Annotated in this window: 105 protein-coding genes, 2 tRNA genes and 2 rRNA genes (2 of these 109 cut by a window edge); 24 read left to right on the forward strand and 85 right to left on the reverse strand. The window is 45.3% G+C overall.

What is annotated here, in order from left to right:
• The 3 genes from Ami103574_RS09290 to Ami103574_RS09300 form a co-directional block, all read right to left on the reverse strand.
• Nucleotides 1-911: the 5' portion of a flotillin family protein gene (locus Ami103574_RS09290; RefSeq protein WP_163066757.1), read on the reverse strand. Its footprint begins 757 nt before the window's first position; only the first 911 of its 1,668 coding nucleotides appear in the window; the start codon lies at nucleotides 909-911; its stop codon lies off the left edge, out of view.
• Complete coding sequence (locus Ami103574_RS09295) at nucleotides 911-1,501, reverse strand: hypothetical protein (RefSeq protein ID WP_163066758.1); 591 nt, start codon at nucleotides 1,499-1,501, stop codon at nucleotides 911-913. The genes Ami103574_RS09290 and Ami103574_RS09295 overlap by 1 nt, the downstream gene beginning before the upstream one ends.
• A gap of 201 nt (nucleotides 1,502-1,702) precedes the next feature.
• Nucleotides 1,703-3,406, reverse strand: coding sequence for a bifunctional lysylphosphatidylglycerol flippase/synthetase MprF (locus Ami103574_RS09300; RefSeq protein WP_163066759.1), 1,704 nt, complete (start codon nucleotides 3,404-3,406; stop codon nucleotides 1,703-1,705).
• Nucleotides 3,407-3,545: 139 nt separating this feature from the next.
• Between Ami103574_RS09300 and Ami103574_RS09305 the strand changes: the two genes are divergently transcribed.
• Nucleotides 3,546-3,956, forward strand: coding sequence for a hypothetical protein (locus tag Ami103574_RS09305; RefSeq protein WP_163066760.1), 411 nt, complete (start codon nucleotides 3,546-3,548; stop codon nucleotides 3,954-3,956).
• Between the two features lie 92 nt (nucleotides 3,957-4,048).
• On the opposite strand, the gene Ami103574_RS09310 is transcribed toward Ami103574_RS09305, so the two are convergent.
• The 4 genes from Ami103574_RS09310 to Ami103574_RS09325 form a co-directional block, all read right to left on the reverse strand.
• Nucleotides 4,049-4,633, reverse strand: a complete 585-nt coding sequence (locus Ami103574_RS09310) for a hypothetical protein (protein ID WP_163066761.1) — start codon at nucleotides 4,631-4,633, stop codon at nucleotides 4,049-4,051.
• A 131-nt stretch (nucleotides 4,634-4,764) separates the two neighbouring features.
• A complete protein-coding gene (locus tag Ami103574_RS09315; protein ID WP_163066762.1) occupies nucleotides 4,765-5,301 on the reverse strand; it encodes a flavin reductase family protein in 537 nt (178 codons plus the stop codon).
• A gap of 137 nt (nucleotides 5,302-5,438) precedes the next feature.
• Nucleotides 5,439-5,903: a DUF1648 domain-containing protein gene (locus Ami103574_RS09320; protein WP_163066763.1), complete on the reverse strand. Its 465-nt coding sequence runs from the start codon at nucleotides 5,901-5,903 to the stop codon at nucleotides 5,439-5,441.
• Between the two features lie 52 nt (nucleotides 5,904-5,955).
• Nucleotides 5,956-7,173 carry a MalY/PatB family protein gene (locus tag Ami103574_RS09325; RefSeq protein WP_163066764.1) on the reverse strand — a complete coding sequence of 406 codons (1,218 nt, stop codon included), beginning with the start codon at nucleotides 7,171-7,173 and terminating at the stop codon, nucleotides 5,956-5,958.
• Between the two features lie 222 nt (nucleotides 7,174-7,395).
• Here Ami103574_RS09325 and Ami103574_RS09330 point away from each other — a divergent pair, with 222 nt between their 5' ends.
• Together Ami103574_RS09330 and Ami103574_RS09335 are read left to right on the forward strand one after the other, a co-directional pair.
• On the forward strand, nucleotides 7,396-8,058 hold the full coding sequence (locus Ami103574_RS09330; protein WP_163066765.1) for a helix-turn-helix transcriptional regulator: 663 nt from the start codon (nucleotides 7,396-7,398) through the stop codon (nucleotides 8,056-8,058).
• Between the two features lie 154 nt (nucleotides 8,059-8,212).
• Entirely contained in the window at nucleotides 8,213-9,040 is an 828-nt protein-coding gene (locus Ami103574_RS09335; protein WP_163066766.1) for an undecaprenyl-diphosphate phosphatase, read from the forward strand.
• A gap of 99 nt (nucleotides 9,041-9,139) precedes the next feature.
• Here the strand turns inward: Ami103574_RS09335 and Ami103574_RS09340 are convergent, their stop codons facing one another.
• The 4 genes from Ami103574_RS09340 to Ami103574_RS09355 form a co-directional block, all read right to left on the reverse strand.
• Complete coding sequence (locus Ami103574_RS09340; RefSeq protein WP_163066767.1) at nucleotides 9,140-9,928, reverse strand: ZIP family metal transporter; 789 nt, start codon at nucleotides 9,926-9,928, stop codon at nucleotides 9,140-9,142.
• Between the two features lie 137 nt (nucleotides 9,929-10,065).
• Nucleotides 10,066-10,611, reverse strand: a complete 546-nt coding sequence (locus Ami103574_RS09345) for a lytic transglycosylase domain-containing protein (protein ID WP_163066768.1) — start codon at nucleotides 10,609-10,611, stop codon at nucleotides 10,066-10,068.
• Between the two features lie 12 nt (nucleotides 10,612-10,623).
• Nucleotides 10,624-11,700, reverse strand: coding sequence for a M24 family metallopeptidase (locus tag Ami103574_RS09350; protein WP_163066769.1), 1,077 nt, complete (start codon nucleotides 11,698-11,700; stop codon nucleotides 10,624-10,626).
• A gap of 63 nt (nucleotides 11,701-11,763) precedes the next feature.
• Complete coding sequence (locus Ami103574_RS09355; protein WP_163066770.1) at nucleotides 11,764-11,985, reverse strand: hypothetical protein; 222 nt, start codon at nucleotides 11,983-11,985, stop codon at nucleotides 11,764-11,766.
• A gap of 165 nt (nucleotides 11,986-12,150) precedes the next feature.
• Between Ami103574_RS09355 and Ami103574_RS09360 the strand changes: the two genes are divergently transcribed.
• The 3 genes from Ami103574_RS09360 to Ami103574_RS09370 all read left to right on the forward strand — a co-directional run bounded on the left by Ami103574_RS09360 (nucleotide 12,151) and on the right by Ami103574_RS09370 (nucleotide 16,449).
• On the forward strand, nucleotides 12,151-12,762 hold the full coding sequence (locus Ami103574_RS09360; RefSeq protein WP_163066771.1) for an amidase domain-containing protein: 612 nt from the start codon (nucleotides 12,151-12,153) through the stop codon (nucleotides 12,760-12,762).
• A gap of 261 nt (nucleotides 12,763-13,023) precedes the next feature.
• Nucleotides 13,024-14,613, forward strand: a complete 1,590-nt coding sequence (locus tag Ami103574_RS09365; RefSeq protein ID WP_163066772.1) for a peptide chain release factor 3 — start codon at nucleotides 13,024-13,026, stop codon at nucleotides 14,611-14,613.
• A gap of 780 nt (nucleotides 14,614-15,393) precedes the next feature.
• Entirely contained in the window at nucleotides 15,394-16,449 is a 1,056-nt protein-coding gene (locus tag Ami103574_RS09370; RefSeq protein WP_163066773.1) for an HD-GYP domain-containing protein, read from the forward strand.
• Between the two features lie 134 nt (nucleotides 16,450-16,583).
• On the opposite strand, the gene Ami103574_RS09375 is transcribed toward Ami103574_RS09370, so the two are convergent.
• The 9 genes from Ami103574_RS09375 to Ami103574_RS09415 all read right to left on the reverse strand — a co-directional run bounded on the left by Ami103574_RS09375 (nucleotide 16,584) and on the right by Ami103574_RS09415 (nucleotide 28,826).
• The gene (locus Ami103574_RS09375; RefSeq protein ID WP_246213119.1) at nucleotides 16,584-18,044 is read right to left on the reverse strand and encodes a S8 family peptidase; all 1,461 of its coding nucleotides are present in this window, start codon (nucleotides 18,042-18,044) and stop codon (nucleotides 16,584-16,586) included.
• 129 nt (nucleotides 18,045-18,173) lie between these two features.
• Entirely contained in the window at nucleotides 18,174-20,945 is a 2,772-nt protein-coding gene (locus Ami103574_RS09380) for an AAA family ATPase (RefSeq protein ID WP_163066774.1), read from the reverse strand.
• Entirely contained in the window at nucleotides 20,942-22,078 is a 1,137-nt protein-coding gene (locus Ami103574_RS09385; protein WP_163066775.1) for an exonuclease SbcCD subunit D, read from the reverse strand. The genes Ami103574_RS09380 and Ami103574_RS09385 overlap by 4 nt, the downstream gene beginning before the upstream one ends.
• Before the next feature lie 97 nt (nucleotides 22,079-22,175).
• Nucleotides 22,176-23,855, reverse strand: a complete 1,680-nt coding sequence (locus Ami103574_RS09390) for a family 10 glycosylhydrolase (protein ID WP_163066776.1) — start codon at nucleotides 23,853-23,855, stop codon at nucleotides 22,176-22,178.
• 89 nt (nucleotides 23,856-23,944) lie between these two features.
• The gene (gene bcp / locus Ami103574_RS09395) at nucleotides 23,945-24,400 is read right to left on the reverse strand and encodes a thioredoxin-dependent thiol peroxidase (protein ID WP_163066777.1); all 456 of its coding nucleotides are present in this window, start codon (nucleotides 24,398-24,400) and stop codon (nucleotides 23,945-23,947) included.
• Between the two features lie 98 nt (nucleotides 24,401-24,498).
• Nucleotides 24,499-24,981 carry a GNAT family N-acetyltransferase gene (locus Ami103574_RS09400; RefSeq protein WP_163066778.1) on the reverse strand — a complete coding sequence of 161 codons (483 nt, stop codon included), beginning with the start codon at nucleotides 24,979-24,981 and terminating at the stop codon, nucleotides 24,499-24,501.
• A gap of 93 nt (nucleotides 24,982-25,074) precedes the next feature.
• The gene (locus Ami103574_RS09405; RefSeq protein ID WP_163066779.1) at nucleotides 25,075-25,620 is read right to left on the reverse strand and encodes a nitroreductase family protein; all 546 of its coding nucleotides are present in this window, start codon (nucleotides 25,618-25,620) and stop codon (nucleotides 25,075-25,077) included.
• 90 nt (nucleotides 25,621-25,710) lie between these two features.
• Nucleotides 25,711-26,121: a hemerythrin domain-containing protein gene (locus tag Ami103574_RS09410; protein ID WP_163066780.1), complete on the reverse strand. Its 411-nt coding sequence runs from the start codon at nucleotides 26,119-26,121 to the stop codon at nucleotides 25,711-25,713.
• 122 nt (nucleotides 26,122-26,243) lie between these two features.
• Nucleotides 26,244-28,826: an HD domain-containing phosphohydrolase gene (locus Ami103574_RS09415; protein WP_163066781.1), complete on the reverse strand. Its 2,583-nt coding sequence runs from the start codon at nucleotides 28,824-28,826 to the stop codon at nucleotides 26,244-26,246.
• 316 nt (nucleotides 28,827-29,142) lie between these two features.
• Between Ami103574_RS09415 and Ami103574_RS09420 the strand changes: the two genes are divergently transcribed.
• Nucleotides 29,143-29,460: a DUF1540 domain-containing protein gene (locus Ami103574_RS09420; protein ID WP_163066782.1), complete on the forward strand. Its 318-nt coding sequence runs from the start codon at nucleotides 29,143-29,145 to the stop codon at nucleotides 29,458-29,460.
• Between the two features lie 90 nt (nucleotides 29,461-29,550).
• On the opposite strand, the gene Ami103574_RS09425 is transcribed toward Ami103574_RS09420, so the two are convergent.
• The 3 genes from Ami103574_RS09425 to Ami103574_RS09435 all read right to left on the reverse strand — a co-directional run bounded on the left by Ami103574_RS09425 (nucleotide 29,551) and on the right by Ami103574_RS09435 (nucleotide 31,122).
• Nucleotides 29,551-29,967: a CGGC domain-containing protein gene (locus Ami103574_RS09425; RefSeq protein WP_163066783.1), complete on the reverse strand. Its 417-nt coding sequence runs from the start codon at nucleotides 29,965-29,967 to the stop codon at nucleotides 29,551-29,553.
• Between the two features lie 59 nt (nucleotides 29,968-30,026).
• Entirely contained in the window at nucleotides 30,027-30,572 is a 546-nt protein-coding gene (locus Ami103574_RS09430) for a TIGR01440 family protein (RefSeq protein WP_163066784.1), read from the reverse strand.
• A gap of 85 nt (nucleotides 30,573-30,657) precedes the next feature.
• The gene (locus Ami103574_RS09435) at nucleotides 30,658-31,122 is read right to left on the reverse strand and encodes a PaaI family thioesterase (protein WP_163066785.1); all 465 of its coding nucleotides are present in this window, start codon (nucleotides 31,120-31,122) and stop codon (nucleotides 30,658-30,660) included.
• 241 nt (nucleotides 31,123-31,363) lie between these two features.
• Between Ami103574_RS09435 and trhA the strand changes: the two genes are divergently transcribed.
• The 3 genes from trhA to Ami103574_RS09450 all read left to right on the forward strand — a co-directional run bounded on the left by trhA (nucleotide 31,364) and on the right by Ami103574_RS09450 (nucleotide 32,968).
• Nucleotides 31,364-32,023, forward strand: a complete 660-nt coding sequence (trhA, locus tag Ami103574_RS09440) for a PAQR family membrane homeostasis protein TrhA (RefSeq protein ID WP_163066786.1) — start codon at nucleotides 31,364-31,366, stop codon at nucleotides 32,021-32,023.
• A gap of 248 nt (nucleotides 32,024-32,271) precedes the next feature.
• Nucleotides 32,272-32,466: a helix-turn-helix transcriptional regulator gene (locus Ami103574_RS09445; RefSeq protein WP_163066787.1), complete on the forward strand. Its 195-nt coding sequence runs from the start codon at nucleotides 32,272-32,274 to the stop codon at nucleotides 32,464-32,466.
• 82 nt (nucleotides 32,467-32,548) lie between these two features.
• The gene (locus Ami103574_RS09450; protein WP_163066788.1) at nucleotides 32,549-32,968 is read left to right on the forward strand and encodes a GNAT family N-acetyltransferase; all 420 of its coding nucleotides are present in this window, start codon (nucleotides 32,549-32,551) and stop codon (nucleotides 32,966-32,968) included.
• 146 nt (nucleotides 32,969-33,114) lie between these two features.
• Here the strand turns inward: Ami103574_RS09450 and Ami103574_RS09455 are convergent, their stop codons facing one another.
• The 3 genes from Ami103574_RS09455 to Ami103574_RS09465 are packed head-to-tail and all read right to left on the reverse strand — an operon-like array spanning nucleotide 33,115 to nucleotide 36,768.
• Nucleotides 33,115-34,335, reverse strand: coding sequence for an NAD(P)/FAD-dependent oxidoreductase (locus Ami103574_RS09455; RefSeq protein ID WP_163066789.1), 1,221 nt, complete (start codon nucleotides 34,333-34,335; stop codon nucleotides 33,115-33,117).
• Entirely contained in the window at nucleotides 34,332-34,784 is a 453-nt protein-coding gene (locus Ami103574_RS09460) for a 4Fe-4S dicluster domain-containing protein (protein ID WP_163066790.1), read from the reverse strand. Before Ami103574_RS09460 ends, Ami103574_RS09455 begins: the two co-directional genes overlap by 4 nt.
• A gap of 13 nt (nucleotides 34,785-34,797) precedes the next feature.
• Nucleotides 34,798-36,768, reverse strand: a complete 1,971-nt coding sequence (locus tag Ami103574_RS09465) for a carbon monoxide dehydrogenase (protein WP_163066791.1) — start codon at nucleotides 36,766-36,768, stop codon at nucleotides 34,798-34,800.
• Nucleotides 36,769-37,031: 263 nt separating this feature from the next.
• Here Ami103574_RS09465 and speD point away from each other — a divergent pair, with 263 nt between their 5' ends.
• The 4 genes from speD (at nucleotide 37,032) to Ami103574_RS09485 (ending at nucleotide 40,471) form a co-directional block, all read left to right on the forward strand.
• Nucleotides 37,032-37,814: an adenosylmethionine decarboxylase gene (gene speD, locus Ami103574_RS09470; RefSeq protein ID WP_330586994.1), complete on the forward strand. Its 783-nt coding sequence runs from the start codon at nucleotides 37,032-37,034 to the stop codon at nucleotides 37,812-37,814.
• A gap of 48 nt (nucleotides 37,815-37,862) precedes the next feature.
• On the forward strand, nucleotides 37,863-38,735 hold the full coding sequence (gene speE / locus Ami103574_RS09475) for a polyamine aminopropyltransferase (protein WP_330586996.1): 873 nt from the start codon (nucleotides 37,863-37,865) through the stop codon (nucleotides 38,733-38,735).
• A 310-nt stretch (nucleotides 38,736-39,045) separates the two neighbouring features.
• A complete protein-coding gene (locus Ami103574_RS09480) occupies nucleotides 39,046-39,774 on the forward strand; it encodes a radical SAM protein (protein WP_163066793.1) in 729 nt (242 codons plus the stop codon).
• Nucleotides 39,767-40,471, forward strand: coding sequence for a queuosine precursor transporter (locus Ami103574_RS09485; RefSeq protein ID WP_163066794.1), 705 nt, complete (start codon nucleotides 39,767-39,769; stop codon nucleotides 40,469-40,471). The genes Ami103574_RS09480 and Ami103574_RS09485 overlap by 8 nt, the downstream gene beginning before the upstream one ends.
• Before the next feature lie 75 nt (nucleotides 40,472-40,546).
• Here Ami103574_RS09485 and Ami103574_RS09490 read toward each other — a convergent pair whose 3' ends face one another.
• Nucleotides 40,547-42,277: an AMP-dependent synthetase/ligase gene (locus tag Ami103574_RS09490; RefSeq protein WP_163066795.1), complete on the reverse strand. Its 1,731-nt coding sequence runs from the start codon at nucleotides 42,275-42,277 to the stop codon at nucleotides 40,547-40,549.
• A 195-nt stretch (nucleotides 42,278-42,472) separates the two neighbouring features.
• On the opposite strand from Ami103574_RS09490, the gene deoD reads away from it, so the two are divergent.
• The gene (gene deoD, locus Ami103574_RS09495; RefSeq protein ID WP_163066796.1) at nucleotides 42,473-43,177 is read left to right on the forward strand and encodes a purine-nucleoside phosphorylase; all 705 of its coding nucleotides are present in this window, start codon (nucleotides 42,473-42,475) and stop codon (nucleotides 43,175-43,177) included.
• Nucleotides 43,178-43,293: 116 nt separating this feature from the next.
• Here deoD and Ami103574_RS09500 read toward each other — a convergent pair whose 3' ends face one another.
• The 6 genes from Ami103574_RS09500 to Ami103574_RS09525 all read right to left on the reverse strand — a co-directional run bounded on the left by Ami103574_RS09500 (nucleotide 43,294) and on the right by Ami103574_RS09525 (nucleotide 50,323).
• Entirely contained in the window at nucleotides 43,294-45,426 is a 2,133-nt protein-coding gene (locus Ami103574_RS09500) for a methyl-accepting chemotaxis protein (RefSeq protein WP_163066797.1), read from the reverse strand.
• Nucleotides 45,427-45,889: 463 nt separating this feature from the next.
• Nucleotides 45,890-46,174: an ethanolamine utilization microcompartment protein EutM gene (gene eutM, locus Ami103574_RS09505; protein WP_163065714.1), complete on the reverse strand. Its 285-nt coding sequence runs from the start codon at nucleotides 46,172-46,174 to the stop codon at nucleotides 45,890-45,892.
• A gap of 47 nt (nucleotides 46,175-46,221) precedes the next feature.
• On the reverse strand, nucleotides 46,222-46,869 hold the full coding sequence (locus Ami103574_RS09510) for a phosphate propanoyltransferase (RefSeq protein ID WP_163066798.1): 648 nt from the start codon (nucleotides 46,867-46,869) through the stop codon (nucleotides 46,222-46,224).
• A 1-nt stretch (nucleotide 46,870) separates the two neighbouring features.
• Nucleotides 46,871-48,400: an acetaldehyde dehydrogenase (acetylating) gene (locus tag Ami103574_RS09515; RefSeq protein WP_163066799.1), complete on the reverse strand. Its 1,530-nt coding sequence runs from the start codon at nucleotides 48,398-48,400 to the stop codon at nucleotides 46,871-46,873.
• 44 nt (nucleotides 48,401-48,444) lie between these two features.
• The gene (locus tag Ami103574_RS09520; RefSeq protein WP_163065709.1) at nucleotides 48,445-48,993 is read right to left on the reverse strand and encodes a BMC domain-containing protein; all 549 of its coding nucleotides are present in this window, start codon (nucleotides 48,991-48,993) and stop codon (nucleotides 48,445-48,447) included.
• Nucleotide 48,994: 1 nt separating this feature from the next.
• Nucleotides 48,995-50,323, reverse strand: a complete 1,329-nt coding sequence (locus Ami103574_RS09525) for a 4Fe-4S dicluster domain-containing protein (protein WP_163066800.1) — start codon at nucleotides 50,321-50,323, stop codon at nucleotides 48,995-48,997.
• An 867-nt stretch (nucleotides 50,324-51,190) separates the two neighbouring features.
• On the opposite strand from Ami103574_RS09525, the gene Ami103574_RS09530 reads away from it, so the two are divergent.
• The gene (locus Ami103574_RS09530) at nucleotides 51,191-52,078 is read left to right on the forward strand and encodes a 3-hydroxyacyl-CoA dehydrogenase family protein (RefSeq protein ID WP_163066801.1); all 888 of its coding nucleotides are present in this window, start codon (nucleotides 51,191-51,193) and stop codon (nucleotides 52,076-52,078) included.
• A 155-nt stretch (nucleotides 52,079-52,233) separates the two neighbouring features.
• Here Ami103574_RS09530 and Ami103574_RS09535 read toward each other — a convergent pair whose 3' ends face one another.
• The 26 genes from Ami103574_RS09535 to gpr form a co-directional block, all read right to left on the reverse strand.
• The gene (locus tag Ami103574_RS09535; RefSeq protein WP_163066802.1) at nucleotides 52,234-54,003 is read right to left on the reverse strand and encodes an oleate hydratase; all 1,770 of its coding nucleotides are present in this window, start codon (nucleotides 54,001-54,003) and stop codon (nucleotides 52,234-52,236) included.
• 228 nt (nucleotides 54,004-54,231) lie between these two features.
• On the reverse strand, nucleotides 54,232-55,365 hold the full coding sequence (dnaJ, locus tag Ami103574_RS09540) for a molecular chaperone DnaJ (protein ID WP_163066803.1): 1,134 nt from the start codon (nucleotides 55,363-55,365) through the stop codon (nucleotides 54,232-54,234).
• Between the two features lie 122 nt (nucleotides 55,366-55,487).
• Nucleotides 55,488-57,362 carry a molecular chaperone DnaK gene (gene dnaK, locus Ami103574_RS09545; protein WP_163066804.1) on the reverse strand — a complete coding sequence of 625 codons (1,875 nt, stop codon included), beginning with the start codon at nucleotides 57,360-57,362 and terminating at the stop codon, nucleotides 55,488-55,490.
• A gap of 14 nt (nucleotides 57,363-57,376) precedes the next feature.
• Nucleotides 57,377-57,952, reverse strand: a complete 576-nt coding sequence (gene grpE, locus Ami103574_RS09550) for a nucleotide exchange factor GrpE (protein WP_163066805.1) — start codon at nucleotides 57,950-57,952, stop codon at nucleotides 57,377-57,379.
• Nucleotides 57,945-58,991: a heat-inducible transcriptional repressor HrcA gene (hrcA, locus tag Ami103574_RS09555; protein WP_163066806.1), complete on the reverse strand. Its 1,047-nt coding sequence runs from the start codon at nucleotides 58,989-58,991 to the stop codon at nucleotides 57,945-57,947. Before hrcA ends, grpE begins: the two co-directional genes overlap by 8 nt.
• A gap of 217 nt (nucleotides 58,992-59,208) precedes the next feature.
• Nucleotides 59,209-59,916, reverse strand: coding sequence for an ABC transporter ATP-binding protein (locus Ami103574_RS09560; protein ID WP_163066807.1), 708 nt, complete (start codon nucleotides 59,914-59,916; stop codon nucleotides 59,209-59,211).
• Entirely contained in the window at nucleotides 59,894-60,784 is an 891-nt protein-coding gene (locus Ami103574_RS09565) for an ABC transporter ATP-binding protein (RefSeq protein WP_163066808.1), read from the reverse strand. The genes Ami103574_RS09560 and Ami103574_RS09565 overlap by 23 nt, the downstream gene beginning before the upstream one ends.
• Entirely contained in the window at nucleotides 60,781-61,689 is a 909-nt protein-coding gene (locus Ami103574_RS09570) for a branched-chain amino acid ABC transporter permease (RefSeq protein WP_163066809.1), read from the reverse strand. The genes Ami103574_RS09565 and Ami103574_RS09570 overlap by 4 nt, the downstream gene beginning before the upstream one ends.
• A gap of 14 nt (nucleotides 61,690-61,703) precedes the next feature.
• Nucleotides 61,704-62,582: a branched-chain amino acid ABC transporter permease gene (locus Ami103574_RS09575; RefSeq protein ID WP_163066810.1), complete on the reverse strand. Its 879-nt coding sequence runs from the start codon at nucleotides 62,580-62,582 to the stop codon at nucleotides 61,704-61,706.
• 82 nt (nucleotides 62,583-62,664) lie between these two features.
• Nucleotides 62,665-63,855 carry an ABC transporter substrate-binding protein gene (locus Ami103574_RS09580; protein ID WP_163066811.1) on the reverse strand — a complete coding sequence of 397 codons (1,191 nt, stop codon included), beginning with the start codon at nucleotides 63,853-63,855 and terminating at the stop codon, nucleotides 62,665-62,667.
• A 327-nt stretch (nucleotides 63,856-64,182) separates the two neighbouring features.
• Nucleotides 64,183-65,229 carry an acyltransferase family protein gene (locus tag Ami103574_RS09585; RefSeq protein ID WP_163066812.1) on the reverse strand — a complete coding sequence of 349 codons (1,047 nt, stop codon included), beginning with the start codon at nucleotides 65,227-65,229 and terminating at the stop codon, nucleotides 64,183-64,185.
• A gap of 59 nt (nucleotides 65,230-65,288) precedes the next feature.
• Nucleotides 65,289-65,951 carry a pentapeptide repeat-containing protein gene (locus tag Ami103574_RS09590; protein WP_163066813.1) on the reverse strand — a complete coding sequence of 221 codons (663 nt, stop codon included), beginning with the start codon at nucleotides 65,949-65,951 and terminating at the stop codon, nucleotides 65,289-65,291.
• A gap of 33 nt (nucleotides 65,952-65,984) precedes the next feature.
• On the reverse strand, nucleotides 65,985-67,481 hold the full coding sequence (glpK, locus tag Ami103574_RS09595; protein ID WP_163066814.1) for a glycerol kinase GlpK: 1,497 nt from the start codon (nucleotides 67,479-67,481) through the stop codon (nucleotides 65,985-65,987).
• A gap of 2 nt (nucleotides 67,482-67,483) precedes the next feature.
• Nucleotides 67,484-68,551 carry a hypothetical protein gene (locus Ami103574_RS09600; protein WP_163066815.1) on the reverse strand — a complete coding sequence of 356 codons (1,068 nt, stop codon included), beginning with the start codon at nucleotides 68,549-68,551 and terminating at the stop codon, nucleotides 67,484-67,486.
• Nucleotides 68,544-68,771 carry a helix-turn-helix domain-containing protein gene (locus Ami103574_RS09605; RefSeq protein ID WP_163066816.1) on the reverse strand — a complete coding sequence of 76 codons (228 nt, stop codon included), beginning with the start codon at nucleotides 68,769-68,771 and terminating at the stop codon, nucleotides 68,544-68,546. The genes Ami103574_RS09600 and Ami103574_RS09605 overlap by 8 nt, the downstream gene beginning before the upstream one ends.
• A gap of 39 nt (nucleotides 68,772-68,810) precedes the next feature.
• Nucleotides 68,811-69,779, reverse strand: a complete 969-nt coding sequence (locus Ami103574_RS09610; protein WP_163066817.1) for a hypothetical protein — start codon at nucleotides 69,777-69,779, stop codon at nucleotides 68,811-68,813.
• A 172-nt stretch (nucleotides 69,780-69,951) separates the two neighbouring features.
• Nucleotides 69,952-70,800 carry a copper amine oxidase N-terminal domain-containing protein gene (locus Ami103574_RS09615; RefSeq protein WP_163066818.1) on the reverse strand — a complete coding sequence of 283 codons (849 nt, stop codon included), beginning with the start codon at nucleotides 70,798-70,800 and terminating at the stop codon, nucleotides 69,952-69,954.
• A gap of 44 nt (nucleotides 70,801-70,844) precedes the next feature.
• On the reverse strand, nucleotides 70,845-71,414 hold the full coding sequence (locus Ami103574_RS09620) for a methylated-DNA--[protein]-cysteine S-methyltransferase (RefSeq protein ID WP_246213120.1): 570 nt from the start codon (nucleotides 71,412-71,414) through the stop codon (nucleotides 70,845-70,847).
• A gap of 47 nt (nucleotides 71,415-71,461) precedes the next feature.
• Nucleotides 71,462-72,364: a hypothetical protein gene (locus Ami103574_RS09625; protein WP_163066819.1), complete on the reverse strand. Its 903-nt coding sequence runs from the start codon at nucleotides 72,362-72,364 to the stop codon at nucleotides 71,462-71,464.
• A gap of 88 nt (nucleotides 72,365-72,452) precedes the next feature.
• Nucleotides 72,453-73,616, reverse strand: a complete 1,164-nt coding sequence (gene hemW / locus Ami103574_RS09630; protein ID WP_163066820.1) for a radical SAM family heme chaperone HemW — start codon at nucleotides 73,614-73,616, stop codon at nucleotides 72,453-72,455.
• Between the two features lie 19 nt (nucleotides 73,617-73,635).
• On the reverse strand, nucleotides 73,636-74,061 hold the full coding sequence (locus tag Ami103574_RS09635; protein WP_163066821.1) for a bacteriohemerythrin: 426 nt from the start codon (nucleotides 74,059-74,061) through the stop codon (nucleotides 73,636-73,638).
• A 22-nt stretch (nucleotides 74,062-74,083) separates the two neighbouring features.
• Nucleotides 74,084-74,413, reverse strand: coding sequence for a TfoX/Sxy family protein (locus Ami103574_RS09640; RefSeq protein ID WP_163066822.1), 330 nt, complete (start codon nucleotides 74,411-74,413; stop codon nucleotides 74,084-74,086).
• A 45-nt stretch (nucleotides 74,414-74,458) separates the two neighbouring features.
• Entirely contained in the window at nucleotides 74,459-76,270 is a 1,812-nt protein-coding gene (lepA, locus tag Ami103574_RS09645; RefSeq protein ID WP_163066823.1) for a translation elongation factor 4, read from the reverse strand.
• A 102-nt stretch (nucleotides 76,271-76,372) separates the two neighbouring features.
• Nucleotides 76,373-76,600 carry a hypothetical protein gene (locus Ami103574_RS09650; RefSeq protein ID WP_163066824.1) on the reverse strand — a complete coding sequence of 76 codons (228 nt, stop codon included), beginning with the start codon at nucleotides 76,598-76,600 and terminating at the stop codon, nucleotides 76,373-76,375.
• A gap of 54 nt (nucleotides 76,601-76,654) precedes the next feature.
• Nucleotides 76,655-77,611, reverse strand: a complete 957-nt coding sequence (gene spoIIP, locus Ami103574_RS09655; protein ID WP_163066825.1) for a stage II sporulation protein P — start codon at nucleotides 77,609-77,611, stop codon at nucleotides 76,655-76,657.
• A gap of 59 nt (nucleotides 77,612-77,670) precedes the next feature.
• The gene (gene gpr, locus Ami103574_RS09660) at nucleotides 77,671-78,558 is read right to left on the reverse strand and encodes a GPR endopeptidase (RefSeq protein WP_163066826.1); all 888 of its coding nucleotides are present in this window, start codon (nucleotides 78,556-78,558) and stop codon (nucleotides 77,671-77,673) included.
• Nucleotides 78,559-78,725: 167 nt separating this feature from the next.
• On the opposite strand from gpr, the gene rpsT reads away from it, so the two are divergent.
• On the forward strand, nucleotides 78,726-78,989 hold the full coding sequence (rpsT, locus tag Ami103574_RS09665) for a 30S ribosomal protein S20 (RefSeq protein ID WP_163066827.1): 264 nt from the start codon (nucleotides 78,726-78,728) through the stop codon (nucleotides 78,987-78,989).
• A 123-nt stretch (nucleotides 78,990-79,112) separates the two neighbouring features.
• On the opposite strand, the gene Ami103574_RS09670 is transcribed toward rpsT, so the two are convergent.
• From Ami103574_RS09670 to arcA, 4 genes are all read right to left on the reverse strand, one after another.
• Complete coding sequence (locus Ami103574_RS09670; RefSeq protein WP_163066828.1) at nucleotides 79,113-80,357, reverse strand: helix-turn-helix transcriptional regulator; 1,245 nt, start codon at nucleotides 80,355-80,357, stop codon at nucleotides 79,113-79,115.
• Nucleotides 80,358-80,455: 98 nt separating this feature from the next.
• Nucleotides 80,456-81,409: a carbamate kinase gene (gene arcC / locus Ami103574_RS09675; RefSeq protein WP_163066829.1), complete on the reverse strand. Its 954-nt coding sequence runs from the start codon at nucleotides 81,407-81,409 to the stop codon at nucleotides 80,456-80,458.
• 18 nt (nucleotides 81,410-81,427) lie between these two features.
• Nucleotides 81,428-82,432, reverse strand: a complete 1,005-nt coding sequence (gene argF / locus Ami103574_RS09680) for an ornithine carbamoyltransferase (RefSeq protein WP_163066830.1) — start codon at nucleotides 82,430-82,432, stop codon at nucleotides 81,428-81,430.
• Nucleotides 82,433-82,576: 144 nt separating this feature from the next.
• Nucleotides 82,577-83,800, reverse strand: coding sequence for an arginine deiminase (gene arcA / locus Ami103574_RS09685; RefSeq protein WP_163066831.1), 1,224 nt, complete (start codon nucleotides 83,798-83,800; stop codon nucleotides 82,577-82,579).
• Between the two features lie 578 nt (nucleotides 83,801-84,378).
• Between arcA and Ami103574_RS09690 the strand changes: the two genes are divergently transcribed.
• Nucleotides 84,379-85,539: a PucR family transcriptional regulator gene (locus tag Ami103574_RS09690; RefSeq protein ID WP_163066832.1), complete on the forward strand. Its 1,161-nt coding sequence runs from the start codon at nucleotides 84,379-84,381 to the stop codon at nucleotides 85,537-85,539.
• Between the two features lie 104 nt (nucleotides 85,540-85,643).
• Here the strand turns inward: Ami103574_RS09690 and arcD are convergent, their stop codons facing one another.
• From arcD to Ami103574_RS09720, 6 genes are all read right to left on the reverse strand, one after another.
• Nucleotides 85,644-87,053, reverse strand: a complete 1,410-nt coding sequence (arcD, locus tag Ami103574_RS09695) for an arginine-ornithine antiporter (protein ID WP_163066833.1) — start codon at nucleotides 87,051-87,053, stop codon at nucleotides 85,644-85,646.
• A 217-nt stretch (nucleotides 87,054-87,270) separates the two neighbouring features.
• Nucleotides 87,271-88,305, reverse strand: coding sequence for a homoserine dehydrogenase (locus Ami103574_RS09700; RefSeq protein ID WP_163066834.1), 1,035 nt, complete (start codon nucleotides 88,303-88,305; stop codon nucleotides 87,271-87,273).
• On the reverse strand, nucleotides 88,302-89,423 hold the full coding sequence (locus tag Ami103574_RS09705; RefSeq protein ID WP_163066835.1) for a YkvI family membrane protein: 1,122 nt from the start codon (nucleotides 89,421-89,423) through the stop codon (nucleotides 88,302-88,304). The genes Ami103574_RS09700 and Ami103574_RS09705 overlap by 4 nt, the downstream gene beginning before the upstream one ends.
• Entirely contained in the window at nucleotides 89,407-90,312 is a 906-nt protein-coding gene (rarD, locus tag Ami103574_RS09710; RefSeq protein WP_163066836.1) for an EamA family transporter RarD, read from the reverse strand. The genes Ami103574_RS09705 and rarD overlap by 17 nt, the downstream gene beginning before the upstream one ends.
• Before the next feature lie 201 nt (nucleotides 90,313-90,513).
• On the reverse strand, nucleotides 90,514-90,720 hold the full coding sequence (locus Ami103574_RS09715) for a hypothetical protein (protein ID WP_163066837.1): 207 nt from the start codon (nucleotides 90,718-90,720) through the stop codon (nucleotides 90,514-90,516).
• Between the two features lie 63 nt (nucleotides 90,721-90,783).
• Entirely contained in the window at nucleotides 90,784-91,419 is a 636-nt protein-coding gene (locus Ami103574_RS09720) for a hypothetical protein (RefSeq protein ID WP_163066838.1), read from the reverse strand.
• Between the two features lie 281 nt (nucleotides 91,420-91,700).
• Between Ami103574_RS09720 and pepF the strand changes: the two genes are divergently transcribed.
• Genes pepF through Ami103574_RS09735 form a run of 3 tightly spaced genes read left to right on the forward strand, consistent with a single transcriptional unit; the run spans nucleotide 91,701 to nucleotide 95,261 of the window.
• Nucleotides 91,701-93,500 carry an oligoendopeptidase F gene (pepF, locus tag Ami103574_RS09725; RefSeq protein ID WP_163066839.1) on the forward strand — a complete coding sequence of 600 codons (1,800 nt, stop codon included), beginning with the start codon at nucleotides 91,701-91,703 and terminating at the stop codon, nucleotides 93,498-93,500.
• 2 nt (nucleotides 93,501-93,502) lie between these two features.
• On the forward strand, nucleotides 93,503-94,309 hold the full coding sequence (locus Ami103574_RS09730; protein WP_163066840.1) for an NAD(+)/NADH kinase: 807 nt from the start codon (nucleotides 93,503-93,505) through the stop codon (nucleotides 94,307-94,309).
• Between the two features lie 40 nt (nucleotides 94,310-94,349).
• Nucleotides 94,350-95,261, forward strand: coding sequence for an RluA family pseudouridine synthase (locus tag Ami103574_RS09735; RefSeq protein WP_163066841.1), 912 nt, complete (start codon nucleotides 94,350-94,352; stop codon nucleotides 95,259-95,261).
• A 180-nt stretch (nucleotides 95,262-95,441) separates the two neighbouring features.
• Here the strand turns inward: Ami103574_RS09735 and Ami103574_RS09740 are convergent, their stop codons facing one another.
• The 3 genes from Ami103574_RS09740 to Ami103574_RS09750 all read right to left on the reverse strand — a co-directional run bounded on the left by Ami103574_RS09740 (nucleotide 95,442) and on the right by Ami103574_RS09750 (nucleotide 97,613).
• Nucleotides 95,442-96,281: a GGDEF domain-containing protein gene (locus tag Ami103574_RS09740; protein ID WP_163066842.1), complete on the reverse strand. Its 840-nt coding sequence runs from the start codon at nucleotides 96,279-96,281 to the stop codon at nucleotides 95,442-95,444.
• Between the two features lie 115 nt (nucleotides 96,282-96,396).
• The gene (locus Ami103574_RS09745) at nucleotides 96,397-96,765 is read right to left on the reverse strand and encodes a VOC family protein (RefSeq protein ID WP_163066843.1); all 369 of its coding nucleotides are present in this window, start codon (nucleotides 96,763-96,765) and stop codon (nucleotides 96,397-96,399) included.
• Between the two features lie 233 nt (nucleotides 96,766-96,998).
• On the reverse strand, nucleotides 96,999-97,613 hold the full coding sequence (locus Ami103574_RS09750) for a C1q-like domain-containing protein (protein ID WP_163066844.1): 615 nt from the start codon (nucleotides 97,611-97,613) through the stop codon (nucleotides 96,999-97,001).
• A 117-nt stretch (nucleotides 97,614-97,730) separates the two neighbouring features.
• Between Ami103574_RS09750 and Ami103574_RS09755 the strand changes: the two genes are divergently transcribed.
• A complete protein-coding gene (locus Ami103574_RS09755) occupies nucleotides 97,731-98,387 on the forward strand; it encodes a hypothetical protein (protein WP_163066845.1) in 657 nt (218 codons plus the stop codon).
• A 20-nt stretch (nucleotides 98,388-98,407) separates the two neighbouring features.
• Here the strand turns inward: Ami103574_RS09755 and Ami103574_RS09760 are convergent, their stop codons facing one another.
• From Ami103574_RS09760 to Ami103574_RS15975, 8 genes are all read right to left on the reverse strand, one after another.
• Nucleotides 98,408-100,024 (reverse strand): recombinase family protein, encoded by a 1,617-nt coding sequence (locus tag Ami103574_RS09760; protein WP_163066846.1) that lies wholly within the window; start codon nucleotides 100,022-100,024, stop codon nucleotides 98,408-98,410.
• Nucleotides 100,025-100,028: 4 nt separating this feature from the next.
• Nucleotides 100,029-101,690: a recombinase family protein gene (locus tag Ami103574_RS09765; RefSeq protein WP_163066847.1), complete on the reverse strand. Its 1,662-nt coding sequence runs from the start codon at nucleotides 101,688-101,690 to the stop codon at nucleotides 100,029-100,031.
• A 6-nt stretch (nucleotides 101,691-101,696) separates the two neighbouring features.
• On the reverse strand, nucleotides 101,697-103,358 hold the full coding sequence (locus Ami103574_RS09770) for a recombinase family protein (RefSeq protein WP_163066848.1): 1,662 nt from the start codon (nucleotides 103,356-103,358) through the stop codon (nucleotides 101,697-101,699).
• Nucleotides 103,359-103,399: 41 nt separating this feature from the next.
• Nucleotides 103,400-103,663 (reverse strand): DUF6870 family protein, encoded by a 264-nt coding sequence (locus tag Ami103574_RS09775; RefSeq protein WP_163066849.1) that lies wholly within the window; start codon nucleotides 103,661-103,663, stop codon nucleotides 103,400-103,402.
• 244 nt (nucleotides 103,664-103,907) lie between these two features.
• Complete coding sequence (locus tag Ami103574_RS09780) at nucleotides 103,908-105,005, reverse strand: tetratricopeptide repeat-containing glycosyltransferase (RefSeq protein WP_163066850.1); 1,098 nt, start codon at nucleotides 105,003-105,005, stop codon at nucleotides 103,908-103,910.
• A gap of 2 nt (nucleotides 105,006-105,007) precedes the next feature.
• Nucleotides 105,008-106,114 (reverse strand): tetratricopeptide repeat-containing glycosyltransferase, encoded by a 1,107-nt coding sequence (locus tag Ami103574_RS09785; protein ID WP_163066851.1) that lies wholly within the window; start codon nucleotides 106,112-106,114, stop codon nucleotides 105,008-105,010.
• A 100-nt stretch (nucleotides 106,115-106,214) separates the two neighbouring features.
• On the reverse strand, nucleotides 106,215-107,945 hold the full coding sequence (locus Ami103574_RS16175; RefSeq protein ID WP_170295611.1) for a collagen-like domain-containing protein: 1,731 nt from the start codon (nucleotides 107,943-107,945) through the stop codon (nucleotides 106,215-106,217).
• A gap of 87 nt (nucleotides 107,946-108,032) precedes the next feature.
• Nucleotides 108,033-109,829 carry a collagen-like domain-containing protein gene (locus Ami103574_RS15975; RefSeq protein ID WP_207710490.1) on the reverse strand — a complete coding sequence of 599 codons (1,797 nt, stop codon included), beginning with the start codon at nucleotides 109,827-109,829 and terminating at the stop codon, nucleotides 108,033-108,035.
• A 516-nt stretch (nucleotides 109,830-110,345) separates the two neighbouring features.
• Here Ami103574_RS15975 and Ami103574_RS15740 point away from each other — a divergent pair.
• Nucleotides 110,346-110,996 carry a hypothetical protein gene (locus Ami103574_RS15740; protein WP_216859245.1) on the forward strand — a complete coding sequence of 217 codons (651 nt, stop codon included), beginning with the start codon at nucleotides 110,346-110,348 and terminating at the stop codon, nucleotides 110,994-110,996.
• 131 nt (nucleotides 110,997-111,127) lie between these two features.
• Entirely contained in the window at nucleotides 111,128-111,658 is a 531-nt protein-coding gene (locus Ami103574_RS15745) for a hypothetical protein (protein WP_216859246.1), read from the forward strand.
• Between the two features lie 404 nt (nucleotides 111,659-112,062).
• On the opposite strand, the gene Ami103574_RS09815 is transcribed toward Ami103574_RS15745, so the two are convergent.
• From Ami103574_RS09815 to Ami103574_RS09835, 5 genes are all read right to left on the reverse strand, one after another.
• The gene (locus Ami103574_RS09815; protein WP_163066853.1) at nucleotides 112,063-112,896 is read right to left on the reverse strand and encodes a collagen-like protein; all 834 of its coding nucleotides are present in this window, start codon (nucleotides 112,894-112,896) and stop codon (nucleotides 112,063-112,065) included.
• A gap of 324 nt (nucleotides 112,897-113,220) precedes the next feature.
• A tRNA-Leu gene (locus tag Ami103574_RS09820) sits at nucleotides 113,221-113,303 on the reverse strand.
• Nucleotides 113,304-113,357: 54 nt separating this feature from the next.
• Nucleotides 113,358-113,432, reverse strand: a tRNA-Glu gene (locus Ami103574_RS09825).
• 6 nt (nucleotides 113,433-113,438) lie between these two features.
• Nucleotides 113,439-113,555 (reverse strand): 5S ribosomal RNA (gene rrf, locus Ami103574_RS09830).
• A gap of 197 nt (nucleotides 113,556-113,752) precedes the next feature.
• Nucleotides 113,753-115,343: ribosomal RNA gene (locus Ami103574_RS09835) — 23S ribosomal RNA — on the reverse strand (it continues 1,304 nt past the right edge of the window).

The raw sequence follows: 115,343 nt of genomic DNA on the forward strand, positions 1-115,343 counted from the left end.
GCCGCAATCTCTACTTGAATTTCGGCTTCTTTTACAGATTTCTGTCTTTCTTCTTTTAGAACAGCCGCGTCCATTTCAGTATTAATAACTTCCATATTGGTGATATTTTGTTGGATTTCATAGGAAGCATCGGTTTTAGCCTTAGCTAGCTGTCTCTGCTGTTCGTACTCTAAAACCTTAACGTCTGCCTCTTTCTGTGCTTCTGCAATCTTAGCGTCTGCTTCCAATTGGGCAGCTGCACCAAGTCTCTTAGCCTCGGAGGTTTTAATCTGTGTTTCTCTTAAAGCGTCTGCCTCTGCAATCTGCGCGTCCCTCTTAATTCCGGCAATCTGAGGCTTACCTAGTGCTTCTAGATATCCATTCTTATCTGAGATATCTTTAATGGAAAAAGATTTTAGTTCCAAACCTAATACATTTAACTGTTCCGCTGCTACTTCCAGAACCTTTGATGCAAATTTATCTCTTTCACTATATATTTCTTCCACCGTAAGAGTCGCAATGATTTCTCTTAGCTTTCCTTCGGAAACATCCTTTGCCGTATCAATAATCTTTTCTTTCGTCACCGCAGGTGTCACATCATTAAACTGTTCCATTGCCATTAATATAGCTTCTTCGGTATTTTGTACTTTAATTACGACGATGCCCTCCGTATTAATTGGAACTCCGTGCCTTGTCATTGCATCTTGCATGGCAATTGGGAATCGCACGTTTTGCAATGAAATGTAGTCAATTCTTTGGAGTACAGGAATGACAATAACGCCGCCTGCAGTAACCACTTTTTTCTTTCCAAGACCGGTCACAACAGCTGCTTTATCCGCTGGAACCTTTTTCCATGCGGTTAAAATAACTAAAATAATAAGAATAATACCTAAGACGACCGCTCCCACGGTCACGATCAATGAGTTAAACATCAAATTTCCCCCTTTTTTTCTTTCCGGACAATGGCAACGCCATTCTCCTTCAATTCTAATACTTTAACAGTCTCTCCATAGCCAATCGCTTCGTTATCGCTTGATGCTGCCGTATAATTTAGAGTTACCCTATTTATGATAATCACAATTTCTCCAAATCCAGATTCAATGATAGAACTGGTGACCCTAGCCGTATGTCCTATTATTTCTCCAGACTTCGGAGGTGTCATGCGGTTTTTTTTTAGCGGGATAATAACGAATTTATTCATTACTATTGCAAATGAATATCCAAGGATAACGGCAAACACTAGGCTAATCTTTTCATTCACAAAATATAAAGAGACAAGCCCTCCTCCACCAAATAAAACAAGAAATGATAAAATAGCTAAGGGACTAAGCGGTAACCATGTACTAGCAAAATTCATATCAGAATCCATACTGATATCGACATCGGCACCTACATGAAGACCGATGGATAGAACACCCATTAACAAATCTAATAGTGGTACAATGATTCCAATAATCAGGGATACCGTATAAATTTTTTCTAGTAAGCTAAGCGTTTCATAGCCTGCTAAAAACTCTGTCATTTTTCATCCTCCTCGTATTACAAAGTAGTAGTGTTTATAGTCCCTCTCCAAGGACTGAATGCTATACTTCTTTTCCAACTCCTCCAAATACGCTCTTGCAATAGTTCGTTTTTTTATTTTGTTTTTTCCATAATATCACATTTTTTATTATAATGTAACAATTTTTTGTACCATTTCCCCTTCTTCCTCCGTCGAATGCCCTTACTTCCTATCCAATTTAAGCAGATTTGGCAATATCGTCTTAAACAGATTCTTTGGCATCTGCACCTTTAGTATGGCATAGCCAAAATTAAGAGAAAAAAGATTCGGACTAAACGCTAGGTATCTGGGTTGCCAGTCCGTAGGTCCAAACTTTAGCTTGGCATGGTGTAATGCCTGAAAATCATAAGTGTTATTCATATTCTCATATATAAAGGTGAAGACTTTTTCTGTAAAGCGGCAATTCTCCTCCTTTGAAATATTGTACAAAGGAGAAAGCCCCATATTGCCCCAAATTACACCTTCTTCTTTCATCTTCATAAATGCATCATAAATAATCTTCTCCAACACACCTTGAGGTGCAGTACTTCTTCGTCTAGTAACATCTGCAAGGTAGGCCTTCCCTTCCAGATATGGTAAAAAGACTACAAAGCCAAGCATCTCGCCCTCCTTACTCAAGGCATAAAAATATCTTCTGTCCATGGGATCCTTTAATCCCATTCCACCGAGCATGAAACCCATTTCTACTCCGCCTTTTTTTATCAGCCATTCCTCTGTGATGGAATGCATCTGTTTTTCCAGGAAATGGTCTTTCTTTTCCAGCGGTTTGTATTCTAAAACAGTTATCCCCTCTTTGTTCGCATGGTTGATAGCTGTTCTTATCTTCGCGACCTTTCCGCCAGCCAGATTATAATCTTTCAGAAGAAAACAGGCGTCTTCCCCATATTTAATGATTCCAAATCCTGCCATATTTAGCATGGAGGTAAACTTGTCTGTAATATTAATAAACAGGATATTATATCCATTCTTTGTACAAAAATCTGTAATTTCCCATAGGAACATAAATCCATCCTTTTCATCACAAATCATGTCCCCGCATACGGTAAAGACATTTCCTGCCAGGCGGTAGGCACAAAACCCTTCAATTCTACTGCTAAAAAAATACTTCTTATCATTCTCCAAAGCAAGATAAGCCATTGGATTGTCTCCATATTTTAAAGTTAACTGACGAGCTCTGTGCCTTCCATGCTTTGCAACAATGGGATTATATACAAGCGGCTTTAGTAAAAGAAATGCAGATGTCATAATACATATCCAGTTAATGGTTATAAGCGTATTGCTGTAGAATTTCCCCGCCGCCCCCTTCATGCCCAGACTACTTGTATCCATTAAAACTAGAAGTTTCACCGAACTGTAGATAGCGTCATAAATGGTGTGAATGCTACGTATATCCCCTTTCAGCAGGAATAAGCCAATCGCTGCATTAGTTAATACAAGGAAAAAAGAACAGAATATAAAGCCGATAGATTTCTTTACCGTTATGCGATCGCTGCTTCGGGAAAAATCTTTATAAGAGGTTAAAAGTATAAGCAGGACAAAGACATCCAACAAAACAGAATGAATCGGCACAATCTGATGCCTTGCCAGATGATAAGTAATGCTAACAACCAGGGCAATAACCTCAATCAGCCAGGCCAGTCGCACTCTTTTATAGAGTCTGTAAGCCAGCAGCAACATCAGGATCCCCGACAAAACTGGAAGGATACCGTGATGTTGAATAGGAATGGGTGAATGTATTCCATGTATCAGATTATGCAGTCTGACATACCCCTTAATTGGCAATGCGATATAAATATTTTTAATTGCAACCAGAATCAATACTATCATTGCCAGATTCTGCAATTCTCTTTTAATTAAAGGTTTCATAACTACATACCTACCTTTACTCTTTTTAACATAAACTTCTGCCATTGTACTACCTTAGCCCGCATTTTTCAAGAATATTCACCAACAGCCTTTTCCTTTACGGACATATTGAACACTTTTCAATTCAATTGAGTTTATTTTGGCAAAAAAAAATAGCTTTGCCTTCCTACAGATAACAAGCTGTCCGTTGATATTTCAATATTGTTACAATCTTATAATAATTGCTTTTACCTGTGAAAAGAAGATCGTCGTTCCAGTTCAGCTCTGCGTTCTTTCAACAGGTTTTGCTCAGATTAGCCCACAGGTTAACGCTGTGTGTTCCACTTTCCCTTCACTTTTCCCTAACCAGATTAAGGAAAGTGATACCCTGGAAAATTGCGGAGAAGTTAGCCCGGAAGAGGATGACTGCAACTGCTGCAACCCTTGCGGCAACAACTTACGCAACAATTCCAACAATAATTGCGACGACGGCTTTGATGATTACAATGACTTCAACAACAATCAGTGCAGACCTACCAACCGGTCCAACCGCAGTCAATGCCACAGATAAAAATTATCCTATAAAAAATAAAATCAGCAAAAATAAAAGGCACCTTTCGGTGCCTTTCGTACGTTTATGAATCAGCAGCTCTTCTTTCTAATCTAAACAGTTATACGGCTAGAATACATCAAATATTCTAAAAGCCCCTGGGCATAGTAATCACCTATAATGGTGGATAAATTTAACTTCTTGCCAAAAACCTCAGCATTTTCCCCAAATTCCCCTTGCAATATAGCTTCAGACTGACTCACTAATTTTTGATTGAACTGATGTAAGTGCTCTCGCCAAACGTCTTCATCCCAATAAGGATTCATACTGGCCAGAAAAGAGGCGGTACGTTCCGAATTCTCATAAAGCTTACCCAGATACGCCTCTACACTGCTTAAATCCCCTGCAATCTGAGCGTCTATCAGTAAACCCGCATAGTTCAAAAAATGGAGAGAATATGTGCTAAACTCCTCCACCGATTGTGAGCCAAAAATACTATCAAAAATATTGGCATTTTTTATGAGCAGTTCGTTGGCTTTGGAGTGGATAAAAGGCTGGTCCTCTCCCTCCGCATGTTTACTGTCTATGTAAAATTTTAACCAAACAGTCAAGTCTCTCCAGGAAGTCCTGGAGAGAAAGATTAGATTCATTATGTTCTCTGTAACGCAAACCCCCTGCTGGGTATGAATAGCTTTCATGGGTTCCCTCCTTCTGTCTTTCATATAATCAACATATTATGGAAGGTCCCCCTTTGTTCCTTTTCCCACTCAGAGTTTAAAAAATCATCTGAAATAAATCATTTTTTCTTGGAGAGATCCTCTCATCTGACTTATTCTATGATGTATGCGCCAACAATTTCCCCGTAATAAGCTGTATGATAATCTCGGTTCGCTCCATGGAAAGAACTGTCTACATCCTGAGGATAAAATGCTTCCCGGTTAGCTGGAGTTACTTCCCGCTCCTCCTGCTTTTGTTTGTAGACCACCTTGCATTCTAAGGTCAACGGCAGTTCCTTAATTCCAGGAACAGAAACCTGTTCTGACTCTTCCAGATTCAGATTCAGTTCCTTAATCTTGTCGACAGCTTTACCAGAAGTTGTTCCGCAAAAGCCTAGAATGGCCTTCTTGAATTCACCATAAGGAACATTGATAGTAAACTCCGGATTTTTGTCCAATTGAGCTTTTGTAAAGCGATTTTCCCGTACAAAAACAGTAAAGATGGGCTTTCCCCATTCAATTCCTAAAGTCCCCCAGGAAATAGTCATAGTATTCACTTTATCCTCTGCTTTTGTGGTCAACAGCACTCCTGTGCTTAATTCTTTCATAATCTGCGTTGCATAATCAAGTACATCGATTTGCTTTTTCATTTCTCATCCTCCTACATATTTTATTGCCTTTATAATATCTTAGGCTGAACAGAATCACAAGAAGGCACTTATTTGTAAGATACTACCCAAAAGGAAAGTACTACCAGCTATTTTTTTATTTGATTCACCCCTTTTCCTTACTGGACTCGGAAAAGTTTAAGCACAAAGAAAAGCATTGAACCGAGCAGCGCACTTAAAAACACTGGCAGAAAAAGCGCTGGCAGATTTTCTCCGCTGCTGGCCTGTACAGTCAGATAGGCAAAAACAAAGGCAAGAAGAAGTTTGATGGTGGTCAGTAAATCCTTCAACACCCGGTAAATCCTTTCCTTATTTTCTTCGGTAACCTGTACGCCAGTGTTCCATATCTGTGGGAAATTTTCTACAACAGACATCAGCACAAATAAGCTCCAACCGATGACTACAAAAATAATTAGGTGAGTCTTGCTGGACATGCCATCAATTTCTCCTGCTGCGTTGTAATGAGACGGTATTTGATTGGGAAATTGATTCCAATATAGAGCTAAAAAGATGGTCGCCCCAAGCAGCGCGAGCATGCTCAACAGATGACCGACTCTGTCGTATAGGCTTTTTTCAAGACGCATTATCCCATACCTCCTCCATATAGCATTTTTAGGACTCCGCCGTCAGCCACCGTTACTTAACAACCTTATGTTTGTCAATAGCTGCTGCGATTCGCTGTAAGCCTTCCGTTAAAATCGATCGCGGCATGGCCAAATTTAAGCGGATAAAACCTTTTGCATGTTTCACGAACAGCTGGTCACCGCCTTCCAGCAGTACACCTGCCTCCTGAGCGAAAAAGAGCGACAAATTGTCCACATCAGGCAGAACCCGATTTAAATCTACCCAAGCCAGATAAGTGGCATCAGGCACCTGACAGCCTACTTGCGGCACGTTTTCTTTCAAAAAATTCACCGTATAGTCAAAATTCTGATCCAGATAGGCTTTCAACTGCTCCAACCACTCACCACCCTTTTCATAGGCAGCTTGATTCGCCGCCAAAGAAAGGGGATTGATTCCTCCTACGGTTTTATCGTTATGTCGAAACAGCTTCCGCAATCCCTTATCTCGAATAATAATGTTGGAAAACATCATGCCTGCCATATTAAAAGTCTTGCTGGCGGCCATACAGGTCACCAGCTTCTTATATTCCGGCATGATTTTCCCTAGAGGGATATGTTTCTTTCCTTGACGAATGAGATCACAGTGAATCTCATCGGAAATAACCCAAAGGTCATATCTTTCTACGATACCAGCTACCTTTTTAAGTTCCTCTTCCGTCCACACTCTGCCTGTAGGATTGTGTGGATTGCACCAAATAAGCAGGCGTACTTTTGAGTCAGAAGCCTTCTTTTCCAAATCTTCAAAGTCGATGGTAAAGTTGTCGCCTTCTCGCTTCAAACCGGAGCAAACCAACTCCCGCCCATTGAACTCTGCTGCATGCTTGAAGAAACCATAAGCCGGCGTGGTAATCAGAACCTTTTCTTCTGGCGCCACCGTATCTGCCACCAATTCATACAAAGCCGGGATAATACCTTGAGAAAAAGTCAGCTCTTCTTGAGGAAAGCTCCAGTCATACAGCCGCTTACACCAAGAATCCAACGCTTTGTAGTATTCAGAATCATAAATTTTGGTATAACCGAAAATGCGCTGATCCACCCGCTCTTTGATAGCCTGACAGATTTCAGGGGCTACAGCAAACTCCATATCCGCTACCCACATGCGGATAAATTCATCATCTGCGAAAGGAAAGTCCACTTCTGGATAGTCACGAAAGAGATAGGAGCGAAAGCCCTCTACATTTTGCGATCTGGTATTTTTTCTATCAATAATTTCATCAAAATTATATTGCATGATTCTCCTCCTCCAAGTCCTATTTATTGTTATTTATAGTATTATATTATGGGCTATGACCCTTGTCAATAAAACATTATCGACGTAATATTAATTTATTGTATTGATTTTTTTTTATTTCTATAATAAAGTAAATATATTCTCTCAGCCTGACCTATCAGATAACTTGATTTTTTCAATCGGAGAAGTGCCGCCTATATGCCTATTTAAAGGAGATTAAATATGGAAACCAGTCATAAATTAAGCAAATATATTCCTCTGGTAGATTTTATCGGAACTGCCTGCGGCAGCAATTTTGAAGTGATTCTTCATGATGTATCGAATCCCAACGCCTCGGTTATTGCTGTGAAAAACGGTCATCTCAGCGGCCGTAAAGTAGGCGATTCCATGACAGATCTTGCTCTGGAGATCATGAACAGCCGAGAGCATTTAAAAAAGGATTTTATTGCCAGTTATGAAGGTCATTTGAAAAGTGGTAAGACATTTGTTTCCTCTACCTATTTTATCAAGGAGGAACAGCAGCTCTTAGGGCTGCTCTGCATCAACTACGACCCTTCCCTGCTGAAAGATCTGAATCGGCAGGTACTGGCCCTGATGGATTCCTTTCACCTGCTGTCCCAGACTAATTCATCAGACTACAGTGAAGCACTGGATAGTTCCATCCATGACATTTCCAGCAATATCATCCACCATGTTCTCTCGCGGATTCCGGTGACCCCCGACCGCATGACAGCTCGGGAAAAGTTGGAAATTATTGGAGAGTTGGAAAAACAGGGTGTTTTTGCTACCAAAGGCTCCGTCGGTCAAACTGCCCAGGTTTTGCACCTGTCAGAACCCAGCATCTATCGATATTTGAAAAAAGTTCGAGAAGAACAGAACCGCTGACTAGAACCTTGTCGGAAAATATAGGTAAAACCCACATATTAGGATTTTCATCTCTCCGCTTTTGTGGTAAAATGAGAAAGTATGTTTTAGAAGGGGTTTCTATGCAGCTACTGACTTTTCAGCAATAAACCGACAAAAGGAGAGGAGAAAATCAATGGAATTTATTGAAATATTAAAAGCAGTCATCTTAGGCATCGTGGAAGGCATCACGGAGTGGCTGCCAATCAGCAGTACCGGCCACATGATTCTCGTGGATGAATTTTTAAAACTTAACACCTCGGCAGCCTTTAAAGAGATGTTTCTGGTGGTCATTCAACTGGGAGCTATCCTGGCGGTGGTAGTCCTCTACTGGAGGAAATTAAACCCGATTAGCTTCAGCAAGCGCAACTTGATTCAGCGAGATATCCTGTCTATTTGGATGAAAATCCTGGTAGCCTGTGTTCCAGCTGCTATTATCGGTCTTCTGTTCGACGACCTGATTGAGGCTTATTTCTTCAACTATCAGACGGTATCCATTACCCTGATTCTATACGGTATTCTATTTATCATCATTGAAAACAGAAACCGCCGACGAATGGCTCAAATCACCAGTATTTCTGAAATCAGCTATCAGACCGCTCTGTTTATTGGCATATTCCAACTTCTAGCGCTGATTCCAGGAACATCTCGCTCCGGAGCTACTATTCTAGGCGGCATCTTGCTTGGCACCTCCCGAACGGTGGCTGCCGAATTTACCTTTTACTTGGCCATCCCTGTGATGTTTGGTGCCAGCTTGTTGAAAATTGCCAAATTTGGTTTACACTTTACCAGTACAGAGGCTATCATCCTGTTGACAGGCACTCTGGTGGCTTTCTTCGTATCCATCCTGGCCATCAAATTCCTCATGGGTTACATTAAGAAACATGATTTCAAAGTTTTCGGCTGGTACCGAATTGTTTTGGGTATTGCAGTTATTGCTTATTTTTCTATCAAAAATCTGTAAAAGCCCTATGCCGAAAGCAAACCTGATAAAACAAATAAAAGCCCCAGAGCATCATTTCCAAGCTCTGGGGTATTTTTATTTCATGTTTCTTTTCACTCCTCAACCTAAAGCAACATCCAAAACCATCATGAGGAGAAATCCGCCCATAACGCCCATCGTTCCGGCGTTAGAGTGTTCTCCTAAGTGGGCTTCCGGAATCAGTTCCTCTACTACCACATACATCATGGCTCCCGCTGCAAAAGACAGCAGCCACGGCATATAGGGAAGAATGAATCCCGCTATGAGTACCGCTAAAATGCCAAATAAAGGCTCTACAATTCCCGACAAACTACCCATAATAAATGCTCGCCTGACACTGGCGCCCTCTTGCTTCAAAGGCAGGGAGACAGCAGCCCCCTCTGGAAAATTTTGAATACCGATGCCCAGAGCTAAAATCATGGCAGGCCAATAATCTCCTGTTCCCTGTTGGGCGGCCATGGCAAAGGACAGGCCTACAGCCATACCTTCCGGTATATTGTGCAGCGTAACCGCTAGCACCAGCAGAGACGTCCGCTTCATCGACGAAGGAATCCCCTCTTGCACATTAGTACCAGGATGAATATGCGGGACCAGTTGATCCATGGCATATAGGAAGAGAATCCCCAGGATAAACCCTCCTGCTGCCGGAATCCAGCCCACGCCTCCCTGCTCCTCCGCCCTTTCAATGGCTGGAATTAATAGACTCCATACAGAAGCCGCAATCATAACACCTGCTGCAAATCCCAAAAACACCCGCTGAACCCGAGGGTCCAACTCTTTGCGAAACAGAAATACCATGGCAGCCCCCAGGGTGGTCATAGCAAAGGTAAAACCTGTACCACCGGCTGCCCATAATAATGCTTGTGCCATGTGAATACCTCCCTTTCTGTAAATTATTTCTACCTACAACTTATTTATTTTTCATAACTAATTTTATATAGTTAGCATATGCTAACTATATTCATTCTATCATGTTTCTTTCTCGCTATCAAGGGCAAATTTGCTGCTCAATCCAACCGATATAATATGCTGTAAATTTTCTGATTGATTCGGACTTTTTTTATGTAATTCACCGTTTCTCCATAAGGAATATTTTCAAAATCGGTGCCGTCTGCGGAAATCAACTGACTGTCCGTCCATTTTTTTACATTTCCTCGGCCGGCATTGTAGGCAGCCAGTACCAACTCTGTGGAGCTGAACTCCTTGCTCAGGTTATCTAGATACCAGGAGCCCATCCAGATATTCAATTCCGGATCATACAAATCTTCCGTACTAAAATTTTTCATGCTGGTCGTCTCTGCAATCCAATAGGCTGTGGATTCTGTAAGCTGCATTAAACCCATGGCCCCCTTGTGGGACTGGGCCTCCCTATCAAAACGGCTCTCGGTCTTAATTACCGCCAGCAAAAAATAAGGGTCTAACTCATATTCTACGGCATATTTCTCTACGTATTCCAGGTAAGGAGCCGGATACAAAAGGTAAACCCCTTCCCTGGCTGCAAACAAGGCCAAGAACACTGCCAAGCATATGATGATTCTTTTACTTCTCTTCATGTTATCTCCTGGCTATTTGATAATAATCAGCTCTTTAGGCGAATGTGTCAAGTTCTGAATGCCCTCCGAAGTGATAACGGCCAGATCTTCAATGCGTACACCAAACTGCCCAGGCAAGTAAATTCCTGGCTCAATGGAGACAATCATGTTTTCCTCCAACACATGGCTTCCACGAAAACTTAAGAAGGGATCTTCATGTATTTCCAGGCCGACCCCATGACCCAAGCCATGACCGAAACAATCCCCAAAGCCCGCATCCCGAATAATTTTTCTAGCTAAAGCGTCTCCCTCTTTGACATGCAGACCCGCCTTTAAATTGGCACAAGCATAAAGCTGGGCTTCCAAAACCGTATTATACACTTTTACCATTTCTTCACTGGCATGGCCAATGGCCACCGTCCTGGTCATGTCGCTGCAATAGCCTCCATATACACACCCAAAGTCCATGGTAAGAAAATCTCCGTCTTCCAAGAGCTTTTCACTTGGAATTCCGTGAGGTTTAGAGGAATTGACCCCTGATACAGCGATGGTGCTGAATGAAAAACCATCTGCTCCGTTGAGTTTCATCTGGTGCTCTAGTTCCAGTGCTACTTGTTTCTCCGAAAGACCCGGTCTCAAGAAACCTAAAATATGCTCAAATGCCTTATCTCCAATGGCTTCAGCCTGCTTTATCTGCCAAATTTCCTGTTCATCCTTAATCAGGCGGAGAGACTCCGTCAGCCCTCCGGCAGAAATGATATGCTCCATCGGGAGAACCCTGCACAACTGATTATAGGTGCTTAACGTCAGATGTTCCTCTTGAACGCCAAGAGTCTCTGGGTTCACCTCCCGAAGAAAGTCCAACCATCCGTATCCCGGTTTGGCAATGATGATTTCAAAGTCAGGCCGAAGCACGGAGACGGCCTCCTCATAGCGAAAATCGGTAATGATATAACGCTTGTCTGCTGTCAACAACACCAAGCAGTCTTCACCGGGAATACCGGTCATGTATTGAATATCCGCTGCCTTTGTCAAAAGCAGCGCTTGAATACCATATTTTTCAAACTGGGCGACAGCTCTGCCGCTTCTTTCTTTTATTCGCTCTTCCATTTTAGAACCCTCTGTCTCTCTATCTTTAATATTTCACTTTCGTGCTCCAATAGTGTGCCCTTTTTAGGCTTTTTTTACAGAATTCCGCAGCCGGGCTTCCTCCTCTTGGTCGAGCTTCATGCCCCGACAGAGCCCAGCGAGTTTTTCTTCCGAAAAAGAAAACTCCTCCTCCGTACACAAGCTGGTAAAATCCGCTTTTGATATTCCTAGCTGGCTAAAGGTCAACTGGCCTGAAGCAATTTTTTTATCATAAATTCGGAAAAATTCCCTTTTAAAATCACTCATATCTTTCCTCCCCTGTTCATGCTCCCGTCCGCAGTCAGAAGCATTTTTTCTTCTTTTACAAGGATACCATATTCCCCCTGTAAATGCCAGCAATTCTCACCGATTCTCACCGCCGCGCATATACTATATTCTGGAATATCTCTGGGAACATGGAGGTAAGAACCTATGATTGAATACAACAAAATAAACGCCGTCACCTACGGGATGCAGTTTGGCAACAAGTTTGAAAATCGTATTTTTAAGCGGATGGCCCAAGATTGCACCAACTTTATTTCTCAATGTATTTGGGCCGGCTACGGAGGCACCGACGGCTATTCTCTGTCCCGTCCAGAGGACATACGAGCCCTTCGCAACCGAGCGGCCAATAAGTACCGGCAAACGTCCACCTGGTACGGCCTGCCATTCCGCTCTTTAGAAGAATTCCCTGCCCTTTCTTTTATTCGGGTGGAAGAATTCTGGGATTACGTCGTATCTAATGAAGGAATCGGCCCTCGTGCCGTAGGCTATAATGACGGAAAGTCTTGGACTCAAATGCCGGTGGATGTGGAACAAGGGGATGTACTGCAATTTTATCATGATGATGTGCAGCGATACGCCCATTCCGTTCTGGTGGTATCCAATACGACACAGAATATGGCCGAATCCATGGAAGGAATTTTCGTGGCTCAGCACTCTGTGGATTTCAGCTACCGCCCGCTGATTGACGCCTTTCAATCGAATTGTCAGCTAGAAAACTGTAAAGTTCGCCTGCTGAAATTTCTTCCTGCTTATTTTTGAAGAAATTTGGGAATGAAACGCCTCTCACTAGGTGCTCGCAGTGCTCACACGTGCACATTTAAAGTGCCGCTTAAAATGTCGCTTTTTTGAAGTGATGTCAGGATGAGCTTTAACGATTATTGCTATGGAATAAAAAACTGTTAAATTTACTTAAAATGTGGTATGATAAATAATGTTTTTGTGCTTCATAATTGAAAAGCACAATTTTTGCGTGTACATATGATTTAAAAATAGAACCATACAGAGAAAGGACGCTATTTCATGGCAAACAAAATTTTGACAGAGGAAATTCAAAAGCGCCGCATCTTCGGAATCATCTCCCACCCAGATGCGGGAAAGACTACTTTGACGGAGAAGCTACTGCTTCACGGCGGTGCCATACGGGAAGCCGGAGCAGTCAAGGGCCGTCACAATTCAAAATATTCTACCTCCGACTGGATGGAAATCGAAAAGCAGCGCGGAATCTCCGTAACCTCTTCGGTTATGCAGTTTGAATACAGCGGCAAAGTTATCTCCATTATGGATACGCCAGGACATAACGATTTCGGTGAGGACACCTATCGGATTCTTACTTCTGTAGACAGTGCCGTCATGGTTATCGACGGTGCCAAGGGTATCGAGGCTCAGACAAAAAAGCTGTTTAAGGTATGCAGCATGCGAGGCATCCCCATCTTCACCTTTATTAACAAGATGGACCGGGAAGCCATGGATCCATTGGAATCTATGGAAGAACTGGAAGAGGTGCTGGGCCTTCCTTCAGTGGCTGTCACCTGGCCGATCGGCTGCGGCCTGAACTTTCAGGGCATCTATGACCGACTGGAAAACACAGTCTACCTCTATAAGGCCGGAAAGACCATTCAGCTGGGAGAAAATGGCGTATTCGGACCTGAGCTGGAAGAACATTTGACGATCAACAACTTAAACAGTCTTCGAGCCGAAATTGAACTAATCGAAGGAGCCGGCAACGAATTTGATGTGAATGCTATCGCCGCTGGAAAGTTATCCCCGGTATTCTTTGGTTCTGCCTTAGCCGATTTTGGCGTTACGCCATTCCTTAATCACTTTTTGCAGCTGTCTCCAGCCCCAGGACCAAGAAAAACCACTGATGGTTCCATCAAACCAGAAGAAGAAGAATTCAGTGGTTTTATCTTTAAGATTCAAGCTAACATGAATCCTGCTCACCGAGACCGAATTGCTTTTCTGCGAATCTGCTCCGGTACCTTTGAACGAGGTATGACGGTGACTCTAACCCGGACAGGCAAGTCAATTAAGCTCAGCCAGTCCACTCAGCTCATGGCCAATGAACGGGAGACCATCGATACCGCTTATGCTGGGGATGTAATCGGCATTTATGATACGGGAACCTACCAGATTGGCGATACCCTGACCACCAAGAAAGACCTGTTTTACTTCGAGCCTCTGCCGACCTTTCCGCCAGAATTGTTTGCCAGGGTAACTCCTACCAACTCCCTGAAGGCCAAGCATTTTCAGAAGGGTGTAGCACAGCTGGCTCAAGAGGGCGCCATCCAAGTCTATCACAACCAGTACAATGAGGTTATTATTGGCGCTGTAGGTGCCCTGCAATTTGAGGTCTTTGAATATCGCCTAAAAAATGAATACAATTCAGACCTCCTCATGGAGCATCTAGATTTTAACGTAGTCCGTTGGCTGGATACCAGCGACCTGGCTTATGTGAAGAGCTGCTTGGATTCTAGATGCATGTTGCTTTTCGATCACTTCGAACGACCTCTGGTGCTCTTCGCCAATCAGTTCACCTTGAACTATTTCACAGAGAGATATAAGGATATTCAGTTGGTGGAAGCTTTGAACGTCAACAGCACCTTAAAATAGATAATAAAAAATGAAGTTCCAGAAAGCACATGTTCCTACGCATATGCCTTCTGGAACTTTTTATGCGCTGCCCTATCCTGATTTCTTTAACGTTTTTTTGACATTTTTTCTTTCTTTCCCACCTTTTCCGGCACACCATTTTCTGAAAATTAGAACTTTCATCTTCCCTTATTTCTAATATATTATGTAAACTTTTCCGTTCCACTCCCTCTCTTTTCCACATCCCCGCATCCCGATATTTTTCCCCATTTGGGCACTTTTCCACATCTTTTCAAATTATTGTATACAATTTTATCCCAAAGCACCTGTGGATATATTCTATTAATAAGTCCCTTTGTTTTCAACGCATTTCCATTTATTCTACTCTGTCAATAGAAAGTTATCCACAGGTTTACCTCCTTATATTTTATACTCTTAAAAATGTTAAAAAAATAACTTATATTAAAATAAATTGTAAAATTTTCTAGTTGTGTTATAATAAACGCAACAAATTATATGTCACATTTTATATGTTTCAGTCAGCTTTGCTGTTAGGAAGCGTTTATTGAATCATGCTGATTTTTTTCTTCACATGATATAATAAACGCAATAAATTATATGTCATATTTTATATCTTCCAGTCAGCTTTGCTGTTAGGAAGCGTTTATTGAATCATGCTGATTTTCTTCTTCATATGATATAATAAACGCAACAAATTATATGTCTCAAGTTCCAAGCGGCTTCTATTAAAATTAAACGTTTTTTCGAGTTGTAAGATTTAATGAAGAGGTGTGAATACATATGAGAATGTCATTAGAGAACATAAAAGTCGGCATGTCCGTTGGTCAAGATTTGTATACGGAAAGCGGTCAGCTTATCATCTTAAACAATACGGTGGTTACGCCGGAAATCTTAGCCAGACTAAAAAGGTTTAAAATTAATGCCGTGGAAATCAATGATTCAGCCCCGGAGGCGGATCTCTTTGACATCAAGGGGACACCGGCTTTCCATTCTTTTAAAAGCGAAGCTGTCGAAGCAAAGGAAAGCCTTTCCGCCTCCTTAGACAGCATATTGCAACAAAGTTCGGATACCGTTCATATCGACATCATCAACAATCTAAGCACCCTTTTATACGAAAGCAACAAAAGCAACTTACATTTAATTGACATGGTCTATAGCATGCACGAATATTCCGATGCCATCTATACACATTCGGTCAATGTCGGCATGATTGCCAGTCATTTGGGCCGTTGGCTCGGCCTTTCAGACGACGATATCAAGCTTCTGGTAACCTGTGGACTCTTCCACGATATTGGCAAGCTCTTGATTCCCAAGGAAATTCTCACCAAATCTGGAGATTTAACGGCAGAAGAGCGTAAACTGCTCCGCTCTCACCCCCAAAAAGGCTTCGAGCTTTTAGACCAGTTTGAAGACATCGATCCGCGGGTGAAACAAGTAGCACTCCTCCATCATGAGCGATGCGACGGCTCTGGCTATCCGTTGCACTTTGAAGGCAAAAATGTAGACATCTATTCCAAAATTATTGCCATCGCTGACGTGTATGAAGCGATGACTGCGGAACGAGCCTATAGAGAACCGATTTGTCCTTTCGCCGTAGTGGCCTACTTCGAAAAAGAAGGAGTACACAAGTTTGAAACGCAGTATGTTCTTAAATTCATCAACAAGATTTTAGATTCATATCTCCACAGTAAGGTCTTACTGAGCAATGGCCAGGAAGCCACGGTCATTCTGATACACAAGAACATGAAATCCCGTCCGTTGGTCAAGCTATCAGACGGTGGATTTCTAGATTTGGCCGTCAATCTAGATGTAGAGATTCTCCGCATGGTCAGTTAATAAGCGGATGCCTTTATATCTGAGCGGCTTCATAAATAAAAATTTATAACAATAAAAAACGGGTGGCATACCGACATAGAGGTTTTCCACCCGTTTTATGTTTCTTAATTTTTCTTCTTTGTTTGAAATACGACTTATTCTCTGCCGTAAACCATGGCTGCTCCCGCGTTAAGCATGCCACCAGACACAACCTTCCCTGATAGGCCGCTCAGCGGAGTAGCTGTGTTTAAAATAGCTTCCCTCACCTGTTGCAGATTCCAGTCTCCTCGTGCGCTGTATAGGAGGGCTGCTGTCCCCGTAATCATCGGTGCCGCCATAGATGTCCCCGACATATACGCATATCCGTTATCCGCCGTCAAGCTGAGAATGTAGCTGCCTGGGGCCGCAATATCTACAGAGGCCTCCCCATAATTGGAGCTGGATGACAAGGCCCCATCGTAGGAAACATTGGCTACAGAGATAATATTATCTAGATTAAAAGCCGCCGGATAAGTAGGTGTTTTGTCGATATCGGTGCCGCCATCATCATCTCCGTTTCCTGCTGCGACGATAAACAACATCTTAGATTTAGCCATGGCTTCATATAAATCCTTGTCATAAGAAGTGGTCCCCAAGCTGAGGTTGCAGATTGAAGCGCCGTTGGCCTCCGCATAGGCGATAGCCTTCATGATGGATTCCGTCGTGCCGCTGCCGTCTTTGCCTCCCAGCGCTTTCAGGCTCATGATAGAAATGGCATCTTCGTCAGCGATTCCCGTAATACCTATAGCATTATCCTTCGTCGCTGCAATCGTACCTGCTCCGTGGGTTCCGTGATCATCTTCCTCGCCCACGTAGACACTGTTGTTATTATCGTAAAAGTTCCAACCATAGATGTCGTCCACATACCCATTTCCATCATCATCTACCCCATTGTCTGGGATTTCATCTTCGTTAACCCACATGATGTCCGATAAATCTTCGTGATTGTAATCAATCCCCGTATCTATAAAAGCTACCGTCACATTTCGCTGGCTTTCATAAGCTGCCCAGGCGTCCCTAATATTAATATCTATGCCAGCTACCGCCGAGGAAGATGTGCTGGCTTTGCGAAGAGTCCCACTGGCAGTGAAGCTGTAAGGCACCACGAACTCCTGCTGTCGCATAACCGAGAGTGAATCTAAACGATCATTGCTGAAGCGAGTGTTTCGATTGCTGAAACGATTTCCCTTTTGATTCTGTTCCCTGTCTTGTCGGTTTTGATCACTCAGCTGCGGACTGGATTCAGTTTCTCCCTCTGACCGATTGGGTTTTTGCCATTTTCCCGGATTCATGCGCAAATCGAAGGGGCTTTCATAAACAGGGAATTTGTTTTGTTCCGCTTTCATCTGAAAGCTGCCGTCATTGTAGAGGGCCCACTGCTCTCCGCTCATCTTGTCGTTGGTCAACACTTGGTTGACAGTTGCTGCGGTGGCATAATAGATATGCTGTTGCGATTCTTGTTCCAAATAAGTATCTGCCAAGGCCGTTCCTGTGTATAAGGGAACCAGGGCTGCCCACAGCAAGAGGGCTGATGACCATCCGGCTAAAGCTTGATATCTTTTCGTATTTTTTATCAAAGGGTCCACACTCCATCCTGTTTTATTCTCTCTAATCTTACCATAAAATGCTAATGACCATGTGTCCAATATATGAACATTTGATAAAATTTTCTTGATTCTGAGGACCTTCCCTGCTACTCATACTTCTCAGCACTGAATATCCACCCGGCTGCCCCCTCGCCTATCCTTGGTGACGACCACCTGCTTATCAATCCGGTCTTTCAACTCCGCCACGTGAGAAATGATACCGACCAGACGGTTTCCTTCTGTCAGCTGACTAAGCGCCCGCATAGCCTGATCTAAAGCACCTTCATCCAGCGAACCGAAGCCCTCGTCGACAAACATCGTATCCAGTCGGATGCCTCCGGCAGAAGATTGAATTTCATCGGAAAGACCCAGAGCTAAAGACAAAGAAGCCTGGAAAGATTCTCCGCCGGAAAGAGTTTTTACGCTTCGCTGAGAGCCATTGTAATGATCGATTACATCCAGTTCTAAGCCGCTTTGACTCTGACGATTTTCAGCTTCTTCTCTTCTTTTCAGTTCATACTGGCCTCCCGTCATGACCATAAGCCGGGTGTTAGCCCGAGCAAGAATCCGGTCAAAGTAGGTCATCTGGATATACGTCTCCAACATGATTTTTTCCTTTCCGCTGATATTCCCATTAGCGGTGTTCGACAAGGCCTTGATCCACCTCCAGCGAGCTTCTGTTTCTTCCAGCTGAATTTTTTTCCCTTGAATTCGTTTCAGCGCCTGGCCGTTTCCCTCTAACCGGGTGGCAAACTTAGTCACCATGGTTCTAGCCGCCGACTTCTCTCCATTCAGTCGGTTACGCTCTTCTTCCAGCGATTTTTCATCTATCAGCTGGGCTCCTTTCAACTGCTCCTTCAAAGCGGTTATACGAACAGAAGCCTCCTCCACAGCTCGGCGGCTCTCTTCAAAGAGGTGAGTAACTTTCTCAAAGGAGTCCTGCAAATGCTTTCGCTGTGTCTCCATCTGGGTAATATGATTCTGCGCCTCTATTTCTGTGGCAAAGGCTAGAGGCTGGATAATTTTCTCCCGCAGGACTTCCAGGGCCTTGATTTCCGTCTCCAAGGACGCTCGTTGCAGCCTGCTTTCCGACAGTTCTCTCTCCCACTGGCGGAGCTGTTCTTCCGTAAGGGGTATCTGTTTTTCTATCTGGACTTTCCGCGCCCACTTCTCTTCCTCCCCGGCGATGGCTTTTTTCACTTCTATCAGGTGGGCTTTCAGCTGGCTCTGCATGTCTGGCAGCCTGCTTCGGACTTCTTCCAGGCTGGCAACGCCAAGCAAAATCCGGCTATGTTTCAGCAATTCACTGTTGGCCATGTCCAACTTTCCGCTGAGAGTTCCCGCTTCGGCACTGGCAGCGGCAGCTTTATCCTGAAGCCGCTGGCTTTCTGCCTTGGCCTGTTGAAGTTCTGCTTCCGTAGGTGCCTTCTGAGAAAGCTGAGCCGGCTGTGGATGCTCCAGGGAGCCACAAACCGGACAAGGCTGACCGAGTTCTAGTCGAGTAGCCAGCAGTCCAGCCTGCTCATCAAAAAAAGCCCTTTCCAGCAAATCAAACCGCTCTTTTGTCTTTTGCCAGTCTTGCGCTGCCCCTCTGTACTTTTCCTGCGCTACCTGGCAGCTGTCTTGCAGCTGGTCCGTCTGAGCCAAGGCCGCCAACAACTCCGCCCCCCGCTTTCCTCGGTCTTCCAGCTCTTTTCTCTGGCCTTCCAGCTTTTCCCGCTGGACACCTGTATCCTGCAATTGCTGCTGCTGGCGTTTTAACTCCTCTAAGGAAACGGTTGCTTTTTCGAGCTTTTCTTTAAGGTTTACAGATTCCATATTATGTTTATTATTTTGCTTTTTCTTCTGAATCAGCACGGATTCGGCCTTTTGCAGCTCCTCATATTGCTCTAAATTTTTTCGTTCTTCTTGAATACGAAGCAGCAACTCCTCTATTTGGGGCTGTTTCACTACCTCCAAATCTAAGATTTGCTTATTCCGTGTCATTACCTGCATCTTTTGATTCTTATTTTCTTCTTCCTGGGCTAAAGCCCGGAAGTTTTTATTATCGATAACCGCTTTATTTAAGGCGGTGAGTGTTTTCTCCAGCTGGGCTTCTATACTTTCACTTTGAAGGGCCCAGCTCTGCTGTTTCTCCCAATCCTCCTGAATAAGTTTGTCCAAAAGCTCCACCGCCTGAGACAAATCTGCTAAACTACCTGCCCCTTTAAGGACTTCCAGCTCTTCTTTCAAGGGGCTTTCGGGGTCACAATTCACCCCGTCCACGTACTGGCGGATGCTCTGCCAAAGGCTGTCATACTCGTTTCGCAAGGCTCCCGACTGACTTTTCAGCCGCTCCTGTAATAGCTGGTAAGGCTTCGTGTTAAAAATATCCCGGAAGATTTCGCTTCGCTCCTTTGTAGAAGCCAGCAGCAATCGCAGAAAGTCTCCTTGCGCAATCATAGCAATCTGCTTGAATTGATCTCGGTTAAGCCCAATAAGATGCTCCATTTCCTCCGTCACTCTTTTCGGGTTAGTCAGAACCCGGCCATCCGGATAAGTCAACTCGGCTTCCGCTTTTTCTGCCGTAAGGCCTTGGCCTCGTTTGGCCGGGCGCAGATATTCCGGGTTTCGCCGGACCGTATAATTCTCTTGGCCGTATTGAAAAATCAACTCCACAAACGTAGCCCGGTGAGGCTCTGCATATTTGCTGCGAAACATGCTGGCCTCCCGGCTGCTGCCGCTGGCCTCTCCGTAGAGCGCAAAAGTAATGGCATCGAATAAAGTGGTCTTTCCCGCTCCCGTATGACCAGTAATAAGGTAAAGCCCTTGGTTTCCTAACTGGGAAAAGTCTACCTGAACCTCCTCCGCATAGGGACCAAAAGCTGATAAAGTCAAACAAACTGGTCTCATGTTTCCTCCTCCCAAATATTCTCCATCAGCCCTTGGATCAGCTGGTACTGTTCCTCAGACATCGGCTGGTTATTCTGCTTTTCATAAAATTCTCCAAAGAGGGTTAACGGCGATTTTTGTTCCGCCTCCGCATCTGGGCTCACTTGCCCGATGCTGCGTGTGCGTTTGTTATCATAATCCAGCTTCATAATATAGGGATAAATGCTTCGCAGCCGTCCTATGGCATCCGGAATATCCTCCTCGTCAGTGAGGGTGATGTGCAGATAATCCTCCTGATTCATTTCTTGGTAATAATCTCTGGCCGTGAGTTCCATATAGGTTCCCTTTATCTCTCGCAAATCCCTCTTGGGGATTAAATCAATAGTTCGAACCTGAACCCGGCCTTTTTCCTTCAGCTCTACTACCGTGATGGATTTTCGATGGTTGACCTCCGAAAAGGAATATTTCAAAGGCGTTCCTGCATAGCGCACCGTCTCCCGCAGAACCTGCTGGGGCCCATGGAGGTGCCCCAGAGCCACATAATCAAAGTCAGCAAAGAGACTGGCATCCACCTGATCCAACCCGCCCACCGACAGTTCTTCCGATTCACAGGCCAAAGCTCCAGTTATAAACTGATGGCACAGAAGCAGATTCCGGCAGGAAGTGTCCACTTCCAGACCTTGAAGGACAGCCCGAATCCCGTCATTGGTGGACAAAATCTCCACATTGGGATAAAATCGCCTCACGTGAGCCGGTTTGATAAAAGGCAGCATATAAATGCATACGTCTCCCCAAGAGTCAGTACAGTGAATAGGCTCCAACACCCCACTAAATACCGGAGCCATGTAAACCCGACTGTTCTTCATTAGACGGCCCCCAAAGGCCATGCGCTCTGCTGAATCATGATTGCCGCTGATGACAAAGACCGATAAGCCTCCTTCCGCCAGACTGCTCAGAAATTCATCCAACAGCTGAACCGCTTCCCCCGGCGGAACAGACTTGTCGTAAACATCTCCGGCGATTAGGACTGCATCCGGCTTTTCCTCCCAGATTCGCTGTAGAATCTGCTCTAATATGTACGCTTGATCCTCCAGCATGGAAAATTCGTTAACCCGCTTTCCCAAGTGAAGATCAGACAAGTGAATAAATTTCATAGCTTCCTCCAAAATGACTAGTCAAAGGGTGAAATAGACAGAGGGCTGAATCCTCCCAAACGGGAGCTTCAGCCCTCACCTTCCTCTTCAAGGCTGCTTAGTTCAGCACCTTTACTAGATTGTTCACTTCTTTCTGTGCAATGTCTTTATTGAAATACTCGTATCTAAAGTAGGCGTAACCAGCTACTTTTCCCGTAGCTCGCCCTGTAGTCACCTGCCGGGCTATGATATCATTATAGCGGAGCCATTCCGAAGTAGCATTCTTGTCGGGTACATTACTTCCTGCATTAGCCATATTTAATCCTACATACAGCTTAACCGGTCCCTTATCCGCTAGATTAATCCAAGAATTCAAATTGTTTACATAGGCGTAAGCAGCCGTATTACCTGATGAGTCTTTGGTCTCAAAGCCCCAATACAGTTGTGGCATGATGTAATCCACATAACCTGGCTGAGACAGCCACTTGTCGATATCCACGAAGTAAGAGGCGTTGCTGCGAAGGTTCGACAGGTTTCCTGCCGGGCTGATGCCGAACACAACCTGTGAATCTACACCTTTGACGGCCTCATATACCCCCTTCACCAGCAGGTCCACATTATTCCTGCGCCAGTTGGCAATACTCATGCTGCTGCCAGACTGATCGTACTCGGGCTTATCAAAACACGCAGCCTGATCGCTGTCATTGACAGAAGGATAAAAATAGTCATCAAAGTGAATCCCATCCACATCATAATTCTGAACAATCTCCCGAACTCCATCTATAACCATCTGACGGACTTCCGGAATCGCTGGATTCAAATAATATTCCCCTTTGTGGAGCAACGCCCACCGGTCATTTGACGGATTTCCGTCTGACTGCCAAAGCTTCACCGGGTTGCTTGCGCCCACCTGACTCCAGTAGGTGCCATAGCCTGTTACCCGATAAGGGTTAATCCAAGCATGAAACTCTAACCCTCTGCTATGAGCCGCTGAAATCATGTACGCCATAGGATCATAGCCAGGATTTGTTCCTTGAGTTCCACTGGCAAAGATGGACCAAGGATAATACTGGGAAGGATACATGGCGTCTCCATGAGAGCGGACATGGACGATAACAGCGTTCATGCCCAGCGCCTTGCAGCGGTCAAACATGGCGTCCACACCAGCCTTAAATCCCACCTCGGTCTTCGGCATATTCATGTATTCCAAATAGGAAATCCACATGGCATTCATCTCTCCTGCCGGTGCGGTGGTATTGGTGCCGCTAGGCTTTTCTGCATCGGGGAACTCAGCCACCGTACCATCCGTGTGAATAACCACGATCCGATTCTGGTTGTCCCACGCTACGCCAGCCCCGAAGGCCTCCAGCACAGCTCGAATGGGCAGGTAAGTTCGCTCACCCTTGATGACCGCTGCCGTGTCGTTGGTCTTCAGCGTGCCGTTAACCAATATGTAATTGGCATCAATCGGTACCTGAACCGTGGTTCCGTTTTTCACCACGCTGGCAATGCGCTGGTCATTATCCCAGGTCACCGTACCGCCAAAAGCTTCCATAACCCCTCTAAAGGGCACTAAAGTTCTGCTGTTTCCGTCGATAAAGGGTTCCCCCATGCTCTTGTCTAAATTCAGCAGGTTATCATCCAGGGACAGGTTGATTTGCGTGCCTGTATCCGCATATACCGGATGGGCCCCTAGCCCCCACAGGACCGCCATGCCGGTCAGAACCAGAAGAAAGAGGATTAAGGTCCACCTTCTCCTTTCCTGCCGGCCTCTGTACACTTCGTTTTCATTCATCATTCTACCCCCATGTTTCAGTAAATTGTGTCTTACAGCGATGTTCTCTCTAGTATACCATATTATCCAAAGCCTGCCACTTTACAATTCCATTACAGCAAAGCAGCCAACATTTTTTCTGGGTTCTCTGCCGCCCGTACCCGCTTGAAAACTTTTTGGATGATGCCCTCTTCATCAATGAGATAAGTCGTCCTCACCACCCCCATAGACTTCTTTCCGTAATTATTTTTCTCCTGCCAAACATCATAAGCTTGAATAGCCTCTAGCTCAGGGTCTGCCAGCAAGATAAAAGGCAGCTGGTATTTTTCAGCAAACTTCTGATGAGAACCCACAGAGTCCTTACTGATGCCAATAACCTCTGCTCCCTGTTCCCGAAAATGAGGATATAACTCGGCAAAGCCGCAGGCCTGCTTGCTGCATCCTGGGGTGTTGTCCTTGGAATAAAAGTAAAGGATCACCCGCTTTCCTTTAAAATCTCCCAAGGATACCCCTTGACCATCCTGATTCATAAGCGTAAAGTCTGGTGCTTTTGTTCCTGCTTCTAACATAACTCTCCATCTCCTTTTCCAATATTTTTTCCATGTGAAAAAGACACACGCAGCTAACGCTTTTTCGTTAATGCTTGTGTCTTTCTATGTACTTTTTTCTACAGCTCTGCCATCATGTCATACCACACAGCTCCGCCATGAGTGGACTGAGATACACCATGATTAACATAGCCAAACTTTTCATAATAATGGATCAAACCTTCCTTACAGGTCAAAATCATCTTTTTCCGTCCTGCGGCTCGGGCTTCTGCCATCAGCCGCTCCATCAGCTGAGCCGCCACCCCTTGCTTTTGATAACTGGGGTCCACAGCTAAGCCAAAAATCATTTGATTCAGGCCTGCTGGATTGTGGCCGCCTTCCGGCTCAAAGAGCTCATCACTAATCGTGTCCTGATTGGAAACACAGCCATTAATCAGTCCTACCAAGCTATCCCCATCCAAAGCTACATAAAAACTGTCGGGAAAAGCCTCAATCCGATAGGCAAAGGATTCCCGAGTAGCCGCTTCGGACTCAGGGAAGCAGCGGTTCTCCACCCACACTAAATCTTCCAAATCTTTTTCTTCCACTTTTCTAATCAACATATGCTTCATGCCTCCTGTGCAATCCGGGGTTCTGGGCTCATTTAACAAAGCTTCTGAAGTCTCCCGGGAAAAATAATTTATCTATAAAAGATCTTACCGATAAGACAGAAGTTCTGCCACTGACTTACGGGCCGGAGCCTCTGGTGGTGTCGTCTGTGGATAGCCTACGGCCAAAATAGCCGCTACCCGCTGCCCCTCCGGTATGGATGCAGCAGCGCCTACCTTCTCGTCATCAAAGATGCCCAAAATGACAGATCCCAGCCCTTTATCATAGGCTGCCAAGCAGAAAGTCTGGGCGGCTACTCCCGCATCAAACATCTGCCATCGATCTCCTTTGGGAGTAGAAAAAGAACCGTCCCGCTCAAATCCGCTGCGGCCCTCCACCATCGTTACCAGCACCAAGGCAGGCGCATGAAGCATAGTCTTGGTATTGAATTCAAAACCCAGAGCGCATTCCTCTGCCAACGTTTTCTTTACTGCTGGATCTTCCACTATTACATAACGGGTAATCTGGGTATTCTTCCAGGACGGTGCATAGGACGCGGCTTCTACAATCTCCTCCAGCCGTTCACGAGGAATCTTTCGATCCTCAAATCTTCTGATGCTCCGCCTGCCTTTTATACAGGATATTGTCTCCATTATCTTCTACCTCCTGACTCTCAATTCACTGGATTGATATCCTATATAGTGTACCTTTTTTCCATCGGTTTGTTAAGCCCTTTTCTAAAATCACTTCTCTGCCAGCGGATATAAGTTTTTGTCTTCCCGCTGGATTCGATCTTCTACCGCCTTAAACACCTGTTCGCTTTCTTTTAAAAACTGCTCTTTATTCTGGAGAATTTTAAAAGGAATGTTATACTTCTGCACGAAATCCTGGAAAACTTCCGCCAGTCCGCCCATCTCCTGAAAAAACTTTTGTGAGGTCCCTTTCACCGCTGTATCTTCGCTTTTCATCAACTTCGGATAGAGAAATTGATCTTCCGAAAGGAGATGCATTTTCAGCTTTCCTGCCAAGCTGTTGATATTAAAGCTCAAGTCTTGAGCGGTATCTTCCAAATTTTTTTCTTTAAGCCCCCTAATCTGTCCAAGAACCTCCAGCATCTCTACATGTTGTCTCTTTAAGTTTGACATATCACTCATTATTCTTACCTCCTGTATTCGCCCTCTCCGCTATGAAATAGCTTCCGGATGGCCTTTTCCCTGTTTTTTCACATTTCTTATGACCTTATTTTACCAAAGCCAAATGGGTTTTGTCGTTGTATTTACAACACTGTTTCCACAAATATTTGCACAACTTCCGGGTCAAACTGCCTTCCCGCCTGCCGTACTAACTCCTCCTTCGCCGCCTCCGCGGAAATCGGCTCCTTGTAAGGCCTCTTAGCGGTCATTGCTTCAAAGGCATCTGCGACAGTTATAATCCTAGACAAAAGAGGGATATCCGTTCCGCTGAGGCCATGGGGATAGCCAGTTCCGTCCCAGCGTTCGTGATGGTAGAGGACATGTTCCGCCAAGGAGGAATAAGCATCCACCGAGCGGAGAATCTGGTATCCGCACGCTGGATGTTTCTTGATTTCCTGATATTCGTCAGGGGTCAACTTTCCTGGCTTGTTCAAGATGTCATCAGATATAATGATTTTGCCGATGTCGTGCATGAGACCGGCAGTCTCCAACTCTCGGAGGACTTCCACCCCTAAGCCCATCTTTTCGCCGATCTCCCGGCTGAGCTTGCTGACCTTCTCTGAGTGAATCCGCTCCCGCTCATTCTTTTCATTGAGCGCATGAAGAATCGCCTGAATCGTCCGGTTTCGCATACTCTGGCTCTCCGTAATCTTTTTTGCATACATTTGTTTTTCCGCCCGCATGATTACTTGGTCAATAGAATCTTCCGGACTTTGCTTGGTATCGGCCCCAATTGAAACAGAAATGATAATATCGTTGAACGTCTCCATGGCAATCGCCTGATGAATCCTCTTCATACAAGCTTCTGTCTCTTCTAAAGTCGTTCTCGGCAGCAACAAAGTGAACTCATCGCCGCCTACTCTGGCGACTACCCCTTCTTTACCGCATTGTGCTTTTAATATTTTAGCGACCCGTCTCAGCAGCTCATCGCCCATGGCGTGTCCAAAAGCATCATTGGTCAGCTTCAGCCCGTTAACATCAGCCATAGCCATAGAAAGCGGCAAATTGCAGTCAGTATCTAACCGCCTTAACTCTTCTTCAAAAAAGCGTCGGTTATGAAGACCCGTCAGGTGGTCATGATAATTCAAATAAAGAATTTGTTCCTGCTTCAGCTTTTTCTCTGTAAAATCTCGAAAGACGATGACTGCACCGATTACGCACCCATATTCATCCTTGATAGGCGCGGCACTGTCTTCTACGGCAATGCGGGCTCCTGACTTTTGTATCAGAACAGCATCCTCGTCCAACCCCACAGGTTTGCCCTGCTCCAGGACCTCACTGACCGGACAAGCACATTTCATGCCGGTATTTTCCCTAACAATGTGGAAAACCTTTTTAAACTCCAGCCCTTTTGCCTCTTCCATGGTCCATCCGGTCAGTTCTTCCGCCGCTTGATTCATGATGTTAATTCGACCATACTCATCAGTAGAAATAACCCCATCTCCCAAGGAATGAATGGTAGTTTTAAAGAGAGAACGTTCCACGCTGATTTCCTCTTTAGCATTAGATAATTCCTGATTTTTGGATTCAATCTCGCAGAGGTAGTCTGTCAACCGGTCCAGCATAAAGGTTAAACCATTGGCGAGAATGCCAATCTCATCTGATCGAGCCAGATATTTTTTTGGCAGACACATGCCCTGGCTGCTTGCGCTGAACCTTTCAAGTTCCCGGCAAATCTGCACCACAGGCGTAGAGATATACCGTTTCAAAAATACAATGCTAAATAGTAACGCCAACATTAGCCCTGCCAGGATACAGAAATTAGTAGTCAAAAACCCGTTTAGAGGCGCAAAGACTACCTTGGTGGGGATAATGGTCAGTACCGTCATATTTAACTCTTCCATAGGCATATAGGCAATGAAACACGCTTCGCCCTTATAATAAAAACTAGCGATACCACGTTCCCCTGAAAGAATAGTTTTCGTCAAATCACTTCCCAGCCAATGAGCCAGAAATCTTTTTTCGTCTGAATGGCTGGTATCCATATCCGGATGGTAGAGAATCTGTCCCGAATTATAAACCAGCACGGCATAACCAGTCTCCTGGGTCTGATAACTTTCCATCATCGCATAAATATCTTCCATCATGATATCTAGGCTAAAAGCCCCTAGAAGCATTCCGTCGCTCACCAAAGGTGCGGCTACGGTTACAGCCATCTTGCCCGTCACCATATCCTGGTAAGGTGTAGTAACTGTCGTCCTACCCTTTTTTATAGTCTCAAGGTACCACTGTCTGCTAGACAGATTATAATTCTGATTTATATCATAATCATATATGTCCGTAATTAAATCATTGGCTTGGGCCAGGGATAAGTACGATAGTGCAATATTTTTGTCCAGCGCCGAAATGTTTGCCAATTCCTCCGTGACCTTAAGATACAGCGGATTTTTCCGCTTGTCGTCTCGGTCCTTTACTTCTTTGGCTAACTTAATAAAGTCCGGATTATCTTTCGCCTGGTCTACAATGATAATATATTTTTGCAAAAAAATTTCAATATTTGCAGAAATATTTTCAGAATCCTGGAGCAGCTGTTCCTGTGCTTGCTGTTCAAAATAATCTTTCAAATAAACATCAAGAAAAATGTAGTAGGTGAAAAACAACAAAAAAGTAAAGAACAAAATAGTCATGCCTATTACTCTGACAATACTCTTTTTTATCCATCTCATAAATCTACCTCCGAGGAGCACCCTTTTGTAAATTTATTTTGTTTACATATTTCCTAAATTGGCCCTTGCTTCTTTATAACAATGTAGATTTTTTTCAGAAAACATTCATTGTTATAATTTTCTGAAAACTTCTTCTTTGTGTTCATTATAATTTATTCTTCGCTAATTTACTACAGCTTTTATAAAATAATTTCTAAAATTTGACACATTGTAAACTATTTTCTGAACAAAGGTGCCTGCTTTTCTGTATAAGTTGGCCGAGCCCTGAATATACTAACATAAAAGAGCACTTAAAAAACGAAAGGTGGTAATGATTATGCCTGCATTACAGTGTAAAGTGGTTCCCTGTTCTTACAACAGCAAAGGCTGTTGCTGCCGGCCTTCCATTCACGTAAATGGTGCGACAGCCCATGTCTGTTCGGACACAGCCTGTCAATCCTTTGCGGAAAAGACCCAAAATCAAATGATTAGCGGGATTTCTTACAGTTCTCCAAACCAAACCCTCAGTGTAGATTGCGATGCTCACCGATGTATGTACAACCAGGACCGAAAATGTTCAGCAGAAGCGGTATCCATCAGCTACGGTTTTTCCGGTACGGAATGTTCCTCCTTTCAGTCAGGCCACAGTAAATAGTCCGCCCGGCACACCATTTAAAACTACAATAAAAAGCTAATGCTCCTCAAGCATTAGCTTTTTATTGTAGTTTAACTTTTTAAACATCCCTTAATAGGTTTTATAGATTCCTGCCGCCCGTTTCTTTTCTGCACTCTGACTGATATATGTACCTTCCACAATTCGACTATAGCCTTTCTTTTTTACTAGAGCCTTAATGTAATCTATATGAGGACATCGGTCGTGGTGATAATTCTCCGTCACCATACAGGAGGATAGGTGTACGACCACCTCCTCCTTCTTGAGGCCATTTTGCTTCGCGGACCTCTTTGAAAAATGCTCCAGCAGGGAAGCCAGTCCGGCACCGCAGCAACCGCCACAGGTCATTGGAATATAACGCACATTTTCATCATAGTCCTTATCTTTAAAGCTGTCTTCTCGATTATAAAAAGTGTTGGTGCAGGCAAAGCCACTGCACCGCCTTCTCACGATATCACATTGAATGACGATGACATACTTGGTTTCCATGTCTCTTTCCTCCTAAATTTTAGCTTTATTTGACGCCAATCTTGCAAAGGATTTTTGTGTTACATCAACTCTTCATCGTACATGGCCCGCTGACCGCCTACGAATTTCCGTCTGGTTCTGGCCGCCAAGACGATAGCATTTCCAATCTGCTTGGTCTCAATCCGCAGTGGTACTGCTACTTTTTTCAGATGCATACCAATCAAAGTGCCCCCTATATCCAGGCCCGCATCGGCTTTGATGGCTTCCACCGCTACTGGCTCCTTAAAGTTCTTGTACGCTGCGGTCGCAAAAGAACCACCTGCCTTGGGTTGCGGAATTACGTTGACGATATCATCGTCTGACGCCACTGATCGCTCTATAATCAGTGCTCGATTCAGATGTTCGCAGCACTGGGCAGCCAGAAAGATCCCTTTTGGCTGAAACACTCCATAAATCCCTTCAAAGATAGCATTGGCCACCTCTGGATTGGAGCTGCTGCCAATCTTGCAGCCTTCTACCTCACTGGAGGAGCAGCCGATAACCACCAGGGCTCCTTCTTTTAGCTTTGCAGCTTCGCACAGCTGCTCCGCAGCGGCAGCAGCTTCTTGTTTAATTTGTTCTAACATGATTCATCCCTCCCATATCAAATGGTCTCTTTATTTTGAAACAGTTTTCTCTATCCTTAATGTACCACAAATGACTTATAAAATTTTATCTTTGCAGCACTTTATAAGTAGCACTGGCGGCAGCTACCAGCGGGCCGCCCTTCTGGATGCTGGCTTCGCCGTTCAAGGTCAAAAGCGAAGCTCCCGAGGAAAGCAGCTGGGCCTTAATTTGTACCTTATCTGCTCCTGCGATGGGCAGCAGATAGCGGACATTCAAGTCCACCGTAGGGGAAAACACTCCTCCTAGCTGGCGACAGATGCAATTAGCAAACAAGCCTAAAGCATAATCCATCATGGAGGCAGTTATTCCACCGTGAAGTGCATTGTTGGGATTCAGTTCCCAGTCGTATATGGGAAACTCAAAAATGGCTGTCCGCTCCTCTTTATTGCAAGTTATCAGCTGAATGTTCAGCATTTCGTTCAACCGCTCTGGTTCCCGTCGTCTTTCAGCTATAAAAGCCCTCATTATTTTTTCCAAATCATCTTGCTTAAAAATCTCTTCTATAGACATATTTTCTCCTAATAAATTTTTTATATTACTTGTGCAATTTCCGTATTCAAGGGCTTGCTTTTCTTAACATTTTGCCTCTATATTTTATCACATTTGCTCTTTCACTTCAATTTCCCCCTGAAATTTTTCTTAAAATATCAAAATAATGGTTGCATATTTTTGTATCATTGTTATAATAATTATATTATATAGTTTTCAATATTACATTACAAAATATTATTTATAAAAAAGGAGAATGAACATGCCTATATACAAACAATTTATGAATGCCCGAGACCCGCTCAGCAGCTTCACACATTTTATCGGTGCCTGCATGGCCGTGGGAGCTACCCTCCTTCTGATTGGAAAATGCCTGTATCTAGAAGGAACGCATCCGATGACGATCGTCAGTGCTGTAATCTTTGGCTTATCCATGATTGCCCTTTACAGCACCAGCTCGATTTACCATTTTGTCAAAGTCCCTGCTCCTATTCTGGTGCGTATTCGCAAGCTGGATCATTCCATGATTTACGTACTCATTGCTGGAACCTATACACCTATCGTTATCGGTTTTATGGACCTAAAACGGGCAGCGGTATTTATGGGAGCGATTTGGCTGGTAGCCCTGGTAGGCATTCTCATTAAGGTTTGCTCGCTTCACGCGCCCAGGTGGCTGTATACGTCCCTCTATCTGCTCATGGGCTGGGCCATTGTCTTCGATCTGGACTTCCTGCGGCAAATCCCCTTGGAGGCCATCCTGCTTATCGCTGTGGGCGGTGTAATGTATTCCATCGGTGCAGGTTTTTACATTGCGAAAAAGCCTAATTTCAGCAAAGCTTTCGGCTTTCACGAGATTTTTCACATCTTTGTTATTCTGGGGACCGTATTCCAGTATAGTGCCATCTATCTCTACGCCATTTAGAGGACTTAGCAGCCAAAGCGGACTGTAACACAGGATAAATTTAAATGAATAGACTTAAAGTTTGATACACACTTGGAGGCGGATTCTTCGATAATAAACAAATCGAAAGGAATCTGACCTCCTTTTTACATGTTCATTTACAACATGGCACCTCCTTCTACATTTAAGGTATATTGAATTTAATGCAATATATATTTGGCATTTTGCATTATATATTATATAGTAAGACTATTAAAGGAGACATATCCATGAAAAACAAGCGAATGAAGATTGCCCGAATGGAAGCCGATATGAAACAAGACGATTTGGCAAAGGCTATAGGCGTTACCCGGCAGACGATTGGACTAATCGAATCAGGAGAATACAACCCTACCCTAAAACTTTGCATTGGAATTTGCAGAGCCCTTGGCAAGACATTAAATGATTTATTTTGGGAGGAATGAAGATGAAAAAACAGAAAAAAATTCAACAACGGTTAGACGAAATTGAAGCCGAAGAATAACTACCCAAAGGAGAAAAACACTTATGAAACTTGATTACAAAACGCCCACCGCCCAAGATTATATAAATCTCCGCTTGCGTTCTGGCATGGGCGAAAAAGAATTACACAGAAGTCAGAGGGCCCTGGAGAATTCCTTGTTTGTGGTTTCTCTCTACGATGACGATACCTTGATTGGTTTTGGCCGCATAGTGGGTGATGGCGGTATAACCTATGTTGTAAGTGATATTATGGTGGACAAACGTTATCAGCGACAAGGTTATGCGGAACAGATTATGAAAGCCATCGATTGCTACCTTCAAGAAAACACCCATGAAGATAGTTATATTTGCCTCATAGCAAATCATCCTGCTGATCGGCTGTATCACAAGCATCAATTTGAGTACTTGCCGGAAAACAAGTGTGGCATGCTGCGAAATCAGAGCAAGAACAAACTTGTCGATTAAGCGCTCTCATCACAGATTGACGGCCTATCGTTATAGAAAAAAAAGGAGTCTTCTCCCTTGAAAAAGACTCCTTTTTTGCTTAAAACCGTATATTCAGTCTGCTTCATTCCCGCTGTTTCTTGCGGCACAGAAGCTCTCACTTTCTATTAAAGCTGATATTCATATTGACCGTCCAGGCGGACCTTATAATAGTCTGCAAAGGAAGTCTTGAAAATATCCTGGCCTTGTTCCAACGGAATCTGCTTTTTAATCAGATACTGATAAATGCCAGCATAATCTATATTGCCTTGCAGCAAAATGCTGTCCAGCTTGTGATCTCGAATGATGGCCCTTTTATAGCAGTGCCGGTCTTCACTCACCACCACTTGATCGCCTTCCTGAACCTGCCCTTTTCCCAAAGAAAGCGTCACCAGACCGAAAAAATTAATGGTATTCTTCAGGGCGTAAGTATCCTCATAACACATACGAAAACCGCACATATTTTCTGCGGCAATACGCCCCTGTTTCATGGCGTTAGGCCAAATGCCAGACAGGCCCGTCACATCTCCTGCGGCATATACGTCCGGCAGATTCGTCTCCATGCAGTCGTTGACGGAAATGCTCCGCTCTCCTTCCAAACCGGAACCCAATCCCCATCCCAGGGCCGGATGAACCCCCGCCGCCACGATAACCAGATTGCAGTTCAGAGTCGTTCCATCGTCTAACACCAGCTGGCAGACCCGGTTCTGCCCGTCTGTCACCGTCTCCGAGGCCTTGCGCCCCAACAGAAACTTGCAGCCAGCTTGTTCAAACCGCTTGCGATATTCCTGGCCTGCCACTTCATCCAGTTGCAGGGGCAATATCCGCTCCGCCATTTCTACCACAGTTACATCCATCTGCCGCTCCAAGAGAGCGTAAGCTGCATCCATGCCCACCAAGCCGGAGCCCACAATAACCACTTTGCCCTGGGGGCGGATATAGGCCCCTATAGCCTGAGCATCACTGAGATTTCGCAGCCCGAATACATTGCTTGCCGTCGGAAAATCTCCTATCGGCGGCATAAAGCTGTCTGCTCCGGTAGCAATCAACAGCTTATCATAGCAGATCACTTGATGGTTGGTCAGAATCAGATTTTTCCGCTCCGGCACCAGGGCTTGGACCGCAACCGATGGCAGCCAGGTTATGTTGTTTCTTACAAAGAAATCTTCTGAAACAAAATTAAGTGTTCGTTCATCCCGATGTCCGCTTAAATAGTGGTGGAGCATACATCGAGAGTGGACATGCTCATCCTTGGAAACCATCACAATTTCAGCTACCGGCTCTAGCTCTCGAATCCTTCTGGCCGCCGTCATGCCGGCAGCACCTACGCCTATTATCACATGTCTCATGCCTGTACCTCCTGGACCCATATGGCCTTCTTGGGACAATTTTTTACACAGCTAGGCTCAGAATCTGCCTCCAGGCAGAAATCGCACTTGATGACCTTGGTACGAGTCAAGGTGTCTGGCTTTAAAACGCCATAAGGACAGTTCATCACGCACATAAAGCAGGCACCGCATTTCTTCTCGTCATAGCGGACTAAACCGGTATCCTTTTCTTTGTTCAGCGCTCCGCTCATACAAGACATGGCACATTCCGGCAAGGTACAGTGCCGACAGAAAATAGGCCGATATCCGCCCTTACCGTCAGCCAAAATATGGTTTCTGGTCTCATTTTTCGGGTCACTCATATCCAAATCATAGATGCTGCCTGCCGGCTCTCTATGGGCCTGCATACAGGCAGCGCTGCAATTTTTACAGCCGTCGCATTTGCTGTCATCAATCATTATTCTCTTCATGAAGCCGCCTCCCCTATATGTTTAACGCAGAGCGCTTCTCCAAGATAATCTTTTCCAATAGCTCCGCCGATTCCTTGGCATCTGAATTGATGATCAGCTGTCCGCCAGTAAGCTGCTTCATGTCTTCTGTCAGCACTTTAACAGCGACCTTGCTGCCCGTGATAAACGGCGGCAATCCCAAATGAAGAGGCAGCCCTAGAGCCAGACCGTAAGCACCGTCGGCCAAGGCTTGTTCTTCCAGCCACTGGGCCGCAGACAGCACCAGCGGCAGCTGCGGCAAGTCCACGCCCAGCTCTTCCGCCATCTCCGAAGCCACAATTTCCAATCGTCCGATAGCTAGACAGGGACCAAAGTTCAGCACAGGCGGGATGCCCAGCTTTTCACAGACAGCTCTCAGCTTAGGCCCTGCCATCTGCGCAGCTTCCGGTGTCATAAGACCGCAGTTTTCGATGCCGCCGGAGGAGCAGCCCGCAGTCAGCACCAAGATGTCTTTGGCGATCAGCTCCTTGGTCAGCTCTACGCTGAGCACGTCATGCCCGCCAGCAGTCAAGTTGGAGCAGCCTACCACTCCGGCAAGACCTTTAATCTCCCCTGCGGCAATCAAATCAATCAGCGGCTTCCACTTGCCGCCCAAAAAGGCTTTTAAAGACACTTCGCTGACTCCGGTGAGGGTATTATCGTTGCCGTGATCCGGCAGCAAGTTCAGGGGTACGTCTTTGTGAATAGACTTATACGCTCCCATAAGGGCATCAATCAACGGTTTCCATTCCGCATTAGCCTGGGAGAAATCCAAATTCAGCGCTCCACGCCGCGCGGCATAGGCCTCGACAATTTTGTCGATAATCAGTTCTCCCTGATGGGCCCTTTCTGTAAAGGGGAACTCCATCAATTCCGCATTGGCTTTTTTAGCTACGCTGTCCAGACAGATTTGTTTAATCTTCAGTTCCTCACAGATGGGTTCAATGCCCGGCAGGGTGCAGTTGAATTCAGACAACACGGCGTCGATAGCACCGGTAGCCAAAATGGCTTCGCTGGTGTAGTTATTTCCAGCGTGTCCGTCAAAAATCTCCGTGTAATGGCTTCCTCTCAGCTGCAAATCTTGTCCTACACAGGTACATCCTACCAGTTTAAAGCCTTTAGCCCCTACCGCTTTGGCCTTGGCCACGGCCTCTGGTTGAATCAGCCTTTCTTGAAGATCTGTAAACATGGAATGCTGATGCCCGGTAATCATAATGTTGATGTAATCCGGATTGATAACCCGCAGGCCTACCGGTGCAAATCGCAGCTCCGGCTCCCCCAGGAGAACATCATTGAGCAGATTGGTGAGCACAAGTCCGTACAGACCCGTAGAAATACCCAGTCGCAGACAGTCTACCAGCATGTCCACCGGGTCAGAATTCAGATTGGTAGAACATTTCACCACCCCTCTAAATACTTCAGATTTTGCGCCCCCCGGCAAAATGCCCAGTTCCTTCCATTTTTCAAAACGAGGCTTGTAGGCAAGTTTTTCTACCAGCTCCATCTGGACGTATTCTGGTTTGTACAAATCGCTAATCACCGCGTCAGCTGCCTTCTCCGCCTTTTCATAAAGACTGCTCCCACTAATGTCAAAGAGCTGGCAGAGTCGTTCCAAGGCCTTTTCGCCTTTAATCGGACCTTTGGCCCTGGCTGTGTTTTTTAAGTTTAAAGCAGTATTTTCCACTACGTGGATATAGCAGCCGGAGCCAGCGGCTACCGCCCGTAAAAAATTTCTGGTGACGATGGTATCCGCATTGGCCCCGCAAATTCCTCTAGGTGCATCCGGCGTAATCCGACAGGGTCCATTGGAACACAGCCTGCAACAGACACCTTGCAGCCCAAAGCCGCATTTCGTGCGCTGGGATTCCACCCGGTGGTGAGACGTTTCCAAGGGCAAGCTGGCTATAAACGCTTCCAAAGGCTTGTCTGCACTTTTACAGGTATTACACCCGAAACAGTTATTCATGAACTTCCTCCTTATTCCCACAAACTGGGATTAATTTTCCTTCATTTCTTACTTTCATTTAATTTTTTATAGACTAAAAGACAAACAATATATAAGGTTACTATATACCACCCTTACTGCTTTCTCTATCATTAATTTGCAATATTCCACAATTTTCTCTCAGCGCAATCGTTTTTTCCTTCACAAACCTATTGAATTTATTCAATTTTGTGTTATCTTATATACTGACGTATTTTTAATAAAGAAGGGTTGTGGAAAATTACTTGGAAAAAATCAAATTACATGGATTCAATAATCTGACGAAGACCTTGAGCTTCAATTTATATGATGTGAGCTACACAAAAACCGTTTGTGATAGAAAAGCCTACATTGAGTACATTGATGAGGAATACAATGCGCCAAAGCTGACCAATATTCTGGAAAACGTTACCCAAATCATCGGTGCCAACATTTTAAATATCGCCGTGCAGGATTACGATCCCCAAGGTGCCAGCGTGACTATTTTAATTTGCGAGGAAAGTGCCCCGCCGTCTCATCATCCCTACACGCTGAACCCCTCTGTGGTGGGTCATCTGGACAAAAGCCACATAACAGTTCACACCTATCCAGAATACCATCCGGATAACGGCGTATGCACCTTTCGGGCAGATATTGACGTATCCACCTGCGGTGAAATCTCTCCGCTGATGGCTTTAAATTATTTGATTGACAGCTTTGACTCAGACATTATGACTATAGATTATAAAGTGAGAGGTTTTACTCGCGACATAAAGGGAAACAAGCTCTTTATCGATCACGATATCACCTCCATCCAAGACTACATCGAACGGGAATTCTTAAACATTTACCAGATGATTGACGTAAATGTTTACCAGGAAAACATCTTCCACACCAAATGCAAGGTGCGGAACTTTCAGTTGGATGATTACCTGTTCAACCTAAAAGAAGAGAACTTAAACGAAAAAGAGTTGAGAAAAATTACCAATCGGTTGAAAAACGAGATTGATGAAATTTTCTACGGAAGAAACTTGCCTACATTATATTAGATACTAGCGATATTAGCGCAATATTAGCATTAAAGGAGAACCCTCACTATGATACATGACATGGCAGACCTCTGGTTCCACGAACATCACGTGCTCCACTCCGTTAAATTCGGGCTGAACGTAGAGGAAATCCTGCATACGGAACAAACCCCTTTTCAACAGCTGGCTGTCTACCGCAATGACACCTTTGGTGTTTTCATGACTCTGGATGGCTTCATTCAAGTGACAGAGCGGGACGAATTCATTTACCACGATATGATTTGCCACCCAGCTCTGGCAGTAAATCCAGCTATCAAAAAGGTGCTCATCATCGGCGGCGGCGATGGCGGTACAGCCAGAGAAGTGGCTCGCTACCCTCATATCCAGCAAATCGATATGGTGGAAATCGACGGAGCTGTGGTAGAAGCTTGTAAGAAGTATTTACCGTCTACTGCTTCGGTGCTGTCTAACGAACCTCGACTGAATCTCATCATCGGCGACGGACTTCAATTTGTAAAAGAAGCGCCAGACGGGGCTTATGACTTGATTTTAGTGGATTCCACCGACCCCGCAGGGCCTGGTGAAGGCTTATTTACGGTGTCCTTTTATGAAAACTGCTACCGAGCGCTGGCCGAAGATGGCATTCTCATCAATCAGCACGAATGTGCTTTTCACGCCTTGGACGCGGAACAGATGCAGAAGGCTCACAGCAAAATAAAAAAAGTCTTCCCCATCGCTAAGGTATACGGCTTCAATATTCCTACCTACGCCACCGGCTATTGGTATTTTGGCTTTGCTTCTAAAAAATACGATCCAGTAGCTCATGTAAAAGCTTCTGAATGGGAAAAGTTCGGGCTGACGACTAAATATTATAATACGGATATTCACACAGGAGCTTTTGCCCTGCCAAACTATGTCAAAGAAGTTTTAGCCAAAGCCTAGACAAGGCGGTTTACCTGTGATACGATAGCCAAGGTTCCGCATTAAAATCGGTGCCTTGGCTTAAAAACTCAGAAGCATTCAGAGAACGGCAAGCTGAAAACATAAACAAACCCCATAACCATAAATTGAATAGGACAGTTCGTAACCATCCTGTCGCTAAACAAAACTAGGACCCGCCTGCTCGGTTTGAGCAGGATGATTTGTGGTGCTATGGCACCCTTTTCTTTTTTGCGTTCTATTTTCTTTTGTTCTCTCCTCTGACCGGACTAGTTTGAACTTCCTGACACCATTACATAGAAAGGAAGGCACCATGTCCGACAGCAATAATCTAACCCGCTACTCCCTAATCTGCGAAAAAAATCCCCGAGAAATTGTACTTCTGCGAGGCAGCGGCTGCAAATGGCGGCGTTGCAGGTTCTGCGACTACCACCTGGATTTTCACCCGGACCCCAGCCTGAACTACGAGCTGAACGCTTCGATCCTAAGGCAGGTCACCGGTCAATTTCATCGGCTGGAAGTCATCAATTCCGGCAGCTTTTCCGATTTAGATTCGGAGACCACAGCCCTTCTTCGGGAAATCTGCATCCATAAAGGAATTCATACACTTTATGTGGAGTGCCATTGGCTGGACCGCCACCACATAGCCCCCTTCAAGGAAGCCTTTGCAGCGGCTGGCATCCATGTGGAGGTAAAGGGCGGCATAGAGACCTTTGATCAGGCTTACCGGGAATCGGTTTTCTGTAAAGGCATTGATACAGACAGTCCCGAGGAAATGGCTCGCTATTACGAGCAAGTCTGCTTGCTTTTTGGCACTACCGGCCAAACCCAAGCCTCTATGGAACGGGACTTGACGCTGGGCTTGCAGCACTTTAAGCGGGTCTGCATCAACGTGATGACGGAAAACAGTACCTCGATAAAACCAGACCAACAAGTCATTGCTCTTTTTCGGGAATATATCTATCCAAAATATCGATTAGAGGACCGAGTGGATATTCTCATGAACAATACTGATTTTGGCGTAGGAGGAAGCGATGAATAACGAATTTATATTGATTACCACCATGATTGTTTTATACTCTGTGGTGCTGCTGTGGTACAAGCTCTTTGGTCGGACGGGACTTCTATGTTGGATTGTTTTTGCCACTATTGCAGCCAATATCGAAGTCTTGGTCGTAATAGATGCCTTTGGCATGGAGCAGACCTTAGGCAACATCATGTTTGCCACCACCTTTATGGTCACCGATATTCTCAGTGAAACAGAAGGAAAGCCCGTAGCAAAAAAAGCGGTGAATGTCGGCATTCTGACCTCTATTTCTTTCATCGCTGTCAGCCAGGCCTGGCTTCTGTACACCCCTTCAACCAATGACTGGGCTTTTCCCAGTATCCAAGCCGTCTTTTCCAATACACCGCGGCTGATGTTTGTCAGCCTGGGGGTATACGCCATCGTCCAGCGGTTTGACGTATGGGCCTACAACAAAGTATGGGATATGACAAATCGATTGAGTAACGATAGAAAAAAGTACCTGTGGCTGCGAAACAACACCTCTGCCCTGTTGTCTCAACTGCTGAACACCGTACTCTTCACCTTGGGCGCGTTCTGGGGTACTCTTCCTCTTCATACCCTGCTGAGCATCATGTGCTCCAGCTATATCATTTTTATTGTCACGTCAGTGGCGGACACCCCTTTCGTCTATGCCGCCCGACGAATCAGCTATACTCTCAAGAGCAATTACTAGCATAAAAAAGGAATGACTCTCCGCTCCTCCTCTTCAATCAGAGGGCTCAGCTGAGAATCATTCCTTTATTCGTTTTTATTCTATGGTATTTTCCTGCCGTTTAATTTTATGGGTGGTCGTCTTAACAAACTCTGTCCCACGGACTACAATGTGCCGAACCCGTTTATAGTTGGGCAGTGTCTGATTCACGTCTGCAATCTTTCCCTTCAAGAGCTGATACACTTTGTCTGCATCCTCCGCGTAACCGAATTCATCTTGAATGGTCTCGTAAGCCGGACGAATCTGAACGCTGACAGTAGTCTCTCCCGTATCGTCGTTATCGGTGCCGTAGACCATACATTCTTCAATGTATGGAATCTTGCTCAAATATTCCTCAATCTCCTCTGGATAAATATTCTTGCCGGTCTTCGTGACGATAACATTTTTCTTTCGTCCAGTCAGATAGAGGAAACCATTTTCGTCCACAAAGCCCAAGTCCCCCGTATGGAACCAGCCATCTTTTAAGACCTCTGCTGTCTTTTCTGGCATGTTATAATATCCCAGCATCACATTTGGACCTTTGAAAATAATTTCGCCAATGCCATCTTCATTTTCATTGATGAGCTGCAATTGACCGCTGGGTACCACCTGTCCTACGGAACCGGCCTTTGCATATCGGTCGGTAAAATCTGGTGTTCCAGATACTAGCGGTGCGGCCTCTGTCAGGCCATAGCCCATCACCATTTCTATGCCCAGGTCCTGAAATCCCCGTACAACGTTAGGACTGATGGCGGCGGCTCCCGTCACCAATAATCTCAGCCGTCCGCCAAAATTAGCATATACGGATTTAAAGATTTTCTTTCGAGCATCAATACCAACCTTTTTTAACGTCTTGTTCAGTTTAATAGCCATCTTCAGGGCCTTTGTCATATCGGATTTCTCTGCCTGTTTCCAAATCTTGTTGTACATGGATTCAAAGATTAGAGGCACCCCTACCAGCAAAGTAGCTTGAGCCTCTGCCAAATTTTTAACCACATATTTAAGGCCCTCATAGAAAGCGATAGAGCCACCCTGAAACAATACCACCATAATGCCCACTGAAGACTCAAAGGTATGGTGGATAGGCAGGATAGACAGCGCCCGGTCATCCTCTTTCAACTTAACAATGCGGCTGATGTCCTGCACATTGCTGACAATGTTCTTATGGCAAAGCATAACCGCCTTTGGCACGTCTGTGGTTCCTGATGTGAACAGCAGCATGCGTACCTCCAAGGGATCAATGACCAGATCCACATAACGGCGATCACCCTTCCCCAACATTTTTCGTCCCTCTTCCAGTAGATAATCCAGCGTGTTTTCCTGATCCGCCTGTACCTTCTTGGTATAAACTTCCATTTGAAACTTATGTGGAATCTCTACATCCCGAAAAACATTTTTATAGGCAGACGTGTAAAAAACAGCTTTGCAGCCAGCAGTAGTCAGCAAGTTCACAATCTCTTCTTTGCTCAGTTCCTTATCCAAGGGCACCACTTTGCCCACGCCGTTTACCACCGCAAAATAAGCCACCATCCACGCGTAACAGTTCTCTCCGATGACGGCGATATTTTCACCTTCCATGCCCATGTCCAGCAATTTAGTACCCAGCGCATCCACATCATCCTTCAAGGTAATAAAGTTGACTTCCCTGTAGGGTCCGCCCTTTTCTTCTTTATATAAAAACGCTGGCTTCTTGCCAAATAACTCCTTGCAGGTGGTCAACATCTCTTTCAACGTATCGATGTCTCTTACATGGTGCAGCTTGTTCTTATATATATTTTCATATATCATTTCGGGCCTCCAATTATACGAAATTTATGGTATACTAGATGTATATTGTGGTACAATTCTTATGTTTTTATAAGCCTGCACCATAAACTTAGTATGGCACAGGTACGGTGTAAAATCAATATTTATTTTGATATTACATAATGCAATTTTTAAAACCACATTACTGTCATTTACAAGAGAGAAAGGAAAATCATTATGAGCACACACATCAATGCAGCTAAAAGAGGAGATATTGCCGAATCCGTTCTGCTGCCTGGCGATCCTCTGCGAGCCAAGTTTATTGCGGAAAACTTTTTGGACAGTCCGAAACTGTACAACGCCATTCGAGGCATGTTTGGCTACACAGGTACTTATAAGGGAGTTCCTGTTTCCGTTCAGGGTACAGGCATGGGCATGCCTTCCATGGGCATCTACTCCTGGGAACTGATTACCGAATACGGCGTTCAAAACCTGATTCGAGTAGGTACAGCTGGCTCCTTTCACGAAGATGTAAAGATTGGCGACGTCGTTCTTGGTGTATCTGCTTCCACAGATTCCAATTACATCCATGCCTTCGACATTCCTGGCACTTATGCTCCAAATGCCAGTTGGGACTTGCTGCTGAAAGCCCAGGAAGCCCACAAGGATTTAAACATCTCCTTAAAAGCCGGAAATATCGTCTCCTGTGACGTCTTTTATGAATTCGGTGACTGGTGGAAGAAGTGGGCTAAAATGAACGTGCTGGCTGTAGAAATGGAAGCCGCTGCCCTGTATATGAACGCCGCCTATAACAAGGTCAACGCCCTGGCCATGGTGACTATCAGCGATCATTTCATCACTGGCGAACATTCTACCAGCGAAGAACGGCAGCATTCCTTCACCGACATGATGAAGCTGGCCCTGGAAGTTTGCGTTAAATAATTCTTATGGGTCAACGATCCTTTAACCGATAGAACAAAAGCATGAAGCTCCTAAATAAGGAACGTCATGCTTTTCTTTTATTTGATGAACAAACGTATATTAATCCTAGGCATTTCTTATTGCGCCTGAATTTTAAACCGGTTTACCAGTTGATTCATCCTTTCCGCTTGATCGGCTAATTCTTCGCTGGCAGCGGCACTCTCCTCCGCGGTAGCGGCATTGGTCTGAACAATAGCTGCAATCTGGTCTACTCCCAAGGTGATCTCCTGAATCTGCATGGCCTGTTTTTCTGAGGCCTGAGCAATTTGTCCCGCAGATTCAACCAGCTTTTCTGTAGACTGAGCGACTTCACCAATGGTCTTCACCGTCTCATCTGCTACTCGAGAGCCGTTTTCAATGGCAGCAATGGTACTGCCAATAAGTTCTGTGGTATTCTGAGCAGCTTCGGCGGACTTGGCTGCCAGATTTCGCACTTCATCGGCCACTACGGCAAAGCCCTTTCCCGCTGCGCCTGCCCTAGCTGCCTCTACAGCGGCATTTAACGCCAAGATATTGGTCTGAAAAGCAATGTCATCAATGGTCTTAATGATTTTGCTGATTTCGTTAGCCGAATCAGATATGTCTCCCATCGCTGCTGTCATTTCTGTCAGCTGTGCAGTACCAGCAGCCAAGGCTTTTCCGGCTTTGCTGGCCACTTGATCAGAGTCCTTGGCATAGTCTGCTGTTCCGCGGATTCCTTCTGCAATCTCTGCAATGGTGGCGGACAATTCCTCAATCGAAGAAGCTTGCTCTGTCGCGCCTTGAGAGAGCGCCTGGGCCCCATCAGATACCTGACTGCTGCTGCTCCCCACTTGGGTGGAAGCATAATCAATCTCCTGTATCGCTGCGCTCAGATTGGCCTTAATGCTGTCAAACATTTGACACAATTTCGCATACTCCCCTACATACTTGTCGGCACACCGGCTCTGAGTAGTAAAATCCCCCTCAGAAATCTGCTCCAGAGTCAGCACCACGTCACCGATGATTTGCCGCATGTTGTCCGACATGTGATGAAAGTCGGTAGTCAATGCTCCAATCTCGTCATTGCGATCTACATTTAATTCTAATTGAAAATCTCCCTGCGTGATCTGACGAGCTGCTGCCACCATGCGTTGAAGCGGTTTCAATGCCTTATTTACCACCATAGCGATGATGAATCCAATCACGATTAACGCGACCACCATCAGTGCTACTTGCAGGCAGACAAAGCCGATGATTGGTCCATAGATTTCCTGCTGAGAAATCCCCACCATAGACCACCAAGTCTGATTGTCCAGCTGGATAGGGTTGAAGAAACACAACTCCATTTCCCCTTCTTTATCTACCAGTTTTATATAGAAAGCTTTTCCCTTACTCAGGTTTTCTTGTAAATCTTCAAAACGTCTGCCCTCTTCGTACTTTTCCTTCAGATTATGGCCGATGCGTTCCAGATTTACCGGGTCGTAAACAACATTCTGTCCATCACTATAGATGGTAAAAAATACAGAACTATATTTGCTGTTGAGGTTCTCTTTAAAAGCAGAAAAAATATTAATATCAATATCCGCCGTTACTACGCCTACACACTCCTCTCCCACCAAAATGGGATAAGTCACTGTAATCATTTGGATACCATTGTCCTCATACGCTTCGGTTAAGTGGACCTGTTTTGTCTTTTGTGCTACGGCATAGTATTCTTCGTCGCAATAGTCTTCATATACACCGTAACTCTGTACGGTATCTGTCACGGCACCCGTACTTCCCAAATACAACGTATAGTCTCTTATATTGCTGTCAAAGGCATAGGGTTCAAAGAACACGCCCATACCAGCAATATCCGGGCTATTTTCCAAATTGTTGCGGATTGTTTCAATGGAATAGTCCTCGATGGCCTTCGCCTGGCTGGACATAGGAGTCCCATAGAGCTGGCTTGCAGCCTGTCCCTCCCTGTTTTCATTTTTCTCCATGCTGCTTCCGATGTAGGCTGCCAACAGCAAGCCGACTTTCTCAGATTCCTTAAAGGCGCCGTTGGCAATAACTGAATTTACCTGGGCCGTACTGGCTATCTCAGAGGTAATGGCATTGCTCATCTGTTTATAGGTATTTACGGATGATGCAGCAATAAAGATGGCAAAAATCAAGACCAACAGGAGTACCACCGTGCGGGTTAGACTGGTGGCTAGCTTTTTTTCTTTTTCCTCTCGACTACTTCTTTTACTGATGATATTCATTCCCTTTTTTCCTCCTAAATCTTGAATGGTCACCCATTCATATTTTTGTTTAGAGCGATCTTTGCACTACAAGGAGAATCAATAAAAAGCCATAGGACTTGCCAAGTCCTGCCCAAAATGAATACAAAAAATGCTCCACAACCTAAAAATTAGATATATGGGGCATTGCGTCATGTTCCATATTATTATCCCAATAAACTAAAAAACTTCTGTTAAGCTGCGTCGCTTACGAGAAAATAAGTGCTCCACCCTCTGCTGGATTTGCTTCAGGCTTCTGCGTTCAAGATACGGGATATTTTCTTTATAATACCATATCAGCCTTCATTTAGCAATTATGAAAATTTCCAAAATCTAGATAAATGAACTTCATCCATATAAAAAAAATTTGGCTTTTCTCCTGGCACACAAAAAGACAGCCCGGATGGGCTGTCTTCTCCTTTTGCTGACATACGTCCAGCTGTCCTTATTTTTCCTTTACTGCTGGCAAAATGGTCTCTACTTCAGCATGTGGTCTAGGGATTACATGTACAGAAATCAGCTCGCCAACTCTCTGCGCTGCTGCTGCACCGGCATCTGTAGCAGCCTTAACAGCTCCTACATCTCCTCTTACCATAACAGTTACCAGTCCGCCGCCTACGAATTCCTTACCGATCAGCGTTACGTTTGCTGCCTTTACCATCGCATCTGCTGCTTCGATAGAACCTACTAAACCCTTTGTTTCAATCATTCCTAATGCATCATATTTCATTTTTAAATCCTCCTAAAAATTCATTTTATTTTTTGATATCAATAAATTTATTTTACAATAGTAATCTTTGCGGATGAACCAAGCCCCATAGCGTTGGCTTCTTCCGTATCTAAGTGACATTCCAGGGCGGACGCATCATTGGCCCGTACCGCTACATTGCTGTAGATACCGCCCTTTGGTCCTCCTGCCTTGATGCTCACCGTCTGCCCATCTGCTACACCAAAACGCTGAGCGTCTGCCGGTGTCATGTGAATGTGTCTCTGAGCAACAATTAAGCCCTCTGTGGTCTGCACAGAACCCTTCGGCCCGATGATGGTGATTCCCGGCGTACCGGTCAGTTCACCTGACAGCCTGGCCTGAGCGGGTACGCCCAGCTTAAAGCAGTCTCCTGTCAGCACTTCTACCTGGGTCTTGCTTCTTACCGGTCCTAATACCCGGACCTTTTCAATCGCTCCCTTTGGACCGCAGATGGTCACCGTCTCCTTGCAGGCATATTGCCCTGGCTGAGACAGCTCCTTCATCTTGGTCAACTGGCAGCCTTCGCCAAACAAGCTGTTTAAATCGGACTGAGAAAGGTGGATGTGCCTGTTTGAAACCCCTACCGGAATCTCATTGCTTTCCTGCTGCGCCTGTCTGGCGATACTGCTTTGTACAGCTTCCAGTAAAAGTTTTAATACAGCTTCACTTTTATCCATCTTACTCTCCTTTCATCGCATTTACTAAGTGGTTTACTAAATCCATCAAATCATCCTGGGTAATTTCTCGTTCCTGGGAAACTCCGCAGCTGCCGCAGGTTGTGGAAGATACACCGCTTCCGCCGCAGCTTCCAGTGATTTCTGGGTGGTTGAAGGTTGCATCATCTGCTGCCAGAGTTGCGCAGTCCTTTAGGCCATATGCGACTTTTTTAATATTTACTAGGTGCATCGGCGTTACATTTTCGGAGGTAGAGCTTCCGCCCCACGTTCCGCAGCCCAGGGTGAAGGCTGGCATCAGTCCTGTGCTGGCACCTGTTCCCCCCATGCTTCCGCCGGTGTTTACCAGAATTCTAGAAGCCGGCTTAGCTGCAAACTTCATAACGATATCTCGATCTTCTGTGTGCAAGCTCATGGTGTGACCGATGCCGTTTTGCAGCAATGCGATGCTCAACTCACAAGCTTCATGCCAATCTTTTACGGTGTAGAAACCTAATACACAAGTCAGCTTTTCAAAAGAAAGGGGATATCCGTCACCTACGCCGCCCTGCTCCCCAATCAGCACTCTGGTTCCAGCTGGAATGCTGATGCCTGCGCCCTCGGCGATAACCTCAGCAGATCGTCCTACAAACTTGGCGTTCATGGCATGGCCGTTCTTGAACAGCAGCTTGCAAACCTTGGCGGTTTCTTCTGCTGTCATGAAGTATCCACCTTGGTTCTTGAACTCTGCTACGACTGCATCCCGGTTGCACTCTTCGCAGATAATGGACTGCTCTGATGCACAGATGGTACCGTTATCAAAGGTCTTGCTGGCCATGATATTAGTAACAGCCTTCTGAATGTTTGCCGTTCTTTCAATGTAAGCCGGAGAGTTTCCTGCACCTACACCTAATGCCGGCTTACCTGCACTGTATGCAGCCTTGACCATACCTGGACCTCCGGTGGCGATGATGATGGCTACTTCCTTAGCGTGCATCAGCTCGTCTGTGGCTGCCATGGATGGCATGGAGATACAGCTGATACAGTTTTCAGGTGCCCCTGCCTCTACGGCTGCCTTGTACATCAGTTCCGTAGCCTTCATGGTACACTTTGCTGCGGAAGGATGCGGAGAGAATACGATGGCATTTCTTGCCTTAAGGGCAATCATGGCCTTATAGATTACGGTGGAAGTCGGGTTAGTGGATGGAATGATACCCATTACCAGACCCACTGGATCAGCTACCTCTATAATCTGATTTACTACATCTTCCTGAATCACACCAATCGTCTTCATGTCTTTGATTGCGTTATACAAGATAGTGGATGCCAGATGGTTCTTATAGGTCTTATCTGCCGCCTTACCAAATCCGGTCTCTTCCACCGCCATCTGTGCCAGGCATACTGCATTTTCCTCCGCTACTCGAACCATGTTTTTCAGAATCTTGTCAATCTGTTCTCCTGTGTAGGCAGCCAGTTTGTCAGTAGCCACTTTACCCAGACGAGCCAGATTTCTCACCTCTTGTACGGAACGTAAATCATAATCAAAATTTTCCATTTTAATCGTTCTCCCTTCTTCTTTCTCTTTCGCATGATAATATTTTAGAATAATGACGGAATTAATCTGTCGGATGGGGATGGAATCACTTCGGAGTTGACCAGCAGGCCCTTCTCCTCGGCGATGCTCTTTCCCGCTTCCTCTCCAGTCTCCACCGCCGCTACGTCTCCGGTAAAAGTAAAGAAGGCTTTCCCTCCTATCCCGTTACCCAGGCGCAGCTCCAGCGGTTCTAAGTCAGCTGACTTTAAGATGGCATCGGCTGCGATAACCATGGTAGACATGGAAAACGATTCCATTATTCCCAATGCCTGAATCCGCTCCGGCATAGTAGATCCGGTGATAGCTGGAAAAACCTCTGGATGTACATTGGGAATCACAATGGAATCCACCCAGTACTCTCCTGCTACTCGTTCACCTACCTGCACGGAATCTTCTACCGCCGCTACGTCTCCGTGAACGATGGTAATATATTTTCCAGGACATGTGCTGCTGGCTGTTACAATCTCTACATCTGAAATCTTTACCATCTGGTCCGCTGCGTAAATGCCTCGGGCAATACTTGTAAATTCAACCATTCCTATTGCGTTTGCCATCTTAACCCCTCCTTATTGCAATGTATCCATTGCCGCATTCGGTTACCGTCCCGGAAATGCTTGCATGAATGGCAGCTCCCAGACTATCTGCTGGAATCTGTCCAATCTTCTGTCCAACCTCTACTCGGTCGCCTACCTGTACCACCGCTTCTGCCGGTGCACCTACATGCTGCCGGGTAGCGATGTGCACTTCCTGGACCTGCAAAGGACATTCTGCCATCGGTGCCGGCTTATCAAAGTCTCGAAGGCCAATTCTAGCAATCAGGCGCTTACTTGGCAGCTTGCGCATTTCTCTTGGGCCTCTGGCTTCAAATACGTCCTTGGTCGGCTTATACCGCATCCCCTTCTCTAACAGCATGTCCCGGAAGTAGTTGTTGGCTGCTTTCGGATACAGGCCAATCGGACAGGCAAACAGCTCACATAGGTTGCACTGACAGCATAACTGAGCGATGCCCTTTTCCTCCAGGTTATCGGATTTATAGCCTAAAGCCCGCATCATTTTATGGGGCTGCATATCGTGACCTATCAGATATCTCGGACACATGTCCGTACACATTCTGCACTGCTCGCAGGTGGCCCGATTGATTCGCTTGCTCTGCTCTTTCGAGGCAGACTTGCGCTGAATCAGCAGGTGATGTTTCTTCAAGATCACAAAGCCTTTTGTCTTCTTCGTCACATAGCCATCTGTTCCGGCCATTACCGGTCCCATCATCGGACCGCCGTCGATAACGGTGTAGTCATCGAAGTTTTCAATGCCGCTGAGCTTGAGTACATCAATAATTGGTGTTCCAACTGGTACTTTTACGGTCAACCGCTGAGGGATATCTCCCGCCAAGGTCAGATACGTTTCCGTTACCGCTTTTCCCTCCATGGCGTAGTAGATGTTGAGGGCTGTCTCCGAGTTGATTACCACGCAGCCTACCTGAATCGGAATGCCTACTTCTGGTACCACCCGTCCAGTCAGCTCATATACCAGCACCTGCTCGTCCCCCGCCGGATAAATATCTGGCAGCAGACCAATTTCTACGTAATCCTCTACGTGCAGGGCTTTAATTCGTTCTTCCAATAGGTCAATGACGTCTTTGTGTTTTCCTTTTATTCCGAGGATGGCTTTCTTTGCTTCCACCTGTCTGCCTGCGGCTTCAAAGCCTTTGATAATCTCGTCTGGAAACAGAGCCATCAGCTGCTGGTCTACTCGTAGAAGCGGCTCGCATTCCGCTCCGTTTAGAAGGATATATTCTGCTTTTGACGCTAATTTCACATGGGTCGGAAATCCTGCTCCACCTGCACCAACGATGCCGGCTTCTTTTACTTGTTCAAGAAGACTCATTCTTTCTACCTCCGTTCGTTTATTCCTGTCTTCCTCTTTTAATGGGCCATCTTTTAGAAGGCTCCTCCATTTAACTTTGTCTTTAATTTCATCCTTTAAATCCTTTCTCTTAAATGTCGCACGAGGTGCTTCGCTGTTTCCGGCGTTCACCCCTCATACAGACTAAGGGGGTATTGTAAATTGAAATCATATATATAAAAAAGCCCAGAAATAGCCTGTTATGACTAAGTCTGAGCTTCATCGCCTCAGTTGTGCACTCTGTACTTCTTCGTGAAGATACAGCTTCTATGAAATTTTTAATTAAATAAAGTCAAACTGTACTGTCATTCTCTAGGCTCTGTATGGATGAACAATTCGTCGTTCACTCCGTCAGCAATCATTATTCACATTAAGTTCAGCCTAAAAGTTCTCTCTGAACAATTTTTAAGCTGAAAGCCTTTTCCGTCGCCCTTGACTACACTGCTCTAGGAAAACGATGTCCGGCGGTATCTTTATCAATCCTTAATTGAAAACATCCTTTACAGCCCGATAAAAAAGCGCACCCAAATATCTCATTCAGGTGCGCTGCGTCACGTCACTGTTGTTTCTAGAAACACACTACGGCGTGTCGTTTCATGAATTAATCATACAATGGGGAGCAGATTTTGTCAATATATTTTAGGAAAAGTACCCCTGTCGGATTTAGTAAAAAAGGCAGTCCCCAAAACATCAACTGCCGTTCTACGGAATGCTCCCATTTGTGCTCCCATAAATTGTTTTTATCTAAAGACAATATACATTTCCATGGCGGTGTGATATAATTAGAAAGACTGGGATTTGCAAAACTTATTATTGAAAAAACAACGGCTATTTGAAAGAGAGGTTATTATGAGTGTTAAAAAATTATTTATTATAGGTGCCGGTTTCATGGGCATGGGTATCGCCCAGACGGCCATCACACGGGGAATCCAAGTGATGGTCAACGACATCTCTGATGCAAACCTGGCCAAAGGACGCAAGACAGTAGAAACATTGCTGCAAAAAAGCGTTAAAAAAGGTAAAATGACGGAAAGTGCCATGGAAGAAGCTTTGGCTCTCCTGTCTCTTACTACCTCCGTTTCCGACTGTAAGGATGCGGACTTCATCATTGAAGCGGCTCCAGAAAACGAAAATTTGAAGGTATCCTTAATAAAGGAAGTGGATAAATACGCAAAAGCAGAGGCAATCATCTCCAGCAATACGTCTTCCATTTCCATCACTACGCTGGCAAGCTGCCTGAAAGATCCATCCCGCTTTGTGGGCATGCACTTTTTCAGTCCTGTACCATTGATTCATTTGCTAGAAGTAGTTAAAGGCCTGCAAACCAGCCAGGCGACCATGGATGCGACCACCGCTTTTGGTGAGCAGCTGGGCAAAACCGGCATCGTTTCCAAGGACGAGCCAGGCTTTATCGTAAACCGCATGCTGATTCCGATGTTAAACGAGGCTTTCATCCTGATTGAACGTGGAATCGGCAGCATTGAAGAAATCGACCTGGGCATGCGCAAGGGACTGAATCACCCTATGGGCCCACTGGAACTGGTTGACATGATTGGTATCGACGTAGAACTGGCCGTTATGGAAGTTCTATACAGCGAAATCGGCGATCCGAAATACCGGCCTGCTGTTCTGCTCCGCCGGATGGTGGCAGCAGGAAATCTGGGCCGCAAGACGGGCCGCGGTTTCTATATCTATCATGAAGATGGTACCCGCACACCGAATACCGAACTGATGTAAGGTCTTCGGTCCTTATCGGACCTATATAAACACCAACATAATGAACACATAAGTATTTTCAATTAAATTTTTTGCAAAATAAAACAGAGGCATATGGTTTCACACTCCCATAGGCCTCTGTTTTTTTATTTTATTCTATATTGGAGACGTTTCTATTATATAGCGTTGTACTTTTTTAACAGTTCTTCGATGACCGTGCCTGAAATTTTCTTCAACACCGTCTTTTTGGCTAAATTGGCAATGAACGGCAGCTTCATGTCAATAACTTTTTTCCCGTCCATCAGCTTGCAGGTAGAATCCAGCAACACCCGGACATCATAACAAGAGTTAAAGACCTCTGGCACTCCTCGGTCTACGTTCAGCAGGGTATAAACGGCTTCCATGGCCGTGCGCACCGAGTATTCGGTAGTAAATACGGTATCCCGCACCGTATCCGCAAACTGACCAATAAAGGCAAAGTTTGTGCAGCCCTCCGGCACCACCTTTGGCCGGTCACCTGCCGCTCTCGGCATGAAAAATGCAGTGATATAAGGCATCATACACGGAATGCTGCGAGCAGATTCAGCAGCCAGTTTAGGAATCTCTGCCTCCGGCACGCCCATATGATACAGCCACTCCTCCGTAATTTCCTTGCCGGTGCATTCCCGCATTGGCTTTTTCACATAATTCCCCGGCACATCGGTGAACAATCCGTATACCCATACGACTAACTGATCCTTAGGCTGCTCTTTAAAATGAGGCTGACGATTTAAGGTGTAGCTCAGAAGCCAGTTGGAATCTTTAGCCGTAATGATACCACCGGTGACAACCCGGCCGCTGAACGGATCTCTCTTGCATATTTTTTGGATGTAAGGAGGGATTTTATCATCTAGGGTGGTCACGGTAGCAGATTCCCAGTTGGTGGCCTGCGTATTGGTGCAGAACTTGTCCGGTTTTCCAAAAGCCGGATCCTGCTTAGCGATGTTCCGCCACAAGTTCCAGCAGCCACCGTCTGCAATGCGGAATTCCGGCGGATGATTCTGGTCTCCAAAGGCGGCATTTTCGATGCAGCTTCCATTGGTGACAAAAACCAGATCATTTTCGGTCAGAGAAATGGCATCCTTAGCCCCGTTCCGCAGGCAACTTATGGTTCTGGCTTCTTTCTTCCCCGCTATCATGTCGAAGACGACGTCGGTAACTTTCACATCATACTGGAAGTCTACTTGATGGGCCTCCAGGTATTTAATCATCGGCAAGATCAGGGACTCATACTGGTTATACTTCGTGAATTTCAACGCAGAAAAATCTGGCAGCCCGCCGATGTGATGGATAAACCTCTGCACATACAGCTTCATCTCCAAGGCGCTGTGCCAGTCTTCAAAGGCAAACATCGTCCGCCAGTATAACCAAAAGTTCGAATCAAAGAATTCCTGAGAAAATAAATCCGATACCTTTTTGTCATACAGATCTTCGTCTATAGTAAAGAAGAGCTTGAGGATCTCCATGGAGGCCTTCTCCGTCAAGCCAAATTTACCATCCGTATGGGCATCCTCGCCTCTGTTGACCGTAGCCCGCATAAGGGAATAGTTCGGATCCTTTTTGTTCAGCCAGTAAAACTCGTCCAATACGGACGCGCCCTCGGTCTCCAAAGAAGGAATCGACCGAAACAAATCCCACAAACATTCAAAATGGTTTTCCATCTCTCGGCCTCCACGGATGATAAACCCTTTTTCCTGATCTCGGATACCGTCACAGGCGCCTCCCGGCAAAGACAGTTCCTCTAAAATATGGATTCGCTCCCCCTTCATCTGTCCATCCCGAACCAGAAAGCAAGCAGCCGCCAGAGAGGCCAACCCCGACCCCACCAGATACGCCGATTTGTTGTCTACTCCCTGGGGCTTCTCCGGTTTGGCAAAGGCCTCATAATTTCCATTGCTATAATACATATTACTACCTCCAACCTCTTATGGTTTATAATGTAGATTTATTTATCACATAATATAATATCACAAACTATATTTTTATTCAAAATATTTATACTATTATACCAAAAAAATTTCTAATTTATTCCGGCAGTCCGGTCGGCCAAAAGAAAAACAGGTGCAAAGGAAAACCTTCACACCTGTTTTTTATTCCGTATATCTAGCCGTTTTATTGCTAAAAATTTTTTTCTTTCATTTAAAGAGGTCTTTCATCTTATCCGAAAAGCTCTTTTTCTTTCCATGATTTTCGTTGTCCAGAATATCGCCCAGTTCTTTAATCTTCTTTTTCTGATCTGCGTTTAACTTGGTTGGCACTTCTAAGACAACTTTCACGTACAAGTCACCCATTCTGGCGGTTTTCAGCCCTCTAATGCCCTTCCCCTTTAAGCGGAACACCGTACCCGGCTGGGTTCCCGCCGGAATATTGTAGGACACCTTTTCACTCAAGGTCGGTACGGTGATATCATCACCCAAAGCAGCCTGAGCATAAGAAATCGGCATCTCCAGCCATAAATCTTGACCATCTCGTTTAAAGAGACTGTGTGCTCTTACCCGAATCACGACATATAAATCGCCATTTGGCCCTCCGTTGGTCCCTGGCTCTCCCTGTCCCCGGATGGAGATGATGGAATCATTGTCTACCCCTGCCGGGATATCCACGGAAATCGTCACCGTCTTGCGGACCTTTCCGCTGCCACTGCACTCCGTACAAGGGGTCTCAATGACTTGGCCGGATCCACCGCAATTCTGGCAAGTGTTCACACTTTGGAACTGTCCAAACGGAGTCCGCTGAGTGGTCCGCACTTCCCCTGTACCATTACAGGTCGGACAGGACTTCTTAGACGAGCCTTCTGCCGCTCCGGACCCGTGACACTTCTCACACTCAACGTATTTCGTCAGTTTAAGTTGCTTCTTGGCACCAAAAGCAGCCTCTTCAAAGGAAATAGCCACCTCCTGCTGCAAATCCCGGCCCTTCATCGGTCCATTTCGCCGTCTGGAGCCCCCACTGCCGCCGAAGCCGCTGAACATGCCTCCAAACATATCGAATATATCTTCAAAACCGCCAAAGCCTGCGCCGCCGCCAAAACCTGCACTTGGATCTACGCCGGCATGACCGAACTTATCGTACTTACTCTTCTTGTCAGGGTCGGAAAGAACACTATACGCCTCGTTTACCTCTTTAAATTTTTCTTCAGCTTCCTTGTTATCAGGATTCTTATCCGGATGATACTTCATGGCCATCTTTCGGAATGCACTCTTTATCTCACTCTCGCTGGCGCCCTTCTGAATCCCAAGGACTTCATAATAATCTCTCTTATCTGCCATTTTTTCTCTCCACTCTGCATTCAATTCAGATTAACCGATGATAAGCACTCCCTGCTGGAAGGAGTGCTTATCTTCAACGTTTTAACCGTATCAATATTACCTTATGCAGGTTCATATGTCAACTATTTGTCTTCATCCACCACTTCATAATCGGCGTCAACTACGTTGTCGTGTTTCGGAGCGTCTCCCTCAGGTGCTGCTCCGCCCATACCGCCTGCCATGTTTGGATCAAAGCCTGCTGCTCCGCCCTGCTGAGCGGCCTGAGCCTGCTGATACATCTTGGCTGAAATCGCGTGGAACTGCTCGGTTAGCTTGTCGGTCTTCTCTTTAATCTCTTCCAGATTGTTAGCCTCCAGAGCCTTGGACAGCTCATCCTTGGCTGCTAAAATGCTGGCCTTTTCATCTTCGGATAAGCTGGCATCCAGGTCTTTCAGATTCTTTTCAGTTTCATATACCAGAGTTTCTGCTCTGTTGCGAACTTCAATCTCTTCCTTCTTCTGCTTGTCATCTTCAGCAAACTGCTCTGCTTCCTTAACCTTAGCCTGGATTTCTTCCTCAGAAAGCTTGTTAGAGGATGTGATGGTAATCCGCTGTTCCTTGCCTGTACCCATATCCTTAGCACTTACATTAACGATACCGTTGGCATCGATGTCGAAAGTAACTTCAATCTGCGGAATGCCGCGAGGAGCAGGTGGAATACCGGAAAGCTGGAAGCGTCCTAAGGTGATGTTTCCTGCCGCCATCTCTCGTTCACCCTGCATTACGTGAATATCAACAGCAGTCTGATTGTCCGCAGCAGTAGAGAATACCTGGCTCTTCTTTGTAGGAATGGTAGTATTTCTCTCAATAAGCTTGGTGGCAACGCCGCCCAGTGTCTCGATGGACAGGGAAAGTGGTGTTACATCCAACAATAATACATCATTTACCTCACCAGTCAGTACACCAGCCTGAATAGCAGCACCAACGGCTACACATTCATCCGGGTTGATGCCCTTGAACGGTTCTTTTCCAGTCACCCGCTTTACAGCATCCTGAACCGCTGGAATTCGAGTGGAACCGCCTACCAGAATAACCTTAGCGATGTCTGCATTGGTCACGCCGGCATCCTTCATCGCCTTCTGCATCGGCTCAATTGTTCTATTTACTAAATCAGAAGTCAGCTGATCGAACTTAGCTCTGGTGATATCCATATCCATATGCAGCGGACCATCTGCACTTACAGTGATAAACGGCAAGTTGATGTTGGCAGTCTGCGAGCTAGACAGCTCTTTCTTGGCCTTTTCTGCTGCTTCCTTCAATCTCTGGTGTGCCATTTTGTCACTTCTCAAGTCGATACCGTGCTCTTTGCCAAAGGTATCAGCCATGTAGTCAATGAGTACTTTGTCGAAGTTATCGCCGCCCAGCTTGGTGTCGCCGTTAGTAGCCAGCACTTCAAATACGCCATCGCCCAACTCCAGGATGGATACGTCGAAGGTACCGCCTCCCAGGTCATATACTAAAATCTTGTGATGTCCATTATCCTTATCCAATCCATAAGCCAAAGATGCAGCTGTCGGTTCGTTGATGATTCGCTTTACATCTAAACCGGCAATCTTGCCAGCGTCTTTTGTGGCCTGCTTCTGAGCGTCTGTAAAGTAAGCTGGTACGGTAATAACCGCTTCCGTTACCTTTCCGCCCAAGTAGCTTTCCGCATCAGCCTTTAGCTTGCCTAGAATCATCGCTGAAATATCCTGTGGTGTATACTGTTTTCCGTCAATTTCTACCTTGTGGTCGGAACCCATGTACGTCTTGATGGACGCAATAGTCCGATCCGGGTTAGTGATGGCCTGTCTCTTCGCCGTTTCACCTACTAGACGTTCTCCACCTTTGGTGAAGCCTACCACTGACGGTGTGGTTCGATTTCCTTCTGCGTTAGCTATTACTACAGGCTCACCGCCCTCCAGAACAGATACACAGGAATTTGTAGTCCCTAAGTCTATACCTATTACTTTTCCCATAATATATTACCTCCCTAATTTGCGACCTTGACCATGCTTGGCCGTATTACTTTACCATTTAATTTGTATCCTTTTTGTAAGACCGCTGTTACAAGGCCGCTTTCGTGCTCTTCACTGTCTTCGGTCATTACAGCATTGTGAAAGTTGGGATCAAATGCTACTCCCGTTGCTTCGATTTCTTCTAATCCGCTTTTTTCCAGTACCCCCTTGAAAATCTTAAATATGTTGTTCATACCCTGAACAAACCCTTCCTCGCCCTCGCCGTGAGCAAGTGCTCTTTCAAAGTTATCTATCACATCAAGCAATTCTGAAACGATTTTCTCGTTTGCATATGCATAAATGTCACTTTTCTCTTTTTCTGTTCTTCTTTTGTAATTCTGGAAGTCCGCCATCAGCCGCAAATACTTCTGTTCGCTCTCTTCAGCCGGAACATCCTCTGTCTCTGGTTCAACTGCCACCTCTGGGGCCTCCGTGTCCTGAGCTTCGCTTTCCTTTGTATTAGCTTCCCCTGTTGCCTCTGTTCCATCCGCTTCCTGCGCTTCCAGGATATCCACATCCTTTTCGGCTGCGGTCTTCTGCTGGTTAATCATCGTCCTCACTACCTCCTGTCAGTTTAAAAGTGTTATTCAAATTTTCGGTTATATACTCGATAACAGAAGTTACCTCGTCGTATTTCATTCTGGTGGGACCAATCACACCGATTTTCCCGATCAGTTTGCCGTCTATGTGGTATGTGGCGGTAATCAAACTACAATTCTGCATCATGTCATCTGCATTTTCATTTCCAATCGTAATAATCACGCCGTTTTCCCGATCAATCAACTTTTTAGTAAAGTCTTCTTTCTTGTTCAACAGCTCTAGAAATACTTTCGCCTTGTCGATGTCATTGTATTCTGGTATGGAAAAGATGTTGGTCAATCCATCCATATACAAATCGACGTTGAGCATTTTTTCTAGGGTTTTCATAAAGTTTGGCATAATGTTCTGTGCCAGCATGCCCATGGCTTCTAAATCCGTCTCAAAGGAGCGGATAATATCCACCGTCAAAGCTTCGCTGATGGTCTTACCTCTAAAGTTATAGGTCATAGATTTGGATAGCAGCTCCAAATTTTCCCTAGTGTAAGCCACCCGAATCTTCAGTGCCGTGTTAGACACTTTACCACTTTCCGCCACAATCATCAGCACCACGGTGCTATCGTCTACAGGCAGAACATTAACAAACCGCAATTTATCCTCATCGGTCTTGGGAGTCATCGCAAAGGATGTCAAGTTGGTGATTTCAGACAGCAGGCTGGCCGCATGCTGAATGGTTCTTTCAAACTCCGACATATCGCTTTGCAGCTTCTCTGAAATAATCTGTTTTTCCTCCAAGCTCAATTCCTTCTTGCTCATAAGCTCGTTTACATACAGCCTGTACCCTTTGTCAGAAGGTACCCTGCCGGCTGACGTATGAGGATGGGTCAAAAATCCCATGTCTTCCAAATCGGACATTTCATTGCGAATCGTAGCTGGACTCACACCTAACTCATACTTCTTTGAAAGGGTTCTGGATCCAACCGGTTCACCAGTGCGAATAAAATCACCGATGATGGCCTGTAATATTCTCAATTTTCTTTCGTTTAAATCCATCTTGCTCACCCTTTCTTTGTTAGCACTCACGTCGCATGAGTGCTAACTACATTTTTAATTTAACACTCTTATGGTGTAATGTCAACACTTCTTGCAAAAAAAGATATAATTTTTTGATTTTGTCCTTGCCGTTTATCTACCAATATAAAAGTCGGCTAGGTCAAAGAAATTCTTTGGGCCTTGCCGACTTTTACAGTTACTGATTATCCGTGTTCTTTTACTTATTTTTCTTCCCCAAATAAGCTTCCTGAATGGTTGAATCCGCCAGTAGCTCTTTTGCGCTGCCTGAGGCGGTAATAACCCCCTGTTCCAGCACATACGCTTTATCCGCTACCGAAAGTGCTTTAAAGGCATTTTGTTCCACCAGCAGCAGCGTTTTACCCATCTGTTTAATTTCTACGATAATCTCAAAGATAGTGTTGATTAAGAGCGGTGCTAAGCCTAAAGATGGTTCATCCAGCATGATTAAGTTTGGATTGGACATCAATCCCCTGCCCATAGCCAACATCTGCTGCTCCCCGCCTGACAACGTACCGGCAACTTGTTTTTCCCGTTCTTTTAATCTGGGAAAAAGGTGATACACCCGCTCAAAGTCTTCCTGAATCCCCTTCTTATCCGTCCTAAGATACGCACCCATTTTTAAGTTTTCGTGCACAGAGAGGTTGGCAAAGATGATACGTCCTTCCGGTACCTGACAAACTCCCGCCTTAACCACTTTATGAGCCTGTCTGGGAAGGTTCTGGTCTTCATAGATTACATCTCCCTGATATTTGACCATACCGCTGATAGCATTTAATAAGGAAGATTTACCTGCACCGTTTGAACCGATGATGGTAACAATTTCTCCCTGCTGGACATCGATGGAAATTCCCCGGAGAGCATGAATACCACCGTAGTGCACATTAAGATTGTTTACCTTCAACATGAATGTCTTCCTCCTTCCCCAGATATGCTTCGATTACCCGCTTGTCGTCCTGTATCTCATCCGGCGTACCTTCCGCCAAGGCTTTACCAAAGTTTAATACAAAGATTTTATCGCACAGTCCCATGATTAAATCCATGTGATGTTCAATGATGAGGACAGTCAGATTAAAATCATCTCGTATCTGCCGAATCAGCTCCATCAGCTGAATGGTCTCTTCTGGATTCATACCTGCTGCCGGTTCATCTAAGAGTAACAGCTTTGGATTTAAAGCTAAGGCTCTGGCGATTTCCAGCTTTCGCTGCATGCCGTAAGGCAAATTTGCCGCTACCATATCCCGAACTTCCCACAGTCCCATGAGCTGAAGCAGTTCAGCGGTCTTTTGATTCAACATTTCCTCCTGCTTGCAAAAAGAACTAGCCCAGGGCAAGGTTGCCTTTAAGATTGGCAGCTTCCTGGGAAGCACCGATTGAAGAAGGCCATAGCTCCCCGAACGATGACAGGCAGTCAATACGTTCTCAAAGACACTGAGCTTCTTAAAAAGCCGGATATTCTGAAAAGTTCTGGTAATACCTTTCTCCGCAATTTGATAAGGCTTTAAGGGCTTCCAATTAAACCGTCTTTTAACACCATTTACAAAACCTTTTCCATAAGGATCGGCACTTGCTATGGAATCACCATAAAATAAAATCTCTCCCTCACTTAGTGTATATACTGCGGTAATTAAATTAAAAATAGTGGTTTTTCCGGCTCCATTGGGGCCGATCAGGCCAAAGATTTCACCTTCTTTTATGGTAAAGCTTACATCTCCTACCGCCGTCAGGCCACCAAACCGCTTTGTAACATTTCTCATGGTCAAAACGTCGGTCATCCTTCTGCACCTCCTTCTGGAGCATTTATCGCACTTTGGCCCTTTTTCTTTCCAAACTTCCTGAAGAAACGAATAATGCCTTTGAGGCTGAATTCCATACCACCCAACATTCCCTGAGGTCTTGTAATCATAATGATGATAACGGCCGCGCCATATACCACCAATCTCCATTGAGCAAATTCTCGGAGAAGTTCTGGCAGGAAGGTCAGTATAAAGGCACCGACCACACTTCCGGTAATGCTGCCCAAACCTCCGAAGATTACCATAATAGTCATTTCTGTAGACTTAGTCAGCTGGAACATGAGAGGCTGTATAAAACCCAGGTAATGGGCCCACAGGGCTCCTCCTATTCCTGCATAAAGGGCTGAAATAGCCAGAGATGTCATCTTATAGTGAAATACGTTGATGCCAATGGCCTGGGAGGCCAATTCCTCTTCTCTTACTGCAATCATATTTCTTCCATGCCTGGACTTAATCAAAAATGCCATGGCGGCTATGCCTATGATATTGATGATGACTACCTTGGCTAAAGTAGTCTCTAAAGGAATTCCCGGCAACCCTCTAGCCCCGCCGAAGTATTGCAAATTATCGAATATTAAACGCACTGCTTCCCCAAAACCAAGGGTCGCTATACAAAAGTAATCCCCTTTTAAATTTAATGTAAAATATCCGATAAATAGCGATGCGACCATGGCTGCAATACCGCCCAGCAGCAAAGCGGCGTAAAAAGGAATACCGAAATTCATGGTACAGATTGCTGAAACATACGCACCGATGGCCATAAATCCTGCATGGCCAAAAGAAAAGAGCCCGGTGAAGCCCGTCAGCAAAGACAGGCCTAAAACTACCATCAAATTGATACCTACTAAAATCAAGATACCTTCGATGTAAAACCAACTGAACATAGAAAGTACCTCCTCTACGCCTTATCTTCCGTAATCTTTCCCATGATACCACTAGGTCGGATTACCAATACGACAATAAGTAATGTAAATGCAATCAAGTCCCTGTATTGAGAAGCAATGTATGCCGAGCTTAAGGTTTCAATCAACCCCAAAAGCAGACTGCCCACCACGGCACCAGGCAAGCTGCCCAGACCTCCAAATACAGCAGCAATAAAGGATTTATTTGTAATCACGCCTATTTGCGGATATACCGTATACTTCATCCCGAAGAGCATACCTGCTATACCGGCCAGCATACCACCCAGCAGAAAAATAACAAAAATGATACGGTTTACATTTACCCCCATTAGATTACTTCCCCTAGAGCTATAGGAACAAGCTCGAATAGCCAAGCCTACTTTGGTTTTTTCAATGATAAAGACCAAAATGGCCAAGCTGATTGCCGCAATAACAAACATCAGCACATCAATTCGGCTCACGGAAATACTGCCGAACGTAAAGGGAATGGGATTAAAAATCTGAGGATAAGTTTTAAAAGTTGGGCCGATGGTCGCAATAACTAAATTCTCCAAGAATATGGAAGCGCCCATAGCCGAAATGATAAAATACAAGGAGGGTGCATTCCTCTTTCTAAGAGGACTGTATGCTACCTTCTCCAATACCACAGCGATTAACCCGGCTCCGAAAGCCGCAATAACCAAAGCTCCTAAAAATGACATGGGTAATAAATGCAATGCGTATAAACCAATATAGGCCCCTAACATGATGACTCCGCCATGAGCAAAATTGGAAAAGTTTAAAATACTATATACCAATGAGTATCCTACCGCCATTAGTGCATAAATGCTTCCAATAGACAGACCGTTTATCAACTGTTGTAAAAATACACTCACCTGCAAATCCTCCTAACACTTTGAGTAAAATAAGGCAGTTGGAAAACTGCCTTATTTAATTCTCTTTTACTGGCCAAAGGCACTAATTTGCACCATACTTCTGCATAAAGGCGTATTCAAATTCACCGGTTTCAGGGTTAAGCTGAATCTTCTGAATGGCAGCTTCTTTTCCTTCTGGATTATGAGTTTTTTCGCCAAGCTTTATGGTTCCTGTCACACCCTTAACCTCTACCTGAGTCAACGCATCTGTTATCGCCTGAGGATCAGCATTTCCTGCTTTTTCAATCGCTGCCAATAATACTTTATAAGCATCATGCACCATGTAGCAGTTTATTTCTGGAGTCGTGCCGTATTTTGCTATGTAAGCCTCTGTAAGCGGTTTTACGTCTGGGTCATTGTAGTCAAAATGATTAACTACATAGCTTCCCTCTAAAGAATTTCCAGCCATCTCAAACAACGTGTCTGAAGGCCAGCCGTCTCCACCCATCAAGGTTGCTTTGATACCCAGGTCTCTAGCCTGATTGGCACTTAAAGCGACTTCCTTATAGTAGTAAGGCATCAGAATTACTTCCGGGTCTGCTTTTTTAATCTTAGTCAACTGAGGTCTGAAATCCGTATCGCCAGCTTTAAAAGCTTCTTTTGCAACGATAGTTCCGCCCTTTGCTTCAAAGGTTTCAATAAAGTACTGCATAAATCCTTGAGAATAGTCACTAGCTACATCATATAAAATTGCCGCTTTTTTATATTTTAAAATATCTGCTGCATATCCGGCAGCTACAGCACCCTGATAAGGGTCTGTAAAACATACCCGAAAGTTGTACTCATTTACGGAGCCGTCATCGTTGACCGTAATTTTAGGATTTGTAGCAACCGTGGCAATATCAGACACTCCTGCGGACTCCAGTACACCAGTGATGGCCAGGGCCTGGGCGGACGCATTTGGTCCTAAAATAGCGCAAACTTTATCCTGAGATACCAATCTCTTGACTGCATTTACAGCCTCATTCGCATCTCCTTTTGTGTCAAGAGCCACCAATTCCAACTGACGGCCTAAGATTCCTCCGGCTGCATTGGTTTCATCGATCAGCATTTGCACGGTCTGACTTTCACACTTTCCCCAAGGCGCCTGATCTCCTGTCAGGGAACCAATCCAGCCGATTTTAATCGGATCTGTCGCCGCATCACCGCTGCCGCTGCTACCGCCTCCGCAGCCAGTAAGAGCCAGCAGTAGCACCATCATGATGCTGATAAATAAAGATACTTTTCTCTTCATTTTCCTTACCTCCTAAAAACATAATTTAACAATATGCCATGGACCTAATGAGAGCTGATTTGGTAAACCATTTTTGTGCTCTCTTTTGTGATGATTATATGAAATCGCTTCATTCTGCTTCAATTTGCTTCAAAAGAAATCAAAAAAATGTTTCAAATCTTTAGAATTAACTGAATTTTTTGTATCATCTCCAACATTGTTTTATTTATTAGCCTTAAGAGCGCAAACTTGTTTAAAAAATAAAAAAGAAGAAAAGCAAAAGGCCATCCAGCCAAGGAGGCGGACAGCCAATATCTCTTTACAATTTATACTTTCTATAGCAAAATCCTATGATTCTTGCTCATAGATCATCTTTTTCTTTAACTTCAGCCACCCCGCATATAGCTGGTCTAATGTGGCATCGTAGACCTTTGCTACCGGCGGACTGGAGAACACCACCGCACACAGCGATGCAGCCCCAAATACCCACAAGTAATACACGGTCAAGTTGGGACAAGGAAATCCCACATCCTGAACCACATATCGGAAGAACAGATGGAAAATATATATCGGCATGGTATTCATACCTATATAAGACAGATAGTTCTTTTTGTTTGGCATCAGATTCAACAGTACGATAGTCCACAGCACCGCCAGAATCAGCACTACACCCCGCAAGATTATATCAGTATACCAAGGAATACCAATATCTGCCGCTGTCGTCTTCAACAGATAAAAAGCCACCGGCACCTTTACATAAAACGCCAGTCCGTAGGAAGCCCCCAGCAGAAGGACCAACAAAGGGATACTCTGCCATTTCTTCAACTTCTGCAAGGATTTCAACCTGTCACTGGTGCAATAATAGCCCATAAGAAAAAATGGAAAGTAGGAAATAGTCCGGCCCAAAGCGAAGTAATCTGTATCCACCGGCAACAGACCAGCGATGAGATAGATGCCGATACTGATTGCCAATAAGTGTTTAATCTTCACCAAATCCTTTAGATAATACCGATAGAAAAATACCGAAAATAAAAACCACAGAGCAAAGGGAGGCTTTAAAAAATCTAAATTAGCATGACCGAAATATAGATAGCGAAATATGTAAAAAATCAGCGTAAAGAACAGGTATGGCAGCAAAAACGTCTGAAAGGCTGATTCCCTGGCCCGATCTACCTTCTTTGAAAAGTAACCCGATAAGAACATAAACAGCTGCATGACGAACACATTAATGGTAATATAGACAATGCCGCTGAGGGACCCTTGAGAAAACTCCCCTCCCACTCTGGTAAAATGAGAAATGGGTATGCACCAAATAGCCAGCCCCCTGAGATTATCAAATATATAGCTTCTGACCTTTGCTGTCTGAGGAGCTCCTATTGATACCGTATTTTCCATAAAAAACCTTCCTTTTTGTAAAATTTATTTGCAGGAAAGGCGGCAGCGGCCGCCTTTCCTCATTTAATCACTACGCCTAAAAATCTGGCCAATTCCGCCGCCTGCATCCAGTCTACCACTGCACCGCTTATCTCTCGGGCCTCTGTGGAAAGGATAATCCCCTCAATCTGACACTCCCGCAGATCCACCCCCTTCAAGGGGGTCTTATACAGATTGGCCCGGACCAAACTCACGTCTTTCCACCGCCACTTTTGTCCCTTACAACTGTCAAGCCAGGCCTCCGATAAATCACAAGTTTCTAAGACCATATCCTGCAACAGACATAAAGTAAAGACCGCATAGCGAAACAGACAGGCCCTTAGCTCCACTTGTTTAAAAACGCTTTCAGAAAAGTCAGCACCGATCCCCTTCACCTGCTCAAAAGAACATCTGCTAAAGGTACTGCTGCTGAAATTGCAGTTAGAAAAATCACAACTCATAAATAAGCAATCCTTAAAGTAGGATTTAGGAAAGGCCGAATCGGAAAAAACGCAGTTTTCAAAAACTGAACCAGATACCTCCAAACCAGAAAAATCTCCTTTTTCCACGGAAACCCCAGCGATATACCGATCCTCCAAGGAGCTGCCCTCCTGGTTTGCCGCCTCAGCCAGCTCCAGAAATACAGCTGAATCTTCTATATTCTCAAGTTGTTCCCTCGCCTTCTCTGCATCCCACTTTTTCATCTGCCTTTATCTCCTGTCTGCCTTTCCGCCGTCTTATTCCTCCGCCCAAGCTAAGGCGCAGCGCACGGCTCGCTTCCAGCCCTTCAGCATAGACTGCCGCGTTTCTTGCGGCAAACTAGGCGCAAAGGTCTGATCAATTTGCCAGTTTTGCACAACGTCTTCTTTGTCCTTCCAATACCCCGTAGCTAAGCCTGCCAAATAGGCAGCACCCAGAGAGGTCGTTTCTATGCACATCGGCCGCTGAACCATGGTGTCCAGCAAATCCGCCTGAATCTGCATGAGCAGGTTGTTGGCGCTGGCTCCGCCATCTACTTTTAAAGCCGCTAGCTTGATGCCTGAATCTTCTTCCATGGCCTGTAGCAAGTCCGCTGTTTGGTAAGCCAGTGATTCCAAGGTAGCCCGTACCAGATGATTCTTGTTAGCCCCTCTGGTAATGCCCAGAATCGTGCCCCGGGCGTATGGGTTCCAATAGGGTGCTCCCAAACCCACAAACGCTGGTACTACATAGACTCCATTCGAATCGGTTACAGAAGCAGCCATGGCTTCTGATTCTGCGGAATCGTGCAAAATACCTAATTCATCCCGCAGCCACTGAACAGCTGCACCTGCCACGAAAATAGACCCTTCCAAGGCATATTCTACCTTGCCATCTAAACCCCAAGCAATGGTAGTCAAGAGCCCATTCTGGGACTGAACCGGCTTTTCCCCGGTGTTCATAAGCATAAAGCAACCCGTGCCATATGTATTTTTTACTTCGCCTTCTTTAAAGCACGTTTGTCCGAACAAGGCGGCCTGCTGATCCCCAGCGGCTCCGGCAATCTGTACGCTGCCGCCGAAAATCACGGGATCCGTGGTGCCGTATAGGCAGCTGGACGGTTTAGGCTCCGGCAGCATTCCCGCCGGAATATCCAGCTCAGCCAGAATCTCTTCATCCCACTGGAGCGTATTGATGTTAAACAGCATAGTCCTGGAGGCATTGGAGTAGTCGGTTACATGAATCTTACCCATGGATAATTTCCAAATCAACCAAGTTTCGATGGTGCCGAAAAGCAAATCGCCGTTTTTCGCCTTTTCTCTAGCTCCCGGCACATGCTCCAAAATCCAGTGCAATTTTGTGCCAGAAAAATAGGCGTCAATCAGCAATCCTGTCTTTGACTTAACCTTTTCTATCAAGCCTTCTCTGGTCTTGAGCTGGTCGCAATATTCCGCCGTCCTTCTGCACTGCCAGACGATGGCGTTGTAAATAGGCAGACCCGTGTGCTTATCCCATACCACCGTGGTCTCCCGCTGATTGGTGATGCCGATGGCCTGGATATTTTCATAAGTCGCATCAATCTTATAAAGGGCTTCCTGGGCTACTCCCACTTGCGTAGACCAGATTTCCATGGGGTCGTGCTCTACCCAGCCGGCGTGGGGATAAAGCTGGAGGAATTCCTTTTGAGCCAAGCTGACGATTTCGCCTTTTTTGTTGTACAAAATACATCTCGAACTTGTGGTGCCCTGATCCAGAGCCATTATAAACTTTTCCATAATCACCTCTCCACATTCAACACAATCAACTGAATTTTTCCGTTTTCTCCGGTTCTACGGAAGGTGTGGGTCATCAAATTTTCTTCGCCTTCGTTGGCGCTGTTCCCGTTTGAAGCCCAGTCGTAAATTGTCCGCTGGAGCCGAAGCGTTCCGTCTTCCTCTTTAAAATGCTCTTCTATTATAACATAATCTGTTTTTTCATCCAATATAAGTTTCTGATCTCCCTCCACTAAATTGCCGGATTCCGCTGAAAAATTTAGCTGTGTTCGGGAAACCAGCCGATGCTGTTCGTCCATTTGCAGAATATCCGCACGTTGCAGCAGATTTATCGGTTCCAAAATCAAAGAAAAGCTGTTGGTGATTTTACTCCCCCGTTCTGTATCTCCGGTGGCAGTTAGGCTGGTCTCGTAAGATTCCGACATGCTGTAGGTCTGCTGTCCACTTCGATATTGGTTATCCGCTATCAGGGTCCGGTCTGAACTGGATGTCAGATAAACGCTACCGTCAGCCCGCCGATAGACGGGGTAAATCAGCTGGTCTCCTCCGTTGGCTGGAATGCTCAAGGTTCCGGTCAGGGCATAGATATTTTCATTGGCTGTGGACCCATCCTCTGAGCCGTTGGCAGTTACCGCCATATGGGTGTCGTAGATGCTTTCAGAGGCGTGAATCTCCGTGTGGGAACTGGGCGCTCCGTCTATCATTTGCCGAATCAGGGAGTAGCCCATATAGTAGCCATCAAGGTCCCCAAAGGTGTAGCTGCCATCAGCTTCTTTCTTCCCCTCCAGTGTCCAGTCGCCATTTAGCTTCTGTATCTCCTGATCGGTAAGCTGTTCTACGCTGCCGTCGGCTCGCACCAGCTTCTTTTCCTGATAATACAAGGTATCTCCCTCTTGCATTTCGTAATTCCTCAGATCCTGAGTGTAAATGATGAAAATCCCAGTCAGCTGGTCTCCGTCTTTCAACTGCTGTAAGTCTGGATTTGCCAAAGTGCATCCACCAGCTATCACGGCAGCCGTCAGGATTAAGAGGAACAGCAGCAGCCTTTTTTGTCCGTTCTTTCCCCTATTCATCTTCTTCCTCCTCCAATTCTCCATTAAACCATAAGAGATCGCCCACATCACACTGCAAGTAGAAACAAATCTTGTTGATGGTGCTGAAACGTACCCCCTTAGCCCTGCCGCTTCTGAGCACGGACAAGTTCGCTTCTGTTATAGGAATTAACTTGCAGAGCTCTTTTGCGGTCATGCCACGTTTTTTCAACATTTCATCTAAATGAACTTCTATTGCCATCTTTCCTCCGCTCGTGCCTCTTTCTGAAGCCTTCTCCTTTTAAATAATCATCTGATTTTCCTTGTACAAAGCCGCACTTTCCTGGAAATATTCCGCCAGCAACAGACCAGCAAAGGCAAGAATCAGCGGTAAAAACGGAATTTCCAGCAGAATATTTACCTGGCGAAGCTCCCTCCAGAAAATCAGCTGGATTCCGTGCCGGATAACACCACAGCAGACTGCCGCCAAAACGGTCCTCCGGCTTCGCTCGGCCATCAACCTGGCCATTTTTGCCGCCCCAGTCCCAAATTTGTCCGTCTTCAATTCACAGACCAATTGGACCGCCGTTTGCAGGATACTGACCATACAAGCCAAAGGCAGCAGCTTCAAGAAACAATTAAAAAACACGACACCTGCAAAAGCATATCCTTTCAACGCTTCCAACTGCTGAAAGAGCTCCAGCGAAAGGATAAAGCAAATCAAGGCCACATATGCCACTGTACCGCCAATTAGCAGCCCTTGAATCCGCCGATGCAAATCTGCACCGCTTATGCTGCCCGCCAGCCGCAAAATCCCGTACCCCAGCAGCAAAGAATAGCCCACTGCCGCCAGCAGTCCCTTAATCCACGGCAAGCTCTCCATCCATTCACTGCCGGGCACCTCTGGTAAAAGCAACGTCAGGGCCCCCGGATTGATGTAGCAGTACATGGCAAAAAACAGATAAAGCGATAAAGTTAAAAGTAATGCTTCTGCCAGTCTATCCCCTTTTATCCCACGGTTTCTCAGTACCCTGATTGCCACAGGCCCTGCCGGGCTGAGGCAGAACATCACATACAACACCCACGATATCACATTACCCACTACAGAATGCAGAGACAGGCTCCTCAATAAAGCGGCTATCCAATCAAAAGGCACGTACCACCCCCAATAAAAATCGGTCACTGTCCCTGAAAAATACAAAACGCTTGCCAGTACGGCTGACAGGAGCGCCGTCAACCCCACCAGAAGATTAAATCGCTTCATTTCCACGTATAATACCCCTTTCCTGTGCTAAAAAGATTTTTTCGTTCAGCCAGATGTTTTTCCTTATAAAAAAATTACTGTTTTACGATAATTTCATTCTCATCATAAAACAGTAATTATTGTTTGTCAATAATTTTTCAATTTCAAGCCTTGGCATTTTTAGTGATAATCTGGAAAACTACGCTGCATCCACGTTTTTCATTGTGTTGAGCATGAGCACACATTCTCGGTCGAAGGCCCGGTCAAAGGCTTCGGCAGGGGCGATAACCGTTACCACATAGATGCCTTTATCCAGAAAAACGCAGAAAACTTCTGTAAATATTCCATTCTCCAGATACGCTCCCGCAATCATCTTCTCTTTCACAATGTAATTAAATCCTGGTTTCCCTGCAAAGCCCTCAAAAAGTTGCTCTGCATTCATGTCTGCCGGCGTTGCACCTTCTGCCTTATTTACCAAAGAAAAGGTTGCCACCGCCTCCTTGCCGTGATTCAACACCACCTTTTTTTCGTTTTCCTCTTTGACAATCCACCCATCAGGCAAAACCATTTCAAAATTATGAACTGTATTTTTATACGTATTCAACCCCATGGAGATACCCTTGGTGGTGGAGTTGTAGTCCACCTCTGCTCCTAGCCGTTCTCCGATGAACCTCAGTGGAACGTAGGTGCTCCCATTGATCAGCTGACCAGGCACCTCAATGGCTGTTTGCGTACCATTAACCAAAACGTAATTTTGACCGATCGGAACCTGAATCTTTTGATTTTCCATAGTCACCGTTGCTGTGTGTGTACTGGCAATCCAGTCTACATCACACCCGAGGGCTTCACTGATAAATCGCAACGGAACTAAAGTCCGATTTGAAATCAGCTGAGGGGGTGCCGTCATGGTAACACGCTGCCCATTAACTTGGGCTGTAGTCTCTCCTAATGTAAGATGGATGGTTCTACTGGCCGTGTCGCCAAATGCAGCACTAGGAGATAGGACCAGCAACAAAATAGCTAATAGTACGGATGATATTCTTTTCACGTTTTTTCCTCTCTGTTTTTAACCTAACAATTTGCGATTTAAACTTAAAAGTTCATAAACCTATTGGCCGGATTAGTCAGTCGGCGCAAATCCACCTTTTCGTTTTTCAATAGCCATACTTTGGCAGGGATCCCTCCTGCATATCCGGTGAGACGGCCATCGGTGCCCACTACTCGATGACAAGGAATAATGATAGAAATAGGGTTGTGTCCCACAGCGCCGCCTACTGCCTGAGGTGACATGCCTGGCTTGTCCATCTTCTCTGCCACCTGTCTGGCAATTTCTCCGTAGGTGATGGTCTCACCATAAGGAATCTGACAAAGGATTTTCCAGACCTCTTGTCGGAAGGGTGTTCCTTCAGGTGCCAAAGACAAGGAAGAGATGTCCGGTTCTTCTCCAGCAAAATACCGATCTAGCCAAGCTTTCACCACACGAAATACAGACAACTCTTTTGTTTTTGTCACTGCTCCTGTTACTGTAGCCTCAAAATATTTTTGCCCCGGGAGCCAGAGGCCTACCAGCGCGTCCCCATCACTAGCCAAAGTTAACCTTCCCAAGGGAGACTCATAGTCCATTTTATAATATACCTTGCTTGCCTTCTTGCCATTCATCATAGGCACCTCCTTATTTATCCTATTATATATCAATGGTGCTACCCAGCTTATTCTGCCTTATAGTCGATTTCCTCTTGTTTAAGCCCCGGTATTGGCTCTTCCGCTGAATCCACATAAAACTGTACACTTTTTACAAGCTGCAACAAGTCATTATCGCTGCCATAACGGAGGTCAAGCCAAAAATCATACCAACTGTTGTTATAAAGCAAGCCTATGCGCAGTTGCTCATAAGTGTCTGTCCTACCTGATGCGGCGGGATAATCGCGCTCGTACAACCGTTTTACGGCAGGCACAGGAAAACCAGAAAGCTCTTCTTCCGAAATCAGGCTGGCATGATTGAGTTCGTATAAGCTGTCCTCGCTGAGCCGTTCCATACCGCCTATATTTACATCATTATTCCATAAGGTAAAATTATCGGCATCCTCTTCCCGATAACGATAATTTAAGAGATTGTCAGGTATTTGCATGGAATAGGACTTTCTTATCATGATGCTGCTTTTAGCCAACTTCAGCAGGTCAACATCAATTGAGGTGGTATCGCCATTTTGATCAGGCAAAGAAGCGACCATAAGTAAATCCGTATAATTGCTATCCCTCATGGAAATTACATAGCGTTTTCCCGCAAGCCAGCTATGGGTACTGTTTTCCTCTTGGAAGAAATGTACGCTCATACCACCAACATCTTCCATTTCTATCCGTCCCGCAATTATTATATTCCAGTCTTCCGCCGGGTAATCCGACGGAACTTGGAAGCTGATTTCGATATCTGAATCTGAGTATTCTATACTGTTTTGTAACTCCTCCAACGCGGCGGCAGCGGACATTGCCCTATTTGATCTATTTGCTACACTCGTGCAGAGTGCCAATGCTCCGACAAACAAAAGAAGCAACAAAATCCCAGACACCATGACCATAATTTTCGATGTCCTTTCGCACTTCTTGTACTCCATAATATAAATACGCCTCTCTTTCAATATCCATGCTTCTAATAGGTCGTTTTAGCATGCAAAAAGATGCCAGCCTAGGAGGCCAGCATCCTTAAACAAACTCTGCTAAAATTGTGTTGGATACATCAATGCCTGATAAGGTAAATCGCAGCCGACCTTCTGTAAAAAGAAGCATCCCCGCCTCCACCTGCTGGATAACCCAGGCTTTCTGCTCCGGGTAAGCCTGAAACAGGTCTTGCCCAAACCGACTCTCAAACTCCGCCAAGCTGATGCCTTCCCGTTTCCTCATGCCCGTAATCATAAATTCTACCATCTCATCCCGCTGGGAATTCGGATGATGCCATTCCACCCAAGGCAGATCACTTTCAGCCGTTTCTGTACCGAGGGCTTTTAAATACTGCTCCAGGTTCCGGACATTGCTAAACCGCTGACCTTCCACGTAGGAATGTGCTCCCAGGCCCACTCCCAGATAATTTTCCATGGACCAGTATTTTAAATTGTGGCGGCATTCAAACCCTGGTTTGCCAACATTGGAAATTTCATAGTGTCGATATCCCGCCTGCTCCAGCCGCTTTAAAGCAACATGATACATCTGCCGGTCTGCTTCATCAGACACCATTTCCAGCCGACCCTTTTCAAACAAGTCAAAATAAGGAGTCCCTTCTTCCAGCTGCAAGCTATAAAAGGATAGGTGCTCCGGGTTCAAGGCCAGGGCTTGATCCAAGGTATCCTGCCAAATTGCCAGGGTATGCCCTGGGACAGCAAACATCAAGTCCAGATTGATATTGCAAAACCCTGCTTTTCGGGCCAGCTGAATGGCCTCTGTCCCGTCTGCGGCCTGATGAACCCGGCCCAGCCGCTTTAACGTATCTTCGTCAAAAGACTGAATACCGATGCTCAGCCGATTGACCCCCGCCTCTCGGTATCCTTCCAGCTTCTCCAGATTTAAAGTCTTCGGATTGCACTCCATGGTAATCTCTGCCTGGGGCTCCACCTGATAACTATCTCTCAACTGCTGAAGAATCTCACGTATGCTTGCCGCCTCCAGTAGGGAGGGTGTTCCCCCGCCGAAGAAAATACTGTCTACCGTGAAATCCCCTTTATAGATTCCTCCGTAGGTTTTCAGCTCCTTTATTAAAGCAGCTGTATAAGATAAATACAGCTGCTGATTTCCCTCTTGAAAAGAAAGGAAATCACAGTATAGACATTTTTTTATGCAAAAAGGAATGTGTATGTAAATTCCAAGTTTTTTCATGCTTTCACTCAAATCCGGTCTATTCCAGACCTTTTAGTTCCCTGTAATAGATGGCAAACCTACGGTCACTGCTTAAAATGTGATTAATCACCCAGTTGTTAATAAACTCCGTAAATTCTTTCGTAATCTTCTGGCAATCTCCCTCTGCGATTAGCGCTTCCATCTCCTTGGACTTAAACCGCATCCGTTGGTGCTCCGCCTGATGTTCTTCAAAGGCCGGGTAGCCGCTGTCAGCCAGAAATGTCTCTTCTGCTTGAAAATGATATTGGAGATAGTCGTTTACAAACTCAAAAGCCTCCCGCACCCCTTCTTCTGGCTTGTCCGCCAGTAGCTTGATAATAAAGGTGTTAGCCCGCTTTAAAAACTCCTTGTGCTGGCTGTCCACAAGCTCAATATCGGTCTCTAGCTTCTTATCCCAAAGAAACGTATGCAATGGTTCTGACATTCCTTCCCCTCCTTTACTCCTATTAGCTGGCTGATTTCTTCTTTTTTGGCTTTGGTGCCGGAAGCTCCTCATACATGGCCAGGAGCAGTTCAGCCAGAAAGGCTCTGTCATCTACATCGTCTACCAGCAGCATGTCCTTTGCTCCTTCATAAGGCACCTCTCTGGGAGCTGTAGGCATGAGACGGCAAGCGGATTCTGTGGGTTTTATCAAGAAACGGTCGTCATAAATGCCGCCGACAACTTTTCCACCATAATAAAGGATGTACTCTCCCATCATAGCTCGATGAGTTACCCCTTCCAGTCCCGATAACTGTTCCATAATAAAGTTCACATATTCCTTGCTGGAAGCCATCTCCTCACCGCCTTTCCTTTTAACGCAGTCTAACCCTTGCGATATCTACTTGTTATCGTCGTACTTGAGCACGGCAGTAAAGGCCTCCTGAGGCACCTCCACCGTTCCAAACTGCCTCATACGCTTCTTTCCCTCTTTCTGCTTTTCCAGCAGCTTCTTTTTCCGGGAAATATCACCGCCATAGCACTTGGCGATAACATCTTTACGGTAAGCCCGCACGGTTTCTCTGGCGATGACTTTCTGGCCGATAGCGGCCTGGATTGGCACCTCGAACTGGTGCATAGGAATAATCTCTTTTAGTTTTTCACAGACAAACTTTCCTCGGGCATACGCCTTCGATTCGTGAACAATCATGGAGAAAGCGTCCACCAAGTCCTTGTTTAACAGCACATCCATTTTCACCACCTGAGACCGCTCATAACGGATGAATTCATAATCCAGGGAGCCATATCCTCTGGTCTTAGACTTCAAGGCATCAAAGAAGTCATAGATAACTTCGTTCAGTGGCATTTCATAGTGAAGCTGAACCCGGGTTTCCGTGATGTATTCCATATGAATCATCTTGCCCCGTCGATCCTGGCACAATTCCATGATGGAACCCACATATTCCTTTGGTATCATAATATCCGCCTTGACGATAGGCTCTTCGATATAGGAAATCTCCGTAGGTTTAGGCAGGTTGGACGGATTCTGAATCATCTGCACTTCTCCCGTGACAAGAACGACCCGATAGATAACGCTTGGAGAAGTGGTGATTACCGCCAGGCCAAATTCCCGCTCCAGACGCTCGACAATAATCTCCATATGAAGGAGGCCCAAAAAACCGCAGCGAAAACCAAAGCCTAGGGCCTGAGAAGTCTCCGCTTCAAAATTGAAAGCAGCATCATTAACCTGAAGCTTTTCCAGCGCATCCTTAACGTTCTCATATTTCTCGCCCTCTGCCGGATAGATACCGCAGAAAACCATGGATTGAACCTTTTTATAGCCCGGCAGCGCTTCTTCCGTCGGATTGCTGTCCAAGGTGATGGTATCACCTACCCGAGCATCGGCGACCTGCTTGATGCTGGCGCAGATGTAACCTACCTCACCGGCTCGCAGAACGCTGGCTGGTACTGGGCCTGGAGAGTAAAAGCCTACCTCCGTCACCTCGTATTTTTTCTTGGTATTCATCATACGGATGGTGTCGCCCTTCTTCACCTGTCCGTCAAATACTCTCGTGTAGATGACTACACCCTTGTAATTGTCGTAATATGAGTCAAAAATCAGCGCTTTCAGCTTGCCCTCTACGCTCCCTGAAGGTGGTGGTACCTGCGCCACGATGGCTTCCAACAGATCATCGATGCCGATGCCTTCCTTGGCTGACACTAAAGGTGCATTTTCTGCATCAATACCGATAATGTCCTCAATCTCCAGTTTCACTTCGTCCGGTCTGGCACTGGCTAGGTCAATCTTGTTTAAGGCCGGAATAATCTCCAAATTCTCATCCAAAGCTAAGTATACGTTAGCCAGAGTCTGAGCTTCCACTCCTTGGGTGGCATCCACAATCAGCACAGCCCCTTCACAAGCCGCCAAACTTCGAGAAACCTCGTAAGTAAAGTCCACATGTCCCGGGGTGTCAATCAGGTTGAAGATATATTCCTGACCATCCTTGGCCTTGTACGACAGTCTGGTGGTCTGGAGCTTGATGGTAATCCCCCGCTCCCTCTCCAAATCCATGTTGTCCAAAAACTGTTCCTTCATATCCCTGTGAGCTACCAAACCGGTGTTCTCGATAATTCGGTCTGCCAAGGTGGATTTGCCGTGATCTATATGAGCAATGATGCTAAAATTTCTGATGTGCTTCTGGTATGAGTCCATACTTCCTCCTCAATTATAATAATACTATTCCCAGATGGAAGGTGGTCAAACAGGTTTGACCCCTTTATATCCCTACTATTATAATTGATACAGCGGTAAATTTCAATTATTAATCCAATTTAAAAGATGCGGGTTGTTCACCCGCATGGTAAACTCATAGCCCAGTGCAAAGCTATCACCGGGCTCTTCTACTTGAACTGGATTTAAGGCCATATCAATAGCGGGCTCATAGCCTGCCAGATGGCCGCTCCTCACGTCTACGGTCCAAACTCCCGCCACGCCTCCGATTAGGAGAAGGGCGATTAACAGTCCTCTGAAAAAGGTTCTCATCTTTTGTACCCCTGTTCTCATAGGGCTTGTATTTGCTGCTTCGGTTTTCCTGGCTTAGTTGCTGTTCTCCTGGATGACCTCCGCCAGCACGTCAGCAAAATACTTGGCACAGGCATCGGCTTCCCGGATATTATTTTCATTATTGCCGATTTCCAGCAACATGTGATAATCCGATACATACTGGTTGAATTTGTATTCCTTGTCGATGATCCGCCCTCCGTAGCCAGGGAACATCTCTTCGGCTTTCTTATTCACCGTATTCCCGAATATTCGCAGTTTTTCTGCATTCGGATTGCCTTTCCCTACCACCAGGTTGTATTTTGCCACCGTCTCGCCATTGACAATGGTCGTCTTTCCGCTTCCGCCGGAATACCCCGCAGCGTCCCTATGTAAATCGATGACCACCGATGCCCCAGGGTATTTGGCCAACAGGTTGTTTATCGTTTCCAATGACCGACTATAGGATTGATTGTAGGAAGGGTTGTCGTGAATGGTCTTGTCATGGATTACCTGAATGCCCTTTTTTTGCAGTTCAGCTGTCAGCACATTGCCGACTTCCCGTACGGTTCCCTCTTCCTGTATAACGTGAAAATTGCCGTCGGAAGCCGGCTGATAGGATTCCGTGGCATGGGTATGGTAGATGATGACCAGCGGTTTACCGTTGTCAACGTTGATGGTCTGAGGCGATGGATTATCTGCATCCTGTGTATCCACCACCGCAGGAGCCTCAGCCGGAGCCTCCTGGGCTGCCGCAGCATCTGCCGCACCATTTTCTGCTTCTTTGGAGGCATCCACCTCCTGTTGACTTTCTCCTTGTTGGCTATCAGGTACCTGTTGTCTTTGGCTGCCTCTGCTGCCTACCATCAGGGACCCGGACAGACACATTTTGCCCACGTCCGCCGCTGTCAGTTGGAGCTCCCCATTGCTACTTTGCTTCATGCCCTGCATCGTCAGCAGGGCGGTCATCATAAATACGGCCATCCCCAATGCAAGCAATCGTTTTCCTCTCATTTTTATCCCCCATTCAGGCGACGACGTCGGCGCTTATCCAGCCTTTCATCCTTTCGCCCTTATGAATATATGCCAGGATGGAGCGTAATATTAATGGCATTTGCGATGATGTCCGAAAAATCTTTAATAACTTGATCAATGTCCGTGGACGTGACAATCATGTCTTGGCCATTTTGTTCTATATAGTCCTCCACTTCCTGTGGATTTTTGATATAACCTTCCAGGGCATCAAGAATCAGTGTGCCAGAATCAATCACCGTCGGTACGCCGATGGAGATGACCCGATGGCCTAAGCTCTCTTGGTCCAACATGGTGCGGTGATTGCCCATACCAGCTCCCGGTGAGATGCCCGTGTCGTTAATCTGTATGGTGGTGCTGATACGAGCTATATTTCTGGCTGCCAGAGAATCCACGACCAAAATAATTTCTGGCTGAACGATGTCTGCCGCCTTTTTAATTAAATCCGCTGTCTCCATGCCGGTAGATCCCATGACTCCCGGAATAAACCCGCTGACACAAGCCTGCTCCTCGTCGCCGTCGGATTCATAGATAATAAACCAATGACGGTTGACCCGTACCTTCGATACGGTGTAGGGCCCCAGAGAATCCGGTGTTACCTTATCATTGCCCAGTCCAATGACCAGTACTTTTAGATAATAGTGAAAAGGAATTAATTCTTTCAGCTCTTCCGCCAAGGCTTTTGAAGCCCGGGCTTTCAAATCTTCCTCTCCGTCTATGAGGCCATCAATTTCTAAAGTAATATAGTTTCCCGCTGGTTTTTGCAGGGTAAGTTCCCCCCTGTGGTCTAAAATAGCAATTCTGGTGGCCATAATGCCCTCTCCATGCTCCACTTTCTCCATGTGGACTCCGTCAATCTCCCCCTGCTTTCCCCGTTCTTCCTCATACATTTCCATATTTTCAATGGCCAAATCGGTTCTGTACTTCATCTATTTCACCCCTTTTCCTTATATTTCAAAGTTTTTCTATCCTCCTTGATTTTTCCCTTGCAATTTGTTTTTTATTCATATATACTGAGTGTTGCGAAATATTTGCTTTTTCCGAGCAAACGGCCCGGGAAAACAAACAAATTAAGTATAAAGTGGGGTGAATTAAAATGGCAAATATTAAATCCGCAAAGAAAAGAATCCTGGTTATCAACAAGAAAACCGCAAGAAACAGACGTATCAAATCACATCTGAAGGCAATCTTAAAGAACTTTGAAGCTGCAATGACATCTGGTGATATGGCTACAGCTAAGGAAAAGCTGGCTTTAGCAGAAAAGAAGCTTATGCAGGCTGCTGCAAAGAATACTATTCACAAGAACGCTGCATCTCGGAAAGTTTCCAGATTAACCAAGAGATTCAACAAGGCTCAGTAAGTCTCACCCGTCCCCACCATGGGTAAGTTAAACCCATAGATTGAGAATTAAAACCAATCGAAAAACGCTGGAAGTGTCTCCCAGCGTTTTTTTCTTTTTCCATCTTTCTTTTTTCCAGCCCTTCTATTCCTGTAGGCTGACCTTGCTGCGAAATTGGCTCGGAGTCATATGCCGCAGTTGAACAAAGTTCCGCCGAAAAGTCTTTACGGTATTATACCCCACCCCGATGGCAATGTCCGTAATTTCCATATCTGTCTCAATCAGATATTCCGAGGCTTTATTTATTCTTGTTAAGTTGAGAAAATCATAAAAATTCTTTTCTACCTGCATGAGCAAAGAACGGTTCAACTCCATCAAAGAAATCTGAAAGTGCTCCGCCACGGACTGGGCTGTCAAATCCTCCGAGAAATTCCGCAGGATGTATTCCACAATCTTGTATTCTTGCCTCTTCTCTCTAATCTTCCCTGCGTGGAGGGCCTTGCCATAAGTCTTCCGGTAATGGCCGATCTTGTCATCCATTCTGGCTGAAAACACCTTAGAGATATGCGCCGCATCTACATAACCAACAATAGAAGCCAGCTCCTCCAGCGTAAAATCTGTATATAGTAAGTAGTTGATGGTTTTGGTCACCCGCATTTCGTTGAGCAGCTCATTGAAAGACAGACCAGTCTTTTCCATAATGTACTTGCTGATGGAGGATTTGCTCATGTAGAACTGCTTGGACAACTTATCCAAGGTTATCTTGTTGCTCAAGTGCATGTAGATATAGCGAAGAATCAGCGCACGAGGGTCTCCGGTTTCTGCCAGCACTTTGGGAATCACCCGGCTCCTATCAATCTCCCGGCAAAAGGCCGTGATAATCTGCGCTACTAAAGTGCAAACCTGAATCTCATGATAATTTTCATATTCCGTCTTTTCCATAACGGATTCAATACCCGCTTCTTCTCTGATTTTAGAAAAGAGGATATCCATCTCCTTTATCGCCGCCTCTGGCAAAACAATGACGGGGGTTTCCTCCAGCTTTTTTAAAACAGGCAGCTCTTCCGCATTTTCCACTACGATAGCATGAAGCATATTGGCTACTACCTCATAGTTATACTTGATAATTTCATACTGCAAAGGCTCTTCTACTTCAATTACCTCAGTACAATCCCATGGAAGAATGGACACCAGACAGTTCTTTCCTACTTCGTAAAGTTCCGTATCCACCATGAACTTAGCCTTTCCCTTTCGCACATAGAGGAAGCGCGGGCTTTGATGGTACAAGGCATGCGTCTTGCCGTCAATCAGCTCATAATCAAAGGAGCAAATTCGCTTGATATCCAGATTAGAGCAATATTGTGACTGAAATTTGGTAATTTGCTGCATGGTATTCTTCCTTTCTTAAAATGGAAAAACGGAAAATATCCCGTCCTGAGCTGTAGTCAGAACGGGACACTTTATAATACATTTCTGGATAACAAGGGTTATGCGAAAGTAAGAACGGTTCCGGTCTTTCCTTCCAGCGCCTCTATGGATTTATCCAGAGAGGTGATGATTGCTTTCTTGGACGGATTTGCCCGTACAAACTTCATCGCCGCCTGCACTTTTGGCAACATGCTGCCTGGTGCGAACTGTCCCTCTTCTACATATCTGGAAGCTTCCTCCAGAGTCATAGAGCTTAAATTTTCCTGGTTCGGTTTATTGTAGTTAATCGCTACCTTTTCTACTTCGGTAAGGATCATTAGGCAATCAGCCTCTACCTGCTCAGCCAAAAGTTCTGCTGCAAAGTCTTTGTCGATAACTGCAGCTACGCCTTCCAAAACACCGCTGTCCTTTTGAACTACTGGAACACCGCCGCCGCCGCAAGTTACTACGATAGTGGAATCCCACAGCTTTTTCACCGCATCAATTTCCACAATACGCTTTGGAATAGGAGATGCCACTACTCTGCGGAAGCCTCTGCCGGCATCTTCCTTCATCACATAGTTCTTTTCTTTTGCCAGTACATTTGCTTCATCTTCTGTATAGAACTGACCGATTGGCTTGGTAGGATTCTTGAATCCCGGGTCTGCTTCGTCTACAATCATCTGAGTAACCAAGGTTACAACTGGAATATTTCTGTTTCTCCGGTTCATAGCGTACTTTAAGCACTGCTGAATGTGATAGCCAATGTAGCCCTGAGACATGGCGCCGCAAACGTCAAAAGGCATAACCGGCGTAACCTCTTTAGCTGTTTCATAAGCCTGCAGAATCCGTCCTACCTGTGGTCCATTGCCGTGTACTACGGCAATTTCATAACCCTGGCAGCTAATTTCTGCAATATGTTCACAAGTTTTCTTTACCACATCCAACTGAGCCTCTGCTGTCGCTGGTCCTTTTCCGGACTGCAATGCATTTCCGCCCAGAGCGATTACTAATTTACCTAAGCTCTTTTCCATCCAAGTTCTCCTTCTCTATTAGTTCTGTCTGCCGATGGTAGCAACCATAACGGCCTTGATTGTGTGCATGCGATTTTCTGCTTCATCAAATACCTTGGAATTTCTGCTTCTGAACACTTCGTCAGTCACTTCGCGGATGTCATAGCCTTCGTCTTTCTGAGTCTTAGCCATCTTAGTTTCAAAGTCGTGGAATGAAGGCAGGCAGTGTAAGAAGATTACGTCCTCATTCTCTGTTGCAGCCATCATTTCCTCTGTTACCTTGTATGGAGTCAGCATCTTAACCTTTTCTGGAATCTGTGCCTCTTCACCCATGGATGCCCATACGTCTGTGTAGATAACATCTGCACCCTTTACGCACTCAGGTGTGCTGCAAAGCTCAATAGTAGCACCAGTCTGTGCAGCTACTTCATTAACGCTAGCCAAGATATCCTTGTCGATTTCATCAATCAGAACCTGCGGTCCGTAAGCAACAAAGTGCATACCCATCTTGGCACAGCCGTACATCCAAGCATAGCTCATGTTGTTTCTAACATCTCCGCAGAAAACAACCTTTACTTTGTTCAGCGGCTTAGCAACGTGCTCTTCGATGGTCAGCAGGTCTGCAAGAATCTGAGTTGGGTGGTCTACGTCTGTCAGACCATTCCATACCGGAATACCAGCATGCTTAGCCAACTCTTCAACTAACGCCTGTTCATAGCCTCTGTATTCGATACCATCATAGAAACGGCCAAATACCTTTGCAGAATCCTCTACGGATTCTTTCTTACCGAACTGAGAACTGTTGGAATCCAGGAATGTTACTTTACCGCCTTCATCCAGACAAGCCACTTCAAAAGCGCATCTTGTTCTAGTGGATGTCTTTTCAAAGAGAAGAACTATATTCTTTCCTTTTAAAGCAGTTCCTTCGATGCCTGCACGCTTCTTAGCTTTTAAGTCGCGGGACAGGTCTAACAAATACCTGATTTCTTCGGGAGTGAAATCCATTAGTGTTAAAAAGCTTCTTCCTTTAAGATTAACTGCCATTTCTTTGTTCTCCTTTTTCTCTTTTTCATTTGATTAATTTATCTTATTTTTATTTTATATGAAATTATAATGGGTTGCTTCAAAAATCTTCTGCTTTTTTCAATCAGTTTCATAATTTTTTTGCAAAAGATTGGTATCTCTGAGTTATTCGCGAACTAGCGGCATGCTCATGCAACGCGGGCCGCCTCTGCCTCTGGATAGTTCTGCACTTGGAATTTCCAATACATTAACATTATACTCCCGCAGCAGCTTGTTCGTCACGGTATTTCTCTGATAGGTAATAATCGTGCCCGGAGCGATACACAAGGTGTTGGAACCATCATTCCACTGTTCCCGCTGTGCTGCAATCAAATCTTCGCCGCCGCACTTAATCAACGTCACCTTCTCCACTCCTAGGTATGTCTCTAAGATGGACTCTAAAGTTCCTTCCACCTTGCGGACAGTCAAATCATCACTATTGTTTCCAGGCTTAATCTCATAAACCACCAGTGGTCCTAAGATAGCTGGATGAATGGTAAACTTATCTACATCAATCTGTGTGAAAACTGTATCTAAGTGCATGAATGCTCTGGTAGACGGAATGTCAAAAGCCAAAACCGTATCAATAGTAGCATTGCCGCAAGCAAAGATATTTCTAGCCAAGGCTTCTATAGCCTCCGGCTCTGTTCTCTGAGAAATCCCCACAGCCAACACCTTATCATTTAGATTCAGGATGTCACCGCCTTCGATGTGGTTCAAGTCCCCACGGTCATATAACAAATCCACCTGTCCTTTGAAATCTGGATGATATTTGAAAATATAGTCACCGTAAATGGTTTCTCTGTTTCGGGTCTGGGAATACATCTTGTTGATGCTGACACCATTGCCTATGCAGGCAAAGGGATCGCGAGTAAAGTACAAGTTCGGCATCGGATCAACAATCAACTTGTCTGGGGTGCTCATCAAGTCCACCAAAGAAGCAGTAGGCTGCCAATCGATTTCTCTCAGAACAATACCTTCCATAGACTTTAAGACCATTTCCTTCTTGTTGTCGTTGTATTGGAGCATGAAATCGTATACCTTCTTGATATACTTCTTCGTGCTCACGCCGGCTTCTTTAATCCATTGGTACAAAAACTGGTCTCTGATTTCATCATTTAAATTCAGTACATCAGCCATCAAGTCTTCCAGATACACCACTTCCACGCCATTGTCCCGCAGCAGCTGAGCAAAAGCATCATGCTCCTGTTGTGCAACCTCCAGGAAAGGAATATCATCGAATAGCAATCTGTCCAAGGTGTCCGGAGTCAAGTTTTCCAGCTCCTTGCCAGGACGATGTAGCAATACCTTCTTTAATGGTCTAATTTCACTTTTAACATTAATTACCATTAAGCAGCCTCCTAAATCAATAATTTTTAGTTATTCTTTAATGCCTAAATAATTATGAAGCCTTATTTAAGTATTAAAGAACTACGAAGAGTATAATACCAGCATGCGCATGTATTTTTTATTACACACTCATCATACCTAAAATTGGTTATACATGTGTGAACATAAAACTCAAATATTTTGTATTTTTCCTTCCTATTTTACTTGATTCATATTTATATTTATATTTACTGCTACAATTGCGGAATTCGATGAAACTGCCACTCATCCTCATATTAATTTGATTTAATGATTAAATAACCAATGGGACTATATCTAAATATACATAATGTTTTTAATTATTTGTCCCTCAAGTTCTTTTCTTAATTTTCTCAATCTTTTAATTAAATTATATAATCAATCTGAATCCATTGCAATTACTTAGTTATATATTTATGTCCAAAAAAAAATATATCTATTTTCACTTTTTACAACTTGCCCTATAAAGTCCATAGTAATTCATGTTATAATAAATTCATTAAATTTTGTTATAGTATTATCGTTAAAAAGCGACCTTCAAGTAGCACGAGGTGATAAAATTGATACAAATCAGAGAATTATTGAAAATGCCTTTATTTCAAAGTTTTAAATTAATTGCTGGTGAAAATGGATTGAATCAGCAGTTAAGCAATGTAGTCATCCTTGAATATGAAAGTGTTAATAATTCTTACCATGTATTCAACCCGGGGGACTTTATTCTCACATCCCTGTTTTTTGCTGTCAATGACCCGGAATCGATTGTGCCCGCCCTGCGAAACGTCATTAATCGGAGAATCGCCGGCATTGCCATAAAAACTGTTTTTTTTGAAGATGTTCCTCTGGAAATAAAAAAATATGCAGAGGAAAAGCAAGTGCCTATTTTTACATTTAATGAAGTTTACATGGAAGATTTGATTTTATGTGTTAGTAATTTTCTAAAATTAAAGCAGCATTTTTTAATAAACGAAAATCATATCAATAAGCTAGTTCACACGGTCAGTTCTCCGGAGCTCATGCAGCATGTTGTAAAGCAGATTAATCCATTATTTTTTCCTCATGTAACCGCTGCTTTCATTACTCCTAAAGATGAAAAGTCCAATATCGAATTTACTTCGCATTTTTATGAGCTATTCTATAAAAATTACAATTCAGCGATTTCAGCCCACTATTCTTATATAAAATATCAGGCAGGCATGCTGATTATACAAACCTCACCCTCTGCCGCCCCAGTTGACGTTTCAGTTTTTAATACGCTTCTGAATTCTATTAAGCTAGACTCTTCATTATTTTACATCGGCATCAGCGAACAAAAAAGTTCTTACTGCGATTTTCACATTGCCATTAAAATGGCCATATGGGCCAATCAGGTGGGACAGATGAATCATGCCAATATTACATATTATAGGGATATCGGTGTATACAAATGGATAGCCCCTCTATTAAATGATTCGATCATTACGAAAGACTGTCAAGAATTAATCTATAAAATCAACGAATATGATAAAAGCTTCAAGTCCAATTTATGGGACACGCTGATTATTTTTATCAAAAACAATGGTGAATATGCAAAAACTGCCAAAGATCTCTATCAACATCCGAATACAATCCGTTATCGGATAAAAAAGATTCGTGAAATAACAGACCTTAATGACAATGACTTTTACGCTCAGCTATACATCTGTGTTAAATTGTACCTTCTTTCCAGCCGTTCAGATATTTAATTTTCGTGTACAAAAAAACTAAAGGCTGTCATACTAGCTATTCCTGAAATGCTACTACGACAGCCTCTAGTTTTTTATTATTTGCTGTTATTTTAAGGATTTCATTACATGGCGATCTGCCCGGTAACAAGTAAGTATATAGAGAATATAGCTCCCACAACAATAAGTCCTGCAACAATCAGCTCTTTTTTGTTGAATGTTTTTTCACAGCCATTTTCTTTTCTTGCTTTAGCATAGAAATATATGCCAAGAATGTATACCGTGAAACAAAGTAAGAAGTATTCCAGTCCAGAGGCATAAATAGCCCAGGCAAAGAAGATACAACCTAAAAGACCTATAATCAACTGTAATGCTTCATGTCTCTGATAAGAAAGCTTCACCTGATACATGGTTACCAGAATCCAGGTTACGAAGATAGCCGCTGTACAAAGGGAATAAGCGAAATTATAGGCTTTCTCTGTAAACAACAGCGTAAAAACAAACAGCTGTGTTAAGACGGTCATAAATACTAAGGAATAGGTCGGTGAATTGGCACTGTTTACTTTACCAAATTTTTTAGGTAAAAGATTCTGTTTTGCCATAAGTAAGGTTGTTTCTGCCGGGAGCATCGTCCATGACAGCCAACACCCAAATATGGAAATAATCAATCCAATATTAATCATGGCAGCTCCCCATGGTCCTACAATCTCTTTCAAAATATACCCCATAGAAGGCTGACCAAACTGAACGATGGTTTCTCTGTCCATCAAGCCATACGGCAGCAGGGAGATTAAAATGTAAATAATCAGCAATCCGATTAAGCCAAGCACGGTGGATTTTGCCGCAACAGACTTTGTCTCTGCACGGTCTGCCATCATTGCTGCCCCTTCAATACCTACGAATACCCACATCAATACCATCATGCTGTTCTGAATCTGACTAAAAACACTTTTCATCTCAAAGTTTCCTGACATCGTACCCCAGAAATTAGCGGTAAACACATCAGCCTTAAAGGATACGATGGCAATTACTGTAAAGATAAACAAAGGAACAATTTTACACACTGTAACAATAATGTTAATAAATGCAGCACTTTCGATTCCTTTATTCACCAGGAAACACATGAACCATAGGATAACACTGGCGATTATAATAGATAAAAGATTCTGACCGCCTTTTAGTGCCGGAACAAAATAGCCAACAGCACTCATCATCATGGTTGCAAAAGCTACATTTCCCAACCACGCAGAAAGCCAATATCCCCATCCGCTAATAAAGCCTCCAAAAGGCCCAAAACCAGCCTCCGCATAACTGAATACCCCACTTAACTCAGGTCTTTTCGCAATCAGATTTGTCAGGGATAAACATAACATAAGAATTCCTAAGCCTACAATCAGCCATGCAACGATTGCTGCTCCGGGACTGGAGCTCTCTGCCATATCTGAGGAAATACCAAAGATTCCACTTCCTATCGAAGAACTTATAACCATAGCAACTAAGGCTACTACTCCAAGTTTTTTTGAATTGTCTGACATAAATAATACTGTCCTCTCTTTCTTTAGTTTTGTAATTTAAAACAATCAATTATTCCATTGTTATTATATATGAGAGTAAATTTTTTTGGACTTCCTATGTCAGAGGTTTTTTTGTATTTTTCTGTCAGATTTTTTCTGCGAGTTAGGCTAATATCTCGTAAAAAAGAGACCTCCATAAATAAAGAAGGTCTCTTTTTAGCTATAAATTTCAATTAATTTATACAAAATTTTTTACTACTCTGAGCACATCGCTAAATACGCCATAACCAGTCTGAACCAGATCGGGATCGTGCTCAATAATGGTCAGCTTGCCCATCAAATCCGTGGTAATCTGCACTACAGAAGAAGTCCCCTCTACAGCAGCTAGCAGACTGCCCTTCTCCACCAGCGTAGGCTGTACGGAAGCTTTTACCTGGCCTGCTTCCAGCGTTCCCTGGCAGAGCAGCTTGATAACTTTTCCGTTCTCCTCGGCTGCTTTGATATCCTCTATGGTTATGTGCTCAATCCCTGTTCGTTCCACCTGATCCGGAGTGATATCGGCCTCCATAAGCACATTGAGCAGGGCAGTGACCTTGGCCGCTGCATCCCAGCCCTCTATATCCATGGACGGGTCCGCCTCTACAAATCCCAGCTTCTTTCCTTCCTGAAGGACATCCTCATAGGCCTTGCCTTTGGCCAGCTCCTCCAGCACAAAATTAGTGGTGGTATTTAAAATACCGCTGACCTCTGTAACCTGACAAAATCTTAACGTCTCATCTTTTAAGTTAAAGATAGGCGTTCCGTCCATAACAGTGGTCTCATAATAAAACTGGACTCCCTGCTTCTCTGCTAGGGCCTTTAATTCCTTGTAATGCCAGGCAATAGGCCCTTTATTGGCGGTTACCGCATGCTTCTTCCGTTCCATGGCTTTTCTCAAGTGTTCTGAGGCCGGCTCTCCCGTAAAAATGTTCAAGGGAGTCATCTCTACAATGACGTCATACTCCCCTGTTTCCACCAGCTCCAAGGAAGTCATGGTGCTGTATGCTCTGTTGCTCTGCTCAAAATGCCCCTTCTCCTCCAGCTCAGACCAGGCTTTCTGTAAGTCCAGCCCTTCCGCTGCATACAGACTCCCCCTGGAACCGGTGGTTATCCCCGTGACCAGAATGTCCCAACCCATGGTTTCTCGAATAGCGGGCCTCTTATCTTCTAAAATTTTTGCAAAAGCTCTGCCTGCGTTGCCAAATCCTAAAAGCGCCAGTTTTAATGTTCTCATATGGTACCTCCCATGGAATCCTCCGAGGATTCTTCTGTATTTTCAGCTGCCAACGCAGCTTCTTTCCGACTGTTTCTTATTACTTGGAAAAAATTCACCACTACCATGGCAATGATGGCAAAACCCATGAACCCCTCAATGGGAAACATAAAGGAAATGACGTTAGTAAAGCCAATAAGTCCACACAGAAAGCCAAGCCAAGCGATAATAACTATTTTTAGTTTCCGGTGCTTCTGTGTTTTCATTTTGGTAGTAAACCCATAGTAATTGCTGGTGGCGGAAGCGTAGATGGCAAAAATCAATACACCCGTGTAAACCAGATTGACGCCTTTGGAAATCTTGGCGGAATAGGCCAACATAGGCATATCCATCGCCTGAGAAAATCCCATATCTGTAAAAAGCGCCTTTCCTAGCACAAAGGCTAAAAGTCCCAGAAACACTGCCCCCAAAGCGGTACCCAGCAGGGCGTGCTTACGGCTTTTGGCATTTACCGAAGCAGTCGCTACAATAGGTACCAGCGCCAACACATTATAGGAAATATATTGCATCGCTGATACGAACCAGTTTGGCGTCAGCGGGCTGATAACCAATTCAGCCTGTTCTTCTCCTTGGGGTAAATCCATAAAGATGACCATCAAGCATACTGACACCACCACAACCACCAAAACCGGCATAATAAAGCGAAAAACCTTGGCTACCCGCTCAAAGCCGCCGATAACCGTCAGGATGACCAGACAGATGATGACTGCTCCCCCCAGAATGCGGCTCTGCCCCAGCTGCTGATGGAAGAGGGCACCGCCCGCCGAAGACATGGTAATCAGCACCGTAAACAACATCAGCGCCATAAAATATCCTACAAATTCCACCAGCTTTTCATTGTTGCCCGGAACGATTACCTTACCCATATCGTTGGTATTCAACGTCCTGGCGATGTGACTGGTCATCAGACCAATCGTCAGGAAGAGGGCACCGATGACAAAGATGCCGATGTAACCCTTTTCTTCAAAAACGCAGAAGAACTGCCATATTTCTCGGCCCGATGCAAATCCTGCCCCCATAATAGTGCCGACGTACATCAGGGCTACACTTAAAATTCCCAGCTTATGATTCTCTTCCATGTTTCGACTCCTTTATTTCACCGTAGGTAAAGAAGGCCAAACCAATCCAGATGATGGCGAAGGCCGAAAATTGAATTTGATCAAAGGGCTCCTGAAAGAGGAAAATGCCGATGACCAGGGAGATGGAGGGAGACAGATATTCTGTGATTCCCAGTGATACCATGGAAATCCGGTTGGCTGCCATCGCAAACAGCGCTAGGGGCATGGCTGTGACGATGCCCACAAAGGCCAACATACCCAACTGATAAGGTTCTGCAACACTAAAAGCCCCTTTGTTGTTCATTTCAGCGTAGATGATGAGTACGAAGGCTAGAGGCGTTAAAAATATCGTCTCATAAAAAAGAGCGATCAGGGCTTCCATTTGGTATCGCTTCTTGATAGCGGCATAGGTGGCAAAGGTTAGCGCCAAGCTCAAAGCAATAGCTGGCATCTCTTTAAAATGCAGGAGAATAACCGCTACCCCTGCCAAAGCAAAGCAGAGTGCAATCAATTTATATCGATCCACCTTTTCTTTGAACAGCACCATACCAAAAACGCAGACCATCAAAGGCTCAATATAATAACCAATACAGGTCTGTATGACATAATTGGCATTGACTGCCCATATGTATATGCTCCAATTAGCAGAAATCAATATCCCTGCCAGAATTAGCATCGGCAGCATCTTTTTATTTTTCAAGGGGGCTAACAGCTTTTCCCGCCCGTACATTTTATAGGCGGCTAAAAAAGTGGTCAACCCGACAAAAAATATTCGGTAATAGATGATGACCATGGAGTCGATGGGCTTCAACGCCTTCCAGTAAATCGGCAAGAATCCCCATAAGATAGCACAGCCCAGTGCACAACTCATACCAATCTTGTATTTTTTCTTTTCATCTTGTATGTCCATTTTAGTTCCGTTCCTTTTTTCTACTTTTTGGTGAGATATTCACGCTTTTCCATTCTATCATCAACAGTCTGCTTTTACAATTCTTCATTCCACAAAAAAACAGGGCCATTCAACCCTGTTTTCTGCTTATGTGACAGCCTGGGCTATTCTATCCAAAGGGATTTTCTCATCAGCCTTTAGCATAGGCCTCCGTTCCCCTGACTAAAATAGTCCGCCGAACAGTCCGCCGCCTTTACCGTTATTGTTGCAGAACAGTAAGTAGAGCACCACCAAAATCAGGATGATGTGCCCAGAGCCGCCGCAGTCGTTATTGTTGCAGCAACACTCATCAAAACACTTGTCTTCACACCGGTCTCTGCAGTTGCAGTCCTTGAAACAATCCTTTTCACAAAAATTCCCGTCGCCCATAATGCACCTCCATATGTATGATAATGTTATTAATCATCATATGCAGGCCAGCTGAAATGTGTGCTAAAAGTCGTATTCATCCTGGTCTAGGCCGCTTCTGTACTGGGACTGAGGATCTGCTTCCAAATCTTCTTCGATATAACCCTCTTCTTCTTCTTCCTCTGGAAGGACTTCACTGAAAGGCACTACGTACTCCTCCAGTTGATAATCTAATCCCTCGTCAAAGCCATAAGCGTATTCCTCTTCGTGAAGTTTCTCCACCCGGGACAGAACCAATGCCTCAAAGAAAGTCGCATCCTTCAATGCCCCATCCTTCTTGCGAGCACACTGAATACGACTGTCCCGGACGTACCAGTTCCGAAACCGGTCTAATTCCTCAATGAAACCCACCAGCGTCCGCATGGCCTCGTCATCTTCTTCGGAGCTGATGAGCTTTAGCATCCCCCGCAGGGAAAGGCTGACATTTTTTAAAAAGGTAAAAGCCTCTGTACCGTCATCTGGCAGCCCTTCCGAAACCTCATCAAAATAATTTTCTATGAGGTCAGCCAGCACGCCTTTGTCCACCTTGGACATCAACTCAAACAGCGCATCATAGGAAAGATGCCCGTCCCACTCCATCAAATCAGCAAAATGTTCAAAATACTGAAATTCCTCTGGACTTTCGATGTCCAGTAATTCTAATAATTCGTTGTAACTCACTCCGGTTCCCTCACTTTAATGTTTAAAAAAATACATTTAGATTCATACTTATGGTATGGTATTGTGGTATAATGATTCCAGTTATTAATATACGGCTTCCCATTTTTGCCCAAAATTTTGAAGACGCTTTATGGCAAAATAGCAGCGAAGCAAACAAATTTTATGGAGGTGCCGTTATGTAATACATATTATATTAAACAATTATAAGGGATATGTAAATAGAAACTGCATTTATTTATGCTTGCAGTTTTTATAGATATATTATAAATATGGAGGTTCAAATGAGCGATAAAAAAACAAAGACAAGAGATCAAATCGACAGAAAATATAAGTGGAACATTGAAAGCATGTATCCCAATGAAGCCGACTGGGACAAAGACTACAACGCGGTCATGCAGATGTCCGACGAATACGCCAAGTATTCCGGTCGGCTGGGTGAAAGTGCTGGCATACTGCTGGAAGCCTTCCAGGAAAAGGATAAAATTTGGCAGGTGGCGGAAAAAGTATATGTATACGCCCGCATGAAGCGCGATGAAGACAATCGAGTGACGAAATATCAGGCCCTTGCCGACAAGTGCCACGCTTTGCTGGCCAAGGCCTCTTCTTCCATGTCCTTTTTCACTCCTGAAATCTTGGAACTACCAGAAGAAAAGCTTTTGGGATTCATCCAAGAAGAGCCAGAATTGAAGATTTACGAATACCTGGTTCTGGATATTCTTCGGGAGAAGGCTCATGTGCTCTCAAAAGCAGAAGAGAATATTTTGGCTCAGATGAGTGAAGTAACCTCTGCTACCAACGATATTTTTACCATGCTAAATAATGCAGACATCAAGTTTGGTACTATCGCCGACCAAGATGGCGATGAAGTGGAAGTAACTCACGGCAGATATATCAACTTCCTGGAATCTTACGACAGAAGAGTCCGCAAGGATGCCTTTGATCGCATGTATGATGCTTACAAAAAGCAGATTAATACCATTGCCACTACCTACAACTACAATACCAAGACCGATGTCATCAGCGCCAGAATCCGCCGATACGATTCTACTCTAGCATCGGCCCTGTCCAGCGACAACATCCAAAAAGAGGTCTATCACAATCTAATTGACGTGGTGAATAAGAACCTGCCCACCATGCATCGCTACACAGAGCTGCGGAAAAAGCTTCTGGGCGTTGAACAGCTAAACATGTGGGATGTCTACGTACCTCTTATCGAAATACCGGAAAAGGCTGTTTCTTATGAAGAGGCCCTGGACATCATGCGGGAAGGGCTGTCACCTTTAGGTCCAGACTACTTGGCCCGAATGAACAAAGGAATCCAGGAGGGCTGGATCGATGTCTACGAAAATGAAGGCAAAACCAGTGGTGCTTACAGCTTTGGCAGCTACGACAGCATGCCTTTTATCCTGCTGAATTACTCGGAGCGGCTGAAGGATGTCTTCACCATCGTTCATGAGATGGGTCATTCTATGCACTCGGCCTATACCCGGGAAACTCAGCCGTTTATTTACGGCGGACACTCTATCTTTACCGCAGAAGTGGCATCCACAGTAAATGAATCCCTGCTGATGCAGCACCTGCTGCAAAAGGAAACGGACATCAATATGCGGAAATACCTGCTGAACCTCCACATCGAAGAATTCCGCACCACCTTGTTCCGGCAGACCATGTTCGCTGAATTTGAACTGCTGACCCATGAAGCCGTGGAACGTGGTGATGTGCTCACCGCCGAATGGCTGTGCGATCAGTACGAAGCGCTTAACAAGAAGTATTTTGGAGAAGCCATGGGCGATGATGAGTATATTCGCTACGAATGGGCCAGAATCCCTCACTTCTATAACGCTTTTTACGTGTATAAGTACGCTACGGGATATTCGGCCGCCACAGCTATTTCCAACAAAATTCTTCATGAAGGAAAGACAGCGGTACACAACTACATTGAATTCTTGAAGACTGGCGAATCAAACTACCCGATTGAACTGCTGAAGATTGCCGGAGTGGATATGAGTACACCAGAACCAATCGAACTGGCTATGAAGACTTTTAAAGAATTAGTGGATGAATTTGAAAGCTTGGTATAGATATGAAAAACCGTGTCATCACCATACACACCAACGATACACCCGCCTCTCTGAAAACGAAGAAGCTTTTAGCTAAAAAGTTAGAGGTCAGCGGTTTTATAGTCTCTGAGTCCCTGGAGGGGGACTCAGAGCTAATTGTCTGTATCGGCGGTGACGGGGCCTTTTTAGAGGGAATACATAAGTTTGATTTTCCGGAAATTCCTTTCATTGGCATCAATACAGGCCATCTGGGTTTCTTCCAAGAAATCAATCCGAATCAGCTGGCCGACTTTATTTTTCACTATAAGACAGGAAAGTACCGTCTGCAAACCTATTCTACCGTAAAGGCGATTGTCACCACGAAAGACAACCAGTGTTTTGAACACACTGGTCTCAACGAAATTGTCATCCGTGGAGAACTGTGCCGCTCCGTCCACCTGAACATTTCCATCGGCGGAAGCTTCATTGAGCGGTTCAGCGGCGATGGCATCCTGGTGTCCACTCCGGCAGGCAGCACCTCCTACAATTATTCCTTGGGAGGCGCCATTGTAGATCCCCGGCTAAAGCTCATGCAGCTTACGCCGATTGCCCCCATGAACACCACAGCCTACCGCTCCTTTACCTCCAGCATCCTGCTGCCTTCGGACTTGTCCCTGGGCATCATACCAGACTACGAAACCAAGCATGGCATCAAGATAACCACCGATCATTTGGAATATACCTACAACGATATCGACCATATCACCGTAGAATTTTCCCACAAGATTGTCAACCTGCTGCGCTTTGAGACCTATGACTTCTGGACGAAGGTAAAGAGTAAATTTTTATAAAAAATAATCGAGCATATATACAAGTTAAAAAAGAGGTACTATGAGCAGCACAAACAAATTTGAATATATCGTCAAGGAAGAGGATGCCGGCACGCCCTATAAAACATTAGTCCGCAGCCGCTTTACGTTTTCCAGCCGTCTGATGACAAAATTAAAGCAAAATGACCTGGTATTTATCAACGGCCAATCCGTCAAAATGTATCTTCCCGCCAGTCCGGGAGACGTGATTACCGTAATGCTCCCCCAAGAGCAGAGCAGTTTCATACCAGAGCCCATTCCCGTCTGCCCGGTCTTTGAAGACAGCGACCTGCTGATTCTGAACAAGCAGCCGGGTTATGTGGTACATCCGACCAAAGGACACCCTCTGCACACCATGGCTAACGGCATCGCCCAATACATGTTGGACACCCATCAGAGTTTTAAAATCCGCTTTATCAACCGACTGGATATGAACACCTCCGGCCTGCTGGTGGTGGCGAAGAACTCCCATAGCCAGGATGACTTCACCAAACAGATGAAAGCCAATCAAGTAACGAAGCGATATGTGGCCATCGTCAGAGGCCTGGTCAAAGAGGATACAGGCACCATTGACGCTCCTCTGGGTCGTCCTGATCCAGAACGAGTGGCACGAGGGGTTGTGGAAGGTGGTCAGCCTTCTGTCACCCACTATAAGGTGCTGGAACGCTACGAGCCGGGCTACACGCTGGTGGAGCTGTTGCTGGAAACCGGCCGAACCCATCAGATACGGGTACATATGTCTCACATAGGACATCCCGTACTGGGCGATGAACTTTACGGCGGTGAAAATCCCTGGCTTATAGAACGTCAGGCCCTTCATGCCCGTTTTCTCGCCTTCCGCCACCCGGTTACCAGACAACCGATGGAGGTGGAAGCCCCTTTGCCGCCTGACATGCAGGCAGTACTAGACAAGCTGAAAGAGGCAGTGCGTTAATTCTCGCTGAAGGCGAACCGCCCCACATCTGATAAGATTTTCTTTGCTCGGATAAAAAAAAGAGGTGCTGCACACCTTGAACGCCCTTTCTTTGTGAAAGAGGCCTTTCAAGACTGCAACACCTTTTTTATATGTATTTCTATTTAATTAGTCAATAAAAGCAAGTACTTTTCCCAGTTCCTACTGGCTGAACTGTAGCTTGTTTCGCTCTCTCTTCGCCAAATAAAGGAGCTTGTCCGCTTCATCAATCGTATTGCATCTGCTTCCACCGCAATAAAAGCCGCCAATGCTAACGGATAATGCGAGATTCGGATAGTCTTCAAAGGTGGCCTTGCATACAGCCATGCGAATCTGCTCCAACAAGTCTTCACAATCTTCCGGAGATATATGGCGAAAAAGAATGAGCATTTCATCTCCCCCATAGCGGACAACGGAGTCCGTATTTCGTATATGAGCAAGAAAAATATCAGCTGCCCGGCGAAGAACAGCATCGCCTGTAGTATGACCAAAGGAGTCATTAATCGTCTTAAAATTATCTAAATCAATCATTGCCAGGCAGTCAATACCCGTCAGTCCGGCCATCTGTTCTTCATAATAACGCCGATTATAGGTGTTGGTCAACGGATCAATATAAAGCTTTTGATTAAAGTTCGATATGGTCTGTACGAATTCACTTTTTCCATAGGCTCCAAACAGTGTGTCATCGGAAAACTTGGAGACCATCTCTAGAATATAAGGAGCCTGTTCCACTTCTACATACATAGATACCACATGATAGGCTTCATCATCGATAAATTCAAATTTTGATAGCCGAGACTTGCTTATATAAGCCTTGGCAGAAATGCAATTTTCACAACGCATCTCTTTATTCCAAGTGGCATAACAGCGGTGGTCGCTCTCTGAAATCTGACCAGCACCATTCATCACCAGCTCCTTTGTATCGGATACATTTACCAGGCGCACCACATCGAATACCTTTGAAACCTCATTTACTAAATTATAAATCTCTTCTCTTGTCATGTAATATCACCTGACTTTCCAAGTAGCTTCCGGGCTCTTTTTAAATAATTGTTAAAATAACACATTTTGATAGGTATCATTAAAAGATCCCCCGATTGTAAAAAATCTAATCAGCCTACTTAGAAAGCTTCTGCTCCACCAGCTGAATCCGATAACCATCCGGATCCTCTACAAAAAAGAAACGAATGTGAGGGTTCGGTGCTATTGGCCCTTCTACGGAGTGGCCTTGTCCCTTAAGGGACTGTACCAGTTGATCCAATTCATCCATTTCAAAACCTATGGAAACACCTCTGCCGAGTCCCTGCAGTTGCTTTTCTTTCTCCCATATGAGTTCCAGCTTTGGTTCATCCGCCTTACCCAGCATAACAATCTGATGGTCGTCGCTTCCAAATCTAGACGCCACTTCAAATTTTAATGCTTCCGTATAAAACTGTATGCTTCTTTCTAAATTATTCACCTGAAAAGTGACCCAATTCCACTTCATCCTGTTCCTCCCTATTTATTTCACATAAGTTAATTTTATCCTTATCTATTTTACCACATGGACTGCATTTCAACAAGAACCAGGATGAACAATAAAGAGCAGAACAAGTCAAAAGCCGCAGGATCGGCTTGCTGGAAATCAGTAATCTGCTGATTCATGATCCAACTTTAACCCTGCGGCATTTGTATAATTTTTAAATTTTGTTTTTAAATGAAATTTCTGTCCTCGAAGTATTATACATTTTCCAAGTGCATAATAGACATGGCTCCCTGTGCTACTAAGTCTGGAATAAACGCCGTATCGCCGCAACGATTCAGCAGACTAAAGGTAACTGGCGCGGCAGCTACATTTACTAACGCATTTCCCGCCATTAATTCCGTAACAAAAGCGGAAGCACTGTATACGCTGGTTCCGTTGCTGCCATTTAATTCAAAAGCAATTGTAGTTGCGGCAGCTGCTCCATCTACTGCAAGCCACCAAGAAAAGTAATAGATACCTGGTTCGCTGATGGTAAAAATCCCGGTAGCTGGGGCATAGGTTATATTGGCTGTTTCATTGAATAGAGTCTGGTTAAATAAAACGGGATCTCCATCTGCAATTTGAACAAAAGCAGCTTCATTCAATTGAACCTGAATACCGGCCAAGGTACTCGGCGGACCGGTTGGACCGGTATCTCCGGTCGGACCTTGAATTCCCGCCGGTCCTGGATCTCCTTGCGGACCTGCCGGTCCCGGCACTCCTGGATCTCCCTGTGGCCCTGCCGGTCCTGCTGCTCCTGCCGGTGTCAAGACAGGACTAAAAGTTGGTGGCATTTTACGGCAAGATATGATATGCTCAATTATACACATTAATGGAAAACAACCTGTTACGGGATATCGTTGATAAATAAAAATTTGCTGATAATTTACATCGTTTTCTAGATATAAAGGAAATAATAAAATTATAAAACGTTAGGAGAATATCACATGAAAAAATTAGTATTTTTGGTTTTAGTTGGTTTGTTCATGGGGAGCATGACCAGCTGTGCAATATCGTCATTTGATACGGATCAAGCCCCTCAAAATGCTCTTTCAGCATATAAAGAGGTATTGGAAAACAAAACGGAATTTACTGCATCTTCCGCAGAGGATGGTGCAAAGACCATGTATCTGGATCAACTTCTTGATAATGGCTCCGAAACCTTTAAGTTCTTGAATTTTACTGTCTTAGATTTAAATGGTGACGAGATACCCGAAGTAGTTATACAATATGGCTTGGCCAACGACGCTCCATACCCTGATTCGGTTGAGGTACTATATTACAGCCAGGGCACAGTCTATGGGTATAATTTCAATTACAGAGGTTTGTACGCCCTAAAAGAGGATGGTTCATTTACCTGGTCAAATGGTGCAGCTGACAATGGATACGCTAAACTTCAATTCACCTCAGAGAATTATGAATATGATAATTTAGCATACGCTAAACAAAACGTTCCCGCTGAATCCTATTTTGTAAAGGACCAACCGGTTACAGCCAGCGAATATGATGATTTTATAGCTGCTCAAGACAAGAAAAAAGATGCCATCTGGTACGATTTTACTACTGAGGATATTAACAGCCAACTTTCTGAAGAGTCCAACTAGCGCAGGCAATAATTGATTTATTACCCGCCATCACTTATACGTGCTCCTTGTTTCACCGCTTGAGCAGCCTTCTCATACTCATCCGCATAGTTCCATACAATTTCAATCACTCCACTTCCATAGACATAAAGGCTATCGATTAGTTCATCTGCTATTTCTTTTGAAAGTTCCGTAACCCCTTCACAGCCCTTGGCCTCTTCAAGGATGGCATACGGCGGATGGCTTTCAGCATAGCTGACACGCAGAGCTGTTTCAAGCTCTGCGATTTGAGTCTCTGTTTTCGCTAACTGCCTGCGAATATCCGCCTTTAAGCGTATGTAATTGTCTCGATTCAAAATACCCTCTCTGTATTTTTCATAGGCCCTGATTTTAGCTGCTCCCCCTTTAGCGAGAGCAGCTTGGTGTTGCTTAAGCTGCTCCGTCAGAGCAAAGATATCATGATGCTCTTGCCCCCTCACTGGGCCAAAGCGTTGTTCCATATCCACAAAAATTCCTATCTGTATATGTATCATGGCTAAAACATGCTGTATCAAATCCCTTTCAACAACTCGCTCCTTTGTACAATTGCTGTCGGTTATATACCGATGGCTTTCACAGTAATAATAGCCCATGGAGGTATCGCTATTGCTTCTTCTCATGGCATGCTTGCAAACACCGCACTTCAATTTACCCATCAGTGGTCTGGACACATGTGGTTCTGTTTTCCTCCTAACCGGAGTAACGAGACTCTCTTGAACGAAAGCAAACAACTCTTCCGAAATAATAGCTTCGTGGGTGCCTGGAACAATAATCCACTCACTTTTAGGCGTGCGTTTACTATGCTTGCATCCAACAACAGGACTGTAGTTTTTGCCGCTTACCATTTTTCCTGTATAGCGTTCATCCCGAAGGATAGTCAAAACAGTAGTATTTAGCCAATAGTTTGCATTTCCGATTATATTACACTTATGATTGCAACCCACGAGCTGTTTATAAGCAGATGGGGTTGGAATCTTTTCGTTATTCAGGTGGACGGCAATTTGGACGGCATTTTTACCCGCCTCCGCCATGGTAAAAATACGACGTACAACGTCGGCAGCGTTTTCGTCAACTACAAGCTGCTTGCGATTTGATAAAGATTTTGCATAGCCATAAGGTGCATGACTGCTGATAAATTCGCCATTCTCCATTCGTGTTTTTCTTGCACTTCGCACCTTTTGTGACAAATCTTTGCTGTACAACGCATAACTTAAATTCTTGAAGCCTATCCCCAGCCCACCTGTCGTGCCATCAAAATGGCTGCTGTCAAATCGGTCATTTACCGAAATGAATCGAACCCCTAAAAAAGGAAAAATTTGCTCCAGATAGTCCCCCATCTCAATATAATTTCTGCCAAAACGGGAAAGGTCTTTGACAATGATACAGCGGATATTCCCCTTGCGTACTTCTTCAAATAATAACTTTATCCCTGGACGCTCAAAATTTGTGCCGCTATACCCGTCATCACAGAACTCAACCATTTCATACTGTGAAAGGTCGAAAGATTCTTCCACAAAGGCTTTGATCAGTTCCCGCTGATTGCTGATACTGTTACTTTCACCAGTTTTTGCATCTTCTTTGGATAGCCGAATGTAACGCGCCAGAAGCTCTTTACTCATATCCTCACCCCTTCGTTTCGTTAGGCTGGAGTAAATCTTCCAATTCATCCCTATAGTTGAAGCAGATAGATACGGCTTGATCACTGAAAAGTTCGATTCGTTCGATGAGCTCAGAAATTATTTTCTCTGTCATCAGGTTGTTCTGATCCCATTTCTTTATGCCCGCAAGCCATGGAACTTTTGAGGCGCTCTCGCTATCAGCTCTGCACTTTTGCCTGGATAATACATCAAGGCGGCGGCTCAACACGCTTACATCATGGCCGTACTTGGATTTTATCAAAAGATAGTCTTTTTCATCAAGGCGCTTTTGCTGATAGTCCGCATATAAAGAACTTCTAAGCACCGCTAATTTAGACAGCTTCTTCTTCGTTTCATAAATCTCATGGTCAAGTTCCCTTTCCTGCTGGCTGACACGCCCCTCTGTTTGGAGCGTCAATATCATCCCTTCCATGTCAACAGCCAATTCCAGCTGCTTATAGATCGCCGTATAAAGAAGGTCCCTCAACTCCGACTCCTCTATCCTCTTTTTCTTGCAATCATGCCTGCAAATGTCCTCATAGGTGGCACAAGTAAAGGAATATCCTGCTGTGCCCTCTGCCTTGGATATTTTTCGCCGCTTCATACTCCGCTTGCAATCACCACAAAAAACACGCCCTTTCAAGAGATTTGAGCCCTGTGGTACGATTTTATCTTTGCTGCACTGCCATCGTTCTTGTTTGATTTGCCTCACAGCTAGAAACGTTTCTTCATCAACCAGTGGTTCGTGGGTATTTTTGATTTCTACCCACTGCTCCTGCGGTATGTCTATGCCGCCTCCATTCCCCCATAAGTCCGATGTTGTTTTTCCCTGCACCATGTGTCCAAGATAAACTGGATTAGATAGAATTCGGCGAACGGTATTTTTATACCAATACCGCACCTCGGCATAGCGCTCACTTTTTAAGATACCTTTTGTGTAGCGATACTGACTTGGGGAAGATATCCCTGCTTCATTGAGCTTTTGTGCAATACAACTAACGCTCATACCGTCCTTAGCCCATTGAAACAGGTCCCGCACAATAGGGGCTATCTGCTCATCAATAAGCAACTTTCCCCCATCTCCCTTTAAATAACCGTAGGGTGCAATCCCGCCGGTAAACTCGCCTTTTCCTCTCTTGACGGCAAGTCCAGCTTTTATCTTTTGAGATATATCCCTGGCATACATGTCATGAATCAGGTTTTTCAGCGGAATACCATACTCTTCGTCCTGGACAGCCGGATGTAAGCTGTCGTAATTGTCATTTACGGAAATAAAGCGAACGTTCAAAAACGGTAATATTTTTTCCAAATAGGTGCCTGCTTCAATGTAGTTCCTTCCAAAACGGGATAAATCTTTGACCACAATACAGTTAATCTTGCCACACTTTATCGCCTCCATCATTTCTTTGAAGCCGGAACGCTGGAAGTTTGTACCGGTCTGATTAACATCTTTAAAGACAGATATAAGTTTCAAATCAGGTCTTTCCCCTATATAATGTTCTAACATCGCAATCTGATTGCCAATCGAATCGCTTTCCTTTTTTCGGTCATCTTCAAAAGATAGCCGCCCATAAATGCAGGTATCCCATATCTGTTCAGGCAGAATCTGGACCGGCATGGCTTTCGCTTTTCTGCTTATTCGCGCCATCTTACATCACCTCTTGTCTAGGGCCAAAGGCGGGTCAGCAATTAGTCCGTTGACGTTCTGAGCAGACAGGGAGGCTTGTTCATATTCATCGGGATACCAGAACTGGATTTCTACCCGGCTGCCCACATAGACATTAATTCGCTCAATCAAAGAAACCAGGACTTTTCGAGATAGCTCGGTGATATTTTGGTTTTGTTTGAAGGCTTCAAGCCAAACATGGTTTTCTCCCTTACCCATATCAATCAGAGGAATCTCCTCTTTCAGCCGCTGTGCAGCTTTCTCCGCTTCCGCACACCTTTTTTCATAAATATCCTTGAATTCCCTATATTCATCGGCATCGATTATTGCGCTTTTCCAATCCTCATAAAGGGATACTCTGAGAGCTTTATACTTTTCAAGCTCTTCTTTCTTCATCAGCAGTTGGGTGTTAATTTTGCGGATTTCTTCCTGCTTCATAGGAAGCTCTTCTATATAAAGAAGCATTCGTTCCATATTAAGGATCGATGCAATATGATTCTGTAGTGTTTGCAGAACTACTTTTTCCAATGCCTTTTCACTGATACAATGCGTCGTACAGCCTTTTCCTGCTTTATTCTTTGAACAACAATAATAGGCATACTTTTTACTGCCTGCGGGCACCGTCTTTCGTACCATGCTGCTTTTACAATCCGCACAGAAAATCAGGCCAGAAAACGGATAAACCCTTTCTTCGGCTGGAGGGATACGGGTATCCAGTGCAAGTACACGATTTACCGTATCAAACACTTCTTGCAAGATAATCGGCTCATGGGTGTTTTCCACCCGAATCCATTTATGCTCCGGCTTTATAAATCGTTGTTTAATCTTGTAGTTGGGTGTGCTTTCCTTTCCCTGCACAAGATGACCGGCATAGATGGGATTTTTCAAAATACGACCAATTGCTACGGCAGTCCATTTCGCCTTAGGATTGACCTGAAAGCTGGTAGTAAAATGAAGGCCTAACAACCGTTTATACTCCAAAGGGGATGGCTCGCTGATTTCATTCAGCCTGTCAGCAATTCCTTGCTGACTCAATCCATCTAGCTTCCAGGCGAAAATATCCCGTACAATCTTTGCCGCATAGGGATCGATGATGAGTTGATTTTTGTCTTCTTCTGATTTCAAATAACCATATACAGCAAAGGCGCCGATAAATTGACCTTTTTTACGTTTTACATCAAGCTGACTCCTAATTTTAACGGAAATATCCCTGCAATATGCATCGTTTACTAGGTTCTTGAACGGGATAATAAGCTCGTCGGCCTGTGTTCTTTCTTTTGCACTGTCATACCCATCGGTGATTGCAATAAAGCGTACATTTAAAAAAGGAAATATCCGCTCAATATAACGGCCTGCTTCAATATAGTTTCTGCCAAAACGGGACAAATCCTTGACAATGATACAGTTGATACGTTCCGCCTTTACATCCTCCATCATCAATTTGAAGGCGGGCCGACTGAAGTCAACACCACTAAATCCGTCATCAATTCGCTCGGAACAAAGACGGATTTCAGGCATAGCCTTTACAAAATTGCTTATTAAATCTCTTTGATTAGAAATGCTGTCGCTTTCTGTCTTATCGCCGTCTTCTTTAGATAGGCGCAGATAAGCCACCGCATTATACATTATTGTCGCCGCATTTGCTGGCATAAGGAGCCCTCCCTCAGGGAAAAATCAAGAAGCAAATCGAATCATATCATCCTTAAAAGATTTTCCATCCGCTCCTCCATGGTGACATCGGTATCCTTAAAACTGATTTTAACAACAACCTTTCCACACCTGAAACAATATGGATTACCTATTTGCCGGATAAAATCCACTATTCGCTCTTCTCTAGGCAGATTTGTGTTAATCTTTATATCATTAATATCCACCAACGAATCCGGGTTCACCGTTCGAATGTCTACTTGCCGTAAATCTTCTAAATTCATCTGTGTTACATCAAAATCTTCCATGATCTTCCTCCATTCATATAAATAAATTTCTTATATGAATATATGAAAACGGTCGATTGTCCTATTCAATGTACATCTTTTCCGCCTTTAACCAAGTAGGATCTCTCCCATTTGCAATTCATTTTATGGCAGATATAGATTGGGCCTTAAAATAATAATCCGAAAGCCCCAAGCGACATGTATGCTACAACATACTTATCGTTTCTGACTTTCGGATTAGAAGTGGCTGCAAGCTAGAAAATAACTATGATTTACTACATAATCTCAAATTATTTAGTAAGCGTTCATCTGTAGGGCTAAATTGCAATGCGGCTTCAGCATGAGTTTTTGCTTCGGCAAAAATTCCCATATAAAAAGCTGAAATGGCACAAATATCATCAGGTGTATAATCCCAAGAATACCCCATATTAACAAAAGTACTAGATTTCTCTGTAATTTTCAAGGCCTCTTTCGCAAGGAAGTATGCCATGGCCCAATCTTTCTGTAACATGCAAAGCCGCGCAAATTCAACAAATGGGTCCCGCATCTCAGGCTGCTCAGCAATAGCATTAAAATACCAACAATAAGCATCGGATATACGGCCTAACTGCTGAAAGCTTTTAGCGATCCAACGCACGGCTGCACACCGTTCATCTTTCCAGTTTGAAGAAGGCATTTGCAAGTATTCGTTTAATGTTGTAATACAGTTTTCCCATTGAGCAGCATACATATATTCTCTGCCCAAATAATATCTCATCCGATTATCTTTGCTGTCTTCTTTAACCGCCAGTTCCAAGAGAGGCAAGTATGAACTACGGGATTTACTGGCATCTGGATAGTGATTTAGCACCATTCCTTCAATAAAAATTTTCTCCAATGGTGCTTTGCCCACATACTCAACGTATTCATGGACCGGACACTTCCACCTGAATCCGGATCGTTCATGAACTTTAAAATAATGAAATTGGATATCAGGACTGCCATCTTCTTTTAAACTCCAATTATATATATATCTTCCTGTTCTGCTTACTGGACCCTTATTTTCACTCTTTTGCCAAGCAGATTCTAGTTTCACTCTCCAGCCAGGAATAAAGCGTTCATCTAAATCCGTACAAACGCATATATCAACATCATCTGGCACATGCGCAAGAGATAAATTTCGGGCCACGTCAAATCGCCATGGCGATATATTTTCTTCGAAAACCATGACTCCGTGAGACTTTAACCTCTCAACGGTCCCATCCGTTGACCCGGTATCCGTAACAACAATTAAGTCGGCTTCCTTCATGGATTCAACCCATGAATCTACAAATTTTTCCTCGTTTTTGCATATTGCATACACACAAATTTTTAATTTTTGCATAACTATACATCTTCCTTATCAAGCATCATAATCTTCTTTTCAATAAGCGCCAGATTATTCTTTAATCGCTCATCATGAGGGCTTAAGCTTAGTGCCTTAGCAGCATATCTTTTTGAATCTGCCAAAAGGCCGAGATGATAGGTGCTGATTGCACCTAAATCATACAAGCTGTATCCCCAGCTTTCAGGTTCTGTCAAATAGCTGCCGGTGCTATTAGTAATCGCTAAAGCTCTTTGAACCATGGCATAAACTAATGGCCAATTTTGTTGTTTATACCCCAAACGGGCTAACGCCAAATAGGGTTCGCGAATGTCTGGACACTCTGCAATGGAACGAAAAAGCCAAGAAATTGCTTCGGTCTCAACCTTTAATTCATCATAGCATCGTGCAATAAATCGCATGGACGCACTTCGCTCCTCCTTCCACGTTGCTGAAGGCAGCAAAAGATGCTTTTTTAAGGTTTCAATACTTTCTCTATATTTTTTATAGTACATATATTCTCTGCCCAGCCAAAAAGTTGCACGATCATTTGTCGGGTCCTCCTCAACAGAGAGTTCAAGTAATGGCAAGTATTGGCTTCTTGGCTTGGTATTGTCGGGATAATGATGCAAAATTAAACCTGGTACCCAAACAGATGCTTCTTTATCTAAACCGCTGTATTGTAAAATCTCGTGTACAGGATGAATCCATTTGAAACCATGCCGCCGATGAATTTTCTCCATGGGAAACTGCTTGTTTATGGAATTATCCTCATTGTGGCTCCAAACAAACATATATTTGGCTCTCGTGTGCTCCCTTTTCCAGGCATCTTCAAGCTTCTTTCGCCAACCACTTTCAAATACTTCATCGATATCATTCGAAACGCAAATATCGGCATCACTTGCAACCTTTTCCATGGCACGATTGCGGGCGACATCAAACCGCCAAGGCGCAATTTTTTCTTCATATACTTTTGCGCCACGGCTGCGAAGTTTTTCCACCGTATTATCCGTTGAGCCAGTATCTAAAACGATGACTTCATCTGCCTCTGAAACTGCATCCATCCACCTGTCCACAAAGTCTTCTTCATTTTTGCTTATCGCATAAACACTAATTTTATATTTATTCACCTCTACACCTACTTATATGCTAATCATAAAATATGGCGGGAGAGAATTTAACATGTAATTCTCTCCAACCAGATACACTAAAATAATTTACAGTGCAGCATCAGTATGATACATTTGCCTCCACAAGATATGCCCACATTGACGCTCTTGAGTTAGAACCAGAAATAAAAATACTTGCCTCATATTCGTTCCAGAGAAGCGTTGACGGATTTTGAATCCTAAACCAAATCCAAGTAATACTATTACTACTTCCATTCAGGTTTGGTGAAATGCTTATTGTCGAACTCAGGGTATAGTTATCTTGCGGAGTCGACGTTATAGTACTACTGTTTACGGATTGACGTCTTAAATCAATTAGAACAGGTGTACTAGCCGGAAGAATTGAGATGTTAAATGTTGTACCCGATACATACGCTACTCGGATGATCATACCATCAATTTCCATGTCAAGGGTACTTCCTGACGTATTGATGCTGCCACGGGCTGACTGTGTCGGCGTGATACCATTGGCCCCGGTTGGTCCGGTATCCCCGGTTGGGCCGGTATCTCCTGTCGGGCCGGTTGGGCCTTCTTCCCCTTGATCTCCTGTCGGCCCTTGAATACCTTGAATTCCCTGTATCCCTTGGGCTCCCGCCGGACCGGTATCTCCTGTTGGACCGGTGTCTCCTGTTGGGCCTTGATCTCCTGTCGGGCCGATGTCTCCGATTGGGCCTGTATCTCCCGTTGGACCGGTATCTCCTGTCGGGCCGATGTCTCCAATTGGGCCTGTATCTCCCGTTGGACCGGTATCTCCCGTCGGGCCGATATCTCCAATTGCTCCCTGATCTCCTGTTGGACCGGTATCTCCGGTCGGGCCGATGTCTCCGATTGGTCCTTGGTCTCCGGTTGGGCCTGTATCTCCCGTCGGGCCGATATCTCCGATTGCTCCCTGATCTCCCGTTGGGCCGGTATCTCCCGTTGGGCCTGTATCTCCCGTTGGACCTGTATCTCCTGTTGGACCCTGATCTCCCGTCGGGCCTGTCGGACCTGTTGGACCGGTTGGTCCCGTCGGGCCTGTCGGACCGGTTGGACCGGTCGGGCCTGTCGGACCGGTTGGACCGGTCGGGCCGGTTGGACCTGTCGGACCTGTTGGGCCGGTCGGGCCAGTTGGGCCGGTCGGGCCCGTTGGGCCGGTCGGGCCTATTGCACCGGTCGGGCCGGTCGGACCGGTATCTCCTGTCGGGCCTTGTGCACCTTGAATCCCCTGTGGGCCTTCCAGCCCTTGACATCCCTGAGGACCTTGTGGACCTTGCAACCCGGTTGGACCTGCTGGCCCTTCTGGACCAATTGGCCCCTGAATTCCTTGCGCACCCTGGGGACCTTCCGGCCCTTCCGGCCCTGGTAAACCTATGGGACCTATCGGACCGGTATCTCCTTTCGGACCCGGAATACCTTGAATTCCTTGGGGCCCCACTGGGCCGGTATTCCCTCTTGGGCCTCTTGGCCCTTGACAGCCAGGATCTCCTTGAGGCCCTACATCACCACGAACCCCTTTAGGACCTTGTGGCCCGATCGGACCTTGCTCACCACGTGGACCAGCAGGACCACGGCAACCAAAATCTCCTCTTTCACCTCGGTCACCTTTGGGACCCTTTGGACCTCTTGGACCTTCAGGACCGACTGGACCAATTGGTCCTTGAGGGCCAGCGTTGCCCACATCCCCCTTAGGGCCAGGACACCCCGGATTTCCCTTCGGACCTCTTAGACCTACCGGCCCCTGCGGTCCTGGAGGACAATTTTCATTATCTGAGCAGCAAGATTTCTCCTGATAGTCTTCAAAGTTATTGTGCATATCATTATTCCTCTCTTTTAATAAAACTGGGGGTTTTATTTGCTTTTTATGACAAACGTTGAGTTTCGTACAGATATTTAAAATCGCTTAATAGGATACATTGTCTTCAATTAAATAAGCTGATGCGGTAGTTCTCCGTTTTGTATCAGAAGAAAATAAATGGATCTCAAAGAGTGACCATAATAAAGTTACTGGATCCCTTTGCCTTAACCAAACCCGATGCATCTCACGGGATGATGAAAATATCAAACCATCGATACTTGTTGATGCCGAAAGGTTATATCCATTGTTAAAGGACGACTCTATCCCACTTGCATCCCAAAAACTAAGTCGCTTATAATCAACGGTCAGAGGTACGCTTGCAGGTGCTAATCTCATATCGACCGCATCCGCGCCATCGTATACTACACTTACGATAACATTGCCAATAGTCCCCTGCATACTGCTTCCTGAAGCCTCCAGGTTTCCATCAAGTATTAAATAGGGCTCTTGCCCACTTCTGCCAACAATACCTGCGCTTCCCGCACTGCCAGACCAACCGAGATACCCCTCTTCGCCAATTACTCCTTGAATACCTGTATCTCCCTCAATGCCTTGCAGCCCTTGAATTCCTGCGGGACCTTGTTCTCCTGTTGGGCCCGTATCTCCAGTTGGGCCTTGATCTCCCGTTGGACCAGTATCTCCTGTTGGACCCTGATCTCCGGTTGGACCTTGGTCTCCAGTTGGACCTGTATCTCCTGTTGGACCCTGATCTCCCGTTGGGCCCTGATCTCCAGTTGGACCAGTATCTCCGGTTGGGCCCTGATCTCCGGTTGGACCTTGGTCTCCGGTTGGACCTTGGTCTCCGGTTGGGCCTTGGATTCCGGTTGGGCCGTGGTCTCCCGTCGGACCCTGATCTCCGGTTGGACCTTGAATTCCGGTTGGACCTTGGTCTCCGGTTGGGCCTTGGTCTCCCGTTGGGCCCTGATCTCCCGTTGGACCCTGATCTCCAGTTGGACCAGTATCTCCCGTTGGACCTTGATCTCCAGTTGGGCCTGTATATCCTAAAGACCCCGTTGGGCCTGTATCTCCGGTTGGACCTGTATCTCCGGTTGGACCTTGATCTCCCGTTGGGCCTTGGATTCCGGTTGGGCCTTGAATTCCAGTTGGTCCAATAGAACCTAAAGGACCAATAGGGCCTGTAAAGCCAAGATATCCGAGAGGTCCGGTCTCTCCTATATCCCCTTGCTCGCCCTGTTGACCCTCTGGTCCTTGACATCCTTGAGAACCTTGAACACCAATTGGCCCTTCTGGGCCAGCGATACCTCGTGGTCCTAATAAGCCTACTTGCCCTTGCGACCCTCCAGGACCTAATAAACCGGTAGGACCAATACTGCCTCGTGGGCCTGCTGGACCATTATCCCCTTGGGGCCCGGTTATACCTGCGATACCTTGCGGCCCAGCAGCACCATTATTCCCTCTCGGACCAGTTGGGCCTTCATATCCCGGCTCACCTATTGGTCCTACATCCCCTCGAACACCAGAATCACCAGTTAGCCCCCTTTGGCCCTGAAGACCTCTTGGTCCTTGTGGCCCTGGATAACCACGATCCCCGCGTTCACCTTTTTCGCCTTGATCTCCAGCCTCGCCCCGAGGGCCTTCGTCGCCCATAGTTCCCGCAGCTCCTGCTGGGCCAATGCACCCCGAATCGCCTTTTGCTCCAGGGCAGCCTGAATCCCCTTGCGGCCCTTGCGGTCCGGTTGCTCCAGGTCGACCTGGCTCACAAATTTCACAATCAGGGAGTGGTGCTTGCTCGAAACAACCGCAGCCACAACAAATCATACTATCTTCTGATTTCAAAGTTTTTGTAGGACTTTCTTTGTAGTCTTTATAGTTATTGTGCATACATATATTCCCTTCCTTTAATAATGCTTTTTAAAGTGCTTCCCAAGTGCAGTATATGATTCAAAAGCAATCAATGTACACCATTGCACTAAAATTTGCACATTGACGTTCTTTAATTCATAGCCTAATGTAGAACAATTAGTAGAAAAATTTCGATAGCATATTATGAAGGGAGAAGGAAATTGAGTATATATAATCCGAATAAAAGCCTTATCGCCAATAACGCACATAACAATAGCCGAAGTAATATGAATGCAAATTACGAGATATTTAATCCCCAATCAAGGCTCCAACCTTGTTGTGGCAATACACCAATTAGCGGCTGTGAATATTCCAACTGTGGAAATCCAACTTGCTGGCCAACTGGATGTCAATGTCTCCAAGGTCCACAAGGCGAACCTGGTCCCATGGGGTGTCCTGGACCACAAGGCGATCCTGGTCCCATGGGATGTCCCGGCCCAATAGGCCCTGCAGGTCCTACCGGAGCAACTGGCCCAACTGGAGCAACTGGTCCTATTGGCGAAATCGGTCCTGCTGGAAAACCCGGCGCTGCTGGCGAAATCGGTCCTGCTGGAAAACCCGGTGCTGCTGGTGACATCGGTCCTACCGGAGCAACTGGCCCTACTGGCGAAATCGGACCTACCGGAGCAACTGGCCCTGTCGGTGAAATCGGTCCTGCTGGAAAACCCGGTGCTGCTGGCGAAATCGGACCTACCGGAGCAACTGGCCCTGCCGGCGAAATCGGTCCTGCCGGAAAACCTGGTCCTACTGGTGACGTCGGTCCTGCTGGAAAACCTGGTGCTGCTGGCGAAATCGGACCTACCGGAGCAACTGGTCCTGCTGGCGAAATCGGTCCCGCTGGAAAACCCGGTGCTGCTGGTGACATCGGTCCTACCGGAGCAACTGGCCCTGCTGGCGAAATCGGTCCTGCCGGAAAACCTGGTGCTACTGGCGAAATTGGTCCTGCTGGGAAGCCTGGTGCTACTGGCGAAATCGGTCCTACCGGAGCAACTGGCCCACGAGGCTGCCAAGGGGCACAAGGAGCAAAAGGCGACGCTGGTCCTCGAGGAGATATTGGACCACAGGGAGATCCGGGATGCCAAGGACCAAGAGGCCCAAAAGGAAACCCTGGATGCCAAGGGCCGCCAGGACCACGAGGTCCTTTAGGACCAAAAGGCGATCCTGGTCCGATAGGTTGCCGTGGACCACAAGGTGAGCAAGGCTACCCCGGAGAAATAGGTCCCGAAGGATCAGCCGGTCCAATTGGACCCGAAGGGCCTATAGGTCCCGTTGGGCCGATGGGAATAAGAGGTGAAAAGGGCTGTCAGGGATTAGAAGGTCCACAAGGTGAACGGGGATATCAAGGTCCTACTGGACCAACCGGTCCGACCGGTCCCAATATAGCATTAGCAGGCGCACAATATTCTTGGGATTTTCCCCCTGAGCAGACGGAGCGCATTATTAATCATGGCAGCATATTAAAGTTTAACAACGTGAAAACTACTGGAGATCCTGTAATTACTTATGATTTAGTAAATGGAATTTTTTCAATTAATAAGATTGGCAAGTACATGATAATGCTAAAAATCTGTGTCTCACAATCCCAAGAAAACTACTACTCGGCCTTGGAATATGTCTTAAACAGCGAATCTTTTACAAAAAATGAGATTTTCTTGGATAATTCAAGACCTGTAATTTACAATTTCACTGATATAATTAACGTTACAAGTGAATTTTCCGAATTCAAAATCATCAATAGTGGTGATTCCTTTTTATTGAATGACAAAATGTTTAATGTTTCTACAGTAACTTTTTGGGGAATTATATAAAAATCTCAAAATTAGCCAAAGTATAGTCAAAGCGCAAGCAAGACTTTTAGCTTCTGCTTTTATATGTTCAGTAATACAACCAGCATTTTAAACGCCTGCCTCCCTACTGATACATGGCTTTTCAATCAAATATTAATAGCTTTGTAACTCTGGTAAGAACAGATTTGTTCAAAATAAAATACGCTTTTTCGCAGTTAGAAATAAATAATTTTTTATAGAAAGGGGATCGAATTTCTGCGTTTGTGCAAGACCCTTCCAACTAAAAAGTTTTGGTGGTTCCGAAACGCCTATAAATTTAGAAGAATTAAAGTTCAAAGCCATTTTCGGGGAATGTCTCCCCTTGAAGCTGGCTTTAATTTCAATAGATTTTTTTGGAAATAAAAATTTGAAATCGTTAAAAAGGTTTAACGATTACGTTTTTTAAGTGGACGAGACCTCCCGACAGATTGATAAAAAAGAAAGCATTTACTTAGTCTAATTATAACAGAGGCTCCCTGAGCTCCCGCCGGACCTGGCACACCTTGCGGACCCGCTTCACCTGGCACACCCGGCGCCCCTTGTGCACCGGCTGGACCCGCTGGACCTTGAGCTCCCGCCGGACCTGGATCTCCTTGTGGACCGGCTTCTCCTGGCTCGCCCGCTTCTCCTGGGATTCCCTGTGCACCGGCTGGACCCGCTGGACCCTGTAATCCTGCTGGACCCGCTTCACCTTGTGGGCCGGTTGGACCTAGCGCTCCTGGGTCTCCTTGTGCACCGGCTGGACCCGCCGGGCCTTGTAATCCTGCTGGACCCGCTTCACCTTGTGGACCTGCTGGGCCTAGCGCTCCTGGATCTCCTTGTGCACCGGCTGGACCCGCCGGACCTTGTAATCCTGCTGGACCCGCTTCACCTTGTGGACCTGCTGGGCCTAACTCGCCCGGATCGCCTTGCGCACCGGCTGGGCCGGCTGGCCCCTGAGCTCCCGCTGGACCTGGGCTTCCTTGTGGGCCATCTGCTCCCGGTACCCCCGGGTCTCCCTGTGGTCCCGCTGGGCCCGGAGCTCCTGCCGGACCTGGATTTCCTTGAGGGCCAGCTTCACCCGGCACCCCCGGTTGTCCCTGAGCTCCTGCTGGACCCGCTGGACCTTGAGCTCCTGCTGGACCCGGCTGCCCCTGTACCCCCTGAGGACCCATAGGACCTGCTGGTCCCGGAGGACCGGGAGGCCCTGGCTGCCCTGTACCACAGCAACAATTGCTCATTTGTGCTTCTCCATCTCCGCAATATTTATAATAACGCGATCGATTATCTGGATAATATATGCCCAATTAATTGCTCCTCCTTTCCTATAAAAGCAAGCTTATAGCTAGCAAAACGACTCTAGCATTTAAAACACTTTACAACATTTCTTGTCATTCTGCTTACTAATCCAGTATACGAAAAAATTTGCATTCTGGTGCACGAAATATAAAGGTGAACTCATAGGAACTCTTGAATCATCAACCGAAATCAAGATAAAAAGAAATTAGCACTGCACAAAAAAACCCGAAGTCCTTTATATATTAAAGAACTTCGGATTTTCATTATGGTGCGCGATGAGGGACTTGAACCCCCACGGTCGCCCGCTAGAACCTAAATCTAGTGCGTCTGCCAATTCCGCCAATCGCGCATATAGACAAAATGATTTCTATACCCTTGCAGCATAGAAATCATTTCTCTTTTTTGGTGACTCCACCGGGAATCGAACCCGGGTTACCGCCGTGAAAGGGCGGTGTCTTGACCGCTTGACCATGGAGCCATTTTAAACCGGCGACGTCCTACTTTCCCAGGCAGCTGCCCGCCAAGTATCATCGGCGCTAAGGAGCTTAACTACTGTGTTCGAGATGGGAACAGGTGGAGCCTCCTCGCTATTGTCACCGGATTCTAGCTTGTCATTTTTTCACCAGCCTTTGTTGCTGCTCGCTCATGCGGTGCTCATGTACTCTAGTACACTCTGCTCCTCTTCGCTCTCGCGCCTCGGCTATTAAAAAACTTCCTTCGCTACTGTGTTTTGTTGAGAGCGTACTCTCAAAACTGAATAATATACATTGTCTATCAGATTTTTTCCTTGAAACCATTTTGGTCAAGCGCTCGACCTATTAGTATCGGTCAGCTCCATGCATTACTGCACTTCCACCTCCGACCTATCAACGTGATAGTCTCTCACGGGTCTTACCATTTCTGGAGGAAATCTTTTCTTGTGGGGGGCTTCGCACTTAGATGCTTTCAGCGCTTATCCCTTCCATACGTAGCTACCCAGCTATGCCTTTGGCAAGACAACTGGTGCACCAGAGGTATGTCCATCCCGGTCCTCTCGTACTAAGGACAGCTCCACTCAAATTTCTTACGCCCACAGCGGATAGGGACCGAACTGTCTCACGACGTTCTGAACCCAGCTCGCGTACCTCTTTAATGGGCGAACAGCCCAACCCTTGGGACCTACTTCAGCCCCAGGATGAGACGAGCCGACATCGAGGTGCCAAACACCGCCGTCGATGTGGACTCTTGGGCGGTATCAGCCTGTTATCCCCAGGGTAGCTTTTATCCGTTGAGCGATGGCCCTTCCACTCGGTACCACCGGATCACTAAGCCCGACTTTCGTCCCTGCTCGACTTGTTGGTCTCGCAGTCAAGCTCCCTTCTGCCTTTACACTCTTCGCGCGATTTCCGTCCGCGCTGAGGGAACCTTTGGGCGCCTCCGTTACTCTTTAGGAGGCGACCGCCCCAGTCAAACTGCCCGCCTGACACTGTCCCAGTACCGGTTCACGGTACATGGTTAGAACTTCAACGTTACAAGAGTGGTATCCCAACGGTGGCTCCGCTAAAACTGGCGTCCTAGCTTCGTAGCCTCCCACCTATCCTGTACATGCAACGCCGAAATCCAATATCAAGCTGCAGTAAAGCTCCATGGGGTCTTTCCGTCCTGCTGCGGGTAACCGGCATCTTTACCGGTACTACAATTTCACCGAGTCTATTGTTGAGACAGTGCCCAGATCGTTACGCCTTTCGTGCGGGTCGGAACTTACCCGACAAGGAATTTCGCTACCTTAGGACCGTTATAGTTACGGCCGCCGTTTACTGGGGCTTAAGTTCATGCCTTCGGTTACCCTAAGCAGTCCCCTTAACCTTCCAGCACCGGGCAGGCGTCAGCCCCTATACTTCAGCTTTCGCTTTTGCAGAGACCTGTGTTTTTGGTAAACAGTCGCCTGGGCCTTTTCACTGCGGCCTGCTTTCGCAGGCACCCCTTCTCCCGAAGTTACGGGGTTATTTTGCCGAGTTCCTTAACAATAGTTCTCTCGCTCACCTTAGGATTCTCTCCTCATCTACCTGTGTCGGTTTACGGTACGGGCACCTACATTCTCGCTAGCGGCTTTTCTTGACAGTGTGAAATCAGCTGCTTCGGTACTATATTTTCCCTCCCCATCACGCCTCAGAATTGAACAAGCGGATTTGCCTACCTGTTCTCCCTTGACGCTTAGACGCACTCTACCAACGGTGCGCTCAGCTTATCCTTCTGTGTCCCCACTTCGCTCAAACGAATTTCGGTGGTACTGGAATCTCAACCAGTTGTCCATCGCCTACAGCGTTCGCTCTCGGCTTAGGCCCCGACTAACCCTGAGTGGACGAACCTTCCTCAGGAAACCTTAGATTTTCGGTGGACAGGATTCTCA

Source organism: Aminipila butyrica (assembly GCF_010669305.1).
GTDB lineage: Bacteria > Bacillota > Clostridia > Peptostreptococcales > Anaerovoracaceae > Aminipila > Aminipila butyrica.

Bases quoted from the DNA above. Each gene is read 5' to 3' on its own strand.
- Ami103574_RS09295 (WP_163066758.1), bottom strand. From the start codon at position 1,501: ATGACAGAGTTTTTAGCAGGCTATGAAACGCTTAGCTTACTAGAAAAA.
- Ami103574_RS09300 (WP_163066759.1), bottom strand. From the start codon at position 3,406: ATGAAACCTTTAATTAAAAGAGAATTGCAGAATCTGGCAATGATAGTA.
- Ami103574_RS09310 (WP_163066761.1), bottom strand. From the start codon at position 4,633: ATGAAAGCTATTCATACCCAGCAGGGGGTTTGCGTTACAGAGAACATA.
- Ami103574_RS09315 (WP_163066762.1), bottom strand. From the start codon at position 5,301: ATGAAAAAGCAAATCGATGTACTTGATTATGCAACGCAGATTATGAAA.
- Ami103574_RS09320 (WP_163066763.1), bottom strand. From the start codon at position 5,903: ATGCGTCTTGAAAAAAGCCTATACGACAGAGTCGGTCATCTGTTGAGC.
- Ami103574_RS09325 (WP_163066764.1), bottom strand. From the start codon at position 7,173: ATGCAATATAATTTTGATGAAATTATTGATAGAAAAAATACCAGATCG.
- Ami103574_RS09330 (WP_163066765.1), top strand. From the start codon at position 7,396: ATGGAAACCAGTCATAAATTAAGCAAATATATTCCTCTGGTAGATTTT.
- Ami103574_RS09335 (WP_163066766.1), top strand. From the start codon at position 8,213: ATGGAATTTATTGAAATATTAAAAGCAGTCATCTTAGGCATCGTGGAA.
- Ami103574_RS09340 (WP_163066767.1), bottom strand. From the start codon at position 9,928: ATGGCACAAGCATTATTATGGGCAGCCGGTGGTACAGGTTTTACCTTT.
- Ami103574_RS09345 (WP_163066768.1), bottom strand. From the start codon at position 10,611: ATGAAGAGAAGTAAAAGAATCATCATATGCTTGGCAGTGTTCTTGGCC.
- Ami103574_RS09350 (WP_163066769.1), bottom strand. From the start codon at position 11,700: ATGGAAGAGCGAATAAAAGAAAGAAGCGGCAGAGCTGTCGCCCAGTTT.
- Ami103574_RS09355 (WP_163066770.1), bottom strand. From the start codon at position 11,985: ATGAGTGATTTTAAAAGGGAATTTTTCCGAATTTATGATAAAAAAATT.
- Ami103574_RS09360 (WP_163066771.1), top strand. From the start codon at position 12,151: ATGATTGAATACAACAAAATAAACGCCGTCACCTACGGGATGCAGTTT.
- Ami103574_RS09365 (WP_163066772.1), top strand. From the start codon at position 13,024: ATGGCAAACAAAATTTTGACAGAGGAAATTCAAAAGCGCCGCATCTTC.
- Ami103574_RS09370 (WP_163066773.1), top strand. From the start codon at position 15,394: ATGAGAATGTCATTAGAGAACATAAAAGTCGGCATGTCCGTTGGTCAA.
- Ami103574_RS09380 (WP_163066774.1), bottom strand. From the start codon at position 20,945: ATGAGACCAGTTTGTTTGACTTTATCAGCTTTTGGTCCCTATGCGGAG.
- Ami103574_RS09385 (WP_163066775.1), bottom strand. From the start codon at position 22,078: ATGAAATTTATTCACTTGTCTGATCTTCACTTGGGAAAGCGGGTTAAC.
- Ami103574_RS09390 (WP_163066776.1), bottom strand. From the start codon at position 23,855: ATGATGAATGAAAACGAAGTGTACAGAGGCCGGCAGGAAAGGAGAAGG.
- bcp (WP_163066777.1), bottom strand. From the start codon at position 24,400: ATGTTAGAAGCAGGAACAAAAGCACCAGACTTTACGCTTATGAATCAG.
- Ami103574_RS09400 (WP_163066778.1), bottom strand. From the start codon at position 24,981: ATGTTGATTAGAAAAGTGGAAGAAAAAGATTTGGAAGATTTAGTGTGG.
- Ami103574_RS09405 (WP_163066779.1), bottom strand. From the start codon at position 25,620: ATGGAGACAATATCCTGTATAAAAGGCAGGCGGAGCATCAGAAGATTT.
- Ami103574_RS09410 (WP_163066780.1), bottom strand. From the start codon at position 26,121: ATGAGTGATATGTCAAACTTAAAGAGACAACATGTAGAGATGCTGGAG.
- Ami103574_RS09415 (WP_163066781.1), bottom strand. From the start codon at position 28,826: ATGAGATGGATAAAAAAGAGTATTGTCAGAGTAATAGGCATGACTATT.
- Ami103574_RS09420 (WP_163066782.1), top strand. From the start codon at position 29,143: ATGCCTGCATTACAGTGTAAAGTGGTTCCCTGTTCTTACAACAGCAAA.
- Ami103574_RS09425 (WP_163066783.1), bottom strand. From the start codon at position 29,967: ATGGAAACCAAGTATGTCATCGTCATTCAATGTGATATCGTGAGAAGG.
- Ami103574_RS09430 (WP_163066784.1), bottom strand. From the start codon at position 30,572: ATGTTAGAACAAATTAAACAAGAAGCTGCTGCCGCTGCGGAGCAGCTG.
- Ami103574_RS09435 (WP_163066785.1), bottom strand. From the start codon at position 31,122: ATGTCTATAGAAGAGATTTTTAAGCAAGATGATTTGGAAAAAATAATG.
- trhA (WP_163066786.1), top strand. From the start codon at position 31,364: ATGCCTATATACAAACAATTTATGAATGCCCGAGACCCGCTCAGCAGC.
- Ami103574_RS09445 (WP_163066787.1), top strand. From the start codon at position 32,272: ATGAAAAACAAGCGAATGAAGATTGCCCGAATGGAAGCCGATATGAAA.
- Ami103574_RS09450 (WP_163066788.1), top strand. From the start codon at position 32,549: ATGAAACTTGATTACAAAACGCCCACCGCCCAAGATTATATAAATCTC.
- Ami103574_RS09455 (WP_163066789.1), bottom strand. From the start codon at position 34,335: ATGAGACATGTGATAATAGGCGTAGGTGCTGCCGGCATGACGGCGGCC.
- Ami103574_RS09460 (WP_163066790.1), bottom strand. From the start codon at position 34,784: ATGAAGAGAATAATGATTGATGACAGCAAATGCGACGGCTGTAAAAAT.
- Ami103574_RS09465 (WP_163066791.1), bottom strand. From the start codon at position 36,768: ATGAATAACTGTTTCGGGTGTAATACCTGTAAAAGTGCAGACAAGCCT.
- speE (WP_330586996.1), top strand. From the start codon at position 37,863: ATGATACATGACATGGCAGACCTCTGGTTCCACGAACATCACGTGCTC.
- Ami103574_RS09480 (WP_163066793.1), top strand. From the start codon at position 39,046: ATGTCCGACAGCAATAATCTAACCCGCTACTCCCTAATCTGCGAAAAA.
- Ami103574_RS09485 (WP_163066794.1), top strand. From the start codon at position 39,767: ATGAATAACGAATTTATATTGATTACCACCATGATTGTTTTATACTCT.
- Ami103574_RS09490 (WP_163066795.1), bottom strand. From the start codon at position 42,277: ATGATATATGAAAATATATATAAGAACAAGCTGCACCATGTAAGAGAC.
- deoD (WP_163066796.1), top strand. From the start codon at position 42,473: ATGAGCACACACATCAATGCAGCTAAAAGAGGAGATATTGCCGAATCC.
- Ami103574_RS09500 (WP_163066797.1), bottom strand. From the start codon at position 45,426: ATGAATATCATCAGTAAAAGAAGTAGTCGAGAGGAAAAAGAAAAAAAG.
- eutM (WP_163065714.1), bottom strand. From the start codon at position 46,174: ATGAAATATGATGCATTAGGAATGATTGAAACAAAGGGTTTAGTAGGT.
- Ami103574_RS09510 (WP_163066798.1), bottom strand. From the start codon at position 46,869: ATGGATAAAAGTGAAGCTGTATTAAAACTTTTACTGGAAGCTGTACAA.
- Ami103574_RS09515 (WP_163066799.1), bottom strand. From the start codon at position 48,400: ATGGAAAATTTTGATTATGATTTACGTTCCGTACAAGAGGTGAGAAAT.
- Ami103574_RS09520 (WP_163065709.1), bottom strand. From the start codon at position 48,993: ATGGCAAACGCAATAGGAATGGTTGAATTTACAAGTATTGCCCGAGGC.
- Ami103574_RS09525 (WP_163066800.1), bottom strand. From the start codon at position 50,323: ATGAGTCTTCTTGAACAAGTAAAAGAAGCCGGCATCGTTGGTGCAGGT.
- Ami103574_RS09530 (WP_163066801.1), top strand. From the start codon at position 51,191: ATGAGTGTTAAAAAATTATTTATTATAGGTGCCGGTTTCATGGGCATG.
- Ami103574_RS09535 (WP_163066802.1), bottom strand. From the start codon at position 54,003: ATGTATTATAGCAATGGAAATTATGAGGCCTTTGCCAAACCGGAGAAG.
- dnaJ (WP_163066803.1), bottom strand. From the start codon at position 55,365: ATGGCAGATAAGAGAGATTATTATGAAGTCCTTGGGATTCAGAAGGGC.
- dnaK (WP_163066804.1), bottom strand. From the start codon at position 57,362: ATGGGAAAAGTAATAGGTATAGACTTAGGGACTACAAATTCCTGTGTA.
- grpE (WP_163066805.1), bottom strand. From the start codon at position 57,952: ATGATTAACCAGCAGAAGACCGCAGCCGAAAAGGATGTGGATATCCTG.
- hrcA (WP_163066806.1), bottom strand. From the start codon at position 58,991: ATGGATTTAAACGAAAGAAAATTGAGAATATTACAGGCCATCATCGGT.
- Ami103574_RS09560 (WP_163066807.1), bottom strand. From the start codon at position 59,916: ATGTTGAAGGTAAACAATCTTAATGTGCACTACGGTGGTATTCATGCT.
- Ami103574_RS09565 (WP_163066808.1), bottom strand. From the start codon at position 60,784: ATGACCGACGTTTTGACCATGAGAAATGTTACAAAGCGGTTTGGTGGC.
- Ami103574_RS09570 (WP_163066809.1), bottom strand. From the start codon at position 61,689: ATGTTCAGTTGGTTTTACATCGAAGGTATCTTGATTTTAGTAGGTATC.
- Ami103574_RS09580 (WP_163066811.1), bottom strand. From the start codon at position 63,855: ATGAAGAGAAAAGTATCTTTATTTATCAGCATCATGATGGTGCTACTG.
- Ami103574_RS09585 (WP_163066812.1), bottom strand. From the start codon at position 65,229: ATGGAAAATACGGTATCAATAGGAGCTCCTCAGACAGCAAAGGTCAGA.
- Ami103574_RS09590 (WP_163066813.1), bottom strand. From the start codon at position 65,951: ATGAAAAAGTGGGATGCAGAGAAGGCGAGGGAACAACTTGAGAATATA.
- glpK (WP_163066814.1), bottom strand. From the start codon at position 67,481: ATGGAAAAGTTTATAATGGCTCTGGATCAGGGCACCACAAGTTCGAGA.
- Ami103574_RS09600 (WP_163066815.1), bottom strand. From the start codon at position 68,551: ATGAATAGGGGAAAGAACGGACAAAAAAGGCTGCTGCTGTTCCTCTTA.
- Ami103574_RS09605 (WP_163066816.1), bottom strand. From the start codon at position 68,771: ATGGCAATAGAAGTTCATTTAGATGAAATGTTGAAAAAACGTGGCATG.
- Ami103574_RS09620 (WP_246213120.1), bottom strand. From the start codon at position 71,414: ATGATGAATGGCAAGAAGGCAAGCAAGGTATATTATAAAATGGACTAT.
- Ami103574_RS09625 (WP_163066819.1), bottom strand. From the start codon at position 72,364: ATGGAGTACAAGAAGTGCGAAAGGACATCGAAAATTATGGTCATGGTG.
- hemW (WP_163066820.1), bottom strand. From the start codon at position 73,616: ATGAAAAAACTTGGAATTTACATACACATTCCTTTTTGCATAAAAAAA.
- Ami103574_RS09635 (WP_163066821.1), bottom strand. From the start codon at position 74,061: ATGTCAGAACCATTGCATACGTTTCTTTGGGATAAGAAGCTAGAGACC.
- Ami103574_RS09640 (WP_163066822.1), bottom strand. From the start codon at position 74,413: ATGGCTTCCAGCAAGGAATATGTGAACTTTATTATGGAACAGTTATCG.
- lepA (WP_163066823.1), bottom strand. From the start codon at position 76,270: ATGGACTCATACCAGAAGCACATCAGAAATTTTAGCATCATTGCTCAT.
- Ami103574_RS09650 (WP_163066824.1), bottom strand. From the start codon at position 76,600: ATGAGAACCTTTTTCAGAGGACTGTTAATCGCCCTTCTCCTAATCGGA.
- spoIIP (WP_163066825.1), bottom strand. From the start codon at position 77,611: ATGAGAGGAAAACGATTGCTTGCATTGGGGATGGCCGTATTTATGATG.
- gpr (WP_163066826.1), bottom strand. From the start codon at position 78,558: ATGAAGTACAGAACCGATTTGGCCATTGAAAATATGGAAATGTATGAG.
- rpsT (WP_163066827.1), top strand. From the start codon at position 78,726: ATGGCAAATATTAAATCCGCAAAGAAAAGAATCCTGGTTATCAACAAG.
- Ami103574_RS09670 (WP_163066828.1), bottom strand. From the start codon at position 80,357: ATGCAGCAAATTACCAAATTTCAGTCACAATATTGCTCTAATCTGGAT.
- arcC (WP_163066829.1), bottom strand. From the start codon at position 81,409: ATGGAAAAGAGCTTAGGTAAATTAGTAATCGCTCTGGGCGGAAATGCA.
- argF (WP_163066830.1), bottom strand. From the start codon at position 82,432: ATGGCAGTTAATCTTAAAGGAAGAAGCTTTTTAACACTAATGGATTTC.
- arcA (WP_163066831.1), bottom strand. From the start codon at position 83,800: ATGGTAATTAATGTTAAAAGTGAAATTAGACCATTAAAGAAGGTATTG.
- arcD (WP_163066833.1), bottom strand. From the start codon at position 87,053: ATGTCAGACAATTCAAAAAAACTTGGAGTAGTAGCCTTAGTTGCTATG.
- Ami103574_RS09700 (WP_163066834.1), bottom strand. From the start codon at position 88,305: ATGAGAACATTAAAACTGGCGCTTTTAGGATTTGGCAACGCAGGCAGA.
- Ami103574_RS09705 (WP_163066835.1), bottom strand. From the start codon at position 89,423: ATGGAAGAGAATCATAAGCTGGGAATTTTAAGTGTAGCCCTGATGTAC.
- rarD (WP_163066836.1), bottom strand. From the start codon at position 90,312: ATGGACATACAAGATGAAAAGAAAAAATACAAGATTGGTATGAGTTGT.
- Ami103574_RS09715 (WP_163066837.1), bottom strand. From the start codon at position 90,720: ATGGGCGACGGGAATTTTTGTGAAAAGGATTGTTTCAAGGACTGCAAC.
- pepF (WP_163066839.1), top strand. From the start codon at position 91,701: ATGAGCGATAAAAAAACAAAGACAAGAGATCAAATCGACAGAAAATAT.
- Ami103574_RS09730 (WP_163066840.1), top strand. From the start codon at position 93,503: ATGAAAAACCGTGTCATCACCATACACACCAACGATACACCCGCCTCT.
- Ami103574_RS09735 (WP_163066841.1), top strand. From the start codon at position 94,350: ATGAGCAGCACAAACAAATTTGAATATATCGTCAAGGAAGAGGATGCC.
- Ami103574_RS09740 (WP_163066842.1), bottom strand. From the start codon at position 96,281: ATGACAAGAGAAGAGATTTATAATTTAGTAAATGAGGTTTCAAAGGTA.
- Ami103574_RS09745 (WP_163066843.1), bottom strand. From the start codon at position 96,765: ATGAAGTGGAATTGGGTCACTTTTCAGGTGAATAATTTAGAAAGAAGC.
- Ami103574_RS09750 (WP_163066844.1), bottom strand. From the start codon at position 97,613: ATGTGTATAATTGAGCATATCATATCTTGCCGTAAAATGCCACCAACT.
- Ami103574_RS09755 (WP_163066845.1), top strand. From the start codon at position 97,731: ATGAAAAAATTAGTATTTTTGGTTTTAGTTGGTTTGTTCATGGGGAGC.
- Ami103574_RS09760 (WP_163066846.1), bottom strand. From the start codon at position 100,024: ATGAGTAAAGAGCTTCTGGCGCGTTACATTCGGCTATCCAAAGAAGAT.
- Ami103574_RS09765 (WP_163066847.1), bottom strand. From the start codon at position 101,690: ATGGCGCGAATAAGCAGAAAAGCGAAAGCCATGCCGGTCCAGATTCTG.
- Ami103574_RS09770 (WP_163066848.1), bottom strand. From the start codon at position 103,358: ATGCCAGCAAATGCGGCGACAATAATGTATAATGCGGTGGCTTATCTG.
- Ami103574_RS09775 (WP_163066849.1), bottom strand. From the start codon at position 103,663: ATGGAAGATTTTGATGTAACACAGATGAATTTAGAAGATTTACGGCAA.
- Ami103574_RS09780 (WP_163066850.1), bottom strand. From the start codon at position 105,005: ATGCAAAAATTAAAAATTTGTGTGTATGCAATATGCAAAAACGAGGAA.
- Ami103574_RS16175 (WP_170295611.1), bottom strand. From the start codon at position 107,945: ATGCACAATAACTTTGAAGACTATCAGGAGAAATCTTGCTGCTCAGAT.
- Ami103574_RS15975 (WP_207710490.1), bottom strand. From the start codon at position 109,829: ATGCACAATAACTATAAAGACTACAAAGAAAGTCCTACAAAAACTTTG.
- Ami103574_RS15745 (WP_216859246.1), top strand. From the start codon at position 111,128: ATGGGAATAAGAGGTGAAAAGGGCTGTCAGGGATTAGAAGGTCCACAA.
- Ami103574_RS09815 (WP_163066853.1), bottom strand. From the start codon at position 112,896: ATGAGCAATTGTTGCTGTGGTACAGGGCAGCCAGGGCCTCCCGGTCCT.